Source organism: Sandaracinobacteroides hominis (assembly GCF_016464365.1).
Classification (GTDB): domain Bacteria; phylum Pseudomonadota; class Alphaproteobacteria; order Sphingomonadales; family Sphingomonadaceae; genus Sandaracinobacteroides; species Sandaracinobacteroides hominis.
This window is the reverse complement of sequence record NZ_JADCUC010000003.1, coordinates 279,416-390,850: the sequence shown is the minus strand read 5'-3', so window position 1 is coordinate 390,850 and position 111,435 is coordinate 279,416. Positions and strand designations below refer to the sequence as shown.

The window sequence follows — 111,435 nt, the reverse complement described above, 5'->3', positions numbered from 1 at the left end:
CCAGCAGCAATCGCATGCGCGGCAACCCGCCTCGCCGCCGCGCCCGTTTGTTCAGGCGTCCGCCCACAGCTTTACCCAGTCGCAGCAGGTCGATCGATATGCCTGACCCAACCCGCCGGAAGGAAACCCAGCGCCATGGCTGAAGCCGCCGCCGCAGAATCTCCGAAGAAAAAGGGGTTGCTCGCCCGCCTGATGCTGCCGCTTGCGCTGCTGCTGCTGGGCAGCATCGGCGGCGTCGCCGGAGCCATGTTCCTGCCGACGCTGATGCCTGTCTCCCATGCCGAGAAGACGCCGCCGAAGCCGCAGGTCGCGCCGCTGGAGTATGTCGAGATCGACAACAACTTCACCGCCAACCTGCGCGACACCGGCCGCTTCGTGCAGGTCCGTATCGCCATCTCCACCCAGGGGGGTGCTCCGGTGGTGGAGGCAGTGCAACGACACAAGCCGGCGATCGTCGCCGCTGTCCTTTCCATTCTGGCGGACAGCAGCGAAGAGGATGTGCAAAGCACCTCCGGCCGGGAAGCGCTCGCCCGTCGCATGCGGATGGCGATCAACGACGTGCTCCAGCGCAAGAGCGGAATTGCCGGGATCGACGATGTCTTCCTGGTCAACTTCGTGCTGCAATAGGTCGGGATCGGTGGCGCGCTCCATCATCTGGCCGACGGCCCCTGCGGCCGAAGCGCCACCGCCGGCGGATGCCGGGCCGTTCGCCGGCATCGATCTCGACGGCGTCGCGGCGGCACTTGGCCCTGAACTTTCCCGCCTTGCCGGCTTCCGCATCGGCGCCCGCACGGGCGGCAAGCCCGCCACGCAGGCCATGCTCCGCATCTGCCGCATACGCCTGAAGGCCGGCGATGCCGTCCGCGCCATCGATGTCGATCTCCCCGCCCAGGCCACCGCCTGCCTGATGGAGCGGATGTTCGGCGCCTCCCCGTCGCAGTCCGCGGCCGCCCCCGTCGACGCCCTCGTCAGCCTGCCGCCCGGCTCCGCCTGCTGGGCGACGCTGTGCCGCCATATATCCCGGGCGCTTGGCCGCGCCTTTGAGGCGAACGGCGTGCAGCTCGGCGGCGGCCCGCTGCTGCCGCCGCGCGCGGTCCTTGCAGAAGCCCAGCGCTCCGAACCCGCCGACACCATCCTCGCCCTCGATCTCGATGGCACGCCCGCGGCGCTCGCCCTTACCGCCGAACCGATGCCGGTCGCCGTCGCCCCGGCGCCAGCCACGCCCGATGCGCAGCAATGGCGCGCCCGCGCACAGGCCCGCGCCCTCGATCTGGAACTGCCGGTCACGCTGCGCCTCGCCGAAACCCGCGTCGCGCTCGCCACCGTCGCACCGCTGCGCGCCGGAGACATACTGCCGCTCGAACGCCCGCACGCGCTCGACCTGCTGGTGGAGGGTCGGCGCATCGGCCGGCTTCCCGCCGCCAGCTTCCTGCCCACCGAACCCGATCGGACGGACCCATGAACGCCATTTCGCCCGGCGGACTTACCCCGGACCCCGAAACCCTGTCACCCAAGGCCCGCGCCGGCGACGACCATGTCCGGCTGACGATGGACTTCGACGACGACCCAGCGACCTTCACCGAACCGGCAGCGGCGCTGGGCCCGTCTGCCGCAGCCGACGCGCAAACGGGCCGGGCAAAGCGCAACCAGCCTAAGCCCGAAGCCGGAACGGCGATGCCCCCGCAACTGGCCGGTATCGAAGTTCGCCTCTCGGTCGAGGTTGGTGGCCTGCGCCTGCCCTTGCGCGAGCTGATGCAGGTAGAACCCGGCCAGCTCTTCCCGCTCGACCGCATGACCGCCGAACCCGTCTCGGTGCTGGTGAACGGCAAGCCCTTCGCCCGCGGCGAGATCGTTGCCGTCGGTGAGCGCTTCGGCGTCCGCCTCACCGAAATCTGCGGAGAGGCCTGATGCTGGGCGAGTTCCTTGCGCGCCTCGCCATCGCCCTGCCGCTGGTATGCGCGGCGGCCTTCGTCAGCCTGCTCGCGGTGAAGCGCGGCTGGATCCGCCTGCCCAGCTTCACCCGGCGCCCATCGCTTCCCGCAACCGCCCAGCCGCTCGACCTTGTCTGCGTCAAATCCCTCACCCCCACCGCCCGCCTGGCCGTGGTTCGCTTCGACGGCCGCGACCATCTCGTCGGTGTCAGCGGCCAGCACATCGTCCTTCTCACCACTGCACAGCCACAATCCGGGGAGGCCCCGATATGCACCGCCTGAGCTACCGACAGACCCGCCGCCCGCTGCACATCCTGCTGTTTACCATCGGCCTTGCGGCGCTGTTGCTCGGCGCCGTGCCCGCAGCCGCACAGGAGGCCCCCTCGGCGCTGGGCGGCCTCATAGCACTCGCCGGCGGCGAAAAGGGGACGCCCTTCTCGCTATCGCTGCAGGTGCTGCTGCTGATGTCGCTGCTGACGCTGCTGCCGTCGGTGCTGCTGATGATGACGGCGTTCGTGCGCATCATGATCGTGCTTTCGATCCTGCGCCAGGCCATCGGCCTGCAGCAGGCGCCGCCGAACCAGCTGCTGGTCGGCCTGTCGCTGTTCCTCACTTTCTTCGTGATGCAGCCGCAACTGGCGGAGATAAATGCGCGTGCCCTGCAGCCCTTCGTCGCCGACCAGATGCCGGCCGAGCAGGCCATCGCCGCTTCGGGGAACGTGCTGCACGGCTTCATGCTTGCGAACACGCGCAAGGCCGATCTCAAGCTATTTTCCGACATCGCCGGCGAAAGACCCTATGCCGGCAAGGCCGACGTGCCGATGCGTGTGCTGATGCCGGCTTTCGCCACCTCCGAGCTGAAGACCGCCTTCATGATCGGCGTCTTGCTGTTCCTGCCCTTCCTCATCATCGATCTGGTCGTCGCCAGCGTGTTGATGGCGCTGGGGATGATGATGGTGTCGCCGGTCATGATCGCGCTGCCGTTCAAGCTGATGCTGTTCGTGGCAGTCGACGGATGGGCGCTGGTGATGGCCTCGCTGGCGCAGAGTTTCGCCACATGAGCGCCGAAGACCTCCTCTATGACAGCGCGGCCAGCGCCGTCTGGGTGCTGGTGCTTGCCACGCTTCCGGCGCTGCTTCCGGCGCTTGCCATCGGCCTCGTCATCGGCCTCATCCAGGCGGCGACATCTGTGCAGGAACAGACGCTCACCTTCGTTCCGAATCTTGTCGGGGTGTTCCTGGCGCTGATGCTGTTCGGCGGTATCACCGGTGGCCTGCTCGTGGATTTCACCCGCGAGATTGCCGCCGCGATCCCGCAAATGGCAAGGTGATGGAGCAAGCCTGGGCGCTCAGCCCTGAGCGTTTCGCACTGGAGCTGCTCTTTGCTTCACTACGCATGGGCGCGCTGCTGGCGATGCTGCCGGCGATCGGCGGCCAGCTGATCCCCGTCCGCGTCCGTATCGGGATCGCCGGGGCCATCGGTTTTCTGGTGATGAGCGCGCCGGTGCACCCGGTTCCACCCGCCGACTTCCTCGGCCTTCCCGGTCTTGCCGCCATCGCCGGCGAGCTGATGATCGGTGCCGTCGCTGCCCTTGCGCTGCACGCCGGCTTTGCCGCTGCGATGATCGCCGGGGACTGGCTGGCGCAATCGATGGGCCTTGGCTTTGCCACCATGGTCGATCCCGGCGCCGCGCCTTTCCCGGTGCTGTCCGGTCTGCTCGCGCTGCTGATGTGGGTGCTGTTCCTGGGCTCCGGCGGGCATTTGCTGCTGATCCAGACGCTGGTCGAGAGCTATGCCGCCATGCCGTCGGCCGGCGCGCTGTTCGAACCCCGGCGCCTCTCCGCCATCGCCGGCTGGGGCAGCTTCGCCATGCTCTCGGGTCTGCTCGCCGCCCTGCCGCTGGGCGCGGCCATGCTGCTGGTGAACCTCTCGATAGCGGTCGCTGCCCGCTCCGCGCCGCAGCTCAACCTCTTCTCGGTGGGATTCCCTCTGATGCTGCTCGTCGGCCTCGCCGGGCTGCCGCTCGCGCTCCCCGGCCTCGCCGACAGCCTGCAGGGTGCGCTGACCAGCATGCAGGGCAATCTTGCAGAGGTGCTGCTTGGCTGAGAACGCAGGCGAAAAGACCGAAGCGCCAACCCAGCGCCGCCGCGAGCAGGCGCGCGAAAAGGGCGACCGGCTTGCCTCGCGCGAACTGGCGACCGCCATGGCCGGCATCGCCGGGGCCCTCTGGCTATCCCGCTATGGCGCCGATCTTGCCGAGGGGCTGAAGGCCATGCTCGCCGGATCGCTGCAATTCGATCACGCCGACCTCGTCAGCTTCGATCCCGTCCGTGCCATCTGGAAGCTGTTCCTTCCCCTCGGCACCGCACTCGGGGCGCTCGCCGCCATGGCCGCCGCCGCCGCCATTCTGGGTCAGGCCGTCACCGGCGGCCTCTCGTTCAACCTTTCGCTTCTGGCCCCAAAGCCGGAAAAGCTCAGCCCTGCAAAGGGGTTGGCGCGCATGTTCGGGCCGCAGGGTTTTGTCGAACTGCTGAAGTCGCTCGCCAAGGCTGCTGTCATCCTTGGCCTGGCCGGCTGGCTGCTGGTTTCCGCCATACCCCTCCTTGCCGGACTCTCCGCCATGCCGCTGCAGGCGGCGATGCGCTTGGTCGGCGCGGAATCGGTCAGCCTCATCCTCTGGCTCACCGGCGGCCTCGCCCTCATCGCCGCCATCGATCTCCCCATCCAGCTGCGCCGCTTCCTGCAGCGTCTGCGCATGACCAAGCAGGAAGTGAAGGACGAGTTCAAGCAGCAGGAGGGCTCGGCCGAAGTGAAACACGCCATCCGCCGCATGGCGCGCGACAGCCTGAAGCGCGCCAGCCGCACCGCCATGGCCGATGCAACGGTGGTGCTGACCAACCCCACCCACTTCGCCGTGGCGCTGCGCTATCGCCCGGAACTCGATGCCGCACCCGTCATTGTCGCGCGCGGACGCGGGATTGTTGCCGAAGTCATCCGCGAGCTTGCCGCCGAACGGCAGGTGCCGGTGCTGAGCTACCCGTCGGTCGCCCGTGCGGTCTATTTCACCGGCCGGGTCGGCGGCGTGATCCGCGCCGATCTCTATGCCGCCGTCGCCACCATCCTTGCCTTCGTGCTGCGGGTGGGCGGCCCGCAAGGGGAGCAGCCCGAAGCCGAAGCCCCGGCAGGCGCCCAGTTCGACGAAAACGGCAAGCAGGTAACCTAGACTCCCGGCCGCAGGCCGCAAGCGCGACTGCGCGCCCGCGCCAATGCGCGGAACCGGCGCGAAGCGCCGCAGGCAAGACCCCTTCCCATTGTCCGCCGCCCTTGGCTAAAGGCTCCCATGCCCTTCCGCCGGCTCCTGCTTGTCCTGTTGCTTGTCCTTTCCCAGCCGGCCTTCGCGACGGCCGTCGTCGGCGCCATGCGGGTGATCTCCACGGCAGAGGGTGTGACCGTCCGCGTCGCCCTGTCAGAGCCGCTTCCTGTCGTTCCGAAGGCCTTTGCCCTCAACGATCCGATGCGCTGGGCCATCGACATGCGCGGTGCTTCCAGCATGCGCTGGGAAGCGCCCGGTGGAGGCGAGGCGAAAAACGCCCGAATCTCCCAGTTCGATCCGGAGACCGTTCGCCTCGTCGTCGAGTTCAACCAGCCGATGCAGCTTGCCGAGGTCTTTCAGGATCGCGGCCAGGCGCTGGAACTGCGCTTTCGCCCCACGGATGCCGCGGGCTTCCGCCAGCAGGTCTCGCGCGGACGCAGCGACATCGCCGGCTTCCGCCAGGAGGTGCCGCGCGCCGTCCCCCCCGGTCCAAAGCCGCCGGTAGATCTTGCCGCCGACAGCGCCGCCCGGCTGGATGCGGTGGAATCGGCGCTGGCCGAAGCCCAGCGCGAATTGCAGCCGCCCGCGCCTGCCGCAAAGCCGCAACTTCCGGCCGCGCAGGAGCCGGTCGTCCAGCCACAGCAACCCATCGACACGCGGGTAAAGCCAAAGCCGCCGGCCGTACCTGCGGTGGCAACGCCGGCGCCGCCGCCGCTCCCGCAGCCCGTTGCCACGGCCCGCAAGCCGCGGCGCGGCAAATTCATCGTCGCCATCGATCCCGGCCACGGCGGCAAGGATCCGGGAGCGCCTTCCGCACTGGGCGGTCCCACCGAAAAGGATGCCGTTCTCGCCATCGCGAAACGCGCGAAATCCGCCATCGAAAAGGAGGCCCGCCGCAAGGGCATCCCAATCGAGGTCCGCCTCACGCGCGACAATGACATCTTCATCCCGCTGGGCGGTCGTGTTCGTCTGGCCCGCCAGTGGAGCGCCGACCTGTTCATCTCGATCCACGCCGACAGCGCCCCCAATGTGCTGGCGCGCGGCGCCTCGGTCTATACCCTCTCCGAAGTCGCCTCCGACCGCGAAGCGGCCCGCGTCGCCACCAAGGAAAACCGCGCCGACCTCATCGCCGGCATCGACCTTTCCGGCGAGGATCGCGAAGTTGCCTCGATCCTCGTCGACATCGGCAATCGCGATGCGATGAATGCCAGCGTCGATTTTGCGCAGGAGCTGCAAAAGGGCATGGAACCGGAGGGCGTCACCTTCCGCACCCAGTTCCACCGCTTCGCCAATTTCCAGGTTCTGCGGAACCTCGGCGTGCCCGCCGTCCTCCTCGAAACCGGCTTCCTCTCCAACGAGGAGGACGCCCGCTACCTGTTCTCCAGCAAGGGCCAGCAGGCGATCGCGGACGGCATAGGCGAGGCTGTCGTGCAATATGCAGGCGGCCGCTGAGGTCAATTCCGCTTCCCACGCCGGGCCCGACCGGTTAGGGGTAACCGGGTCAGTTCTTGGGGGAAAACAGCATGGCTTCCAGTTGGATCGGCGTAATCCTGATCGGCTTCTTCGCCGGCCTTGTCGCGCGGATGTTCTCCGGCAACCCGCGCGATCCGCAGGGCTGCCTGCTTACCACTGTTCTGGGCGTTCTGGGCGCCGGTGTCTTCACTTGGCTGGGGCAGATGGCGGGAATGTACGGGCCGGGTGAAAATGCCGGCTTCATCGGCGCCGTCATCGGCGCGATGATCGTGCTGGGCATCTGGCGGATGATCGACGGCGGGGCGAAGTAACAGCTCAGCCCTCTACGCCATAGCTGTGCAGCGCCGGGCCGTTGGCTTTCAGCCAGCCCCGCGCGTCGCGATGCGAATGCCCCAGCAGCTCGGTCGCCAGCCGCCAGAAGCCGGGGCCGTGGTTCTGCTCCAGCAAGTGCGCGACTTCATGCGCCACCACGCTGTGCCGCACATGCGCGGGCGCCAGCAGCAGCCGCCAGCTATAGGCAATCCGCCCGTCCGGCGCACAGCTGCCCCAGCGGCTGCGGAAGTCGCCCACCCGCACCTCGCGTACCGGCTTGCCGGTGCGCACGGCCAGCGCCCGCGTCTCCGTTTCCAGTACGCGCTTCGCCTCGGCCGCCAGCCAGCGCTGCACCCGGCCGGCAAAAAGCGTTCCCTCGCCCGGCACCCGCAGGATGTCGCCCTCGCGCCGGGCGATCCGCCCGCTCCCCCGCTCCAGGCGCAATTCGCCGTCGCCCAGCGGCAGCACCGCGCCCGGCCGAAAGGGAACGGCATCGGGCACCCGCCGCGCCGCCTGCGCCGCGATCCAGCCGCGATGCTGCTCCACAAAGTCCAGCGCCCGCGCCCGCGAAACGCCCTTCGGCACGGTCAGCTTCAGGGTGCGCGTGCCGGCGCAGACGCGCAGCGACACCCGCCGCGCCCGTGCGCTCGTCACGATCTTCAGCGGCAGCCCCTCGATCGTCGCCGGGGCTTCAGGCTCAGGCTTTCGCCCGAACAGTCTCAAACGGGGTCGTTGGCCGCGTCCCCACCGCCTGTGAAGCGGTCGAGATAACGCCGCGTGATGCCTTCAACGGGCATCAGCACGAAGACATCGACAGTATTGAACTGCCGGTCCACGAATGCGCCGTCGCCAACCATCGCGCCAACCCTCAGATAGCCTTTCACCAGCGGCGGCAGCGCCCGCTGCGCCGCCCGGACGTCATAGCTTCCGGCGACAAGCAAATCCATCGGCACATGATCCAGAGCCCTGGCCCGCAGCGGCGGCGGCGCCAGATGATGGTGGTAGAGATAGCTCAGCTCGGCGGCGTGATGCGCCGGATCGGTCCCATGCAGCGAGGCACAGCCGAACATGTGGCTGATGCAGTGCGTGGCGAGGTAGCTGGCAATGCCGCGCCACAGCAGGCTGATGGTGGTGGTGTTGCGATGCTCGGGCGCGACGCAGCTGCGCCCCAGCTCCAGCAACTGCCCCTGCGAGGTGCCCAGCAGCGGCGACAGATCATATTCGCCCGACGAGTAGAAGCCGCGATGCTGCTCGGCCACAACCTGCCGCAGCAGCCGATAGGTGCCCACCACATGTGGCAGGCCATCCGCGCCGTATCCGTTTGGTCGCCCTCCGGCTCCGTGATCAATCACCAGCAGATGATCGCAGATCATGTCATAATCATCGATGTCGCGGCGTGTCGCCTGCATCAGCGGCGTCGGCTGCGCGCCCATCTCGTCATAGAAGATGCGATAGCGCAGCGCCTGTGCGGCAGCGATTTCTTCCTCCGATGTCGCGATGCGCACATCCAGCTGGCCTTGCCGGTGGATATGCGGTGCAGCGGCCAGAAGGTGCGGAGCGACGGACGTGCTGGCAAGAGCTTGAAGCATCAAGTTCCCTGTCTCGCTATGGCGGGCTTCCGCCCCCCCGTTGGCGCGGCTCTAGACGCGTTATATGACAGTATGTCGCAGTTTTTAAGACGGCGCAGTTGCAGTCGCAGGGGCAGGCGCTTCCCGCTTCATCAGCAGCCAGAACAGCAGGATTCCGGGCAGCGCCAGCACCGTCGTCAGCAGATAGAATTGCACGAAACCCAACGACTCTATCAGCGCGCCGGCGGTCGTTCCCTGCACGAACCGCCCCAGGATCGACGACATCGCAGACAGCAGCGCGAACTGGGTCGCGGTAAAGCGCAGGTCGCACAGCCAGCTGAGATAGGCGACTACCGCCACCCCACCCATGCCGCTGGCGAAATTCTCGAAGCCCATCGTCGCCGCCAGCGCCCAATTCACCGGGCCCATCGTGGCCAGCCAGGCGAACATCAGGTTGGAAACACCCATCAGGATCAGGCAGACCATCACCGCCCGCATCATTCCCAGCTTCGCATAGACAATGCCGCCGACGAAAATGCCGATCAGGAAGGCAATCAGCCCCAGCCCGACGTCGTAGGTGGCAATCGCATCCTTGTCGAAGCCCAGGTCCGCCAGCAGGATCCGCAAAGAGAGGTTGGCGAGCGTGTCGCCGATCTTGTGCATCACGACGAACAGAAGCACCAGCCAGGCGTTGGGCCGGGTCAGGAAATCCGCCAGTGGTGCAACGAAGGTTGACTGCACCTTCTTGAGGAACGGCTCGGCCTTTTCCTTCGCCAGCACGGCAGTCCGCCGCACCGGCTCGCCCAGCAGGAAGCCCGCAGCCACCGCGGGGAGCGCAAACAGTGCCGCCGCCGCATAGGCTACGTCCCAGCCGCCACGGTTGGCAAGAAACAACGCCAGCGCTCCCGCCCCCGCGGAACCCAGCCGCCAGCCATACTGGCTCATGCCCGATCCGGCCCCGAGCTGCTCGGGCTTCAGGCTGTCGATCCGAAAGGCATCGATGATGATGTCAAAGGTAGCGCCAAAGAAGGCTACGGTGAGTGCCGCTGCTACCATCATGCCAATATCGGCAACTGGATCCACGCGCCCCATCCAGATGATCGCCGCCATCGTGCAGGCAGCGATCAGCACCAGCCAGGCGCGGCGCTGGCCCAGCGCGTTCGCCAGCAGTGGCAGCCGCACCCGATCCACCAGAGGCGCCCAGAGAAACTTGAAATTATAGAGCAGGAAGGTGAGGGCAAAGGCCGTCACAGTCTTCTTGTCGATGCCCGATTCCGCCAGCCGCGTCGTCAGCGTCGAGGCGATCATCGCAAACGGCGCCCCTGACGACAGCCCCAGCAGAAGGGCCCCGATCGTTTCGCGCTGCAGATAGGGTGTGACGGCTGCCGCCCACCCGCGACCTTCGGTTTCGCTGCTCTCCATCCCCACCTTCCTGCCCGCTTTTCCCTATGAATGGAACAAGCTTGCGCGGGTCACGTCAAAAGGCGCATCATTGCCGCATGAACGCGCCCTTCCAGCCAGCGCGGCGGACGCCCACCGACGCGCAAATCGCCCTTGCCGCACAGTGCCGCGACGGCACCGGCGCGCGCGATCTCAACCGCTCCACCGTCCCGGCCTCCGTCTATCTGTCGCCCGAACGCTTCGAAGCCGAACAGGCGAAGATGTTCCGCACGCTCCCCGTCGTCATCGGCCCCGGCGCCATGTTGCCGGATCCCGGCACGGCGATGACGCATGACGGCTTCGGCGTGCCGCTGCTCTTGATGCGCGACGCGCGCGGCGCCCTGCGGGTGTTCCTGAACGCCTGCCGCCACCGCGGCACCCGGCTGATCGATGCGCCCGAACCGACGAAATCGCCGGTCCTCATCTGCCCCTATCACGCCTGGGCCTACAGCCTGGACGGCCGGCTGAAGGGCGTGCCCCGCGCCGAGACCTTCCCCGGCATGGACAAGGGTGAAATGGGGCTCGTGGAAGTGCCTTCGGTCGAGGCCGGTGGGCTGATCTGGGCTGCGCCATTCCGCCCTGCCGACCCTGACTTCAGTCTGCCGGAAGGCCCCCTCGCCGCCGATTTCGACGCCCTCGGCCTTGGCGAGATGCACCTCTATAACCGCCGCACGCACAAGGTCCGTTCCAACTGGAAGCTGATCATGGATGCCTTCCTGGAAAGCTACCATGTCCAGCGGCTGCACCAGAATTCGATCGCCCGCTTCTTCGAGGATGGCGTCACCTCTGGCGATACGGTCGGCCCGCACATGCGCTCGGCCGTCGCCCGCGTCGGCGGGCTGGAGGGGGTCGATCTTTCCGACTGGCCGGCGCTGCGCCGCATCGTCACCTATGCCTATCAGCTTTTCCCCGGCACGGTGCTGGTCGCCAGCCCGGACTATGTGAACCTGATGGTGCTGATGCCGCAGGGCGTCGATGAAACCATGGTCGAGGATTTCATGCTGATCCCGGAGCCGCCGCGCGATGAAAAAGCCGAGGCGCACTGGGCGAAAAGCTGGGCACTGCTGGATGGCATGGTGTTCGGGACAGAGGATTTCGGCGCCGCCGAAGCCGGGCAGAAGGGCCTCGCCTCAGGCGCAATCAGCGAAATTCATCTGGGCAGCCTGGAGCAGGGCATCCGCCGCTTCCACGAAACGGTCGAAGCAGCGCTGACCTGAGGCAGCAACCCACGCCGGGCGCAAAGCGCGGCAAGCGCGACTGCTCGCCCGCGCGCAACCGGCCAAAGCCCGGCTAGGCAATAATGTCGGGGATCAGCATATCCTGAATAACCGACATCTCATCCTTCAGCCGCAGCTTACGCTTCTTCAGCCGCGCAATCTGCAGCATGTCGGCAGTCGCGGAACGCGCCAGCGCATCGATCGCAGCGTCCAGGTCGCGGTGCTCCAGCGACAGCGCGTTCAGTCTCGCCTTCAGTTCCGATTCGTCCATCCCAGCCCCGTTTCTGAGCGCGCGACCTAGCCCACCGCATTTGCCACAGCCGTGCCCGGCGTCAACAGGCGCCGGGGAGCATCCGAGTCGTTTGCCTGCCGCCGACGCCCGCCCTGAACGAAAGCCGACATCTGGTGGTCCATCGCACCTCAGGCACTCCACATCCTGATAAGAGCAGCCATGCCCAAATCGACGCTGACAAGCGCATCAACGCGTGATTAACTCCCCTCCCAACGCTGTAACTGGAAAGGAATTGCCACCATGGCCAGCGCCCATCTCGAAGCCCTGAACGCTCGCAAAGCCCGTATCGAGGGCCAGATCGATGCCGAGATGATGCGTCCACTTCCGGATACGACGAAGATTGCCCAGCTGAAGAAGCAGAAGCTGAAGGTGAAGGAAGAGGCCGCAACCTTCGCGGCTCTCTAGTCCCCGGACATAGTTGAGGCGCCTTTCGGCGCCTCAATCATCCCGCGAAACCCGCTCCTCGCGCTCGTGACGCTCTTGCGCCTCGAGAGTCATAGTGGCGATAGGCCGCGCTTCCAGCCGTTGCAGCGAAATCGGTTCGCCGGTGATCTCGCAATAGCCGTAGTCGCCGGTTTCGATCCGCCGCAGGGCCGCGTCGATCTTGGAGATCAGCTTGCGCTGCCGGTCCCGCGTGCGCAGTTCCAGCGCCCAATCGGTTTCGGACGACGCCCGGTCTGTCTGGTCAGGCTCCTGAATAGGGCCTTCCTTCAGCGTTTCCAGCGTGGATTTCGCTTCCGCCGCGATATCGGCCCGCCAATGCAGCAGCCGCGCCCTGAAATAGGCGAGCTGCCGATCATTCATGAACGGTTCGTCGTCGGACGGACGATAATCCTTGGGAAGTTCCAGCCGCTGAAGCTCTGCAACCAGGCTTGAGTGGTCGATAATATTGGCTTCACTGCGCTTCGTCTGAGCATCCGACACGCAAACATCCTCCTGCCGAGCCGGGATGCGCCGCTTCCCATGCTACGCCTGCGGCGGCCCATAGCTCAGCCCCCCATGGGGCACAAGCCAAGCAACCGCGAATATCTTCAGATTCCTGAACCTGTTGCAGTTCGGCAATTAATCGCAAGAACGGCTCAGAAACGGCCGATTTTCGGCTCCGCCGGCCCGTTTCCTGCCGCCGCGCGTGCGATCACGTCTGCCAACGGCTCCACAAGGCAGGCCATCCAGTGCGCGGTGGCGTGCAGAAACATTCCGTCGCCGAGCACAATGCCGATATGTCCCGGCCACCAGGCGATGTCGCCGCGCCTTGCATCGTCGGCTGCCACTTCGGTTGCGTCGGCGAACTGCATGTCGCTGTCTCGTCGGCACGGGTGGCCGCCCAGTTGCCGCGCCACCTGCACCAGCCCCGAGCAATCGATCCCGGCCCGGCTGCGCCCGCCCCAGCGATAGGGGGCGCCGACGAACTGCAGCGCCAGCGTCACCCAGTCGGCGGTCGGATCGCCCTCCATCGGCAGCAGATGACGCCGGTGCAGATATCCCCCGGCGAGCTTTACGAACCGCTCGTCCTGTGCTTCCCAGCTGACGCGGCTGCCCGCGGCAAGCGTTCCCACAACCGGCGCCTTTATCAGCGGCTCGGCAAACAGCAGCGCGTCGCCCGGCCCGATCAGGCCCGCCTCGCCCGACATCGCGACCGGCCCCAGCGCATCCAGCGCCACATGCCCCACATAGCCGTCGTGCAAACCAAAGCCCCAGGCATAGCCATGGCCGCTGTCCAGCACGGCAAAGCGCTCGCCCGGCAACAGCTCGCTCACAGCCACCGCCATCGGGCTGTCGGCATGCATCAGCGGCACCTGCCGCAGCACCTGCATTTCGGCGGGCTTCACATAGTGCGGCACTGCAACCCGGCCGGCCAGCGCGATGTCGGCCAGATCGTCGCGCCAGGCATTGTCGCGCGGGTCCAGCGGCCCGAGCGGCCGGGCGCAACGCGGGCCATCGATGCGGACGCTGCGAACCGGAACGCTCATGCGAAGCGGCCTTCCAGCATGGCGAGACAGGCGAAGATCGTCATCGCCGCACCGCCCTTGGGGCGGCCGGGCCGGGGCGTCGGGTTCCAAGCATAAAGGTCCATATGCGCCCAGGGGATATCCTTCGGCACGAAGCGGTCGAGGAACAGGCCGCCGACGATGGCGCCCGCAAAACCGCTGTCGCTGTTGTTGTTCAGGTCGGCGATGTCCGATCGGAACAGCCGGTTGTAGGGCTTCCACAGGGGCAGCTCCCACAGCGGATCGTCATTTTCCTCGCCCGCCGCCAGCAGCTGGTCGGCCAGCACCCGGTCGTTCGCCATCAGCGCCGGCAGATCCGGACCCAGCGCCACCCGTGCCGCACCCGTCAGCGTGGCGAAATCGAGGATCAGCGCCGGCTTCGCCTCCACCGCCAGCGCCAGCGCGTCCGACAAAATCAGTCGCCCCTCGGCATCGGTATTGCCGATTTCCACGCTCAGCCCCTTGCGCGTGGAAATCACGTCGCCGGGGCGGATGGCGTCGCCGGCAACGGCATTGTCGACCGTCGCCACCACCAGCTTCAGTCGCACTTTCAACCCGCGCGCGACGATCAGCCGGGCAAGCGCGATGGCATGCGCTGCGCCCCCCATGTCCTTCTTCATCAGCCCCATCGAATTGCCGGGCTTCAGGTTCAGCCCGCCGGTATCGAAGCACACGCCCTTGCCCACCAGCGCGACCAGCGGATGCGAAGGCTCGCCCCACTCCATCGTCACGATTCGCGGCCGGCGCGGAGAGGCGCGGCCAACCGCATGGATGGCCGGGAAATTCTGCTCGATCAGCGCTTCGCCAACGACGGCGCTCACCTTGGCACCCGCACTGTCGCCCAACGCGCGGATCGCCGCCTCGATTTCTCCGGGGCCCATGTCCTCGGCGGGCGTATCCACCAGATCGCGCACCTCGGCCGCCGCTACCGCTTCTGCCAGCGCGCGGCGCATCGCCGCCACATCGGACAGCAGCAACTGGCGGGGCCCGCGCGGATGTTCCTCCACGCGATATTTGCCAAAGCGATGCTGCGCCATCAGCCAGCCATGCAGAGCCAACGCCGGCACCGGGCCGGACAGCCGATACCGGCCCTCCGGCAGCTGGGCTGCAGCCGAAGCCAGCGTCCAGCGCCCGGCCTCCTCGCTGTCGCCCAACCCCACCGCCAGCGACCATTCCGTGCCGCCGCCCGGCAGGAACACGGCACTATCGGCGCGTCCGCGGAAGCCGGCGGCCGCCACCGCCGCCCGCGCCACTTCCGGCAGCTTGCCCAGAAACGCCTCGAACCCGGCTGACGAAACCAGATGAATCTGTGTCGCGGCCTCGCCCTGATCGGGCGCCAGCAGCCGGGCGAAATCGGTCATCCGTTCAGCAACCTCGCGGCCAGCGGCGCATGGTAGGTGAGCACGCCCGACGCCCCCGCCCGGCGAAAGGCGGTCAGCAACTCCAGCACCACCTTCTCGCGGTCCAGCATGCCGGCAGCGGCGGCCGCTTCCACCATCGCATATTCGCCCGATACGCAATAGGCGAACACCGGCACATCAAAGCGCTCCGCCACGCGTGCGACGATATCCAGATAGGGGAGGCCCGGCTTCACCATCACGCTGTCGGCGCCCTCGGCGATGTCCAGCGCCACTTCGCGCAGCGCCTCGCGGCCGTTCGCCGGGTCCATCTGATAGGTCTTCTTGTCGCCCTTCAGGTAACCGCCCGCGCCCACCGCATCGCGGAAAGGCCCATAGAAGCCGCTCGCATATTTGGCGGAGTAGGCCATGATCTGGGTGTCGTGGAAACCGTCCGCCTCCAGCGCGCTGCGGATCGCCGCCACGCGCCCGTCCATCATGTCCGAAGGAGCGACGATATCGGCTCCGGCCCGCGCCTGGTTCAGCGCCTGCCCCACCAGCACATCCACTGTCACATCGTTCAGCACATAGCCTTCGCCGTCCACCAGCCCGTCATGGCCGTGGCTGGTATAGGGGTCCAGCGCCACATCGGTCAGCAGGCCGACATTGGCACCGGTGTCGCGCATCGCCCGCAGCGCCCGGCAAACCAGATTGTCGGGGTTGTGCGCTTCCTCTCCGCCTTCGGTTCGGCGTTCGGGCTGGGTGTAGGGAAACAGCGCAATCGCCGGAATCCCCAGCGCTTGCGCCTCCCGCATCAGCGCCGGCAGCCGGTCCACCGAATGTCGGAAGACCCCGGGCATGGTGGCGATCGGCTCGGCAATATCCGTCCCGTCGCGCACGAAGATCGGCCAGATCAGGTCCGCAGGCGAAATCCGCGTTTCGGCCACCATCGCCCGCGACCAGGGGCTGCGGCGAAGGCGTCTCAGGCGGGTGGCGGGAAAGTCCCCATTTGTCATCAACCGGCGTGTAGCGCGCCACTTGCCTTCGCGCTACCCTTGGGTAGCGCGCCACTTGGCGCTAGCCTTACCGCCATGCCACTCTTCCCCACAGACGAACTGGAAGCCTTGCTGATCCTGAAAGCCAAGAGCGAAGAATCGATCAGCTATGGCGACGTCTTCCGCTGGTTCGGCCACCCGTTCGTCCGCTTTAAGGTGGGCCAGCTCAGCGCTGCACTGGAAGAGGTGGACAGCCTGCAGCGCGCGCAGGACCGCCCGTCGCTCGCCTCCCTTGTCGTCCGCCAGTCAGACGGCATACCGGGGCAGGGCTGGTGGCTATCCAAGGGACATGACGAATGGAGCGGGCTGTTCGTCGGCCCGGAAGCCGCGGCCTTCGTCCGCAAGCACCAGCAGCGCGCCTTCGATTATTGGGCCGACTAAAGGGCAGACTCGCGGCTCCCATGCGCCTCGCCCATCCGCCGGATTGCGGCGATCTTCGCTTCCAGCGGCGCCCAGTCGTCGCGCTCGGCAATCGCCGACCACAGCGTCTCCACTTCCTCGACCAGCATCGTGCAGGGAAAGGGATCGGCCCAATAGCCATGCGCCAGCGCGCCTTCCACGGCCTCGAAACCCGCCAGCTGCTCCTGAAACAACGCAAAGGCCGGCGGTGCATCCTTCCACGCCCGCCCACCGCGAAACCCGAACCAGGCCGCATCCGGCTGCACGCCGCTTTCGCCCAGGCCGACCTCAAAGGCGCGGATCAGCGCTTCCTCGTCGGCGGCATCGCGCCGCTTCAGGCCCAGCCGCCACAGCGCCTGCGCGCGCACAGCCTCGCCCACCAGATCCGGCCATAGCTTCAGCGACGGAATCAGGCTTTCCGCCGGCGTCACCTTGCGCAGCGCCTGCGCCAGCTGGAACAGGTTCCAGTGCAGCGCCTCCGCCTGCCGCCCAAAGGCATAGAGGCCGAACTGGTCGAAATAGGCCGCGGTGAAAGCCGAATCCCAAACCGGAAGGAACCGCCACGGCCCATAGTCGAAGCTCTCGCCCGTGATGTTCATATTGTCGGTGTTCAGCACCCCGTGCACGAATCCCGCCACATGCCATTCCGCCAGCAGCCGTGCCGCCCCCTCCACGGCATAGCCCATCAGCACGGCATAGGGATCCTCGCCCCCGTCGCGTCTGGCCAGATGCCGCAGCACATAGCCGGTCAGCTTCGCGATATTCTCCGGCTGCTCCAGCGCCGCCAGCCGCTGGAAACTGCCATAGCGCACATGGCTGTGCGACAACCGCACCAGCACCGCCGATCGTGTAGGCGAAGGCTCGTCGTTGCGCTCCAGCTCCTCGCCGGTCTCGATCAGCGAGAAGCTGCGGGAGGTCGTCACCCCCAACGCCTGCAGCATTTCCGTCGCCAGCACCTCGCGCATGCCGCCCTTCAGCGTCAGTCGCCCATCGCCAGCCCGCGACCAGGGCGTCTGCCCGGAGCCCTTGGTGCCCAGGTCCATCAGCCGCCCGGACGAATCCAGCATCTGCGAAAACAGAAACCCCCGTCCGTCGCCCAGTTCAGGGTTGTAGGTGCGGAACTGGTGCCCGTGATAGCGCAGCGCCAGCGGCTGGTTCAGGCTGCCCGGCAGCGGCTCGAAACGACCGAAATGCTGCACCCAATCTGCATCGGAAAGCGGTTCCAGCCCGATTTCGGCGGCAGCCCGCCCGTTACGGAATCGCAGAACATGCGCCGGAAAATCCGCCGCCCGCACCGCATCGTAGAAATCGCCGCCAAGCTCGAGCACGGCTTGCGAGGGACGGAAATCGGGAAGCTCTGCCATGCCCCGGAATGGCGGGGGCGCGCCTGCGAATCAAGCGTCAGCTATTGCTAGGATAGCCGATTGCCGCCGTGCAGAAGCGGATGCACTCCGCCCGGATTCGCGCCTGCATCTCCGGCGTGGTTTCCGGCGCAAAATAGCTTTGCAGCGCTTCACCGGCCAGTGCGAAGATCATGTTTGCGGCGATTTCGGTATCCATGACCTTCAGATTGTGGCGCGCGGTGATCGCATCGAGATGCGCCTTGGTCCAGGCAACCACGGTTTCCTTCGCGGCATGGAAAAAGGGCTCGGCCTCGGGCGTCTTCTTGGAAATCTTCTGGTTCAGCGGCGGACAATCGCCGTCGTGCGCCACCTCTTCCCACATGTTGTTCACTTCGCAGAAGTCGAAGCAGCGGTTCATCGAAACTTCGAACGAGAGCGTATCCAGCGGCTCGCCGGCTTCCATCGCCGCCACCATCTTCTGGCCGTGCATCCGGCCCAGCTCCACCAGCAGCGCCCGCTTGGAGCCGAAATGATAGAAGATCGAGCCTTCGGAAACGTCTGCCATAGCCGCAATGTCGGCCGTGCCGGTGCAGGAATAACCGCGCGTGCCAAACAGCACATAGGCAGCCTCCAGAACGCGGGTGCGGGTTTCGGCCGGATCATAGCGGCGAGACTTGTTGTCGGGTTCCAGCTTTGCCGTCCGCGCGGCGGTCTTGCCGCCCTTCACAACCTGCACTGCACTCGCCTTGGTAGCCACGGACCTCAGACCTCTCTTTCGCACCCAGATCCCCGCGCCAACCGGCCCGGATGAGCATCCCCGCCACCTCATATGCGCGAAAACTGAGTGGCAGTCAAAAGTTCGCGGAAATTGCGCTCTGCCCCGGCATTGCCTAGGAAGCCCTCGTGCAGCAAAACTGGGCCGACCGATACCTGTGGACAAGCGACAATGTGCGTCTGCACTATCGCGACTATGGCACGGCGAAAAAGGGCCAGCCGGCGCTGCTCTGCCTGCCCGGGCTCACCCGCAACGCCCGCGATTTCGAAGCCTTCGCCCAGCATTTCGCGCCTCGTTTCCGCGTCGTCACCCCCAGCTTCCGCGGCCGCGGAGACAGCGGCTATGCCCGCGATCCGCTCACCTATGTGCCGCTCACCTATCTGCAGGATGTCGGCCGGCTTATGGACGACGCCCGCATTTCCAGCACCGTCATCGTCGGCACCTCGCTCGGCGGTCTGATCGGTCTCCTGCTCGACGTCACCCAGCGCAGCCGCATCGCCGGCCTCGTCCTGAACGACCTGGGCCCCGACATGGAGGAGGGCGGGCTTGCTCGAGTCCGCCAGCAGGTGGGCCGCGGCGGCAACTGGCAGACCTGGCTGATCGCCGCCCGCGACATCGCCCGCCGCCAGGCCGACATCTACCCCGGCTGGCCGCTGGAAAAATGGCTCGCCTATGCCAAGCGCCTGTGCCGGGTCTCGCGCGAGGGCCGAATCGTCTGGGACTATGATCCCGAAATCGCCGCGCCCTTCAGCCTGCCGCACGGCGATGGCACCAGCGCCGGCGCGCTGGACCTCTGGCTGGCGCTCGACAGCTACAAGGACCGCCCGGTGCTGAGCATCCGCGGCGAACGCTCCGATATTCTCTCGGCCGCAACGCAGGCGAAGATGGTGGAGCGGCTGCCCGGCCTCTCCGCAGTAACGGTGCCAAGGGTCGGCCATGCGCCCACGCTGGAAGAGCCGGCCGCGATCGAGGCGCTGGAAGGGTTCCTGAAGCCCTTTGCCTGAATTGGCAGGCTGACAGCTGCCCCGCCAACCGCCACCCTGCGGCAAAATCGGTGGGAGGAAGATGATGGCAACGCGGCACGTCTGGCGGCTGGCAAAACGCCCCGTGGGAGACATTGCGGATTCGGACCTGACCTATGTCGAGGAAGCCATCCCCGAGCTGCAGGACGGGCAGTTTCTGGTGCAGGTTGGCTATCTCTCGCTCGACCCCACCAACCGCATCTGGATGTCCGACATGGAGCAGTACATGCCCCCGGTCGAACTGGGCGATCCGATGCGCGGCGGCGTCGTCGGCCGCGTGCTCGCCAGCCGCAAGCCGGGTGTCGAGGCTGGCCAGCTGATGGCGGGCCTGGGCGAATGGGCGAGCCACATCGTTTCCACCGGCGAAGGCATGGGGCCGTTTCCCGAACTTCCCGGCATCTCCATTCCGCAGGCCTTCGGTACCTTCGGCGTTGTCGGCCCGACGGCTTATTTCGGCATGAAGGACATCGGCCAGCCCAAGGCCGGCGAGACGCTGGTCGTCAGCGCGGCGGCCGGCGGGGTGGGGCAGGTGGTCGGCCAGATCGGCAAGATCCACGGCTGCAAGGTGATCGGCATCGCCGGCGGACCCGAGAAGTGCCGTTATATCGTCGAAGAACTCGGCTTCGACCACGCCATCGACTACAAGTCGGAGGATGTCGGCGCGGCGCTGGATCGCCTCGCGCCCGAAGGCATCGACATCAATTTCGAGCATGTCGGCGGCCAGATCATGTCGGACGTGATCAGTCGCATGAAGATCTTCGGTCGCATCGCGCTGTGCGGCATGATCTCCGGCTACAACGCCACCGACGCGCACGAGGAACCGGGCCGCTGGACGCTGATCCTGATGCGCCGCCTCACCATCCGCGGCTTCATCCTCACCGACTTCGCCCCCCGATTCCCGGAGGCTTTCCAGCAGCTCGCGCAATGGATGATGGAAGGGAAGCTGAAGACAAGGCAGGATATCCGCCCCGGCCTCGACAAGGCGGTGGAGCATGTGAAGCTGCTCTATTCAGGCGGAAATTTCGGCAAGCTGCTGGTGGAGGTGTCGAAGCTCTAGGCTTTGTCTTGCGCAAGCGTTTGGGCAACGACAGCGTTTGCATGCCCATGGCCCATCCCATGCTCGCCCTTCAGCATGGCAACCAGCTCCATATGCTTCGCGGGATAGCTGGCGCGAACGAGCGCCTGCCATTCGGAAATGGGCCGGCCGTATGTGTTCTCGATGGAGGGGAAGTAGGAGGCTGGCCCTTTTATCGGTTCACCCGACATGTGCGATCAGTCCTTCAGCAGTTCGCCTTCCAGCACGTCCGGCGGCGTCGGCCCGCCCAGCACGGCCTCCGGAGAGTTCGGCACAGGCGCGGCCTTGGCCGGCGCCGGCAGCAGCTTCTGTTCGGCTGCGATGCGGGCATTGCGTCGTTCCAGCCAGCGGGTGAACATCACCCCGCCGACGGCCGCCGCGATCATCCCCAGCGGCCCCAGCGTGCGCGCCACGCGCGGCAGGATCACCGGCACGGCAAGGCCGATCACTGCGCCCGCAGGCCCGGCGGCGACACCGCCAACCGTCCGCGCAATCGAGCGCCCCGCAACTGCCGAAATCAACTTGCCGATCATGCCATAGTCTCCTGTTCGTCCTTCAACTTGGCATGACCGCAGATTGTTTCAAGCCTGAGGCCAATTCCAGTATCAGTTGGTTGGTGACGGGCCGCCCCGCATCTGTCGCCCGCAGCACCGGGCCGGGCGTCAGCAAACCCAACGCTTCCAGCCGCATCCGCGCCTCTGGGCTGGCCACATCGTCCAGCGCAATTCCGGTGCGCGCCGCGAATGCATCGGGGTCGATCCCACGCGCCAGCCGTAGCCCCATCAGCAACCCTTCCTCCGCCGCGTCCGCCGGCTCGATCGGCTCCTCCGCCTCAATCCCGTCGCCGCGAGAGCGCACCGCCTCCAGCCAGCTTTCCGGCCGCCGGATTCGAGTCGTCGCCAGGCCGCCGCGCCGCCCATGCGCCCCCGGCCCTACGCCGGCATAGTCGCCATAGGTCCAGTATTGCAGGTTATGCCGGCTTTCGTGGCCCGGCCTCGCGTGGTTCGAAATCTCGTACAGCGGCAGTCCGGCAGCCGCGCAAAGTTCGCCGGTCAGCTCGAACATGGTCGCCGCATCCTCTTCATGCGGCAGCTCCAGCAACCCCTTCGCCGCCAGCGTATGAAAACGCGTCCCCGGCTCTATGGTCAGCTGATAGGCCGACAGATGCGTGGTGCCGAACGACAACGCCCGCGCCAGCTCCGCCTCCCACGCCGCCACCGTCTGCCCCGGTCGCGTATGAATCAGGTCGAAACTCACCCGCGAAAAGTTCGCCTGCGCCACGTCCAGCGCCGCCAACCCCTGCGCCAGATCATGCGGCCGCCCCAGCAGCTTCAGCGCCGCATCGTCCAGCGCCTGCAACCCCAGCGACACCCGGTTCACGCCGGCCGCTGCAAAATCCGCAAACCGCGCAGCTTCAACCGAGGAAGGATTGGCTTCCAAGGTGATTTCAATCTCGCCTGCATGCGGCCACAACCGATGCGCCTCGGCAATCACCGCCGCCGTAGTCGCCGGCTCCATCAGGCTGGGCGTGCCACCGCCAAAGAAGATGGAAACCAGCCGCTGCCCCTCGGTCAGGCGCGCTTCATGCCGCAAATCTGCCAGCAGCGCCTCGCGCCAGGCGGCTTGATCCACCCCCTCGCGGACATGGCTGTTGAAGTCGCAATAGGGGCATTTCGTTACGCAGAACGGCCAGTGGACGTAGAGCGCGATATCTCCGCTCACGGTGTCAGCGCCGCCTTCAGCTTGGCAAAGGCCCGCGCCCGGTGGCTGATCGCCTGCTTCTCCGCCGGGTCCATCTCGGCAAAGGTCTGTGTGTAGCCCTCCGGCACGAACACCGGATCATAGCCGAAACCCAAAGCCCCGCGCGGCGGCCAGGTCAGCGAACCGGGCATCACGCCTTCGTACAGCTCTTCTCTTCCATCTGGCCAAACCAGCGCCAAGGTGCAGACAAACGACGCCGCCCGCGACACATTCGGCCCCAGCGCCTTCAGCCGGTCCTCGACCTTCGTCATCGCCAGCAACCAGTCGCGCCCGTTCGGAGTCTCCGCCCAATCGGCTGTGTAAACGCCGGGCTCTCCACCCAGCGCCTCCACGCAAAGCCCGCTATCGTCGGAAAGCGCCGGCAGCCCCGACCCTTCCGCCGCAAACCGCGCCTTGATCAGTGCATTGCCGGCGAAGGAATCCTCCGTCTCCGCCGGCTCCGCCAGCCCGAAATCAGACGCCGGCACCGCCTCGATCCCCAAAGGTTCCAGCAGCGCGGAAATCTCCCGCAGCTTGCCCTTGTTGTGGCTGGCGATCACCAGCTTCTTCACCGCCCACTCCTCACCGCCCGGTCGCCACCCGCTGCGCTGCGAAGATCTCGTCGCAGCCCATCCGTGCCAGCCGCAGCAAGCGCAGCAACGTCTCTTCTTCGAACACATCGCCCTCGGCGGTTGCCTGCACTTCCACCAGCGCGCCCTTCGAAGTGAGCACGAAATTGCCGTCGGTGTGGGCAACGCTGTCCTCCGGGTAATCCAGATCCAGCACCGGAGTCCCTTCATAGACGCCGCAGGAAACCGCGGCGACCTGCACCGCCAGCGGGTCCACCGCGAAGGGCGTCCCAGCGTGGATCTTGTCCAGCGCCAGCCGCAGCGCCACCCAGGCGCCGGAAATCGCCGCCGTCCGCGTGCCGCCATCGGCCTGCAGCACGTCGCAATCCAGCGTGATCTGCCGCTCGCCCAGCGCCTTCAGGTCAGTCACCGCGCGCAGCGAGCGCCCGATCAGCCGCTGGATTTCCTGCGTCCGTCCGCTCTGCTTGCCCTTCGCGGCTTCCCGGCTGCCGCGGGTGTGGGTGGCGCGGGGCAGCATGCCATATTCCGCCGTCACCCAGCCTTCGCCCTTGCCACGCATCCACGGCGGCAGCTTTTCCTCGACGCTGGCGGTCACCAGCACATGCGTCTGCCCGAACTTCACCAGGCACGATCCTTCCGCATGGGCGCTGAAGCCGGGGATCATCTCGATTTCGCGCATCTTGTCCGGCGAACGGCCCGAGGGGCGCATCGGCAATTCCTTAATCTCTGTTGGAAACGGCCCCCGCTTACGTCGCACTGCCGCAGTTGCCAAGCACAGTTGAGTGCGAAGGCGGCACATCCTAGATTGGCAACATGCACGAAGGTATCAGCGTCCTGCAGCTCAACGAACGCGCGCGCACCATCTTCCGCGACATCGTCGACAGCTATCTGACGACCGGCGTTCCCGTCGGCTCGCGTACGCTCAGCCGCACCGGCGGGTTGCAGCTTTCTGCCGCCTCCATCCGCAACGTCATGCAGGATCTCGAAGAACTCGGCCTGCTCGAAGCCCCCCACACCTCGGCCGGACGCGTCCCCACCGAACAGGGGCTTCGCCTGTTCGTCGACGGCATGATGCAGGCCGCCGAACCCTCCGCCGCCGACATTGCCGCGATCGAGGCAGAGGCCGCGCGTTCCGGCGGCAGCCTGGAGGACGTGCTTGGCCGCACCACCTCCGTCCTTTCCGGTCTCGCCCAGTGCGCAGCCGTGGTCGCCAGCCCGAAGACGGAGACAGTCCTGCGCCAGCTCAATCTGGTGCCGCTCGGCACCGGGCGGGCGCTCGCCGTACTGGTCGGCGCCGACGGCAGCATCGAGAACCGGGTGATGGCGGTGCCCGAAGGGCTGCCGTCGCAGGCGCTGGAGCAGGCGCAGAATTATGTGAACGGCCGATTGTCCGGGCTGACGCTGGCCGACGCTGTTGCTCGGCTCCGGCACGAAATCGCCGGCGATCGCGCCGAACTCGATCGCCTCACCGCCAATCTCGTCGAACAGGGCCTCGCCAGCTGGTCCAGCGACTCCAGCGGCCCGGTGCTCATCGTGCGCGGACAGGCGCATGTGCTGAACGATGTCGATCTCGATCGCGCCCGCGCCCTGCTGGAGGAACTGGAGCAAAAGGGCGAACTCGCCCGCCTGCTGGATGAAGCCCGGACCGCCGACGCGCTGCGCATCTTCATCGGCGCAGAGACCCGATTGTTCGCGCTTTCCGGCTCCAGCGTCATCGCTGCCCCCTATCGCGGCGCCGACGGAAAGGTTATCGGCGTGGTCGGTGTTATAGGGCCCACGCGGTTGAACTATGCCCGTGTCGTCCCCATGGTGGATTTCACTGCAAACAGATTGTCGAGGTTGATGGCATGACTGCCGAAACGCCGGAAAACGGCGCCGAACTTTCACTGGAAGAGCAACTGGCCGCCGCGCGCGAGGAAATCGTCGCGCTCAGCATCGAACGCGACGCCGAGCGAGACCGTGCCCTGCGCATGGCGGCTGAGGCCGAGAACACCCGCCGCCGGCTGGAGCGCGACAAGTCCGACGCCGTGCAATATGCCGCCGCCAGCTTCGCGCGCGACATGCTGTCGGTCGCCGACAACCTCGCCCGCGCGCTGGAATCGCTGCCTGCCGAAGCAGCCGACGCGCTGCGCACCGGCATAGAGGCAACCAACCGAGAGCTCCACGCCATCTTCGAACGCCACGGCGTGAAGCGGGTGCCGGCCACCGGCCTCGCACTCGATCCCAACGTCCACCAGGCGATGGTCGAAGTGGAAGCCGACGCCGAACCGGGCACCATCGTCTCGGAACTGCAGGCGGGCTTCACCCTGAAGGACCGGCTGCTGCGCCCGGCGCTGGTCACCGTCGCCAAGGCACGCGCGCCGGAGAACGCCCCTGAGAATGCCCCGGAGAATGCGCAATGATCATCGTCATCGGCCGCGCCGAGCTGGACCCCGCCCGCCTGGCGGATGTCCGCCCGGCGCTGACCGAGATGATGCGCCACACCTTTGAGGAATCCGGCTGCCTGTCCTACTCGCTTGCCATCGAACATGATGGCGCAGACGGCCGCCCGGCGGTGCTCAGCCTCGCCGAGCGCTGGGTGGACGAGGCAGCGATCCGCGAACACGCCGCCTCGCCGCACATGGCCGCCTTCAACAAGGCGGTCGCCGGCGCCTTCTACAGCTTCGATGCCCGCATGTTCGATGCCTCCAACGAACGGCCGCTGAAGCTGAAGTAGCGCTGCGTTCTCGCTCGCCGATCCTCAGGCGGCGAAGGGCAGCAGCGCCCTGTAGGTCTCCAGCGAAGGTCGCCCCGGCAGCTTCAACCCCTCGGCCAGCAGATAGGCGTCCTTCACAATCTCGGCCTGCTGCTCCAGCCCATAGCTGGTGAAGGCCTTACCCGGCAGCAGCGGCAGATAGGCGTAGCGGGCAAAAGGCAGGCGCTTCAGCAACAGGTTCACGCCGCACTGGTGCTGCCACACATGCACCATCTCGTGCACGAAATGCCCACGCAGCCAGGGTCGCTCCCGGCTGAAATCCGGGCTCCAGGCATCGCCATTCGGGTGGAACCACAAATGCCCGTCGGGCGCCATCGTCACCCACGCCGGCTGCCACATCCACCATTTCAGCCGGTGGATCCGCACCGGCGCGCAGTCGATTGCCGTGCCGAACACACGGCCGATAATCGCCGCCTCGCCCTCGGTCAGCGGCCGACTTTCGCTGCGCCCGGAATCGGGGCCTTTCGTCATCTGCGGGTCCGCAGCCAACGGGAACGCCTCAGTGGTTATGCGCTGGCTCCGTTGCCGCGGCATTCGCGGCCTTGGCCTCCGCATTCACCGTCACCTTCGCGCCGGACTGGAAGCTGAAGGTCAACGGCAGTTTGGTGCCGGCCTTCACATCCGGCGACAGACCGAAGATCATCAGGTGATTGCCGCCCGACTGAAAGGTGAGCGCGCCATTTGCCGGCACCGCAAAGCTTTTCTCGGCGCGCATCTTCATCACGCCGTTCTCGTTCACCATGCTGTGCAACTCGATCCGTTCGGCCTTGGGCGAGGTCACGCCCACCAGCGCATCGGCCTTCGCTGTTCCGTGCACCATGAAATAGCCGGCGGCGGGCCGGCCCGCGACCGCCGGCAGGCGTACCGAGACGCCCATCACATGCGGCTGCTCGACGGCTGCCCGCGCGGCGCCACTCACCAGCGCCGTCAGCAGCAGCAGAATCGCCATGGCACAGGCCCACAGCCCATAGTTGCGTGCGGTCATGTTCGCTTCGTCCTCTACCCAAACAAGATTCTTCGAGGGGTTCATTTGCTGCCCCCATTGCCTTCGACATATGCCTGCCGCCCTGCCTGCGCAACATACGGATTGCCGCAGCGGCATGGCGCCACGCCGCCACTTCCCGGCGCCACGATCGAGAATCCCGACAACGGCCATTGATGCGGCAATTCGGCCCACTATATCCGCTTACGAACCGGGTGGCCCTCAGGGGTGCGCCCACAGCACCATGACACAGACTTGAGAGAACAGAGGAAAACATATGGCGAAGGTGATCGGTATCGACCTTGGCACCACCAACAGCTGCGTGGCTGTGATGGAAGGCTCCACCCCGAAGGTTATCGAAAATGCGGAAGGCGCGCGCACGACGCCCTCGCAGGTCGCCTTTGCGAAGGATGGGGAGCGGCTGGTGGGCCAGCCCGCCAAGCGCCAGGCCGTTACCAACCCGGAAAACACCGTGTTTGCCGTGAAGCGCCTGATCGGCCGTCGCTTCGACGATCCGATGACGCAGAAGGACATCGGGCTGGTCCCCTACAAGATCGTCAAGGGTCCGACCGGCGACGCCTGGGTAAACGCCGGCGGCAAGGACTACAGCCCTTCGCAGATTTCTGCCTTCATCCTGCAGAAGATGAAGGAAACCGCGGAAGCCTATCTGGGCGAGACGGTCACGCAGGCAGTCATCACCGTGCCTGCCTATTTCAACGACGCCCAGCGTCAGGCGACGAAAGACGCCGGCCAGATCGCCGGCCTCGACGTGCTGCGCATCATCAACGAGCCGACCGCGGCCGCGCTCGCCTATGGCCTCGACAAGAATGTCGGCGCCAAGACCATCGCCGTCTATGACCTGGGCGGCGGCACCTTCGACGTCTCCGTGCTGGAGCTGGGCGACGGTGTGTTCGAAGTGAAGTCGACCTCGGGCGACACCTTCCTTGGCGGCGAAGACTTCGACGCCAAGCTGGTCGAGTTCCTGGCCGAAGGCTTCAAGAAGGATGAGGGCATCGACCTCACCAAGGACAAGCTCGCCCTGCAGCGGCTGAAGGAAGGCGCGGAAAAGGCCAAGATCGAGCTCAGCTCGTCGGCCACCACCGAAGTGAACCTGCCCTTCATCACCGCCGACGCTACCGGCCCGAAGCACCTTGTGCGTTCGATCAGCCGCGCCGATCTCGAAAAGCTGGTGATCGATCTCATCGAGCGCACCCGCAAGCCGTGCGTCGATGCAATGAACGAAGCCGGCGTGAAGGCCAGCGAGATCGACGAAGTCATCCTGGTGGGCGGCATGACCCGCATGCCGCGCGTCCGCCAGTTCGTGAAGGACCTGTTCGGCAAGGAGCCCAACACCTCGGTCAACCCGGATGAAGTGGTCGCCATGGGCGCCGCCATCCAGGCCGGTGTGCTGCAGGGCGACGTGAAGGACGTGCTGCTGCTGGACGTCACCCCGCTGAGCCTTGGTATCGAGACGCTGGGCGGTGTCTTCACCCGCATGATCGATCGCAACACGACCATCCCCACCAAGAAGTCGCAGACCTTCTCCACCGCCGACGACAACCAGTCGGCCGTGACGATCCGCGTCTTCCAGGGTGAGCGGGAAATGGCCGCCGACAACAAGCTGCTGGGCAATTTCGACCTCGTCGGAATCCCCGCCGCACCGCGCGGCGTGCCGCAGATCGAAGTGACCTTCGACATCGACGCCAACGGCCTCGTCGCCGTGACGGCGAAGGACAAGGGCACCGGCAAGGAACAGCAGATCAAGATCCAGCCCTCGGGCGGCCTGAACAAGGACGACATCGAGAAGATGGTGAAGGAGGCCGAGCAGTTCTCTGCCGACGACAAGAAGCGCCGTGAAGCCGCCGAAGCGCGTAACCAGGCCGATGGTCTGGTGCACGCAACGGAACGCCAGCTCGCCGAACATGGCGACAAGGTCGACGCCGAAACCAAGGCCGGCATCGAAACCGCCATCGCCGACGTGAAGGCGGTGCTGGATTCGGGCGATGTCGAGCAGATCAACGCGAAGTCGCAGGCGCTGGCACAGGTGGCGATGAAGCTGGGCGAAGCGGTCTATGCCGCCGAGCAGTCAGCCGCCGCCGAACCCGCTGCGGAAGCGAAGCCGGCCGACGATGTCGTCGATGCCGACTTCACCGAAGTGGACGACAGCAAGAAGTAAACAGGTATGGCCGGGGGCTTGACCCCCGGCCAGCTTGTGAGAGGGCCTGTCGTTCATGCACGCGGAAATCGACTATTACGAACTGCTGGAAGTGGAAAAGGGCTGCAGCGATGCCGTCCTGAAATCCGCCTATCGCAAGCTCGCCATGCGTTGGCACCCCGACAAGAACCCGGGCGACGCCACGGCAGAGGCACGCTTCAAATCCATCAGCGAAGCCTATGGCGTGCTTTCCGATCCGCAGAAGCGGGCGGCCTATGATCGCCTCGGCCATGCCGCCTTCCGGCAGGGCGGGGGAGGGGGCGGCAGCCCGTTCGGCGACGCTTCGCCTTTCTCCGACATCTTCTCCGACATCTTCGACCAGTTCATGGGCGGGCAGGGGGGACGCGGCGGTCGTCGCAGCGGCCCGCAGCGCGGCGCAGATGTTCGCTATGACCTGCAGGTCAGCTTCGAGGACGCCTTCCACGGCGCCGAAGCCGACATCTCTCTCGACGTCGCCGTCACGTGCGACCATTGCGTCGGCACCGGCGGCAAGCCCGGCTCGCGCAACACCGTTTGCGGCACCTGCAATGGCCGCGGCCAGGTGCGCATGCAGAACGGCATGTTCATCGTCGAGCGCACCTGCCCGCAGTGCCACGGTTCCGGGCAGGTTATTTCCGACCCCTGCGAGCATTGCCATGGCGAAGGCCGGGTGGAACGCCGCAAGAGCCTGAAGGTGAAGGTGCCCAAGGGGGTCGACGACGGCACCCGCATCCGCCTCGCCGACGAAGGCGAGGCCGGGCCGCGCGGCGGCCAGAACGGCGACCTCTACATCTTCATCCACATGAAGCCGCACCCGATCTGGAAACGCGACGGCACCACGCTGTTCGCACAGGTGCCGATGAGCTTCGTCGACGCCGCACTTGGTGGCGAGATCGAAATCCCCGGCCTCGACAAGCAGCCGATCGAAGTGAAGATCCCCGCCGGCACCCAGTCCGGCCGGCAGTTCCGCGTCCGCGGCCGCGGCATGCCGGCGCTGAACGGCCACGGCACGGGCGATCTGGTGATCCAGGTCGAACTGGAAACGCCCACGAAGCTGACCGGCCGCCAGAAGGAGCTGCTGGAAGAGTTTCGCGGGAATGAAAGCGCCCATGAGGCCTGCCCTAAGTCGAAGGGGTTCTTCGATCGGCTTAAGGGTGCCTGGGACGAATTGACCGAGTAGGCGCGGCCGGCGGCGAAGCCGCCGAGTCCGCTTTGGGTTTCTGGAGAAAGAAGTGAAAGAGCGCAGCCAAGCTGCGCCGTCGGACGGGTTCGGCGAACTGTGGTTCGCCGCCCCGCCGCCCGTGACTGCGGCGAGTCCGCGAATTACGGCTGCGCCGTAATCGCGGCCGCCTTCGTCAGAATCCCCACGGAATCCCCAGCAGATACCAACCCACCAAAATCGCCGTCCAGATCGGCACCAGCCACATCGTATAGGGCAGCATGATCGCGATCACCGTGCCCACGCCGGCGTCCTTCACATATTGCTGGCAATAGATCACCACGAGCGGGAAATAGCCCATCAGTGGCGTCACCACGTTCATCGGGGAATCCGCCACCCGATAGGCCGCCAGCACCGTCGCCGGATCGCTGCCCAGCTGGATGAACAGCGGGATGAAGATCGGCGCGAAGATCGCCCATTTCGGAATGGCACCGGGCATGATCACGTCCAGCAGCAGAATCGCAATCACAAAGCCGATGATCAGCGTCACCGAACCCAGGTTCGCCGCCACCAGCATGTCGGCCATGTTCACCGCCAGCACCGTGGCGATGTTGGTGAAGCCGAAGAACGCAAGAAACTGCGCGATCACCAGAAACAGGAACACCAGCGGCCCCATGTTGCGGAAGGTCTGGTCGATCATGCCAATGGCCTGCGAAGCCGAGTTCAGCGTTTTCGCCCCGATCCCATAGGCGACACCCACACCCAGGAAAAGGATCGCCACCAGCACGATCAGACCGTGCATCAGCGGCGAGTTGGAAATCAGCGAGCCGGTTTCGGGGTTGCGGAACACAGCCCCCTCGCCCCAGCTCAGCGCCACGATGGCGGCAAGGATCGCGAGCAGCGTCCACCCGGCATAGCGCAGCCCGCGCGCTTCGGCTTCCTCCCCCGGGCCGGCATCCTTGGCATCGGCCGCGCTGGTTCCCTCGGCCGCAACCGGCCCGGCCTCAGCCGGGTCATATTTGCCCAGATGCGGCTCCACATATTTCTCGGTGATCCACGCGCACAGCGCCGCCATCGCGACGAGACTGACGATGGAGAACCACATGGTCGCCGTCAGGTCCAGCGTCAGCCCCGGCTGTACCAGCGCGATGGCATCGTTGGTGATTTCCGTCAGCGCCCCGTCCAGCGGCGTGATGAGGATATTGACGCCAAAGATCGCCGAGACCCCGGCAAAGGCCGCTGCAATCCCCGCCAGCGGGTGCCGCCCCAGGCTCATGAAGGCCATCGCCCCCAGCGGGATCAGCACCACATAGCCGGCATCCGCCGCAATCGAGGAAAGCCCGCCCAGCAGCACGATCACAAAGGTGATGAAGCGGGCGGGCGTCACCTTCACGATCTTGCGGATCAGCGCCGCCACCAGCCCTGTCTGCTCGGAAACGCCGACGCCGATCATCGCGACCAGGATCATCCCCGTCGCGGTAAAGCCCATGAAATTGTCGACCCAGCTGGTCAGCATGAAGCGCAGGCCCTCGGTCGAAAGCAGGCTCTGCACCGCTACCACGCGGCTGGTCAGATTGCCGTCTGCATCCGTCGTCTCCAGCGTCACCGAGGATCCCAGCGCCGACAGGATGACAGAGGCGACAATCACCACGCCGATCATCACCAGGAAAATCACCGCAGGGTGCGGAACCTTGTTCCCCACCTTCTCGATGCCATCCAGCATCCGGTCCATGAACCCACGCTTGGCGCCAACTTCCGCCATATACTTTCCCCCCGCTGCACCCCGGCCATATATCCGAGGCAAGGCACTGAAGCGATTTCGACTCCTTTCGCCTCCCCCTGTCAACCCGCCGCTCGCCGGTTGCTTTCAAAGCCGCTATGCCCCAGCCTAGAAGAAAGCGGGGGTAGCTGGCTTGAGCGACATCACAATCGTCTTCCTGATCATCGTCGGCGCGGTGATCCTGTTCGTGCAGAACAGGATACCCGTGGTGATCGTCGCGCTCGCGGTTCCCTTCTCCCTCTACATGACCAACGTGCTGTCGCTGCAGGAGGTGTTCTCCGGCTTCGGCGACCCCACCATCATCTTCATCGCCAGCCTGTTCGTGGTCTCGGCGGGGCTGGAGGCTGCGGGCGTCACCGCATGGGTCGGCCAGCAGCTGATCAAATATGCCGGCACCGACAGCCGCGCGCGACTGCTCACCTTCATGATCCTGATCGTCGCCGTCCTCACCGCCATGATCAGCGTCAACGGCGCGGTCGCAGCGCTGCTGCCGGTGGTCGTGGTGATGGCGATCCGCACCAACATCAAGCCGTCGCAACTGCTGATGCCGCTGGCATTCGGCGCGCATTGCGGCTCCATGCTGGCGCTTTCGGGCACGCCCATCTCGGTCATCACCAACGATGCGCTGATGGACGCGACCGGTGACAGTTTCGCCTTTTTCGAGTTCGCCTGGGTGGGCGTGCCGCTTGTGATCGGCGGCATCCTCATCATGTATTTCTTTGGCGAAAAGCTGCTGCCACACACGCAGGGGCCGTCGCTTCCCGGCGACTTCTCGCGCCACGCGCGAACGCTTTCCGAACAATATCGGCTGGACGGGCAGTATTTCCACCTGAAGATCCGGGACGATTCCCCGCTGATCGGCGGCAAGGCCCGCACCATGGATCTCGCCGGCTTCCCCGGCCTGACTATCCTGCGCGTGAAGGGGGCGGGAGGACTCCCGCTCACCGATGAAAGCGTGCTGGCCGCCGGTCAGTCACTGGTGGTGCAGGGTCCACCAGATGTCGTCGCCGCGCTGGCCGATTCCAAGCACCTCTCCGTCCTCCACGCCGGCGAAGAAAAGGGCGTCGAGGACATTCTCTTCAACCGCGCTTCCGGTCTTGCAGAAGTCGTCATCCCGCCCCGCTCGGCGATGATCGGCGACATGGCCTTCCCCGGCATGACCACCCAATCCGGCGACCTTGTGGTGCTGGGCGTGCACCGCGCCGGCGAAGACGCCGGGCCGGGCGCGGTGAAACTGGCCGCTGGCGATACGCTTCTGGTGCAAGGCAGCTGGGAAGCGCTGGACCGCAATCTGGCCGATCCGGCCGTGCTGGTTGTCGACAGCCCTGCGGTGGTCAGGAAACAGGCCGTCCCGCTGGGCTTGAAGGCCAAGACGGCCATCATCATCCTGATCGCGATGGTGGCGATGCTCGCCTTCAATATCGTGCAGCCGGCCATCGCCGGCCTCATTGCGGCGGCGGCGGTGATCCTGTCGGGCATCCTGCGCGTCGAGGAGGCCTATACCAAGATCAACTGGACAACGATCATCCTGGTGGGCGCGATGATGCCGCTCTCCACCGCGATGTTCCAGACCGGCGCGGCGCAGCTGCTGGCCGACAATCTGATCCTGGTGCTGGGCGACGCCGGCCCGACGGCGCTGCTGATGGGCCTGTTCGTGATCTCGGCGATCCTGGGGCAGGTCATATCCAACACGGCGACCGCCCTCATCGTGATTCCCATCGCGACGCTCGCCGCGCACGGCCTGGGCGTGAACGTAACCCCGGTGCTGATGAGCGTGAACGTAGCCTGCGCAGCCGCCTTCCTCACCCCCATCGCCACCCCGGTAAACCTGATGGTGATGGGGCCTGCCGGCTACAAGTTCACCGACTACTGGAAACTCGGGGGGCTCATGATGCTGCTGTTCTTCGTGGTCAGCGTCTTCTGGGTTCCGGTGGTGTGGCCGTTCTAGGCCAAGCGGGGCGCGCGATTAGCGCGAAGCGCTAACTCGCCGACTCCCGCGCAGCGCCCGGCCGGCGGAATCGGCGATCTCTCTCGCCGATCCGTCCGACGAGTCCGGCTCTGCCGGATCCCTTTTTTTCTTGTTCTGCACCCCCAGCCGGACTCGCGCGGCTTTGCCGCGCGGCCGGCCCGCCTACCTCAACTTCGCGATCTTCAGCCCATCCTCCCGCGCCCGGTCCTGCACCGATTCCTCACTCCGCGTCAGCGCTTTGGCAATCGCCTTCAGCCCCATGCCCTTCGCTGCCAGCGTCCGCAGCTTCGCCAGCTCCTCCGGCTTCCACGGTTGCCGGTGCCGCACAAAATCCTGACCCATCGTTGATGATCCTAGCTGTTCAGTTCGCGCATATCAGAAACAGCCGGCCGGCAGCAAAGCTGCCGAGTCCGGCTGAAGTCTGAAGTGCAAGGGAGGGGCACGGCAAAGCCGTGCCGTCGGACTGGCGGGCAATAGAGATTGCCCGCTCAGCCGGCCGTCCTTTCGGCGAGTCTGCGAGTTATGGCCGCGCCATAATCGCAGCCGCCTACAGAATGAACTTGCTCAGATCATTATCCCGCGCAATCGCCGCCAACTGCTTGTCCACATAGGCAGCATCCACGTTGAGCGAAGTCCCTTGCGGAGCGCCAGCCGCCTCGAAGCTCAGCTCTTCCAGCAGCTTTTCCATAACCGTCTGCAAACGCCGGGCGCCGATATTCTCGACCCGATCATTCACCTGCGCGGCGATGTCGGCAATCGCCTCGATGCCGTCGGCGGTGAAGCTCAGCTCCACCCCTTCCGTGCCCATCAGGGCAATATACTGCCGCGTCAAAGACGCCTCCGTGTCGGACAGGATCCGCACGAAATCGCCCTTGCTCAGCCCCTTCAGTTCCACGCGGATCGGCAGGCGGCCCTGCAGTTCCGGCAGCAGGTCGGCAGGCTTCGCCACATGGAAGGCCCCCGAGGCGATGAACAGGATATGGTCGGTCTTCACCGGCCCATATTTGGTCGCAACCGTTGTCCCTTCGATCAGTGGCAGCAGATCGCGCTGCACGCCCTCGCGGGAGACGCTTCCGCCACGCACATCGGAAACGGCGATCTTGTCGATCTCGTCCAGAAACACGATGCCGTTCGCCTCGGCGTTCTTCACCGCCTCGCGCGTCAGGTCGTCGGTATCCAGCCGCTTGTCGGATTCCTCGTTCACCAGCAGCTCCCAGGCGTCCTCCACCGGCATCTTCCGCCGCTTCGTCCGCTTCGGCCCCATGTTCTTCAACATGTCGCCCAGGTTGATCATGCCAACCTGTCCGGGCTGCATGCCGGGAATCTCGAACGGCATGCCGCCGCCCGTGTCCTCGACTTCGATGTCGACTTCCTTGCCCTTCAGTTGCCCGGCAAAGATCCGGTCGCGAAAGGCGAGGCGAGTCGCCTCGCTGGCATCCTTGCCCACAAGGGCATCCAGCAGCCGATCCAGCGCCGCCTTCTCGGCCGCTTCGCGCACGCCTGCCCGCTTCAGCTCGCGCGTCAGGCGGATGGATTCCTCCACCAGGTCGCGGATGATCGAATCCACGTCGCGGCCGACATAGCCGACCTCGGTGAACTTGGTCGCCTCGATCTTCAGGAACGGCGCATCGGCCAGCTTCGCCAGCCGGCGCGAGATTTCGGTTTTTCCGCAGCCCGTCGGCCCAATCATCAGGATATTCTTCGGCGTCACTTCCTCGCGCAGGTCGGCGCTCAGCTGCTGCCGCCGCCAGCGGTTGCGCAGCGCCACCGCCACCGCCTTCTTCGCCTCGGTCTGGCCGACAATGTGCCGATCCAGCGCGGCGACGATGGCCTTGGGGGTCAGGGTGTCAAACCCGGCGAAGGTTTCAGGGTTCACAAGCGTATCCATCACAGGGTTTCCACGGTCAGGTTTTCGTTGGTGTAGACACAGATGTCGGCGGCGATCTTCATCGCCTTTCGCGCGATCGCTTCGGAATCCAGCGGCTGATCCATCAGCGCGCGGGCGGCCGCCAGCGCATAGTTGCCGCCCGATCCGATGGCGGCCACGCCGTCGTTCGGCTCCAGCACGTCGCCTGTGCCGGTCAGGATCAGCATCGTCTCGGCATCGGCGACGATCATCATCGCTTCCAGCCGCCGCAGGTAACGGTCCTGCCGCCAGTCCTTCGCCAGTTCCACACAGGCCCGCGTCAGCTGGCCGGGATAACGCTCCAGCTTCGCTTCCAGCCGCTCGAACAGGGTGAAGGCGTCTGCGGTGGAGCCGGCAAAGCCGCCCACCACCTTGCCGTCAGCACCCAGCCGCCGGACCTTCTTCGCATTGGGTTTCATTACCGTCTGGCCCATCGAGACCTGCCCGTCGCCGGCGATCACGACTTTGCCGTCCTTCTGCACGCCCAGAATCGTGGTGGCGTGCCAGGTCGGAATTTCACGCATCAGGATAGTGCCTTTCATGGGTGCCGGCGAGGAAGCCGGCCCGTTCCCGACCGATGTAGGAAGCCGGAAACGTGGATTGAAGGGTTGCCCATTTCATCGCCTTGCCGCACGTAGGGGGCATGTCGCTGGAAAGCCGTCTCGATACCTGGGTGAAGGCCGGCCTGATCGACCAGCCCGCTGCTGACCGCATCCGCGCCTATGAAGCCGGCACCAGCAAACCGACGGTGCTTTGGGCCATAGCCGGCCTCGGCCTGCTGGCGCTGCTCCTGGGCATCATCCTCGTCATCTCCGCCAACTGGGACATGATCCCCGCCGCGGTGAAGCTTGGCGCCCACATGGCGCTTATGGCAGGCGCCGCGGCCGCCTTCTGGTGGGCGCGCGAACAGGGCAGGCTCTGGATCTCCGAGGCCGCGCTGTTCCTGTTCGCCGGCCTCGTCCTCGCCGGCATTGCGCTGCAGGCACAGGTCTATCAGCTCACAGGCCCCGCCTGGGAGGCGTTCCTGATGTGGCTGGCGCTCGCGGGCCCAGCCCTGCTGATCGCAGGCCGCACCCGGCTTACCGGGCTGGCCTTCGTGGCAGCCGCGCTGATCGGCCCGACGGTCATGGCGGTGGAGGATGTCGACGAGGGCGGCCTGTGGTTGCTGGCGCAGGGCGCAGCGATGGCCGTTCCCGCCACCCTCGTGCTCCTCTCGTTCCTGCTTGACGGCCACCGCAGCGGCTTCCGCCTCACCCTGCGCGAAACCGGCCTTGTCACGCTGATCGGCGGTGCCAGCATCGCGCATTTCGCATGGGCCTCGAATATCACGGGGGCGCAGGCGATGGACAACGCTGTCCGCCTGATCCTGCCCGCAATCGCCAGCGCCGCAGCCATCCTCGTTGGCCGCCGGCAAGGCTTCCCTCGCCCACTTCTGCTGCCGATGCTCGCCGGCCCGGTCCTCGCCTTCGCGCTGGCGCTCGCCATTCCGCACGCCGACCACACGGCCAGCCGGCTTATCGGCGTCGCCATCTTCATCGCGATGTGGGTGGCAGTCGCGCAGGGTGCAGCACAGGCCGGCTGGAACGGCGTCTTCGCCGTCGCCATCGCCGCCATCGGCATCCGCATCTTCATCATCTATATTGAGCTGTTCGGCTCGCTCGCGGCAACTGGCGGCGGGCTCATCCTGGGCGGTCTACTGCTCGTCGGCCTCAGCTATATCTGGCACCGCCTGGTGCAGCGGCGCACGCACGCAAAATCCGGCGAGGCGGCATGAATCGCATCGCCCTCATCGCCGCGCTGCTGCTGCCCTTCCTCGTGCTCGGCGCCGGCATCGCCCGCAACCAGTCGGCCCTGTCGGATGCGCAGGAATGGCGCATCCCCATCGCTGGCTATGATCCGCGCGACCCCTTGCGCGGCCAGTATGTCGCCTTCACCTATGATTGGCGGGTGGCAGGCGATCCGGCGATCTGCGACAAGATGCAGGGCTGCGACCTCTGCCTGGACCGCGACGGCGAACAGGTAACGGCCACCGTCGTTTCAGCCGGCAGCCAGTGCGCCGCCCGCGTCGATCCCCGGCTCAGCCGCATGGACGTCCGCCCGTCCTTCGGCGTCGGCAACTCCCAGTTCGCCAGCCGCATCTTCGTCTCCGAAAGCAGCGCCCCGGCGCTGGAGGAGCAGCTCCGCACCGGGCCGATGGTGGTCGTCGCCGCGCTTACGCCGGATGGCCGGCTCGTCAATCGCGCGATCGAACCCGCCCACCGCTAAACAGCGCCCGGTCGTCAGGCCCGAAACCCCAGCGCCAGATCACGCCCGCAAAGATCAGCAACACGCCCGGTATTGCCACCAGCATTTCGGGCAGCTCCGGCAAGGCCCGCGCTGCATAGCCAAAGGCAAAGGCCAGCCCCCCCGCCGCCAGCAGGCTCCACCGCCAGAAGGCGACCGGCGCCCTCAGCGCCCAGCTCAACACCAGCTGCCGCGCAATCGCCGCCACCGTCAGCGAAATAAGCAAGGCACCCGAGGCGCCCTCGCCACCGAACTGCGGCACCAGAAGCAGGCTGAGCCCGGCCTGCAGCGCCAGGCAGCTCACGGCGATGATCAGATTATAGCGCGGATGCGTATAGATCAGCCCCATCTCCGACACGCTGCTGCTGGCGGCCGCCAGCTCCGCCACCAGCAGGAAGGCCAGCACCAGCCCGCCGGCGGCGAACTCCGGCCCGAACAGCCCCAATATCCCTTCCGCCGGCAGCCCCAGCGCCAGCACCACCGGCAACTGCAAGGCCAGCACCCAGAAACCGACCTGCCTCAGATGCGCCGCCGCCTCATCGGGCTTCCCCGCCTTCAGCGAGGCCGACAACAGCGGCGCCAGAATCGGATCGAAGCTGGAGCGGATCTTCCCCGCCAGCGAGGCCACCTGCTGCGCCACGAAATACAGCCCCACCACGGCAGACGATGCAAACAACCCCAGGATGAACACATCCAGCCGCCGGGTACTCCACTCCACCAGATCGGCCCCCGCAAGCGGCAGGTTGCGTCGGGCAATCCCCAGCATCCGCCCGGTCGAAGGCATCCATCCTTCCGGCCAGCCAAACTGTCGGAACGCCGGCCACAGCGAGGCGGTCACCGCCGCCAGCAGCGACACCGCATAGGCGATCAACAGTCCACCGGGCTTCAGCACGGTAAAGGCAAGCCCGGTCGCGACAAGTGTAAGCACCCAGGGTTCGATCAGCGAACGCGCCCGCACCGCCGGCCCGATCCGATGCCGGAACGCAAGCCCCGCCAGCGACACATCGGCCAGCACGATCGCCGGTATGATCAGCGCAAACCAGCGCCCGGCACCAGTCTCCGCTTCGTCAGGGAACATCAGCCCCGGAAAGAGCAGCAGCACGCCCGTCGCGAGACAGGCCGCCAGCAACCCCAGCAGCAGCGCATCGGCCAGCACCTGCACCTCCGGCCGCCCGTCGCGCGCCATCTCGCCCGCCAGACCCCGCTTCAGCCCCATGGTCGCCAGCGCCGCGGCAAACTCCACCACCATGATCGCATAGGCGAACAGGCCAAGGCTTTCTGCCCCGTAAAGCCGGGCCGCAATCACCAGAAACGGAAAGCGCGCCAGCAATCGCAGCACGAAGCCGGTGAAATTCGTCCGCCCGCCCCTGGCGAGCGCTGCAACATGATTGCCGGCTGTTGGCTCTGCGACCATAGTTGCCAGTAGCGCCCGCAACGGCGGCGCGGCAAGAATTCCCGAAACGGGTCGAAGGGGAGTTGATGCGGGTAGGTTTGCGGCAACTCCTGGCCTGGTGCAGCGCCGGCCTGCCTATCGCCGCCCTCGGGCTTCCCCTCGTCGTCTATCTGCCGCCCTATTATGCCGGAACGCTGGGCCTGCCGCTGGCGACGGTCGGCTTCATCTTTGCGTTCGTCCGCATCGTCGACATCCCCTTCGATCCGCTGATCGGGGCGCTGATGGACAACAGCCGAAGCCGCTGGGGCCAGTTCCGGCCCTGGATGGTGGCGGGGGCGGGGGTGCTGATGCTCGGCGCCTGGCTGATCTTCACGGCCTCTCCGGGCGTCTCGGCAACGGCCACCTTCCTGTCGCTGCTGCTGCTCTACCTCGGCTATTCGTTCGTCAGCCTGTCGCAGGTGTCCTGGGGCTCCCGCCTCTCTCCCGACTATGGCGAACGCGCCCGGATCTTCGGCTACTGGACGGCCTTCAACGTCTTTGGAACGCTGGTGGTGCTGTTCATCCCTCCCATCGCCGGCACACTGATGCCCGAGGCTGGGCCAAATGCCGGCGTGCATGCGATGGGCTGGTTCATCATTGCCCTCATCCCGCTCACCGTGCTCGCCTGCGCCACACTGGTTCCCGAAGGCGAGGCCCCCGGCGAACCTCACGGCTTCAACTTCCGGCAGGTCAGCTCTGCGATCACCGACAGGCGCATGCTGATCCTGCTCGGCACAGACCTGTTCCTGTCGATCGCGCCGGGCATCACCGGCGCGCTGTTCCTGTTTTTCTTCTCGGCGGCGCGCGGCATACCGCAGCACATCGCCTCGATCCTGCTGCTCTGCTATTTCATCGCCGGCCTTGTCGCCGCGCCCTTCTGGATCCGGCTGGCCCGCAGCTGGGGCAAGCACCGCGCCGTCTCGCTCGCCGCCTTCTGGGCGGGCGCAGCCATCTTCCTCGTTCTGCTGGTGCCGCGCGACAACATCCTTTTGTTCGGCATCGCCATGGCCTTCTCAGGCATCCCCTACGCCGCCCCCAACTTCCTGCTCCGGGCGATGATGGCAGACCTGAACGACGCGCAGCGCCTCGACCGGATGGAGGCGGGCCTGCCACCCACCGATCACACCGGGCTGAACTTCGCCGTGCTGACCGCCACGCAGAAACTCGGTTTCGCGATTCCGGTGGGCCTCACCTATCCGCTTCTGGCGCTGATCGGCTTCAACGCGACGCCCGGCGCCGCCAACAGCCAGGCTGCCATCACCGGGCTGGAAATCCTGTTCGTGGCGCCGTCGATGCTGCTCACCAGCATTGCCGCCTGGCTGGCGTGGAAATGGCCGATCACGGCTGAAGTCTACACCGCCATCCGCGCCCGGCTGGTCGCAGCCGAGCAGCGATGAAGCCTATTCGACGACGCGCAGCTCGATATCGGGAATTCGCGTCCAGCCGTTCTTGTCGGTATCCTGCCGCGGCTCGGCGAACTGCGGAATAGCCGCCCACATCTGCCGCGCAAACTCGCTGTCCATCGCTTCGCAGCCGCTGGGGTTCAGGATCTTCAGATCCACCACTTCCCACCGCTCTTCCTCGAAGCCGCGCGACTTCATCTTCGCATCGACGCTGTACTTGTACAGCAGGCCGTCATCGCGGGCCGGCAGGTTGGGGCAGAGATTTTCACGGACTACCCGGCCCGACAGCGGCGCCAGCGGACGCAGAGCCTGCTCGAACATCACCGGATAGGCCCAGACTTCGCCGACCGCTGCCTTGCCGGTGCGGGCGGACGGGGCCGCGGTCGCTGCGGTCGCCATCAGCGCCACTGCCAAAAGAACAAGCCTCATGCCTGCCTCCGCACAAGTGTACCGGCTCCCCGCCGGGTGAATATTTCCAGCAACATGGCATGCGGGACGCGCCCGTCAAGGATGACGGCAGCATCTACACCGCCCTCCACCGCCTGCACGCAGGTCTCCAGCTTGGGGATCATCCCACCCGAAATCGTCCCGTCCGCGACCAGATCGGCCACCTGCGCCGGCGTCAGGTCGGTCAGCAACGAGCCATCCTTCGCCAGCACGCCGGGCACATCGGTCAGCAGGAACAGACGCGCCGCATCCAGCGCGGCCGCCACCGCACCCGCGCAGGTATCGGCATTGATATTATAGGTATGCCCGTCAGCGCCCACGCCGATCGGCGCCACCACCGGCACGAAATCCGCCCCCGTCAGCACGTCCAGCACCTGCCGGTCCACCTTCGCCGGCTCGCCCACAAAGCCCAGGTCCACCACCTGCTCGATGGCGCTGCCCGGATCGCGCGTGCTGCGCTGCACCTTTTCGGCGGTGATGAGGCCAGCATCCTTGCCCGACAGCCCCACCGCCCGGCCGCCGGCCTCGCCGATCCAGCGCACCAGCTCCTTGTTGATGGCGCCCAGCACCATCTCGGCAACCTCGGCGGTTGCGGCATCCGTCACCCGCAGCCCATCGACAAAGCGGCTTTCATGCCCCAGCCGTTTCAGCATCGCGCCGATCTGCGGCCCGCCGCCGTGCACCACCACGGGGCGGATGCCCACCGCCTTCAGCAGCACGATATCCTCGGCAAAATCCCGCGCCAGCTCCGGGTCACCCATGGCGTGGCCGCCATATTTCACCACGAAGGTCTTGCCGGCATAGCGCTGCAGATAGGGCAGGGCTTCCACCAGCACTTCGGTCTTGGCCAGCATCTGGGGGTCGGGCGCGTGGCGCACGCCGGCATGGAGCTTCTCGGTCATGCGCCCGCCCTTTGCACCGGCGGGCCTGCGATGCAATCACAACCGCGTGCGGAGCAAGGTTGGCTTCGTGTGCACGAGCCGCTAGCAATGCCGCCATGCTGGCAGGGAAACGCATCCTTCTGATCATCGGCGGCGGCATCGCTGCCTACAAGTCACTGGAACTGATCCGCGAATTGCGGCGCGGCGGCGCCTCCGTCACGCCCGTCCTCACCAAAGGCGGCACCGAGTTCATCACGCCGCTCTCCGCCTCGGCCCTCTCCGAAAGCAAGGCTTACACCCATCTCTTCGATCTGACCGACGAAGCTGAAATGGGCCACATCCAGCTCTCTCGCTCGGCCGACCTGCTCGTCGTTTGCCCGGCCACTGCCGACCTTCTGGCAAAGATGGCCGCCGGCATGGCCGACGATCTCGCCACCACGCTGCTGCTGGCAACCGACACGCCCGTACTCGCGGCGCCGGCGATGAACGTCCGCATGTGGCAGCACCCGGCCACGCAAGCCAATGTCGCCCTGCTGCGCCAGCGTGGCGTCACCGTGCTGGAGCCCGACGTCGGCCCGATGGCCTGCGGCGAGTTTGGCCCCGGCCGGCTGCCGGAAGTGACCGCAATCGCCGCCGCCATCGGCGCGCAGTTTGCCGACGGCCCCCTGAAAGGCCGGCACATCCTCGTCACCGCCGGCCCCACCCACGAACCGATCGACCCGGTGCGCTACATCGCCAACCGCTCCTCCGGGAAACAGGGCTTCGCGCTTGCAGCAGCCCTCGCGGCACTCGGCGCCAGGGTCACGCTTGTTGCCGGTCCGGTAAACCTGCCCACCCCGCCCGGCGTCACCCGCATAGACATCGAGACCGCGCGCGAAATGGCCGCCGCCGTAGAGGCCGCCCTTCCGGCCGATGCCGCCATCCTGGTCGCCGCAGTCGCCGATTGGGCGGTCGCGCCCCGCACATCCAAGATCAAGAAGGGTGCCTCGGGCCCGCCAAAGCTCGAACTCAGCGAAAACCCGGACATCCTCGCCGGTCTCGCCAGGCATCCCCGCCGGCCGAAGCTGGTCGTCGGCTTCGCGGCCGAAACCGACGACGTCATCCCCAACGCCCAGGCCAAGCTCGCGAAGAAGGGCGTGGACCTCATCGTCGCCAACGACGTCTCGGGCGAGGTGATGGGCGGCGACCGAAACCTCGTCCACCTCGTCACCGCCAGCGGCGTTCAGTCGCTCCCCGAAACCACCAAGGCCAATGTCGCCCGTCAGCTCGCCGCCCGCATCGCTGAGCTTCTCGCTTAATCCAGCCTGACGTCCCGGATGACGGCATTCCGATCGCCGCCATGCACCGCCATTGCCGTGTCCGGCCGCGCCGCCACCAGCGCTTCAGCCGCTGGCCCCGCGCCATAGCTGCTGCGGGTCCAGCGCATCTCCGGCAACAGCGCTCCGGCCTTCAGCTCCAGTGTCACATCCAGCGTGCGACAGGCCCGACCGGTGCAGGAAAGCAGCGTCAGCGGCGCGCGCATCTCGCTCCGCGAACCGTTCACCGTCAGCGCCCGCACGCCGTCCCCCTTGTTGATCTCGAACAGCTGCCGGTCAGCCACAGGCGCCTCGGCCACAAACCGAACCGTCCGCACCCCGCCTGAAACCGTATCAGAAACCTGGGTCAGCTTGCCGACGTCGGCAAGCCTCGGGGCCGGCGCCACCCATTTGCCTTCCTCCGGATCGTCGCGGAACCTCGCGGCCGCCAGCATCGCCGGCGGCAGCGGTCCATTGTCGGAAATCCGGAACGCGCCTGCCCCGTCCACATCCTCGTGCACGATGCTCAGGTGACGCGGCGCATCGCGGCTATAGGCCGACACCAGAAGCGCGGCGACGGTAGCTGCCACCAGCGCCACGCCGAACACCGGCAAGGTCCAGCGGCCACCCCGAACATCCTGCGTTTTGTGCGCGCCGCGGACGGGCATCCAGAACAACAGCATGAAGATCAGGAATAGCGTCGTCGGCGCCGCATATTCCACGAACAGCGCATCCTCCAGCCCGCCGCCCAGCGGCAGCGCCAGCACGAGGAACAGCAGCGCCGCCAGCGCCATCAGCCACGGCACCGCCCGGCGAAGCAGCGGCACAAAGGAGGCCAGCGCCGCCAGAACCAGCGGCACGACCGGCCAGGCGTAAAAGGTCGACAGCCCCGGCATGAAGGCAAAACCGCCCGCCACCAGCAAGCCCAGCAGCACCCAAGTCGCCGCCGCCAGCCGCACCCCATTTTCCACGTTCAGCAGCCGAACAATTCCCAGCGCCCCCAGCAAGGCGCCGGCCGCATAGGCAGTGCGCAGCGCGATCGGCCAGGCCGTGCCATAGTCGCTCTCCGGCCGGATCGCCGCCACCACCATCCCGGCGGCAACAGCAATCAACACCCCAGCCACCAGCGCCAGCAGGGGCGCAAGTCCCGTCCGAACCGCATGCCCGTCCTTCGTCCGCCAGAACAGCATGGCCGAAGCCACCAGCCCGAGCCCAACCAGAACCCCCGCCAGCCACTGCGGCAGCACCAGAAAACGCATCAGCGCAAAATCGGCAAACACCCGGCTCCGCTCCGGCACCTGCGGCGCAGCCGCCGCAAAGCCGAGCGTCGCCGACAGCGCGCTCGCTCCCATGTGCCGCACCGAGTTGCGGTCCAGATGCGCCAGATCGTCGATCGGCGTGTGATAGCGCTTGCCGCCGCCGATGATCGCATAGTTGGCCGCGTCCACCCCCAGCGGCAGCAGCACCGTCAGGTCGGTATCGTTGGGCAGCTGCTTGAACAGGTCGGTAGACAGCATGTTGGCTGCGGGCACGAACCCACCGCGCTGCAGCGCCGCCACATCATTGCCGTTGGGCGTGCTCGTCTGGAACATGCTGGCGATGCCGGTTGTCCCCCGCGCTTCCAGGTTCACCACTGCGCCGATCTGCTTCGCCAGCGGATGGTGCGCCGCAAACGCCGCTGCCCCCACCAGCCCGGCTTCCTCGGCATCGGTGATCAGCACCAGCACCGGCCGCTCCAGCTTCCGCCCCTTCAGCAGATGCGCCACCTCCAGCGCCACCGCCACGCCCATGCCATCGTCGGCAGCACCCGGCCCGGCAGGCACCGAATCATGGTGCGCCGTCACCATCACGGCATCCGGCCCCGGCGCCGTCACCCAGAACATCAGGTTGCGGGGCGAAGCGCACACCGCGGCGCCCGCGCGCCAGTCGTTGCAATGGAACCGCTCGCTGACCTCTGGCGTAAAGCCTAGCCCGCGCACCTGCTGCTCCAGCCGCGCCAGCACCGCGTCATTGGCGTCGGTGCCGGTCGGATGCGGCTTCTGGTCGCCAAGGATAAACTCCAGCCTCGCTATCGCCCGCGCCGTATCGAATTCGGTGTCCACCGCGCGCGGCGCCTCCACGCCGATCGGCCGCACCACCCACAGCAACAACAGGGCTATCCCGATCAGCAGACCCCGATATGCGCGCACACTCGCCCCCTTGCAGACACCTTCGATGTTCCTATCCGGCCTCAGGCAACCGCATGCAACTCAATAGGCGTCGCGCACCGTCTCCATTGCCACATAGGTAGAGGTGCTGGACACATGCGGCAGGCTGGAGATCTTCTCCCCCAGCACGATCCGATAACGGCGGATATCGGCCGTCCGCACCTTCAGCAGATAATCGAAATGGCTGGCGATCATGTGGCATTCCTCCACCTCGGGAATGCGCCGAACCGCGGCATTGAAGGCGCCCAGTGCCTCCTCCCGCGTGTCCGAAAGCTTCACCTCGGCAAAGGCCACATGCTCCATCCCCAGCCGCCGCGGATCGACCACCGCCCGGAATCCGGTAATCACGCCACTGTCCTGCAGCCGCTTCAGCCGCACCTGGCAGGGCGTCTTCGTCAGGCCTACATGGTTGGCAAGGTCGGTGATCGTCATCCGCCCATCCCGCATCAGGGCGTCGAGGATTTTCCGATCGATGCGATCAAGATCGCCTTCCACGCGGTCCATTTTCATCCGTTTGTCCTGTGAACTCGCGAAAACTCAGCCAATCTACCTATAGTTGCGGTATAATACAGCCAGAACGAAATCGCCATCTGCGATAGGATCGGCGCATGCCCGCCTCCCGCTCCATCTTCGCCGCCTTTGCTCCCCCCGTGCGCGAGGCCACTCCGCTCCGAAGCGCCATCACCGCCGCCTATCGCCGACCGGAGCCGGAATGCATCGCCGACCTGCTGCCTGCGGCCACCCTCCCGGAATCGGTGAGCCGCGCTGCCACCGAAACCGCGCGCGCCCTCATCTCCCGCCTTCGCGCCAAGACAAGGGGAAGCGGCGTCGAGGCACTGGTGCAGGAATATGCGCTTTCCAGCCAGGAAGGCGTGGCGCTGATGTGCCTCGCCGAAGCGTTGCTGCGCATCCCAGACACGGCTACCCGCGACGCCCTGATCCGCGACAAGATCGCGCCCGGAGACTGGTCCTCCCACCTCGGCTCCGAACGCTCGCTGTTCGTGAACGCCGCCACCTGGGGCCTCGTCGTCACCGGCAAGCTGGTCGATCCGGTCAACGACGGCGGCCTCGCCTCGGCGCTTGGCCGGCTGGTCGCCCGCGCCGGCGAACCCGTCGTCCGCCGCGGTGTGGATATCGCCATGCGGCTGATGGGCGAACAGTTCGTCACCGGCGAAACCATCGCCGAGGCGTTGAAGCGCGCGCGCGACCAGGAGGCGATCGGCTTCACCTACAGCTTCGACATGCTGGGCGAAGCAGCCGCCACCGCCCGCGATGCAGAGGGTTATTTCACCGCCTACGCCACCGCCATCCACGCCATCGGCAAGTCAGCCGAGGGGCGCGGCCCGATCGCCGGCAACGGCATTTCCATCAAGCTCTCGGCGCTCCACCCCCGCTATTCCCGCGCCCAGTCGGACCGGGTGATGGGCGAACTCCTCCCCCGCGTGAAGTCGCTCGCCCTCCTCGCCCGCTCCTACGACATCGGCTTTAACGTCGACGCCGAGGAAGCCGACCGCCTCGAAATCTCGCTGGACATCCTCGAAAGCCTCGCCCTCGATCCGTCGCTCGCCGGCTGGCAGGGCCTCGGCTTCGTCGTCCAGGCCTATGGCAAGCGCTGCCCCTTCGTCATCGACTGGATCGTCGATCTCGCCCGCCGGGCCAGCCGTCGCATCATGGTGCGGCTGGTGAAGGGCGCCTATTGGGACGCCGAGATCAAGCGCGCGCAAGTCGACGGCCTCGCCGATTTCCCGGTCTACACCCGCAAGATCCACACCGACGTCGCCTATATCGCCTGCGCTGCAAAACTGCTCGCCGCGAAGGACGCGGTTTTCCCGCAATTCGCCACCCACAACGCCCAGACGCTCGCCACCATCTACCAGATGGCCGGCACGGAATTCACGCTTGGCGACTATGAGTTCCAGTGCCTGCACGGCATGGGCGAACCGCTTTACGAAGAGGTCGTCGGCCGCGGCAAACTCAACCGCCCCTGCCGCATCTACGCCCCCGTCGGCACGCACGAAACGCTGCTCGCCTATCTCGTCCGCCGCCTGCTCGAAAACGGCGCCAACTCCAGCTTCGTCAACCGCATCGCCGATCCGGACGTCTCCATCGACGAGCTGGTCGCCGATCCGGTGGCGCTGGTCGCCGCCATGCCAAGCCCGGGCGCCCCGCACGACCTCATCGCCAGCCCGGCCAACCTCTATCCCGGACGCCGCAATTCCGCCGGCCTCGACCTCAGCGACGAAAGCGCGCTCGCAGCGCTCACGCAACAGCTGAACGCCAGCGTCGCAACCGAATGGCTGGCCGCCCCCGAAGACGGCAAGGGTTCCGAACGCCGCATCCACAACCCGGCCGATCACCGCGACATCGTCGGCACCGTCCGCGACATGGCACCCGTGGATGCCGCCGCCGCAGTCGCCCGCGCCGCCGCCTCCCGATGGGGCGACACCCCGGTGGATGCCCGCGCCGCCATGCTCGAACGCGCGGCTGACACACTGCAGGACCGTATGCCGATCCTGATGGGCCTCCTCATGCGCGAGGCCGGAAAGTCCGCCGCCAACTCCATCTCCGAAGTGCGCGAAGCGATCGACTTCCTCCGCTACTATGCTGCAGAAGCCCGCCGCACGCTGGAGGGCGCAACCCCCGTCGGCCCAACCGTCTGCATCTCGCCGTGGAACTTCCCGCTCGCCATCTTCACCGGGCAGCTGGCCGCAGCCCTCGTCGCCGGCAACCCCGTCCTCGCAAAGCCAGCCGAGGAAACTCCGCTGATCGCCGCCGAAGCCGTCCGCCTGCTGCACGCAGCCGGCGTCCCGAACGACGCCCTGCAACTCATCCCCGGCGATGGCCCCGTAGGCGCCGCTCTCGTCGCAGCGCCTGAAACAGCCGCCGTGCTCTTCACCGGTTCCACCGAGGTCGCCCGGCTGATTCAGGCCCAGCTCGCCGCCCGCCTCTCCGCCAGCGGTCAGCCCATCCCCTTCATCGCCGAAACCGGCGGCCAGAATGCGATGATCGTCGACAGCTCCTCTCTCCCCGAACAGGTTGTCGCCGATGTCCTCGCCTCCGCCTTCGACAGCGCCGGCCAGCGCTGCTCGGCGCTCCGAATCCTCTGCCTGCAGGAGGAAGTCGCCGGCCCGATCCTTACCATGCTGAAGGGCGCGCTCGCCGAACTCCGAATCGGCAACACCACACGCCTTTCAGTCGATGTCGGCCCCGTCATCACCCCCGAGGCGAAGGCCGGAATCACGGCCCATATCGAGCTGATGCGCCGCAAGGGTCATCCGATCCAGCAGCTGCCGCTCCCCGCCGAAACCGCATCGGGCAGCTTCGTGCCGCCGACCCTCATCGAAATGGACGATCTCGCCGATCTCCAACGCGAAGTCTTCGGCCCCGTCCTCCACGTCATCCGCTATCGTCGGCAACGGCTGGACAAGCTGATCGATGCCATCAACGCCACCGGCTACGGCCTCACCTTCGGCCTCCACACGCGGCTGGAGGAAACCATCGCGCATGTCACTGGCCGCATCCAGGCCGGCAACCGCTATGTGAACCGCAACATCATCGGCGCCGTGGTCGGCGTGCAGCCCTTCGGCGGGCGTGGCCTTTCCGGCACAGGCCCCAAGGCCGGCGGACCGCTCTATCTCGGCCGGCTGGCGAACCCCACATCGCCGCTGCTCCCCATCGTCCCCGAAGTCGATCCGGCACTTGCGGCACTCGCCGACTGGCTGGAGGACCGGGCGGAATCCGATGCCGCCGCCACCGTCAAGCGCCATGCCGACCAATCGCGCCGGGGCCTCTCGCTCGACCTTCCGGGGCCGGTCGGCGAAAGCAACCGCTACCAGCTGCACGCCCGCGGCACGATCCTGCTGAAGCCCGCAACCGACGCCGGCCTGTGGCAGCAGCTCGCCGCCGCACTCGCCACCGGCAATCGCTTCCTGCTCGAAGGCATGGACCTCCCCGCGGGGCTGCCCGCCGCCGTCCGCAAGCGCCTCGCCACTTCCGATGACATGCTGTCGGGCGCCCTGCTCGAAGGCGACGCGGACCAGATCCTTGCCGGCCTGGCCGAGATCGCCGCCCGACCCGGCGCGGTGCTGCTGGTGCAATCCGCGTCCCCCGCCGAATGCGCATCGGCCAGACCCGCCTACCGGCTGGACTGGCTGGTCGAGGAAATCTCCACCTCCATCAACACCACGGCCGCCGGCGGCAACGCCAGCCTGATGACGCTCGCCTGATCCTGCTCTAAGGCCAGCGGATGACACCCGAAACACCCGAGATCGAACTCCGTGTCGTCGACCAGCGGCTGCACCAATGGGGCCTTCCCCGCTATGAAACCGAACTGGCCGCCGGCGTTGACGTCCGCGCCTGCCTCGACGGACCGCTGATCCTGCAGCCGCAGGCCCCTGCCGTCCTCATCCCCACCGGCTTCGCGGTGCTGATGAACAGCCCCGGCATGGTCGCTTTCCTCCTCGCCCGATCCGGCCTCGGCCACAAGAAGGGGCTGGTGCTGGGGCAGGCGGTCGGCACCATCGATGCCGACTATGCCGACCAGATCTTCGTCAGCGCCTGGTTGCGCACGCCGCCCGGCAGCGAGCCCGTGACGGTGCAGCCCGGAGACCGAATCGCCCAGCTCGTCTTCCTTCCCATCGTCCGCCCCAGTTTCAAGCTGGTAGAGGAATTCACCACCACCACCGCCCGCGGCCTCGGCGGCTTCGGCTCCACCGGAACCTGAAGCGGCGATGCTGTCCGACCAGGAACTGGATCGCTACCAACGGCATATCGTGCTGAAGGAAATCGGCGGCCAGGGGCAGGCACGGCTGCAATCCGCGTCCGTCGCGGTGATCGGCGCAGGCGGCCTCGGCAACCCCTGCCTGCAATATCTCGCCGCCGCCGGCATCGGCCGCGCGACGCTCATCGACGACGACACGGTCGGCCTCTCCAACCTGCAACGCCAGACCCTGTTCACAACCGCCGACATCGGCCGCTCCAAGGTTCAGGTCGCAGCCGAACGCCTCGCAGCCCTCAACCCCCACGTCGTGCTGAACCCCGTCGCCCGGCGCCTCACGCCCGACAACGCCGCAACCCTGCTGGCCGGCCACGACATCATCGCCGATGGCTGCGATACTTTCGCCACCCGCGCCCTCGTCAACCGCAGCGCCGTCGCGCTCGGCATCCCGCTCGTCTCTGCCGCCATCGGCCCGTTCGAGGGCCAGCTCGGCGTCTTCGCCGGCCACCTCGCCGATCAACCCTGCTGGGCCTGCTTTGCCGGGGCCCCCGCCGACATCCCCGGCAACAGCTGCGCCGACATCGGCGTACTCGGCGCCGTCGCCGGCCTCATCGGCTCGGCGCAAGCGCTCGAAGTGCTCCGCCTCGTCACCGGCTTCGGCGAACCGCAACTGGGCCGCCTCTGGCTCTACGAAGGCCTCAGCCTTGCCACCCGCAGCATCCGCGTGCCCAAGGACCCCGCGTGCCCGGTCTGCTCCTGATCGTCACCGACACCGGCGGCGAACGCTTCAACGCGGCGATGGAGCTGGCCGCCGCCACGGCAGCGCTGGGCCGCCCGGTCGCGCTGCTGTTGCGCGGCCCGGCCATCCTGGATCTTGCGCGGAAACCCGTGGCCGACGCGCTCTCCACCCTGCACGAACTCGGCGCCCACATCGCCGCCTGCCAGACGGCGATGGCAACCCACCACCTCGCCGCCGATCAGCTGCCCGACGGCGTCGAACCGTTGGGCATGATCGCTTTCCTGTCCGGCCGCAGCGACTGGCAGACGCTCCTTATCTGATCGCTCCCGCCCCGATGCCCGCCCCAATGCCCGCCCAGGCGCCGCCGATCTCCTCGACAGCCACCCGCGCTTCCGCCAGCCCGGCCTCGGAGCCCGCCAGCAGCCGCGCCCGCAACAGCTCGTAAACCTGCCGCAGCGCCGTTGCGACACTGCCGCCCCGCTCCTCGTCCAGCGTTCCATCGAGCCCGTCGACAATCGCCAGTGCCTTTTCGGTGGCTCGCAGCCGCCGCCCCACATCCCCAAGTCGCAACGCCGCCTCCGCCTCGCGCAGCAGCTGCGCCAGCCGCTGATACAGCATCGCCACCAGCTGGTGCGGCGAAGCCCCGGCCACCCGCGCCTCCAGCGAAACCCGGCCATAGCCGGCAAGCGCGGCAGCAGCAGCAACAGGGCGGGCGTCGGGGCGTTCGGCGGCAAGGGTGGCAGGCATCGGCAATCCTTTCAGGCGTCGGAACTACGGGTCCACATATCGATCTGCTGCTTCAGGAAATCCTGCATCGTCCGCGACTCCCCCACCGCACGGTCGAGCGCGGCGAACTGGCGGGTATATGTGTCGGTCATCCGCTGCATCCGCTGGTCCAGCAGCGTGCGATCCCTGGTGATGGCGGCGGCCTCCCGCGCCAGTGCCGTCGGCTGCCCGGCGCTGCCCTCGGCGGCCAGCTTCATCGCGGCGGCCAGCTGTGGCAGCGGTCCGCCGGCAGAGGTGAAGCTCACCGGCGCATTCAGCGCCGTGATCAGCGCTTCCACGGCGGCGGGATGATTGGCCACCGCCTTGGCCAGCCGCGTTTCGTCCACGGTGAAATTGCCGTTGCGGTCGGTGCCCAGCCCGATCTCGATCAGCCGCGTCGGGGCATTGCCGTTGGGCTCGATCAGCTGTTTCGTCGCCACCGACCCCAGCTGCTGCAGCGCCCGCCGCGTGGAGCCGTCGGCCACCAGCGCCCCGGTGCTGCCGCTCGTCGGGTTGCCGTTGGAAAGCTCCCGCCCCAGCCCCGCCAGCTCGTTCAGGGCCGCACCCACATCCCGCACGCTTTGCGACAGCTGCGTCGTATTCCGCGCCGCCTCGATGGTGACGATCTGCCCCGGCGCCGCCTTCGCCAGAGACAGCCTCGCCCCCGGCACCAGATCCGAAATCGAATTGGAAGGCCGCCGCAGCTCCACCCCGTCGATGGCAACGACGGCGTCCGTCGCCGTCTGCGTCCGCGACAGTCCGCCCGCGACGCCCTCGCCAAAGGCAAAGTCGCCTAGCCCCGCTTCGCCAGCCGCCTCGACGGTGAAGCCCGATGCCTCTCCCATCGCCCCGCGAAGCAGCAGCCGCGCGCCGTTCGTATCGGACACGATCTGCGCCTGTAACGGCGCCCCGGCCACGGCGGCGGCATCGTTGATGGCGTTGCGCAGCCCCTCCAGGCTGTTGTCGCCCTCGGCAACCGTTACCACCAGATCGTCCTGCACGCCCGCAACGAACCCGGTTGCAGCGTCGCTACCGGCGACCGCCCCAAAGCGAAAGGTCAGTGTCCCCAGCCCCACCGGCGCCGCCGCATCGCGCGGTGCCGACGCCAGCGTCTGCCCACGGGCCAGCGATCGCACCTCCAGCTGCTGCCGCTGCACCACGGCGCCCGGATCGACCGTCATCGACAGCACCGATGTATCCGAAACGGCCGGGATTCCCGACAGCGCGCCCGAACCGATCCGCGTGCCCAGCGCCCCCACCAGCGCATCCAGCGCCGAACGAAACTGCCCCAGCGCCGAAATCCGGGCGTCCACCCGGGCCTGCCGGGCATCCAGCAATTCCGAACGCGGCGCCTTCTCGGCGGCGACCAGCTGCTCGGTCAGCGCCTTCACGTCGATGCCGGAACCGGCGCTCAAGGATGTCAGGATGTTAGCCATCTCGAAAGCAGCTAACGGCCGCTTCCGTGAAAAGCTTAACGCCGGGTCGCACTTGTGCCCGGCTGGGTCCGCTGCTACCTGATGGGCCAAGGCATGTTGGCCGAAGGACGCACAGGCAGGACCGCGTGGGATCGCAGACTGCCGATGAGCTCCCGGTTTGATGCCCGCCGGCCCTGAAAACTCGCACAACGCGTTAAGTCAGGCTCCCGGCCAGAATGTCGGGGAAGAAGTGCGCGAATCTGCTGCTGAAAACAGGATGCTGATCGGAAAGGCCCTCCCGGCCTTCCTGTCGCTTCGCCTGTCCCCCCGCACCCTTTCATCTTCGCGGCGGCCATCCCGGGCCGCCGTCCTCTATCCAATTTGCGCCATCGGCGCTGCACAGCAAAACTGCGCCTTGCGCGCAGGGAGAAACTTCAATGACAACAAGAATGTTGATCGACGCCCGCCACCAGGAAGAAACACGGGTCGCAGTCGTCAAGGGTAACCGGATCGAGGAGTTCGATTTCGAGGCCGCCGCCCGCAAGCAGATCAAGGGCAACATCTATCTCGCCAAGGTGACGCGCGTGGAGCCGTCGCTGCAGGCGGCCTTCATCGACTATGGCGGCAACCGCCACGGCTTCCTCGCCTTTTCGGAAATTCACCCGGATTACTACCAGATCCCCAAGGAAGACCGCGATGCCCTGCTCCGCGAAGAGCAGCGCCTTGTCGAGGAACATGCCGCCGGCGACGACCATGACGACGACCATGCACACGACGATCACGCGCCCGACGATCACGCGCACGAGCAGGAAGAGCCAGGCGACGCTGGCGAACCTGCCGAGGGCGAACCGCGTCACCGCCCCGAAGAGCATGGCAACAGCGAAGAGGCCGGCGCCGAAGCCCTGCGCCGCCGCCGCATGGCGCTGCGCCGCCGCTACAAGATTCAGGACGTCATCCGCCGCCGGCAGGTGATGCTGGTGCAGGTCGTCAAGGAAGAGCGTGGCAACAAGGGCGCGGCGCTCACCACCTATATCTCGCTCGCCGGCCGCTATTCGGTACTGATGCCGAACACGGCCCAGGGGGGAGGTATCAGCCGCAAGATCGCCAACGCCGCCGACCGCAAGCGGCTGAAGTCGATCATGACCGACCTGAACCTGCCCAGCACCATGGGCGCGATTGTCCGCACGGCCGGGCTCGAACGCACCAAGACCGAGATCAAGCGCGACTTCGACTATCTGACCCGGCTCTGGGACGAGATTCGCGAAAAGACCCTCACCTCGTCCGCCCCCGCCCTCATCCACGAGGACAGCGACTTGGTGAAGCGCGCCATCCGCGACATCTACAGCCGCGAGATCGACGAAATCCTCGTCGACGGGCCAGAGGGCTATGCCCACGCCAAGACCTTCATGAAGCTGTTGATGCCCAGCCACGCGAAGAAGGTGCTGCCCTATAACGATCCCGTTCCGCTGTTCCACCGCGCCGGCGTGGAAAGCCAGCTGGCGGCACTGCTGAACCCGGTCGTGAACCTGCGCTCGGGCGGCTATATCGTCATCAACCCGACAGAGGCGCTGGTCGCCATCGACGTCAACTCGGGCCGCTCCACGCGCGAATATAATATCGAGGAAACGGCGCTAAAGACCAACATCGAGGCGGCCGAGGAAGTCGCCCGCCAGCTCCGCCTGCGCGACCTTGCCGGGCTTGTCGTCGTCGATTTCATCGACATGGAATCCAACAGCAACAACCGCAAGGTCGAGCGCGCCCTGAAAGAGGCGCTGAAGCACGACCGCGCCCGCATCCAGGTTGGCCGCATTTCCACCTTCGGCCTGCTCGAAATGAGCCGCCAGCGCCTGCGCACCGGCGTTCTGGAGGCCTCCACCGAAGTCTGCCCGATGTGCGATGGCCTCGGCCTCGTCCGCACGCCCGGCTCCGCCGCGCTTGCGGCGCTGCGCCTGCTGGAGGAAGAGGCCGTGCGCGGCCGCGCCAGCATGTTCCGCCTGCGTGCCGACAGCGCCGTCGCCGTCTACATGCTCAACCGCAAGCGCGCCGAAATCACCGAGATCGAGGATCGCTATGGCGTGATCATCGAGGTGGTGCCCGACGACAGCCTGATCGGTGGTCGCGTCGCCATCGACAGCAGCGGCCCGCCACCGGCACAGGCCCCGCGCCTGCAGGCGCTGGCGGCCCCTCGCCACGTCCATGTCGACGACGCGCAAGACGACATCGAAGACGAAGTCGAGGAAGAGGACGAAGAGCAGGAAGACCGCGGCGACCGCGAGGAAGCGGAAGACCGCGAAGAGCGCGGGGGCCGCAACGGCGACCGCCGCCGCCGTCGTCGCCGTGGCGGCAGAGGTCGCGATGGGGGCAGGGAAAGCGGCCATGAAAATGGCCGCGACCGTCCGCAGGCGGAACCGCGCGAAGCCGTCGAACAGGATGGTGAACTGCCGGAAGGCGCCGAAGCCGTCGAAGCCGGCGAGGAAGCCGATGGGGACGGCCGCGAGCCGCGCCGCCGCCGCCGCCGTCGTCGTCGGGGTGGTCGTCGCGAGACTGGCGAGGCGCTGAACGCCGCCGCCGAAGCCGCCGAAGACGAAGCCGGGGATGCCCCTGCCGAAGTCGTACCCGAGCCCGCAATGGAGGCAGTTGCCGACGAAGCGCCTGCCGCCGAAGCCGCAAAGCCGAAGCGCACCCGCAAGGCCGCTCCGAAAAAGGCCGCAGCCGAAGCAATCGTCGAAGCCATTGCGGAGGTCCCTGCTGAAGCAGCGGCCGAACCGGCAACCGGGGAAGCGCCCGCAGCCGAAAAGCCAAAACGCGCCAGCAAGGCCGCGCCGAAGAAGGCCGCCCCTAAACGGGCAGCCAAGGCACAATCGGAAGCGGCCACCGAAACCGCTTCAGAGGCTGTCCCGGAACCTGTCGCCGCGCCAGCACCTGAACCCGCTGCCGAGGAAATGCCGAAGCGCCCCCGCAAGGCCGCGCCGAAAAAGGCTGCAGCGCAGGATGTCGCAGCCGAGCCGATGGTAACCGCCGAAGCGGACGCCGACGCCACTGGCGACGAAGGTGAAGGCGGCGCGCCGCGTCGTGGCTGGTGGCAGCGCACCTTCGGCAACTGAAACCTGCCCGGCGCCGGCCGGGAACCCGCTCCAGCCTCCCCGCCGGTCGAAACCGGCGGGGAGCCTGCAACCAGGCCTTCAAACTGTCGCAATCCACCCTTTATAGGGGAGGATCATGCGCGACGGTGTGACCGACATTTTGGAAGAGGACGCGCCGCGCGCCGACCCCGGCCCGCCGGGGCGCATCGTCTATGCCGCAGAGCTGCGCGCCATCGGCGAGCTGAAGGCCTTCCGCAAGCAGCGCATCCAGCTGATCCGCGAACTCCCGCACTGGCCCAGCCGCCACGTCCTTGTTCTGCCGGGCTTCCTTTCCGGAGACTGGGCGACCAGCCCGCTGCGCGGCGTCCTCTCCGCCGTCGGCCACAAGGTCGAAGGCTGGCAGATGGGCCGCAACCTCGGCCTCCGCCCCGGCCGCTTCGAGGAACTGGAAAGCCGCTTCTTCCGCTTTGTGGGCAACGCCGGCGAGCCGATCGCAATCATCGGCTGGAGCCTCGGCGGCCTTTATGCCGTGGAGCTCGCCCGCCGCCACCCGCAGGCGGTGCGGCAGGTCATCACCATGGGCTCCCCCGTATCGGGCCTGCTCACCGCCAACAACGCCTGGAAACTCTACGAGCGCGTCGCCGGCCACCCGATCGACGCCGCCCCGGTGGACTGGCAGCCCGGCGCCTTGCCCGGCGTGCCGATGACGGCAATCGCCGCCCGTGGTGACGGCATAGTCCACCCGGAGGCCGCACACGCACGCCCCGGCCCGGAGGTGGAAAATCTGCAGGTCCCCGGCACCCACTGCGGCCTCGGCTGGAACCCCCACGCCATCCGCATCGTCGCGGACCGCCTCGCGCGCTCCTAGGCTGAGACCTCAGCCGGCGTGGCTCCGATGGTCATAGGTCACGAACTCCGCATGGCCATAGTCCGCCAGCAGCTTGCGGATATTGCCGATCAGCCGCCGGTCCGCCGCATCGGCCAGCCCCGGTATCTTCGAGGCCAGCCGATAGCTGCCCATCTTCACGGTGATATGCGCCAGCGCCACCGCAAACAGCAGCCGGTCAACGCCCGTGATCTTCACTCCCACCCGCTCGGCAGCGGCAAGATCGTTGTTCATGAAGTTGCGCAGGAAGAACATCTTCGAAAAGCTCGCCTCCACCCGGCGGAAGATGCGCCGACCAAGACCCTCGCCCTGCCACAGATCGGCCGCCAGCGTCGCCCGCACCAGCGCCCCGCAGGTGCGGTCGTCGAAACCGGCGCGCAAGGTTGCCCCACGCACGTTCATCACATCGACAATGCCCTGCGGCGTATCCGGCAGCAGCTCCTCGGGCAGCCCCAGCAGCCGGCAGCGATAGCGGGCAAACTCTACCGTCGCCCGCTCCTCGTCGTTGAACGCCGTCCGCCCCTCCTCGATCAGCTTGTAGCTCATCAGGAAAATGCCGATCAGGCCAGCCGGCATCTGGTCCACCTGCGGGATGGGGAAGCCATATTTCGCCGCGTCCCACATCTGCGGCCGGCGGGCGATATTATAGCGCACCATCGAGTGCATCAGCCGCACCATCGCCGCCGCCTTGAAGCCGGGGCCGAAACGGTCCAGTGCGCCAGGCAGCGTCGTCACGGCAAAGAAATTGGCGGTTTCCTTCACCCGCCGGGCAGCGGCATTGTTGGACAGCGTTCCCGTCAGCGCCATCGGCAGCGCCGCATATTCGTTCATGAAGGTGGCGATGAAGGCACCGCGCACGGCATAGGGCGCGAAATTGGCGGCGTTGTTGCGCTCGGCCCGCGCGCCCTCTTCCACCAGCTCCATGTCCAGCCAGTCGGGCTTCACTTCCATGTCGGCGATGAAGGCCGCGAGCTCCGGCGGCGCATCGGGCACTGCCTCGATCCCCTTGTCGCAGGCCAGCTCCAGCATATCGATCAGTTCGCGAAACTTCCGCCCCGCCATCAGCGCCGCATAGCGGTCTGCCGTCACATCACCCATCCGGCTATAGGCGCGCAGCCGGTCGACCAGCTCGGTGTTGGCCAGGATCTCCGCCCGCTTCGCCGCATAACGCGGCGACAGGCTGGACTTTGCCGCCGGATCGGTGGTGAACCGCTCCGGATCCGCCTCGAAATCGAAATTCGCCCACAGTTCCGGCACCAACTGCTTCTGCGCCCGCACAGCGGCCCAGATGCCCTTCTCGCCCTCGATCGGTTCGTCCAGTATCGCAGCGGTCGCCATACAATCGGCCCTTTCCTGTCCTTCAAAAAATATCGAACGATATAAATTCAAAGTCAAGCATCTTGCCAACCGCCGCCACCTGCCGCTTAAACAGGGGGATGGAAACCGCCCCGCGCACGCCCGCCACCCCCCGCTATCGGCGCGGGCAGGAAAGCCGCGAGCGAATCCTCGCCGCCGCGCTAGACGCCTTCGGCCATAAGGGGCTGGAGGCCGCCTCCACCCGCGACATCGCCGGCGCTGCACAGGTGAACCTGCCGGCTATCCAATATTATTTCGGCAACAAGGAAGGCCTCTACCTCGCCTGTGCCGAGCATATCGTCTCCACCTACGCCGGCGCCACGCTGGCCGCCGGCGAAGCCGCGAAACGCACGCTGACCGAGGATCCTTCACCGGAAACCTGCCGCGCCGAGCTGGCCAAACTGCTCACAACGCTCGCCCGCTTCCTCGTCTCCGCCGACGATACCCGCAGCTGGTCCCTCTTCGTCCAGCGCGAGCTCGCCAAGCCCGGCCCCGCCTTCGACATCCTGTTCGAACGGCTCTGGAGCCCCGGCGTGGAGCTGGTCGCCTACCTCCTCGCGGGCGTCCGCGGCAAATCCCGCCCCGGCGCCGAAACAAGGCTGGAGGCAATCCAGATGATCTCCGGCATAACGACCTTCGCCAGCGGCCGCGCCGCCATAGAACGCTTCCTCCCGCCTGGCACTGCAATCGCCGATCAGCTTTGCCAGCTGGTGGAGCGGCAAATTGCCGATATCAAAGGTTAAAATCCGGAACAGGGGGAATATCAGATGACGTCGATGGCCGATCCACTCAGCCTGCCGTGCGGCGCCGTCATTCCCAACCGGCTGGCCAAGGGCGCCATGACCGAGGGCCTCGCTTCGCCCCAGGGCATTCCCACGCTGGAGCTGAACCGCCTCTACAAGGTCTGGTCGGAAGGCGGTGCCGGCATGCTGCTCACCGGCAATGTGATGATCGACCGCGAGCATCTGGAACGACCCGGCAATGTCATCCTGGACCGCGAACCCGACGCCCGGATGATGGCGGCTCTCAGCGACTGGGCAGAGGCCGGCACCGTTGCCGGCAACCATCTGTGGATGCAGATCAGCCACGCCGGCCGGCAGACGCAGACCAATGTGAACCCCGCGCCAAAGGCGCCCTCCGCCGTGGCGCTGGCGCTGCCGGGCGGCCGCTTCGGCACCCCGACGCCGCTCACGGAGCCGGAAATCCTCGACCTGATCGGCCGCTTCGCGACTGCAGCCATGGCCGCCAAAACTGCAGGCTTCACCGGCGTGCAGGTGCATGGCGCGCACGGCTATCTGATCTCGCAATTCCTCAGCCCGCGCAGCAACCTGCGCGAAGATCGTTGGGGTGGAACCCTCGAAAACCGCGCCCGCCTGCTTCTGGATGCCGTAAGGGCCGTTCGCGCCGCCGTCGGCCCGGAATTCCCCGTGTCGGTGAAGCTCAACTCCGCCGATTTCCAGCGCGGCGGTTTCGACTTCGGCGAAAGCCTGCAAGTCGCCCGCTGGCTGGAGGAGGCTGGCGTCGACCTGCTCGAAATCTCCGGCGGCTCCTACGAACAGCCCGCCATGATGGACCTCCAAGGCCTGGAAGCCAGAACCGACCAGCCACAAGTCGCTGCCTCGACCGCCGCCCGAGAGGCCTATTTCGTCGATTTTGCCAAGGCCATGCAGGCCGAGCTGAAAGCGATGAAGCTGATGGTCACCGGGGGTTTCCGCAGTCGCGCCGCCATCCAGCATGCCCTCGAAACCGGCGCTGCAGATCTGGTCGGCCTCGCCCGCCCGCTGTGCGGCGAACCGGACGGCTGCAATCGGCTGCTCGCCGGCGCCACGCAACTTCCCCGCTACGAGGCGCAGCATGCCCTTCTCCCGCGCTGGCTCAGCTGGCTGCAGTCGTTCGAGATAGTCCGCGCCGCATCCGGCTTTGCCGTGCAGTTCTGGTATTATGCGCAGCTCGATCATATCGGCCGCACCGGCAAGCCGCAGCTGCAGCAGTCGGTCTTTTCAGCCGTTCGCCAGGTGGACAGCCAGCAGAAACACTGGCTCGCCGCGCGTTCCGGCTAGGCCTTCGAAAACACCCGCTGCGCTGCCACCAGTATCGCGATCATCACGCCCTCGGTGATCATCGGCGGGAAGGCGGTCGGTGCCACCCCGTCGAACACCAGGCTGACGGTCCGCCCGAACAGCGCGATTGCCAGCAACAGGATCGGCACCTTCAGCGGCTCGGCGCTCATCTTCCAGGCCCCCAGAATGGCGAACAGCCCACCCACCAGGAAAAAGGCCGTGAAATCGGCGCGGATGGTGGCCAGCCCCTGCGAGCCAATCGGCTGCAGCGAAAATTTGGCGGCCATCTCCGCCGGATGCACCAGAAACACCAGCCCAAGGCCGATATTGAACAGCCCCACCAGCGCCACCACAAGGCGCATCAGCATCTTCGGCATTCCAAGTCTCCCCCTTATATTTCTCTATTCCTGTAGCGCCGCGGCAAAGCCGCGCCGTCGATCCTGTCAATGTCCGGATTCCGGCCATTGCAGGTCGGCTGCGCGCTCCGGCGAGCCTGAGGGCGTTCGGACGATTGCTTCGCAATCCTCCTCCACGCCTCAGCCGCCTACGCAGCGTAACCCAGATATCCCAATTGCGCCGCCTTGAAGATGGTCTGGCTGCGGTTCACGGCGTCCAGCTTTTCGCCGGCATTCTGGATATGGAAGCGCACCGTGGCGTGGCTGCGCCCCAGGATCATCGAGATTTCCTTGTCGGTCTTCCCGATCGAGGCCCAGCGCAGGCACTCCACCTCGCGCTTGGTCAGCTGGCTGTCCGCCGGCAGCCACTGCCGCTTGCGCAGCGCCTTCACGCAGCCCGCCACAAAGCGGTGCGTCAGGATATAGAGCTCGTCGGCATGCTCGTCATACTCGGCGGAAAGGTCGGTCCGGTCCTGATCCACCACGCTATAGGTGGCGATGCCGATCTGCCCGAAGGGCAGGTGCACCGGGATAACGATGCTCGCCTTGCCCAGTGCCCGCTTCTCGAAGTTGGAAAGGTCGATCGCCTCCAGATAGCGGTTCGGCTGGCGGGTGCGGAAACCGTCGGCATTCACCCAGAACGGCTCCGATTCATAGCGGCAGGCCCGCGGCAGCGGCGAGGAAAGCGCCAGCCGCGTATCCGCCCACCAGCGCTCGTTCGGGCCGTTCCAGCCAAAGACCGTGGAAGCAAGCACATCGCCATCCTCGTCCATCAACGGATGCTTCGAAGCGATATTGTCGGCGACCGCAACGCGCAGCTTGGCCCGCTCCCACGCAATGTCGCGCAGCGCCTCGGCAGCCGGTCGGATGTCCTTCACGGCCATCACTTCCACCCGGCTTATGTCTTCCTTCAGCGTTGCCGTCCGCTCGCTCATCAATCTCTCCCGCCGGAGTCCCGGTCAGCAGGCAGGGCTTCTTGCACGAACCCTTGTGTCCTTCGGCCAGGATTTACGCCGCCTGACTTACGCCCCATCGCCGATATTGCAAGGGGCCGACCCGGCACCCTCAGTAATGACAGGTTAACAGCTCCGCTGCTAGTTTTGCCCTCCACCCTCAGTCGGCCGACTCGCTGGCGCACGCCCGCGCGACAGGATGCGAATCCGCATCGACAAGCTGTTGGCCAACTGATTGACGTTAACGTAAGAGGCAAACATACGGAAACCATGAACAGCGCAACCGAAACCATCTGTGCCTTCATCGACCACCTCAACCGGATGCAGCTCGATCGCGCCTTCGATCTGCTGGCCGAGGATGTCGTCTATCACAATGTCGCCGCCACGCCGGTTGTCGGCCACGCCGCGCTGAAGTCGCTGTTCGATCGCGTCCCCTTCGACGCGCTGGACCTCTACATCCACGCCAGCGCCGAATCCGACGGCCAGGTCCTGAACGAGCGCACCGACCGCTTCCGCCTCCCCGGCGGCCAGTGGGTAGAGGCCCGGGTGATGGGCAGCTTCGAAGTGATCGACGGCAAGATCACCGCCTGGCGCGACTATTTCCAGTCCGGCGGCTGGGCCGAGCAGCTTTCCGCTGGCGAACTGCTGCACTGAACGCCTAAACGGAGCCCATGGCCCGGCTCCCCCTCCTCCAATTCGGAAATATCCGTCTGGAGCCGCTGGCGGAATCGCACCGCGAGGCCCTGCGCGAAGCCTGCGCCGAAGACCCCGCCATCTGGGAGATCTACAGCTTCTCGATGCTGGGCGAAGCCTTTGACCGCTGGTGGGAGGCGGGTTCGGCCGCCGGTTCCGAACGGCTGATGTGGGCGATCCTCGTCGACGACCGCCTCGTCGGGATGACAGGCATCTTCCCCGAGGATCGCACCCCCGGCGTGGTGGAGATCGGCGCAACCTATATCGTCCCCGGCGTCCGCGGCACCCGGCTCAACCGCATGGTCAAATGGCTGGTGCTGTCCCATGTCTTCAGGGGCGGCTTCCACCGTGTGGAGTTCCGGGTCGATGCCCGCAACCTGCGCAGCCAGGCCGCCGTCCTGAAACTCGGCGCCACCCGCGACGGCATCCTGCGCCACCACAAGATCACCCACACCGGCCACATCCGCGACACCCATGTGTTCGCAATCACCGACGCCGATTGGCGCCGCATCGAACCGGAACTGAGGCCCGAGCAAGGATGACGACCACGGATGCCGAGCTGATGGGACAGAGCCTCGTGGCCGCCCGATGTGGCAGCATGCCGTCCATGAAGCGCCTCCTACCCCTGCTGTTCCTGTTGACGGTCGCGGCAGCCCCCGCAAACCCCGCCGGCGAATATCGGCTGACAGGCGTGATGGAGGCCGCCGGCGCCATAGAGCTCAGCCCGGACGGCCGCTTCCGCTATGCCCTCGCCTATGGCGCGCTCGATGAGACCGCCGAAGGGAGGTGGCGGCTGGACGGCAACAAAGTGCTTCTCACCACGGATCCAAAGCCGAAGCCGCCCAGTTTCACCGTCGCCGAATCCTCCCCCGGCAAGCCCGGCGTCTTCCAGCTCCGCCTAGACAATCCCAAGGGCCAGCCGATACCCAACATCGCCGTGCTCGTCACCTTCGCCAACGGCCAGATCGACACTGCCTACACCCGCATGGACCCGGAAAACGACAATTGGATGGAGGCGGATATCGATGCCGACCACATCCCGGTCTCGATGCAGTTCCGCATCCCGGTGTTCGATTTCCACTCAGATCCGATCCGCATCGACGTGAAACGCGCGCGCCGGTTCCGCGTCGTGCTCGATCCGCAGGATCTCGGGGTGCGCGATTTCAACGACTGGCCGCTGGACGTGCAGGGCGAAATGCTGCTGCCCGAGGGCTCGCGCGGCGAAGGCTTCAAACGGGTCCGGGATTGACCCAGCAGCTTTCCGCCCCGCTGGCGAACTGGTTCAGGGGGCGCGGCTGGCAACCCCGCGCGCACCAGCTGCAGATGCTGCGTGCCGCCCGCGCCGGGCGCCACGCTCTGCTGGTGGCGGCAACCGGCGCCGGGAAAACGCTCGCCGGCTTTCTTCCTGTCCTCACCCGCGAAACCGCCTCGCCCGGCCTCAAGGCGATCTACGTTTCGCCGCTGAAGGCGCTCGCCGCCGATGTCGAGCGCAACCTGCTCCTCCCCATCCGCGAGGCGAACCTCCCCCTCACCGTCGAAACCCGCACCGGCGACACAAGCTCCGACGCCAAGCGCCGCCAGCGCGAAAACCCGCCCGACATCCTCCTCACCACACCCGAAAGCCTCAGCCTCCTTCTCACCTGGCCCGGCTCCGAAGCACTGCTGGAAACGGTCGAAACCCTGATCGTCGATGAAATCCACGCCTTTGCCACCACCAAGCGCGGCGATCTGCTGGCGCTCGCCGCCGCGCGCATCCGCCGCCTGAACCCACGCCTGCGCATGGTCGGCCTTTCCGCCACCATCGCCGATCCGCAGGCGATGGCGCACTGGCTCGCTCCCGGCGCCGATGTCGAGATCGTGCAGGGCGAAAAAGCCGTCCCGCCCGACATCTCCATCCTAGTTCCCGAAGGTCGCATCCCCTGGAGCGGCCATAACGGCCGCTACGCCGCCCGGCAGGTGATGCGGCTCCTGGAAACCGCCCGCCAATCCATCGTCTTCGTCAACACCCGCGCCTTCGCCGAACTCGCCTTCCGCGACCTCTGGGCGGAAAACGACCAGACCCTGCCCATCGGTATCCACCACGGCTCGCTGGCGATAGAGGCCCGGCAAAAGGCCGAGGCAGCCCTCGCCTCCGGCCGCCTGCGCGCGGTCGTCGCCACCTCCAGCCTCGATCTCGGCATCGACTGGGGCGACGTCGACCTTGTCGTGCAGATCGGAGCCCCCAAGGGTGCCGCCCGCCTGCTGCAGCGCGTAGGCCGCGCCAACCACCGCATGGACGAGGCGAGCCGCGCCGTCATAGTGCCCGGGAACCGCTTCGAGTATCTGGAGGCGCTTGCCTGCCTCGACGCTGTCCACGCCAACGAACTCGATCAGGAACCGCACCGCCCCGGCGGCATCGACGTCCTCGCCCAGCACATCATGGGCATAGCCGTAGCAGGCCCGTTCGAGGCGGACGCCCTTTATGAAGAAGTCCGCACTGCCGCCCCCTATGAAAGCCTCAGCCGCGAAGATTTCCAGCGCACGCTGCAGTTCATCGCCACCGGCGGCTATGCGCTGAAGGTCTACGATCGCTACGCCCGCCTGGTCGAGGACAGCCCCGGCCACTGGCGGCTGCGCCACCCGAAACTGGCGCTCCAGCACCGCCTCAACGCCGGCGTCATCGTCGAAGCGCCGACGCTGGTCGTCCGGCTGGGGCGGGGCAGGGCGCTCGGCCAGATCGAGGAATGGTTCGGCAGCCAGCTCCGCATCGGCGACCGCTTCATGTTCGCCGGCCAGACGCTGGAGCTGATCGGCACCTCGGAAGGCGACCTCTACACCCGCCTCGCCCGTGGCGACCCTTCCGTCCCCTCCTATGTCGGCGGCCGCATGCCGCTCTCGACAAATCTCGCCGGCCGCATCCGCCACATGATCGCCGACCCCGCCCAATGGGAGCGCATGCCCGCCGACGTCCGCGAATGGCTGGCGCTGCAGCAGCGCTACAGCATCCTCCCCCCACCCGATCGCCTGCTCGCCGAAACCTTCGAGCGCGACGGCCGCCACCACCTGGTCCTCTACGGCTTCGAAGGCCGCAACGCCCACCAGTCGCTCGGCATGCTGCTCACCCAGCGCATGGAGCGGCGTGGTATGAATCCGTTGGGCTTCGTCGCGACCGACTATGTGCTCGGCGTCTGGGGCCTTAATCCCATCACCGATCCCGCCGACCTTCTCAGCGGCGACATCGTCGCCGAGGAACTGGAAGAATGGATCCGCGCCACGCCCTTCCTTCGCCGCGCCTTCCGCGATGTCGCCATCGTCTCCGGCCTCGTCGAGCGCCAGCAGCCCGGTCGCAAGAAGAGCGGCCGGGCGTTGGCCGTCTCCACCGATCTCATCTACGACGTGCTGTCTCGCCACGAACCCGGCCATCTGCTGCTGCAGGCGGCATGGGCCGAAGCATCCTCGAAACTGACCGACATGGAGCGGCTGAAGGCGCTGCTCGCCCGCGCCGAATCGGAGCTGCTGGTGCGGCATCTGGAGCAGGCCAGTCCGCTTGCCATTCCCGTTCTTCTCGAAATTGGCAGGGAGGGCGTCAATGGACAGGCGGAAGAGCAGCTGCTTTCGGAATTGCTGGAGGCTTTCCCCGCTCTTTGACACGTCCTTGCAACAAATCGGCAATCCAGACGCAACACCATCGCAATCGGAATGACATCCCCCCGGTCTAGGGAGGCGCCGCCGACGCACTGCAGCAAGCGGTGCGCGGCCCGGATTCGCACCTACCTTCCGAAAAGGGGAAATCATGTCACACTTTCGCGCGCTGCTCCTGCTCGGGTCGGCCGTGGCGCTCACTGCCTGCACCGGTGCGACGGACGTCGCATCGCCGGGCGATGGCGTGATCGTCGTTCCGCCGACGCCAACCCCCACCCCGACGCCGACCCCGACGCCCACCCCGACCCCGACACCAACCCCGACACCCCCGGCGACGGCCTGCGTCACCGGAACCACGAATGTCGGCACCCTGTCGGTCGGCGGCACCGACATGCGCGTCTGCCAGCTTTCGGGCGTCTACACCGACAATGTGACGCTGCCCTTCGTGCAGAACCTCGTCTACTCGCTGTCGGGCGGCGTCCGCATCGGCCGGGATGTCGGCGGTGACGGCAACAAGGCCGGCGGAGACGCAGCCGTCCTCACCATCGAGCCGGGCGTTGTGCTCTTCGGCTCCTCGGGCGCCGACTTCCTGCTGATCGAGCGCGGTTCGCAGATCTTCGCAGAAGGCACCGCCACACGCCCCATCGTCATGACCAGCCGCGTCAACATGGAAGGTCGCTCCAACGACAACAGCATCGGTGACTGGGGTGGTCTTGTCATCCTCGGCCGCGGCCCGATCCACACCTGCCTTGGCGCGGGTGTCGTCGGTGGCACCGTCGGCTGCGAAAACCGCGTCGAAGGCACCGAAGGCTTCTATGGCGGCGCCACCGCCAACGACAATTCGGGCCGCCTGCGCTACCTGCAGATCCGCTATCCGGGCTTCATGGTGACCGACGGCAACGAGCTGAACGGCATCACCTTCGCCGGTGTCGGCTCCGGCACCTTCGCCCAGAACATCCAGGTCCACAACAGCTCCGACGACGGCATCGAGTGGTTCGGTGGCCGCGTGAACCACAAATATATGGTCATCACCGGCGCCGACGACGACAGCCTCGACACTGACTTCGGCTGGCGCGGCAACCTGCAGTTCGGCCTCGTCTACCAGCGCTCGACTGGCGGCGACCGCATGATCGAGGCGGAAACCACCGGTTTCGACCTGCGCTCGCCCCGCTCGCGGCCAAGCTTCTCCAACATCACCTTCATCGGCCGGCGCGCCGCCAACGGCCTGCTGTTCCGTGGCGGCACCGACTTCAACGTCTGGAACTCGGTGATCCAGAAGGACGCCAACGCCTGCGTGCAGTTTGCCGACGCCTTCACCATCACCACCGACTCCGCCAACGACAAGGCCGGTCCGCCGAACTTCCGCTCGGTGTTCATGTCCTGTGCGGGTGGCGCGGCCAATGGTTCGGGCGGCGTCACCACGCAGCAGGTGACGGACATCCTGAACGAAACCGGCCGAAACAATGTCCTGAACGGAACCAGCTCGCTCACCAACCTCTGGTTCCCCGGCGCCAACGAGCTGGCGACTCCGGTCTATAACGCCACAGCGCAGAACAGCTTCTTCACTGCCACCACCTATGTCGGCGCCTTCAGCGGCCCAACCGACACCTGGTACAACGGCTGGACCTGCGGCCTCGGCGGCTCGACGCCGGCCTGCACCGTCGCCCCGCAACCTGTCCAGTAACCAGAAACGGAAGGCCGGGCCGGCTTAGCTGGCCCGGCTTCAATCCGGGGGATTTCCAATGACGACCTCTGCCCTCGCCCGCCTGCTTCTCGCTTCCACGGCGCTGGGCTGCGCGTTCGCTGCTCCGCTCTCAGCCCAGACGGCGCCCGCCGAACCGCCAGTCACCGATACGGCCGATCAAGACGTCGACGTCTCCGCCCCCGGCGCCGGCGGCCTCGACGGCGAGGACATCGTCGTCATCGGCCGCAACATCCCTAACGTCATCCGCGCCACCCCCTCGGTGGTCTCGGTTCTTTCCGCCACCGACATGGCCCGCACCGGTGAAGGCGACATCGCCGGCGCGCTGGCCCGCGTCACCGGCCTGTCGGTCGTCGGCGGCAAATATGTCTATGTCCGCGGCCTCGGCGAGCGCTACTCGCTGGCGCTGCTGAACGGCCTGCCGATCCCGTCGCCGGAACCGCTGAAGCGCGTCGTTCCGCTCGACATCTTCCCGACCGACCTGCTCGCCTCCACGCTCGTGCAGAAAAGCTATTCGGCGAACTATCCCGGCGAATTCGGCGGTGGCGTCATCAATCTCACCACCAAGGCCATCCCCGAGGAATCCTTCTTCAACGTCTCCGGATCTGTCTCTGGCGACACCATCACCACCGGCCAGCTCGGCTATACCTATCGCGGCTCCCGCTCCGACTGGACCAGCTTCGACGGCGGCACCCGCAGCCAGCCGGCCGAATTCCGCGCACTCGTCAATTCCGGCAAGGCCCTCAGCCTGTCCAACTTCTCGCTCGCCGAGCTGAAGACGGCGACGATGAGCCTCAATAACGCCGAAACCAACCTCATCCAGCGCAACGACACCATCCCCGCCAACATGTCGGTCGGCTTCACCGGCGGCACCGCCTGGGACGTGGGCGACAACCGTATGGGCGTCATCTTCGCCGGCAACTGGTCCAACAGCTGGCAGACCAAGGGCGGCATTCAGCAGACCACCTTCGGCATTTCGGTCGACGCGGATGGCAACCAGGTCATCAATCCCGACCAGGACTACCGCTTCCTCTCCACCGACAACCGCATCCTGCTGAACGGCATGCTCGGCCTCGGCTTCGAATTCGGCGAGCACAAGATCCGCTTCACCAACGTCTATATCCGCGATGTGTTGAAGCAGGCCCGTATCGTTTCCGGCCAGGATGTGAACGTCGGCGACGAGCCGGTGAACCGCAACTACACCAGCTGGTTCCAGCGCCAGCTCTTCTCCACCTCGCTCGTCGGGGAGTTCAAATTCAACGAGCTCAGCGTCAACGCCCGCGGCACCTATGCCCAGTCGCGCCGGGATTCCCCGTATGAACGCGTGAACAGCTATCGCTACGATCCGCAGATCGACAGCTATTTCAACGATCTGCGCACCGGCGGCACCGGCTCCACCATCGCCTTCTCCAACCTGAAGGACGAAATCTGGGCCGGCGCGCTCGATCTCGGCTATGCGCTTAACACCGAACGCCCCGTCACCTTCTCGGCCGGTTACGCCTATTCCGACAACAGCCGCAACTCGACCCGCCGCGACTTCCGCTACCAGGTGGCGAACAGCCTGCCCGCCGGCGTCAGCCAGCAGCGGCCCGACTACCTGCTTTCGCCCTTCAACATCCAGATGTTCGACATCTACCTGACGGAAGTCAGCGCAGCGGCAGGCGTCGCCAGCTATGACGCCGGCCTTACCATCCACGCCGGTTATGGCCAGGTCGAAGCCGAGCTGTTCGACGGCTTCCGCCTCACCGCGGGTGTGCGCTATGAAACGGCAAAGCAGTTCGTCAACGCCATCGACCTGTTCGGCACCGGCGGCGCCACCGGCGAAAACACCCGCCTGAACAATGATTACTGGCTGCCCGCCGGCACCATCACCTGGAACTTTGCCGAGGACATGCAGCTGCGGTTCGCAGCCTCCAAGACCATCGCCCGTCCGCAGTTCCGCGAACTGGCGGCGCAGTCCTACACCGACACCGACAATGATCGCGTCAGCTTCGGCAACCCCTATCTGATCGATTCGCAGCTGATCAACGTCGAGGGCCGCTACGAGTGGTACATCGGCCAGGACGAGCGCTTCACCGCAGGCGCCTTCTGGAAGCAGATCGACAACCCGATCGAGACCATCTCGTTCAATAATGCCGGCTCGCTCACCACCACCTTCGCCAACGCGCCGAAGGCCGAGCTCTATGGCGCGGAAGCCGAAGTGCAGAAGTTCTTCTCCATCGGCGACAGCGGCTTCTTCGGCGAACGCCGGGTAATGGTATCGGCGAACTATACCTTCACCAATTCCAAGCTGAAGGTCTCCGAAGGCGACACCACTCGCCCGCCGGGACAGGGCGGCGGCACCGCGCCGGCCACGGATTATTTCCGCAACGGCGCCCCGATGACCGGTCAGTCCGACCATGTCGCCAACCTGCAGCTCGGCCTGCAGCACGACGGCAAGCTCTCGCAGCAGACTTTCCTGCTCGCCTATGCCTCAGACCGCGTCACCCAGCGCGGCCTGTCCGACACGCCGGATCTGGTCGAACACCCCGGCGTTCAGCTGGATTTCGTCGCCCGCGAGGAAGTCGGCATCGGCGGCACGCCGCTGGAAGTGAAGCTGGAAATCCGCAACATCCTCGGCACCGGCTACCGCGAAAGCCAGACGATGGGCGACAGCACCGTCTACAACAACAAGTATCGGATCGGCACCACCTTCGCGCTGGGCATCACCGCGAAGTTCTGACCTTCAGTATCAGCCCGGAAGCCCTCGCCAGTCACGCAGATTGCTGCAGCGCCTCGCAAGAAGGGGGCGCTGCAATGCCCAGCCGCGCGCGGGCAGCGTCCAGCGGTTCGCCAAGCAGCCAGGCGGTGTCCCGTCCATGGCGATATCCCTCGCGGATCGCGCCCACCACGGCGCGTTCGCCCGTGCGGACGTGATCCCGCCGATGAACGAAGCAGACGCCTTCGTGCTGACCTATGCGTTCGTCGGCGTGCTCCGCGCCAGCATCCTCGCCGGCCCCTCCTCGCCGCCACCCGCCGCCATCGAGGAGTCGCTCAAAAGACTGGTCTCGCGTTTCCTGGGCCGGGAAAACATCGACGATCCCGCCTGACCGGCCAGCTGCGCCGCCTCGAACTGGCTGACCGCCGCTTCCCAGCTGAATCCGCCCGCCTGCGCAATGGCAGCCGCGCGCGGCACCCGCAGGGCGCGGACGATCGCCCGCCCCAGATCCTCGTCCAGCACCCCGGCGCCGCTATCACCCACCACATCCAGCGGCCCCGCCACCGGATAGGCGGCGACCGGCAACCCAGCCGCCATCGCCTCCACCAGCACCAGCCCAAAGGTATCGGTTCGGCTGGGAAACACGAACAGGTCCGCACCCGCATAGGCCCGCGCCAGCGCCTCGCCCGACAGCGCCCCAAGGAACAGCGTATCGGGGAACTTCGCCCGCAACGCAGCCAGCGCCGGCCCGTCGCCCACCACCACCTTCGAACCCGGCGCATCGGCCGCCAGAAACGCCTCGATATTCTTCTCCACGGCCACCCGGCCGACATTGAGAAGGATCGGCCGCGGCAACCCGCGATAGGCCTCCGGCGCCGGCAAACCGGGGCGGAATCGCGAAAGATCGACCCCACGCGACCAGAGCCGCGTCTGCGGAATGCCATGCTCCGCCAGCTCTGCCGCCAGCCGCGGCGTCGCCGTCAGCACCGTTCGCGCCGGCCCATGAAACCAGCGCAGGAACCGCCAGCTAAGCCGCACCGGCACCCGGAACCGCGCATGCAGATAGTCGGGAAAGCGGGTATGAAAGCTCGTGGTAAAGGGTCGGCCCACACGCAGGCAGTGGCGCCGCGCCGCCAGCCCCAGCGGCCCCTCGGTGGCGATATGCACGGCCCCTGCACCGCTCGCCTCGATCATCCGCCCCACGGCGCCGGGCAGCGCCATCGCCAAGCGGATTTCCGGATAGGTGGGGCAGGGCAGCGATCGGAAACGGTCGGGCGTGATGGTCGTCACCTCCCAACCCCGCTCCACCAGCATCCGCATCGTCGTCTGCAACGTGCGCACAACGCCGTTCACCTGCGGCGCCCAGGCATCCGAAACCAGCGCCAGCGACAGCGGCGGCATCATATTTTCCCGCCCCTCGAACGCCGGGCGCGGGCATCCGCCCGCTTGGCTTCGGCGCACGGGCGCCGGCGCGCAGTCGCGCTTGCGGCAGGCGTGCCGCCGATCATCCTACCGGCACCAGCGCCCGGCGCGTGCGGGCATTGGCCTCGGACCGAACCTTCTCGGCCCAGTCCAGAATCTCCATCCGCCCATCGCCGAATTCCACCAGCGCCGTGCAGCTCTCCACCCAGTCTCCGTCGTTGTAATAGGTGATGTCGCCGAACTGGCGGATTTCGGCGCAATGGATATGCCCGCAGACAACCCCGTCGGCCCCACGCTCACGCGCGGCATGCGCCACCGCCTCCTCATAGCGGCAGACATATTCCACCGCGTTCTTCACCTTCTTCTTCAGATGCGCGGAAAGCGACCAATAAGGCAGGCCGAACTGCCGCCGGCACCAGTTGAAGCCGACGTTCAGCTTCAACAGCGCGACATAGGCATGGTCCCCGGCAAAGGCGAGCCAGCGGTGATACAGCACCACCCCGTCGAACTCGTCGCCGTGCAGCACCAGCAGCTTGCGCCCGTCCGCCGTCTCATGGATCGCCTCGGGCATGATCTCGATATCGCCAAAGCCGAGGCCAATGAAATCGCGCAGCACTTCGTCATGATTTCCAGGCACATAGATCACCCGCGTGCCCTTCTTCGCCATCTTCAGCACCCGGCGCACCACATCATTGTGCCGCGTCGGCCAGAACCACCCCCGCTTCAGCCGCCAGCCGTCGATGATGTCGCCCACCAGATACAGCGTCTCGCACTCGATGGATTTCAGGAAATCGAACAGCAGCTCGGCGTTGCAGCCCGACGTCCCAAGATGCGTGTCGGAAATGAACACCGTGCGGAACCGCAGCCTGCGATGCGGCATCTCGTCGTCCGGTGCATCCAGCCATTCGGGCGTTGGGCCACCCCTGCGTGGTGGCGGCGCACCCGCATCGGCACTGCGAAGTTCAAACGGAATGACGCTGGCCATGCAATCGCCCCTTCAGCTGGTGGGTCAGCAATTGCCTGAGCGCTATATATGGAAGCCGTGACCCGCGAGTTACCGGGCCATTGCGGAAACGTTACAGCCCTTCGGCCCGTTGGCCCGAAGAGGAAGGGCCTTCGGCCTTCAGCGGGCGGCTCAACAGCCGCTTCACCACCTCGGTCACATTGGCTCGCCCCGCCAGCAGATCGGCGACAGCGGCCGAAATCGGCATGTCCACACCAGCTGCCTTCGCCGCCTCCAGCAGCACGGGCGCCGTCGCCGCCCCCTCCGCAACCGACAGCTTGCCGGAAAGCGCCTGCTCCGCCGTCTGCCCCTGCCCCAGCGCCATCCCCAAAGACATGTTGCGCGATTGCGTCGAGCCGCAGGTCAGCACCAGATCACCCAGCCCGGAAAGCCCGGCCAGTGTCTCCGCCCGCCCGCCCCGCGCCACACCAAAGCGCGTCATCTCGGCAAATCCGCGCGCAAGGATGGCGGCGCGCGCATTCTCGCCAAGGCCCGCCCCGATCACCACGCCACAGGCAATCGCCAGCACATTCTTCACCGCCCCGCCGATCTCGGCGCCGACGATATCGTCCGAGGCATAGGGCCGGAACGTAGGCCGGGCGATCCGCTCCGCCAGCGCCGCCGCTTGCCGCTCGGTCGCAGCCGCCAGCGTCACAGCCGTAGGCAAGCCCCGCGCCGTCTCCGCCGCAAAACTAGGCCCCGAAAGCACGGCAAGCGCTGCCCCCGGCGCCGCATCCGCCGCAACCTCTGCCATCAGCCGGTGCGAACCGGCCTCAATTCCCTTGGCGCACAGCAGCAGGGTAGGGCGCCCCTCCAGCGGAGCCTCCGCCAGAACCCGCCCCAGAAACTGCGCCGGTGGCACCACCAGCCACAAATCGCTGGCCGCCAGATCGCCCAATGCCGAAGTCGCCCGCACCCGGGGGCTCAGCGTCACACCCGGCAGAAACAATGTATTTTCATGGCCCGAGTTGATGGCCTCCACCACCTCCGGCTCGCGCGCCCAGATCAGTACATCCTCGTCCAGCGCCATCGCATTCGCCAGCGCCGTCCCCCACGCCCCTGCGCCGACAACTGCTATGCTCACGCCTTCACTCCCGCCCCACGCGCCGGTTCCGCATTCGGATCCAGCGGCCAGCGCGGCCGCGCCTGCGGATCGGGCTCCGGCGCAAACCCGGCCGCGATCCGCTCCTGCGCCGCCCAGCCGATCATCGCCGCATTATCGGTGCACAACCGCTGCGGCGGCGCAATGAACGGCAGCCCGTATTTGCCCGCCAACGCCTCCAGCGCCGCCCGCACGGCGCCATTCGCGGCAACACCGCCGGCCACCACCAGCGCCGTCGCCTCCGGCATTGCCTGCAGTGCCAGCCGCGTGCGGTCGGCCAGGCAGTCCGTCACCGCAGCCTGAAAGCTCGCCGCCACATCGGCCGTCTCATATTTGCCGCTCTGAACGGCCCGCAAAACCGCAGTCTTCAACCCGGCAAAGCTGAAATGCGGCTCGCCCGACCCCACCAAAGGCCTCGGCAGCGGCACCGCCCTCGGGTTTCCCGCGCGCGCCGCCCGCTCCACCGCCGGGCCGCCGGGAAAGCCCAGCCCCAGCATCTTCGCCACCTTGTCAAAGGCCTCGCCCGCGGCATCGTCGATCGTCGTCGCCAGCCGCCGATAGCGGTCCACGCCGTCCACAGCGATCAGCTGGCAATGCCCGCCCGACACCAGCAGCAGCAGATAGGGAAACTGCAAGTCCGGTGCGATCAAACGCGGAGACAGGGCATGCCCCTCCAGATGGTTCACGCCCCACAAGGGCTTCCCAGTCGCAAAGGCCAAAGCCTTGCCCGTCACCAGCCCCACCATCACCCCGCCGATGAGGCCGGGGCCGGATGTGGCGGCAATCGCATCGACATCGGCAAGGGTAACGCCGGCATCCGCCAGCACCGCTTCCACCATCGGCGCCAGCCGCTCGGCATGCGCCCGTGCCGCCAGCTCCGGAACCACCCCGCCAAAGGGCCGATGCTCTTCCTCCTGGCTGGCAATCCGCTCGGCCAGCACCCGTCGATCGGCCGTCACCAGCGCGACGGCCGTCTCGTCGCAGCTGGATTCAATGCCCAGCACGAGTGTCATTCGGGAGCGGCCTCACCCTCCGGCGCTTCGCTCACCTCTTCTTCGGCCTCCTCGTCGCTTTCGCGGATGCGTGCGGCCGAAACTACATGCTCGTCGTCGGCCACCTTGAACAGGGTAACCCCCTGCGTCGCCCGCCCGGCGATGCGGATGGTGTTCACCACCGTCCGGATCAGCTTGCCCTGATCCGTCACCAGCATCAGCTGCTCGGTCGGCTCCACCGGGAAGCTCGCCACCACCAGCCCGTTCCGCTCCGAGGTGTCGATGTTGGCGATGCCCTGGCCGCCCCGATTGGCACGGCGATATTCATAGGCGGAGCTGCGCTTGCCATAGCCATTCGCTGTGATCGTCAGGATGAACTGCTCGGCTTCCGCCATCTGCGCAAAGCGCTCTTCGGAAATGCCTTCCAGCGGCGCCGGCTCGCTCTTCCAGGCAGCCGACTTCAGGTAGAACTCGCGTTCTTCCGTCGTGGTGCCCACGCGCCGCAGAACCGACAGCGAAATCACTTCGTCGTCGGCCTTCAGATCGATGCCGCGCACCCCGGTAGAGGTGCGGCTCTGGAATTCGCGCACGTCCGTCACCTTGAACCGGATCGCCTTGCCCGACCGCGCCGCCAGCAGGATGTCCTGCGACTCATGGCACAGCGCCACGCCGATCAGCCGGTCGCTGCTTTCGTCTTCAAAGCGGATCGCCAGCTTGCCGTTGCTGGGCACGTTCGCAAAGGCATCCATGCTGTTCCGCCGCACATTTCCCTTCGCAGTCGCGAACATCACGTGCAGCTGGCTCCATTCCGCCTCATCCTCGGGCAGCGGCAGCACGGTCGAAATGCTTTCGCCAGGCTCCAGCGGCAACAGGTTCGCCATCGCCCGGCCCTTGGTCTGCGGCGTGCCCTCGGGCAGCTTGTACACCTTCATCCGGTATACCTTGCCAAAGGTCGAGAAGAACAGCACCGGCGCATGCGTCATCGCGACGAACAGCTCGGTGATGACATCGTCTTCCTTGGTCGCCATGCCGGTGCGGCCCTTGCCGCCACGCTTCTGCGCCCGATAGCTGTCCAGCGACACGCGCTTGATCCAGCCCGAATGGGTCACGGTCACCACCATGTCCTCGCGGGCGATCAGGTCCTCGTCGTCGACATCGTCGGCCTGCACGATCAGGCTGCGGCGCGGAGTCGCGAACTGGTCGCGCACCGCCTGCAGCTCCTCGCGCATCACCTGCTCCAGCCGCGCCCGGCTGCCCAGAATGTCCAGCAGGTCGGTGATGGTCGCAGCCAGCTCTTCCAGCTCGCTGCCGATCTCGTCGCGGCCCAGCGCCGTCAGCCGATGCAGGCGCAGGTCCAGGATGGCGCGAACCTGCAGCTCCGACAGGCGATAGGTGCCGCCGGTCAGGTCCTCGCCTTCCAGCTCCAGCTCGGCGTCGTCCACCAGCTTCAGATAGGGGGCGACCTGCTCGGCCGGCCAGTCGCGCGCCAGCAGCGCCTCGCGCGCGTCGGCAGGCGAAGCGGCGCCGCGGATCGTCGCCACCACTTCGTCCAGATTGGCAACCGCAATCACCAGCCCTAGCAACAGATGCGCCCGCTCACGCGCCTTGCGCAGCAGGAAGCGCGACCGCCGCCCGATCACTTCCTCGCGGAAAGTGATGAAGGCCTCGATGACATCGCGCAGGCTCAGCTGCTCCGGCCGCCCGCCGCGCAGCGCCAGCATGTTCACCGCAAAGCTCGATTGCGCCGGGGTGTGCCGCCACAGCTGGTTCAGCACCACGTCCTGCACGGCGTCGCGCTTCAGCTCCAGCACGATGCGCACGCCCTCGCGGTTGGATTCATCGCGCAGGTCGGAAACGCCCTCGATGCGCTTGTCCTTCACCGCGTCGGCGATCTTCTCCACCAGTCCAGCCTTGCCCACCTGATAGGGGATTGCCGTCAGCACGATCTGCTGGCCGGTGCCGCGACGTTCCTCGATCACATGGCTGCTGCGCATCAGGATCGAGCCACGGCCCGTCGTCATCGCGCTGGCGATGCCGCCGGTGCGCAGGATCAGCGCACCCGTAGGGAAATCGGGCGCCGGCACATGCTCCATCAGCGCCTCGGCGGAAATCGCCCGGTCGTCCAGATAGGCAAAGCAGGCATCGATCACTTCGCCCAGATTATGCGGGGCGATGTTGGTCGCCATGCCGACGGCAATGCCGCCGGCGCCGTTCACCAGCAGGTTCGGAAAGCGCGCCGGCAGCACCGACGGCTCGATTTCCTGCCCGTCATAGTTGGGAACGAAATCGACGGTTTCCTTGTCGAGATCGTCCAGCAGCGCTTCCGCCGCCTTGCTCAGCCGCGCTTCGGTATAGCGCATGGCGGCCGGCGGATCGGGGTCCATGCTGCCGAAATTGCCCTGGCCGTCGATCAGCGTCAGCCGCATCGACCAGTCCTGCGCCATCCGCGCCAGGGCGTCATAGATCGCGCTGTCGCCGTGCGGGTGATATTTACCCATCACGTCACCGACGATCCGCGCCGACTTGCGGAACGGCTTGCCGCTGGTGAACCCGTTCTCCTGGCTCGCAAACAGGATGCGCCGGTGAACCGGCTTCAGGCCATCACGCACATCGGGCAGCGCCCGCGAAACAATGACCGACATCGCATAGTCGAGATACGAGGAACGCATCTCGTCGACGAGGTTGATGGGCGCAATATCGGAGCCCGGAACCGGGGCGGCAGTGTCATTCGTGTCGGACATCGCAACCCTCTAGTCGGACATGCGACGGTTTGAAAGCTCACACCATTGGAAAGAGCGCAAAGGCGGGGCATGGTGCGCGCGAAACAGCCAGGGGATTGACCGAATGCGTGTTGCAGCTTCCATTTTCGCTCTTGCCGCGCTGGCCGCGCCCGCCGCCGCGCAAAACAGCCACTGCTCCACGCTGCCCGCCTCCGCCCGCGTCGAAGTGCGCGGGCCGGATAATGTCATCCCCGCCCAGCTCACCCCGCGCGGCTTCACCTGCCCGCGCGGCTTCACCAGCGAAACGGTCGGCCCGGTCACCCGCTGCCGCCAGCCCGGCCCGGCCCGTGTCGAGCAGCGCGAGCCGCGCCGCGATTGTTACGCCTCGCTTCAAATCGGCCCCGTCCGCGCCATCACCGGGCAAAAGCGCCCGACGATGCAGTGCCCGACCAACCCGTCGATCGACAATGTCATCGCCGTCCGCGGCCGCAACGCCGGCTGGCAGGATATCACCCTCACCGCGCCACCGTCGGCCGGCGTCACCATCACCCACCTGCGCACCTCTGGCGGCCGCATACCGGCGGCCGAGGATCCCACCGTGCAGGATTGCTTCCCGCACGATTGCCGCCTGATCCGCCTGACGACGCGCCCGGGCACGCCCAGCCGCCTCGACCTGACTCTGGCGACGCCGGACAATGCCGCAACCACGTCGGTGACGGTAAACACAGAGGCAGTCTGCCCCGGCAGGTAAAGCGCATGTTCCGATGCTGCCGGAACGGCAGACCCGGAAACCCATGCGGAAAAAAGAAACGGCTATTTCGGCAGGTACAGCAGCGGGTCCAGCGCCCGCCGCCCCTGCCGCACCTGGAACAGCAGCTGCGGCTCGTGGGCGCTGCCGCTGCTCCCCGCCCGCGCGATCGGCTGGCCGCGCTGCACCTTGGCGCCGCGGTCAGCCAGCGCATCCTCCAGATGTCCATAGGCGGTGATCGTGCCGCCCGGATGCCGCACCAGCATCATCAGCCCATAGCTGGCAATCGCATCGCCCACATACAGCACTTCGCCATCCGCTGCAGATCGCACCGGCGCCCCACGTAACGTCTTGATGCTGATGCCGTCGTTCACCCGCCCGTTCGACTTCGGCCCAAAGCGCGACAGGATCACCCGCCCATCGGTAGGCCAGGCCAGCGGCGGCACATTCGCCAGCTGAACCGGGGCAGGGGGCACCACGCCCGCAGGCGCCGCCGGCCGCTGCCGTGCCCCGCTCTCGGCGGGCGCCGATCCGGTGATCACATCGTCTATGTCCAGCGAAAAGGCGGCCGCCTGCTGTTCCGGCGTTCCAGGCTTCCCCGGCTTCGGCGCCGGGCGCGGGGACTGTCCGGTGCTTGCCTGCTGGGCGGGCGCCATCGGAATGAAGATCGCCTGCCCCACCTGCAGTACCGCCTCGCGGTCGAAGGAATTGGCAGCGGCGATCCGGCTCCAGTTCACGCCATAGGCACGCGCGATGGCAATGCCGGTCTCGCCAGACTTCACGATGTGCCGTCGGCCCCCAGGCACCGCCACGCCATCGGCCTTTGCCGGCACCGCCTGCCAGCGCGGCTTCTGCGGTTGCGGCGCGACCGGCTGGCGCATCGGCGGCCGCGCTGCCCCCGCCTTCGGCTTGGGGGGCGAAGGGGCGGCGCAGGCGGCCAGCAGCAGCGGCAGGAGCAGAAGCAGGAAACGCACGCCCCGCCATAGCGAACGCAACCGCCAGAGGGAATCCCGCGCATCGCCAGACCGAGACAGACAGGAGACGAGAATGGTGAATCCGCCAGCAAATCCAACGACTCGTCGGGATTCTTTACAAAGCCTAAATCCGCATTCCCAAGCCTGTTTCGTCAACAGATTGAAAAACAAGGGATATCAAAAATTTCCTGCACTTGGCACGACACATGCATTCCAATGGGGGTCGGCGGGGGCAAATCGCCGGCACGAGACTGGTTCGTCACCAAGAAGAATCGTCACGGCAGGGGTGGCAACGCGGGGGCGTTGCCACCCCTTTCGATATCAGCCTCCCCGGTTAGGATTATTCGCCCAGCTTCGCCTTCAGGGCTGCCATGGTCTGCCGATGCGTCATGTCCAGATGCAGCGGCGTTACAGACACATAGCCGTCGCGGATCGCCTCCAGGTCGGTGCAATGCCCCGGCGTTTCCACTTCGCGCCCATAGCCGAACCAGTAATAGGGAAATCCGCGCGGATCGGTGCGCGCATCGATGCGGATATGGCCGTAATCGCGGAAACCCTGCTCGGTCACTCGCACGCCCGCGGGCAGCGGCACCGGCGGGAAGTTCACGTTCACCAGGATTCCGTCGCCCCAATCGGCGGCGGCGATATTGCGGATGATGTCCGGCCCCATCGCCTCGGCCCCGGCAAAGCTCTCCCGGCCATGCGTATAATCCGCCATCGCCTGCGACAGCGCGATCGAGCGGATGCCGGCCAAAGTCCCTTCCATCGCCGCCGAAACGGTGCCGGAATAGGTCACGTCCTCCGCCAGGTTCGGCCCGCGGTTCACGCCCGACAGGATAAGGTCCGGCTTCAGCCCGCCCATCAGATGCCCCAGCGCCATCATCACGCTGTCCGTCGGCGTGCCGGCCACGGCGAACTTCCGCTCCCCCAGCTGCCGCACGCGGATGGGCCGCGTCAGCGTCAGCGAATGCCCGGCCCCCGATTGCTCCTCCGCCGGCGCCACCACCCACACATCGTCGGAAATCTGGGCGGCAATCCGCTCCAGGGCTGCAAAACCCGGCGCGTTTATGCCGTCGTCGTTGGTCAGGAGAATACGCATGAAATCTCGCTTCAGCTGGTGGGGATCAGGGCCTCGATACCGCCCATATAGGGCTTCAGCGCGTCAGGTATCCTGACGCTTCCGTCCGGCTGCTGGTAATTTTCCAGCACCGCCACCAGCGCCCGGCCCACCGCCAGCCCCGATCCGTTCAGCGTGTGCACGAATTGCGTGCCCTTCTCACCCTTCACCCGGAAGCGCGCATCCATCCGCCGCGCCTGAAAATCCCCGCACTGGGAGATCGAGGAAATCTCCCGATAGGCCCCCGCACCCGGCAGCCACACTTCCAGATCATAGGTCTTGCGCGCGGTGAACCCCATGTCGCCGGTGCACAGCAGCATCCGCCGATAGGGCAGCTCCAGCGCCTCCAATATGGCCTCCGCCGCCAGCAGCATCTTCTCATGCTCGGGGTCCGCTGCCTCCGGCGCGCAGATCGTCACCAGCTCCACCTTCTCGAACTGGTGCTGGCGGATCAGCCCGCGCGTGTCCTTCCCCGCAGCTCCCGCCTCACTCCGGAAGCAAGGCGTCAAAGCGGCCAGCCGCAACGGCAGCTCTTCGCCGTCCAAAATCTGCTCGCGCACAAGATTGGTCAGCGAAACCTCTGCAGTGGGGATCAGCCAGCGCCCGTCAATGGTGTTGAAGCTGTCCTCTGCAAACTTCGGCAATTGCCCGGTGCCGAACATCGCATCGCTCTTCACCAGCAACGGCACCACCGTCTCGCGCCAACCGGCCGCCACCTGCCGGTCCAGCATGAACTGCCCCAGCGCCCGATGCAGCCGCGCCAGCTGCCCCTCCAGCACCATGAAGCGGGCACCGGCCACCTTGGCCGCCGCATCCGGGTTGGAGCCAAGCCTCGCCGCCAGCGCATCATGCTCCGCGCCGCCATTGCGGGGCGTGCCCCAGCGCTTCTCCTCCACATTGCCATGCTCGTCGCTGCCGGCAGGCACTTCCGGCAACGGCTGGTTCGGCAGCGCGGAAACCAGCGCGTCGACCACTTCCGCCGCTTCGCGCTCCTCGGCCTCGCCATCAGCGATCACGATCTTCAGCTCGGCCACCTCTGCCATCAGCGCATCCGCCGTCGCATTGTCCTTCGCCGCCTTGGCCGCACCAATCGCGCGCGAGGCATCGTTGCGCCGCGCCAGCGCCGCCTGCAGCGCCGTCTGCGCCGCCCGCAGCCGGGCATCGGCAGCGAGCACCGCCGCCGAGGCATCGGCCACGCCCCGCCGGGCAAGCGCTGCGTCGAATGCGGCTGGATCCGCGCGAAGGGTCTTCAGGTCATGCATGGGGCAAGGCCTATGGCGTCGGGCGCGCTACCACGCAATATCCGGCATGTCGGTCGAGGCCTGCCCCGGAACCGTCCCCACCCCAATCGCCTCTTTTCATAGTGGGTCGCCCCGCCAGCACGGCCTAGCCTCCACCGCGAAGGAGAGAGACACATGGCATCGCAATCGGTTTCAGGCCTGAAGGCCGTGGTCACAGGCGCGGGCAGCGGCATGGGCGCAGCAACCGCCCGCCTGCTGGCCGAAGGCGGCGCAACCGTCGCCGTAACCGACGTAAACCTGGCCTCAGCCGAAGCCGTCGCCAGCGCCATAGGAGCGCGCGCCTTCCACCTCGACGTAGGCGACCCGGCCAGCGTAACCAACACCCTCGCCGAAATCGCCGAATGGGCCGGCGGCCTCGACATCCTCGTCAACAACGCCGGCATCTCCGGCTTCCTCCCCATCGATCACGACGATTACGAGGCGCTGTGGGAACGCATCGTCCGCATCAACGCCACCGGCGAAATGCGCGTGATCCGCGCCGCGCTCCCACACCTCCGCCGCTCCGCCAGCCCGCGCATCGTCAACATCGCCTCCACCGAAGCTCTCGGCGCCACCGCCCTCGACAGCGCCTACTGCGCCGCCAAAGCCGCCGTCACCGGCCTCACCCGAGGCCTCGCCGTCGAACTCGGCAAGGAAGGCATCACCGTCAACTGCATCTGCCCCGGCCCCATAGACACCGGCATGACCGCCGACGTCCCCGAAGCCGACAAGCAACTCTATGCAAAACGCCGCACGGCACTCCGCCGCTACGGCCGCCCCGAAGAAGTCGCCCACATGACAGTCGCTCTATGCCAACCCGGCGCCAGCTTCATCACCGGCGCGACGATCCCCGTCGATGGCGGGCTGATGGCTAGGAACGCGTGAGGGGAAGAACGAAGGGGCTCCGCCCCTTCACCCCGGCAGGGAAATGATTTCCCTGCACCCGCAATAGTTGAGTCCGCTTCAAAATTGCCGGTTGTGGTTCCGGAAACATAATTGCCTGCGGCGCTGGGCAGAGCCCTGCCCGCCGGAGGCAAACACTTCCCCCGCGCCGCTACCCGAACGTCCGCTTCAACGTCAGCGACACCGTCTGCCCCTCCTGTCGCATCCGGAACTCCCGCATCACCGGATCCGGGCTCGACCGATCCGGCGCGTAGAAGGTGCGGTCGCGATAGAAGTGCAGGTCCAGCAGGTTCACCACGCGTGCTGTCAGCGTCGTGCGTTTGTCGGGCCGGAATTCGGCGAACACGTCTATCCACGGGTCCTGCCGATAGTTGAAATCCTCTTCGTTCCGCCAGAACTGGGTGGAGCCGGTGTTGGCATAGGCGTCCACCCCCCAGGCAAACTTGCCCAGATCCTGTCGGAAGTTCACGTCCAGCAGCCACAGCGTATAGTTGGTGAAGTGGCGGTGCTTCTGTGTGTAGGGGTCCACCACGCTCGTATCCATCAACGAGAAGCGGACGTTCAGCCGCCCGCCGGTGATGCCCAGGTCGTTCAGCGGCGCGTCCATGTTCAGCCGGGCGATCTTCACCGTGCCCGAGCCCAGATTGCCCGGCGCGTCCAGACCGTCTTCCACCGGAATCCGGTCCTGCACATTCTGCACGAAGTTCATGCCCAGTTCGCCGCGGATAACGCCCGATCCGAGGAACGGCCGTTCCGCCGTCACCAGAAATTCCCAGGCCGTCTGCGGCACCAGGTCGGCGTTGCCGCCGGTCACCCGGTCGTTGGTCAGCTCGGCAAAGCTGATGAAGTCGCCGAAGTTCAGCTGGTTGACGGTGCGCTCCACTTTCCCCTGCAGCGCCCATTTCCCCGTCCGCCAGTCGACGCTGGCTTTCGGTTTCAGATAGGACAGCGTCCGTTCCGCCTCTGCATCGCCGCTCATCGTCAGCCGCGAGCGTTCGAAGGTCAGCCCCAGGTCGACCCGCAGGCCGGAACCCAGCTTGCGGCCCATGTTCACGAACGGCTCCACGCGGATTTCGCGCACAGTTGCGTTTGCCAGCGGCAGCTCGATCGGCACGCGCCCGCCGCCCGCCTCGATCGAATAGAGGTCGACAGCGCTGTCCAGCCGGTTCAGCACAGCCTCGCCGCCCAGCTCCAGCGACCAGCCGCCGTTCGCCGGCCGCGACCATACCAGCCGCGCCACGCTCTCCGCACTCTCGCTGTCCTGCAGCTGATAATATCCGCCCGTCACCCCCTGATCGACTCCGACCAGCTGGGTATCCTCGCGATATTGCGGCGTGCGCGTCGCCAGCAGGATCAGCTTCATCACCCCGCTGCCCAGCGGCCGGCTGATGTCGCCGCCCAGCTCGAACTGGCGATAGCGGTAATTCTGCTCCAGCTCGTCATCGCGCCCCGGCCCGTCAGCCGGCGTCACCCGATTGTCCTGCCACAGCTGGAAATGCTGTTTGGCAAGGCTGAGGTTCAGGTTGATGCGCTTGTCCGGACCGTCGTCATGGTGCCAGCCGGCGGCGATGCTGCCCTTGGGGTCGTTGGTGGTATTGAACTTCCGCCGCTGCTCCAGCAGTTCGCCCGAAGGCAGGCTGGTGAGGGTATCGGTGCCGAAATTGGTGATCTGGTCGTTGGTATAGTCGAAAGCCAGGTTGAAGCTGGATTTGCCCCGCTTGAGGATCGCCGAGCCATTGCCGTCCACGCGCAGGCCGCCCGATTGCGGCTGCCGCAAGCGCAGGGCGCCGGTGCCCGTCACCCCGGTATCGTCGTTCAGGATCAGGTTCAGCACCTGCGGCTTGCCGGCGAATTCCGCACCGAAGCCGTCACCCGGCCCCACTTCCACCCGCGCCACCCGCGCCGCCGGAATGCGCGCGAGCACAGAGGAAAGCTGCTCGCTCTTGGTGCTCGGCCGCTCGCCATTGATCACCACGTTTCCGGCGGCCTGCCCAAACCCGCGCACCTGCTCGTCGGTATCTTCCAGCCGGAAACCCGGAACCCGCTCCACCAGCTGCAGGGCGGTGGTCGGCGCAAACTGGGTGAAGAAGCCGGCCTGATACAGCGTGCGGTTGCCCACCCGCTCCTGCGCCTGCAGCGGGGCCAGGGGCAAAATCAGAAAGGCAAGCGGCAGAAGCCTGCCGCCGGCAGTGAAAACGGACATGAAATGGATTATCCCTGAACGCGTATCTCTTGTTACGACCCTCAAAGCCGCGATCGGCCTTGCGAACAACCGTCGTTCGATGAACGCCGTTCGTCGAACAGAGTGGGGTTTGTGGCTCCGGCCGAACGCTTCCCGTCAGTCGCCCTCGTCCAGCGGTAGCACCGTCTGCGCGGCCGGCACCCTGAGCCCCAGATGCGCCCAGGCCGGCGCGTTCAGCACCCGCCCGCGCGCCGTCCGCGCCACCAGCCCGGTCTGGATCAGATAGGGCTCCACGACATCCTCCAGCGTATCGCGCGCTTCGGAAAGCCCCGCCGCCAAGGTCTCGATCCCCACCGGCCCGCCCTTATACAGGTCGGCGATCATCCACAGGTAGCGCCGGTCCTGCGCATCCAGCCCCAGCCGGTCCACCTCCAGCCGCGACAGCGACTGGTCGGCAAAGCCTGCGTCCACCGGCTCGGCGCGCGTGGCCGCAAAATCCCGCACCCGCCGCAGCAACCGCCCGGCAATCCGCGGGGTCCCCCGCGCCCGCCGCGCAATCTCCCGTGCGCCATCCTCGGTCAGCTGCAGGTCCAGCAGCCGCGCCGCCCGCGTCACCACCGAATGCAGCTCTGCCTCGGTATAGAAAATCAGCCGGATCGGAATCCCGAAGCGGTCGCGCAACGGTTGCGTCACCAGCCCCGCCCGTGTCGTCGCCCCCACCAGCGTGAAGGGCGGCAGATCGATCCGCACCGAACGCGCCGAAGGCCCCTCGCCGATCATCAGGTCCAGCGCCCGGTCCTCCATCGCCGGATAGAGGATTTCCTCCACATGCGGCGCCAGCCGATGGATCTCGTCGATGAACAGCACATCGTTCGGCTCCAGGTTGGTCAGCAGCGCCGCCAGATCCCCGGCCTTGGCGATCACCGGCCCGGAAGTGGCGCGAAACCCCACCCCCAGCTCGCGCGCCACAATCTGCGCCAGCGTCGTCTTCCCCAGCCCCGGGGGGCCAGCCAGCAAGACATGGTCCAGCGCATCGCCCCGGTGCCGCGCGGCATCGATGAACACGCGCAGATTCTCCCGCGCGGCCTGCTGGCCGACAAATTCGGCCAGGCTCTTCGGGCGCAGCGCCGCATCCGCATCGTCGGCCCTTGCGGCCGGATTGATCAGCCTGTCGGCATCGTCCATGTGAGGTCTGTAGCAGGCAGAAAAGGGGCGACAAGTGCTGACACGGCGGACGATGATGGCGGCAGGCAGCGCCGCGATGCTGGCCCCCTCGATGCTGCGCGCGGCAACCCCCAAATGGTTCGCCAACGCCATCGTCATCGATGGCCTCTCCGGCCTCGGCGATCCCTACGCCCCGGAGGAACAGACCCGCCTGTCCGACCGCGCCATCAAGGAGCTCCGCCAGACAGGAGTCACCGCGCTGCGCACCACCCTCGTCCCCGTCGGCAACCAGCCCGATGTCTGGGAACGGGTGACCGATTTCATGGACAGCATGGATTCGGTCTTCAACGCCAACCCGGATTTCCTGATCAAGGTGAAAACCGCCGCCGACATCGAAACCGCCAGGAAAAGCGGCAAGCTCGGCATAATCTACGGCACCCAGGACACGTCGATGGTCGGCACCGATCTCGACCGGCTGAAGACCATGAAGGAACGCGGCGTCGGCGCCGTCCAGCTCACCTACAATCTCCGCAACCTCTCCGGAGACGGCTCGCTCGAGCCCGACAACGCCGGCCTCTCGCGGCTCGCCAAGGCCACCATCGAGCGCATCGAGGCCGAGAAGATGCTCTTCGACCTCAGCCACGGCGGCGCCCGCACCATCCGCGAAGGCATCGCCCAAGCCAAACGACCGCTCACCATCAGTCACACCGGCTGCCGCGACCTGCACGACAATCCCCGCAACGTCTTCGACGCAGACATGAAGGCCGTCGCCGACAAGGGCGGCGTGGTGGGCATCTATTTCATGCCCTTCCTCGTCGCCAGTTCGCAGCCCACCACCGCCGATGTCGTCACCCACATCGAACATGCGTGGAAGGTGTGCGGCGAGGATCATGTAGGCATCGGCACCGACAACGGCCCACTCCCCCGCGTAATCGACGACGAAGCCCGCAAGGCCGCCCGCGAGGACAATGCATATCGCACCAAAATGGGCTTCGCCGCCCCCGGCGAAGGCCCGGACGTCTTCCCGCTGGTGATGGACCTCAATCGCATCGACCGCTTCCAGCACCTGACCGAAGCCCTGGCCGCCCGCGGCCACGGACAGGCAAAACTGGAAAAGCTGCTCGGCGGCAACCTGCTGCGTCTCTATCGCGATGTCTGGGGAGGATAGGATGAAATACGCGCTTCCGGCCGTGCTGCTGCTCGCCGCCTGCTCCCCGAAGCCGGCGGAAAAACCGCCCGAAACGCCAGCGGTTGGCCTCGCCAACCCGGCATCGGTCTATTGCGTCGAAAAGGGCGGCAAGAGCGAAATCCGCACCGAAGCCAACGGCCAGCGCGGCTATTGCCACCTGCCCGACGGCCGGGTTGTGGACGAATGGGACCTCTTCCGAGCTGAGAAAAGCCCGCCTAGCGACTTGCCCGCTTCAGCGCCTCGCGGATAAGCGCCGGCGTCGCCAGTTCGCCCAGCTCGCGCTGCGCCTCGGCAACAGCGCGTGCAGCCTCCGGAGCGCGGAAACCCAGATTCTCCAGCGCCGAAACGGCGTCCGATGCGGCCGAAGCCACCGGCGCCGCCAAAACCGCCGCTGCAGCCGCCAGCTCCGTTCCGGCTCCGGGCAGATCCTTGCCCTTCAACTCTGTCACGATGCGCGCCGCCAGCCGCGGGCCGACCCCATTGGCGCGGGCGATCATCGCCTTGTCCTCCAGCGTCACCACGCGCGCCAGATCCTCCACCGGCACGGCGCCCAGGATCGCCAACCCCACCTTGCCGCCAACGCCCTGCACGCTGGTCAGCTTGCGAAACCACTCCCGCTCGGCTGCCGTCAGGAAGCCGAACAGGGTGATCGAATCTTCGCGCACCTGCGTCTCGATAAACAGGAACACCGGCTGCGGCCGCCCGGCGGCAATATCGCCGATGTTCACATCGCCGATCGGCTGCGCCCGCAAGCGGTCCGCTATCCGCGCCGACACCTGCACCAGATAGCCCACGCCGGCGACCTCGATCACCACATGATCGGCGCCAACATGCTGTGCAAAGCCCTTGAGCGACGCGATCATGCCGCTGCGATCCTTGCCGCCGTCCGCAAATGCGCATGCGCAATCGCCACCGCCAGCGCATCCGCCTCATCCTCGCCCAGCGGCCCGCACCCCGGCAACAGCCGCTGCACCATCGCCATCACCTGCGCCTTTTCCGCCGCCCCGGTGCCGACGATGGCCTTCTTCACCAGCCGCGTCGCATGCTCTGCCACCGGCAGATGCGCCACCGCCAGCAGCACCACGCCCCGCGCCTGCCCCAGCTTCAACGTGCTCTGCGGGTTCTTGTTGACGAACACTTCCTCGACGGCCGCCTCCTGCGGGCCATGCGCGGCCAGAACCGCGCACAGGGCCGCGTGCAGCACCCCCAGCCGGGCCGTCAGCGGTTCTCCGGCCTTTGTCGCAATCGCCCCGTGCGCCACATGCACCAGCCGGTTCCCCTCGGCCTCGATCAGGCCCCAGCCGGTTCGCGACAGGCTCGGGTCAAGGCCGATGATGCGGATCACAGGCCCATTTTTTCTCACAGGTTTGCCAGCACCTCGTCCGGCACGTCGTAATTGCCATAGACATTCTGAACATCGTCCAGGTCTTCCAGCGTGTCGATCATCTTCAGCAGCTGCTGCACGGTATCGGGGCCAACCTCGGTCCATTCCTTCGGCCGCCAGGCAAGCTTGGCACCAGACGATTCGCCCAAAGTCGCTTCCAGCGCCTTCGCCACTTCGTGCAGCGCGTCGGGCGCGGTCCAGATCTCGTGCTCGTCCTCGCCCGATTCCACATCGTCGGCACCGGCTTCCAGCGCCGCTTCAAACACCTTGTCGGCATCGCCGGCGCTCGCCGGATAGGTAATCAGCCCCAGCCGCTCGAACCCGTGCGAAACCGATCCGGAAGAGCCGACATTGCCGCCATTCTTCGAAAAGGCCGTGCGCACATCGGTAGCCGTGCGGTTGCGGTTGTCGGTCAGCGCCTCGACGATCACCGAAACCCCGCCCGGGCCAAAGCCCTCGTAACGGATTTCCTCGTAATTCTCCGCGTCGCCGCCTTCGGCCTTCTTCAGCGCCCGGTCGATATTGTCCTTCGGCATCGAAACGGCCTTCGCCGCCGCGATCACCGCCCGCAAACGGGGGTTGAACGCCGGATCGGCATTGCCGCCCTTCGCCGCCGTGGTGATTTCACGCGCCAGCTTGGAAAACACCTTCGAGCGCTTAGCATCCTGCGCACCCTTGCGGTGCATGATGTTCTTGAATTTGGAATGTCCTGCCATGCGCGCGCCTTAGCCAGCGAAGGCCCGATTGGCTAGACCTTCACCGCAGTCCCGGTGGCGGTAACCATCAGCATCGATCCGGTCTGCCCCACCGCCTCATAGCTCAGATGCACACCCACCACGGCATTGCCACCCAGATCGTGCGCCCGGTCGCTCATCTCTTCCAGCGCCTCGGCGCGCGCCCGGCCCAGCACTTCCTCATAGGCGCCAGCCCGGCCGCCGATCACGTCGGTGATGGAGGCAAAGAAATCCCTGACCACATTGGCGCCCACAATCGTCTCCCCGGCGACAATGCCCAGATATTCGCGCACCGGCCGCCCCTCCAGCGTGGGAGTTGTCGAAATGATCATGCCAGTTTCTCCACTGCCTGCCGCAGCATCACGCCCGCCAGATGCCCACGATATTCCGGCCCGGCATGGATGTCAGAGGAAAGCTCGTCCGACTCCAGCGCCATCCCGGCGAGGCTAGCCCCACCAGCAACAGCCGCCTCCGCCTGGGGCCAGCGCACCACGCCTGTCGTCGCGCCGGTCACCGCCACCCGGACCCCCTCGGCAAAGCGCGCCACATACACCCCCGCCAGCGCATAGCGGCTCGCCGGATGCCGGTGCTTGGCATAGGCACTCGCCTCGGGGATGCGGAACCCGACCCGCGTCACGATCTCGCCATCCGCCAGCGCCGTGGCAAACATCCCCTGAAAGAAATCGTCGGCCGCATGCGTCCCCTGGCTCGTCTCCACCACGGCATCCAGCGCCACCAGCGCCGCCGGATAGTCGGCCGCCGGATCGTTGTTCGCAACCGATCCGCCCAAAGTCCCCCGGTTCCGCACCTGCGGATCGCCGATCAGCTGCGCCAAAGCCGCCAACCCCGGAATCGCCTCCTTCACCACCGCTGAAGAAGCCACCGCCGCATGCCGCGCGGTCGCCCCCACCCACAGCCGATCACCCTCGACAGCAATCCCCGACAGGCCGGGGATGGCGGTCAGGTCCACCAGCCGCTCCACAGCCCGCAGCCGCGATTTCATCGCCGGGATCAGCGTATGCCCACCAGCCAGAAACGCCGCATCGCCCTGAAAGGCGTCAGTCGCGGCAGCAATACTTGCCGGCCGAACCAGCTCGAACGGATGCATCGGCGTTACTCCGTCTCACAGTTCAGCATATGGCTCACTCCGTCTCGCCTGCAGCAGCGTGCATCTCGCGCGCGCCGATGCGGATTGCCTCGACAATATTCTGATACCCGGTGCAGCGGCACAGATTGCCTTCCAGCTCGTGGCGGATGGTCTCCTCGGAAACATCGGCCCCATGCCGCTCCGCGATGGCAATGCCGGCAATCACCATCCCCGGCGTGCAGAACCCGCACTGCAGCGCATGTGCCTTGCGGAATGCCGCCTGCATCGGATGCAGATGTTCGGGCGTCCCCAGCCCCTCGATGCTTGTCACCCGCGCCCCATCCAGCGTCGCCACCAGCAGCGTGCAGGCCTTGGCGCTCTCGCCATCCACCAGCACGTTGCAGGCTCCACACTGGCTGGTGTCGCAGCCGATATGCGTGCCGGTCAGCCCCAGCCAGTCGCGCAGATACTCGCTCAGCAGCGTTTCCGCCGGAGCATCGGCGCTGTGCGCAGCGCCGTTCAGGGTGAATGTCGCCTTCATTCCACCACGATAGACCCGGAAAACGCCGTTCCGCCAGCCCCCTCAATTAGGGGTCAGGCCGCGGCGCGCCACACTTCCAGCGCCGCAGTCATCTTGTCGCCTCCCATCAAAGGGGTCGGCGATCAGAGTGTCAGCCCGAGCGCCGACATGTAGGTTTCCAGCAGGGCTTCCATTTCCGCCCGGGCATTGCTGTCCATCCGGCGCAGGCGAATGATGGCCCGCATGGTCTTCACATCATAGCCGTTCGACTTGGCCTCCGCATAGACCCCTTTGATGTCGTCGGCGATCCCACGCTTTTCTTCCTCCAGCGATTCGATGCGCTCAATAAAGAGTTTCAGCTGCTCGGCGTGGACGTTGGCGGTCGACATGGCGGTCCTTGTTCCTGAGGGGGATTGGGAGGGTTTTGGGGGAATCGGGGAAAAGAGCCGCCGTGCTAGAGGGCGCCCCCGCTTTTCGCAACCGGCGAAGCTCGCTATGGGCCCGCGATGGACGCAGCAGTGAAACCCCAAGAACATGCCCTCAGCGGAGCCCCCGAAGGGAGCTACGCCGAGCTGCTGCGCCTGGCCGGGCCGAACGTCCTCTCGCGCCTCGGCATCATGGCGATGGGCATCACCGATGCCATCGTCGTCGGCCAGTATAGCGCAACCGAGCTCGGGTATCACTCGCTCGGTTGGGCGCCCACCGTCACCGTGCTGGTCGCCGGCATCGGCCTGCTGCTTGGCGTGCAGGTGCTCACCGCCCGCCACATCGGCGCCGGCACGCCCGAGCAAACCGGCGCCGTCCTCCGCCGCGGCATTTCCTACGCGGTGAAGATCGGCCTTGCCTCCACTGTCGCCCTCATCCTGCTGGGGCCTTGGGCGCTGCAGCACATCGGCCTCACCCCATCGCTGGCGGCCGGGGCATCGGCTGCTCTCATCGTCTTCTCGCTCAGCCTCACGCCCTATCTCGTCGCCGATTCCATGTGGTTCTGGCTGGAGGCGCACGGCAAGCCCAAGGTGCCGATGGTCGTGATGTGGATCGCCAACGGCATCAACCTCGTGCTCGCGTTGTGGGTCATCCCCGGCACCTCGCCCTTCCCGGTCTCGGGCGCGGTCGCCGCCGGCTGGGTCACGCTGGTCGCCCGCATCTGCCTGATGGCGATGCTCGGCTGGTTCATCTGGCGCTGGCCGGTCGCGCACGAAGTCGGCGTCTTCCGCAAGAGCCCGCCCAACCCCGCCGAGTCACAGGAGCAGCGCCGCATCGGCTATGCCTCGGGCCTCTCCTACGCGATCGAGGCGGGCAGCTTCTCCGGCATGAACTTCATCGCCGCCCAGCTCGGCGTCCTCGTCGTCGCGGGATGGGCGGTGGTGACGAACGTCGCCGCCGCCGTCTTCATGGTGCCGATGGGCATTGCCGCGGCCACCGCAGTCCTTGTCTCCCGTTCGGTCGGCGCGAACAGCGTCACCTCGGTCAAGCGCGCCTTCGGCATGGGCATGCGCCTTGCGATGGTCGTGCTGCTGCTGCTCTCCGTCATCGTCTTCCTCGATGCCGGCCTCGTCGGGCGCGCCTACACCAGCGATCCGAAGCTGCTGGCCATGACCGGCAGCGCGCTCCTCCTCTCCTGTCTCTTCTTCATGGCCGACGGCGCACAGGTCGTCGCCTCCAATGCGCTGCGCGCACGCGGCGACATCTGGTGGCCCACGGGCATGCACTTCATTTCCTATGTCGTGGTGATGATCCCGCTGGCCTGGTGGCTGGCAATTCAACAGGGCCGGGGGCTGGACGGAATCATCTGGGCCGTCATCATCGCCAGCCTCGTCTCGGGCGGCGGGCTGACGGCACGTTTCTATATGTTAGGCGATCGCATGAAGCAGGTAGACGCATGAGCGAAGACGCACAACCGAAGCCCGCAGCCTCGCTGCAGCAATTTGCGGTGCTCTATGGCGGCCTGCTCGTCGTAGCCGGCGTGCTCGGCTTCAAGCTCATCAAGCTCGGCCCCATCTTCGATATCGGCCCGCTGGCCGTGCCAGGCGGAGTCTTCGGCTTCCTGCTGGCCATCGTCATCACCAACGCCACGGCCGAACTGCACGGCCGCGCCGTCGCCCAGCGCATGGTGTTCATGGGCTTCGTGCCGCTGCTCGTCTCCATCGGCCTGATGCAACTGGTGCTGGCGCTACCCCCGGCGCAGGGCTGGGGCGGGCAGGCCGTCGCCGAGGAGGTGTTCGGCTCGTCGATGCGCCTGATCCTCGCCGGCATCGTCGCCTATGGCATCTCGCAGACTCTGGATGTCACCATCTTCACCTGGATGCGCGGCCAGCCGGGCGGCCACATGCTGTGGCTTCGCGCAACCGTGGCGGCGCTCGTCGCGCAGACGGTGGATACGCTGATCTTCGTCACCATCGCCTTCCTCGGCAAATTTCCGCTGCTGCCGGTGATCGGCGGCCAGCTGACCGCCAAGGCGATAATCTGGGTGCTGGCAGTCCCGCTGCTCTATGTGGCGGTGGGGGCAGGGCGAAAACTCGACGGGCGCTAGTTCCGCTCCCGCGTGGCCGAAAACCGCACCGCCGGATGCCGGCCCTGAATATAATTCAGGTCCCACATGTCCTTCGCCATGAACACCGGGAAGCCATCGCGGTCGCTCGCGATCTGGCTGCGATGCTCCTCGGTCAGCTTGCGCACCGCCGCCGCATCATCCGAAGCCACCCAGCGCGCGGTATCATAGGGCGAAGCCTCCAACCCGGCCTCCACCTTATATTCCACTTCCAGCCGCGAAATCAGCACTTCCAGCTGCAGCTGCCCCACCACGCCGACCACAGTCTGCGCCCCGATCTGCGGCACGAACACCTGGATCACGCCCTCCTCGGCCATGTCGTCCAGCGCCTTCTTCAGCTGCTTGGTCTTGGTCGGGTCCTTCAGCGCCACGCGCCGCAGGATTTCCGGCGCAAAGTTCGGCAGCCCGGTGATCGTCACGTCCGGCCCGTCGGTCAGCGTATCGCCCACCCGCAGCGTCCCATGGTTCGGAATGCCGATGATGTCGCCGGGAAAGGCTTCGTCCGCCACCTCCCGGTCGCGCGCAAAGAACAGCACCGGCGAATGCACGGCGATCTGCTTGCCACGCCCCACCTGATTCAGCCGCATCCCGCGTTTGAACTTCCCCGAACACAGCCGCATGAAGGCCACCCGGTCCCGGTGCATCGGGTTCATGTTCGCCTGCACCTTGAAGATGAACCCCGTCACCGTCGGCGAACCCGGATCGATCGGCTGAGGCTCAGCCGGCTGCGGACGCGGCCCCGGCGCAAAGCGCGCCAAAGCCTCGATCAAAGGCTCCACGCCAATCTCGCGCAAAGCCGAGCCAAAATAGACCGGCGTCAGATCCCCATGCCGATAGGCGGCCGCATCAAACGCCGGATAGCCCATCTCCGCCAGCTCCAGCTCTTCCGATACCCGCTCGTAAATCGGCCCCGAAACCAGAGGTTCCAGCGGTCCGGCCACCAGCGACCCATCCGGCCGCTGCAAGCGCTGCCGCTCGATATCCCACAGCCCCTCGAACTCGCCCCCCAGTCCCACCGGCCAGCTCATCGGGCACACGTCGAGCGCGAGCTTGTCGGCAATCTCGTCCAGCAGCTCGAACGGCGATTTCCCCTCGCGGTCCACCTTGTTCACAAAGGTGATGATCGGCACGTTCCTCAGGCGACACACCTCGAACAGCTTCAAAGTCTGCGCCTCGATGCCCTTCGCCGCATCGATCACCATCACCGCCGAATCGACGGCGGTCAGCGTGCGATAGGTATCCTCGGAAAAATCCTCGTGCCCCGGCGTATCCAGCAGGTTGAACAGCAAGCCGTCCCGCTCGAACGTCATCACCGAGGAAGTGACGGAAATTCCACGCTGCTGCTCGATCTTCATCCAGTCCGACCGCGCCCGCCGCGCCGCCCCGCGCGCCTTCACTTCGCCCGCCGCATGGATGGCGCCGCCCGCCAGCAGCAACCGCTCGGTCAGCGTCGTCTTCCCGGCATCGGGGTGCGAAATGATGGCAAAGGTTCTTCGGTCGGGGATTCCCCCCGGCCGGGCGGCAGGCTGTGTGGACATCGCGGCCCCCTAGCGCGAATATGCGCCATTCTCAATCAGCGGAGCGAACCCATGGCCATCAAGGTAGACATCATCTCCGACGTCGTCTGCCCCTGGTGCCTGATCGGCTACCGCCAGCTCGAAAAGGCGCTCGAAATCGCCGGCCTTCAGGCCGACATCCGCTGGCATCCGTTCGAGCTGAACCCGCAAATGGCTCCCGAAGGCGAAGACGTCGCGGAACATATCGCCCGCAAATACGGCGCCACCCGCGAACAATCCGCCACCAGCCGCAGCCACATGGACTCCATCGCCCGCCCGCTCGGCATCGCGTTCGACCGCTCGCCAGACAAGCGCATCTACAACAGCTTCGACGCCCACCAGCTCCTGCACTGGGCGAAAGACACGGAGAAGCAGACAGCGCTCAAACTCGCCCTCTTCGACGCCTATTTCAGCCGCAGCGAAGACATCTCCGACCGCGAGATCCTGCTCGCCGCCGTCGAAAAAGCCGGCCTCAACCGCGCCGAAGCAGAGGAAATCCTGAACGACCAACGCTACGCTCCCGCAGTCCGGGCTCTCGAACAACGCTGGCAGGAAATGGGTATAACCGGCGTCCCCGCCATGATCCTCGCCGAAAAAGGCCTCATAATGGGCGCCCAGGAACCCGAACGCCTCGCAATCGCCCTGCAGAAAATGGCCGCCCAAGCAGCCTGAAAACTATATCAATTGGCTTGTCTGGTGCAAATAGTCGTATATCGTTCGTAAAAAGCGACGGCGTGTGTCGGATAAGCAAGGTCGAGTATGGCGTACCATATCAAGATAACGAGCGACTACCGCTGGCAATGCCCGGTAAAGTTTGTCCAGGATCAGCACTTCCATTCGGCCTTTTTTAATAGCGGGGAGCTGAAGCTCTACGACCCGGCCGACATGCCCTCGATGGCGGCGCCGGAGACAGGGCGCAAGCGGATGACCGACTTCATCGTAGTCCAGACTTGGATGGCGGTCAGTCAAAGGGTTCGCGACAAGATTGAAGAGCTTGAGCCCAATCGTCACCAGCTGTTCCCGTTTACAGTGCAGCGGAAACGTGGCCCTGCAGTACTGGGCCCAGACGGCAATGAATTACAAACGCCATACTATTTGTTGAATGTGGCAAACCGTGCAGATACAATAGACGTCGATCAAAGCATATTATCCGATCAATACAAATCCCGTCGGTACCCGGAAAATAGAAATCTGGACAATATAGTTCTATCAAAACAATTGATAGGAGACATGCAAATTTGGGAGGGCGTGCGAGATATGCCCGGATATAAAATGATTTCTGATCAATTGGGAGAATGGATAATATCAAGCAAGATGAAAGGTATAGATATTTCCTATATTAAGGAAATACAGTCCCAACGATCAATTTGGAAGTCGTGCCGTATATTCAAGCGGGCAAAATAACCTCTCCATCCAGCCCCAGCTCAAAGAACGGGTTATAGGCCACCTCCCACGGATGCCCGTCCGGGTCCAGAAAATAGCCCGAATAGCCGCCCCAGAAGGCCTTGTGCGCCGCCACCTGCAGCTTGCCCCCGGCGGCCACGGCCTCCGCCAGCACGGCATCCACCTCGGCCTCGCTCCGCGTATTATAGGCAATCGTCACGCCCCCGGCCGGAACCCCGCCCGGCAGCCCGCAATCCTCCGCCAGCTTCTCGAACGGATAGATCGCCAGCGCCACGCCGTTCAGCTGAAAAAAGGCGACGCCGCCATATTTCCCCTTCCGCTCCAGCCCCATCGCCTCCCAGAAGGCGGTCGCCCGCCCCAGATCGGAAGTTCCCAGGGTGACGATCGAGAGTCGCTGTTCCATACACAAGCTTCACGCAACAACCCCGGGGAGGGCAAGTGACAAATCCGAACAAGCGCTGGGCCGTACTTCTGGCCGCCTGTGCCGTCCTCGCCGCCGCGCCCGCCGCACAGGCCCGCCCGCCGGCTCCCACCGAACAGGTCCAGCTGAACAAGGCCCGCATAGACGCAGCCCTAGCCGATATGGTCAAAACTGGCCGGGCCACCGGTGCCGCAGCCCTCGTCTGGAAGGACGGCCGCGAAGTCTATTACGGGCAAACCGGCCTCGCAGACCGCGAAGCCAACCGCCCCTGGAGCCGCGACACGCTGGTCCAGATCTATTCCATGACGAAGCCGGTCACCGGCGTCGCCCTGATGCAGCTCTGGGAACAGGGCAAGTTCAAGCTCGACGACCCGCTCGCCACCTACCTCCCCGAATTCGCAAACATGCAGGTGCAGAACGGAACCGACGCGCAGGGCAACCCCGTCTGGCGCCCCGCCAAACGCCAGATCACCGTCCGCGACATCCTCCGCCACACGGCGGGCTTTGCCTATGGCCCCGGCCCCAGCGCCGCAGAGGCAGCCTTCGTAAAGGCCGACCCGCTGGCGCTCACCAACAGCCTGTCCGAATTCGGCACGAAACTCGCCACCGTCCCGCTGGTCGCCGATCCCGGCACCATCTGGCACTACAGCGCCGCGGTCGACGTGCAGGCGCTCCTCGTCGAAAAACTCAGCGGCATGCCGTTTGCCGACTATGTCGCGAAAAACATCACCAGCCCGCTGAAGATGACCGAAACGGCATGGCACCAGCCAATGGACCGCCTGCCGCGCCTCGCCATCGCCTACACCAAGGGCGCAGATGGCAAACTCACCCGCTGGCCAGACGCGCAACTCCGCGCGATGAACTTCCCCGGCGCGAAAATGACCATGGGCGGCGCAGGCCTGGTCGCCCCCATAGACGACTATATGCGCTTCGCGAGAATGCTCCTGAACGGCGGCGAACTGGAAGGCGCCCGCATCCTCAAACCCTCCACCGTCCACCAGATGTCCACCAACCAGCTCGACCCGGCGATCACCGACCGACAATGGATGCCAGGCAAGGCAGGAGGCGCCTTCGGCTTCGACTTCGCCGTAAGAGACCGCCAACCCAAACCCGGCGAAAACCGGGGCGCAACAGGCGAATATTTCTGGGACGGCATGGCCTCCACCCTATTCTGGGTAGACCCAGCCAACCACCTCGCCACAGTCTTCTTCGTCCAGGTAATCCCCTTCGACGGCACCCTCCACACCGACATCCGCAAGGCAGTATACGGTGCGGACTATGTAGGGCCGCCCGGAGACTGATCAGCACATTGAAAACTCCCTCTTCGTGAATTACAATGTAATGCAGAAAGGAATCCCATGGCTGCCAATGCCCTAGTCCAGACCCGAATCGATGGAACCGTGAAGGACGAAGCCGCGACCGTGCTCGCCGCCATGGGGCTGACCGTGTCGGATGCCGTGCGCCTGATGCTCATCCGCGTCGCCCGCGACAAGGCCTTGCCGTTCGAACCGCTGACGCCCAACGCCACCACGATTGCGGCAATGAAGGAAGCGCGGGAAGGCAAGGCCAAGCGCGTCGGCTCGATCGCCGACCTGATGTCCGATCTTAATGCGGACGATTGAACGCACCGGACAATTCAAGCGCGACTACAAGAGGGAGAAGAAAGGCCAGCATCGCGCAACGTTGGACGACGACCTGTTCCCGGTGATCGTTCTGCTGGCAGATGACGCACCACTCGAACCGCGTCACCGCGATCACGCCCTCACCGGAGACTGGCGCGACCACCGGGATTGCCACATCAAGCCGGATCTGGTGCTCATCTACCGCAAGCCCGACGACGAGACATTGCAACTGGTACGCTTGGGATCGCACGCGGAACTGGGCTGGTAGCAGGATGCGCAACAGCTTCGGCGCTTCTCGATCGCGGAGCAAAGGAATTTCGAGCGCCAAACCGACGTCTACCTCTCCGCCCTCTGCCGCTTCATCGAAGCCACCGGAGGCAAGCTGGAATTGCACGTCCAACCACCCGGCACCCGCCCAATCATCTTCATCGGCAAACGGGACGGCAGCAAGCATATAGCCTGATTGTGGCCTAGGGAAGCAAGTCAGTCGTGTGCGTCATGGACAAACTGCATCGCTCACTCACTCGCATGGTCACATGTATTCGCAACGCGTCGGCCGTCATTTGTATAAACTACCAAACTTGATTCATGTGGAAATGTTGTATCGTCGCCAGAATTCTCAGAATTTCGAAACTCTTGACTACTCTTCCAGAAAACTTTGAGCTCCAGCAATAATTCCGGTTGCGCACTCTTTTGTCCGAGAGCTCCCGCAAACGCCGACCCAAGAACTCGCAAAAAACTTCAATTCTCCATCCTTTGGAGACAAAATTAAAGTTGCACTGTATATCGTTTGCGTGGATCGATCATTGTCCGGATTCATTGTTACAAACACTATTTCGAACCGCGGATAGTCGTGCTCGCCGGCAGGGCGAAGTGTTTTTGAGGACGCGATTTGTTCGCGTAGCTGAAAGGCCAAAATTTGGCCGATATTATCGCTGCCCGAGTGAGAAATGCGAATTGGTCTTGCAGACTGACCATGCGCTGGAAACGTGATTATACTGAACAACATCAACGTCAAGAAGATACGCACTCTGCACTCTCCGCCAAAGCCACAAACAAGATGACACGGGTCAGCGCGTCACTCAAGCGATGCGGCGCAGTTTGAAAATCTGAGGACAGAACGCCAAATCACCCCCGACAACTCCTACCAAAGGGCAGCTCGCGGAAAAGGGGGGGCGCGAAACTTCGGAAGCGTTCCCCCGCGACAACAAAATCTCAATCCCCCTCCGCCCTTCACACCCCAAACCCCAATTGCCCCAACCCACCCGCGCTGCTAGGCGCTCCTCCCATGGCAGTAGACGACAAGATGGTAGCCCGCGTAGCGGGTCTCGCGCGCCTGAAACTGGCGCCGGAAGAGGGCGCGAAGATGACGCGCGAGCTCAACAATATCCTCGGCTGGATCGATCAGCTGCAGGCGGTCGAAACCGGCAACACCCAGCCGATGAACGCGGTGATGCCGATCACCCGCGAATGGCGCGCCGATGTCGTCACCGATGGCAACATCGCCGAAGATGTCCTCGCCAATGCCCCGGAGGCCGCGCACGGCTTCTTCGCCGTCCCGAAGGTGATCGAATAGTGTCCGCCCTCACCGATCTCTCGCTCGCCAAGATGCAGTCCGGCCTCGCCGCCGGCGAATTCTCCGCCCGCGAACTCGTCTCCGCGCACGTCAGCGCCGTCGAAGCCGCGCGCCCACTGAACGCCTTCCTGGTCGAAACCCCCGATCACGCCCTCGCCGCCGCAGACGCCGCAGACGCCGCCCTCAAGGCCGGCACCGCAGGCCCGCTCGCCGGCATCCCGCTCGGCATCAAGGATCTCTTCTGCACCAAGGGCGTCGAAACCACCGCCGCCAGCAAGATCCTGCAAGGCTTCAAGCCCCGCTACGACAGCACAGTCACCGAAAAGCTGTTCGCAGCCGGCGCCGCCATGCTCGGCAAGCTGAACCTAGACGAATTCGCCATGGGCAGCTCCAACGAAACCAGCGCCTACGGCCCGGTCATCTCGCCCTGGCGCGCGGATGGTTCCAGCGAAAACCTCGTCCCCGGCGGCTCCTCCGGCGGCTCGTCCGCCGCTGTCTCCGCCCGGCTCTGCGCGGCCGCCACCGGCACCGACACGGGAGGCTCCATCCGCCAGCCCGCCGCCTTCACCGGCATCGCCGGCATCAAGCCCACCTACGGCCGCTGCTCGCGCTGGGGCGTCATCGCCTTCGCCTCCTCGCTCGATCAGCCCGGCGCCATGGCCCGCGACGTCCGCGACTGCGCCATCATGCTGGAGGCGATGTCCGGCTACGACCCCAAGGATTCCACCTCCATCAACGCCCCGGTCCCGCAATGGGCGGCAGCGCTGAACGGCAGTCTCAAGGGCAAGCGCATCGGCATCCCGCGCGAATATCGCGTGGAGGGCATGGACCCGCAGCTCGAAGCGCTGTGGCAACAGGGCATAGACTGGGCAAAGGACGCCGGCGCCGAAATCGTCGAAGTCTCGCTCCCCCACACCAGGGAAGCACTCCCCACTTACTATATCGTCGCCCCGGCAGAGGCCTCCTCCAACCTCGCCCGCTATGACGGCGTTCGCTACGGCCAGCGCGTCACGCCCCCCGGCGGCAGCCTGAACGACATGTACGAGGCCACCCGCGGAGCCGGCTTCGGCGGCGAGGTAAAGCGCCGCATCATGATCGGCACCTACGTCCTCTCCGCCGGCTACTACGACGCCTATTATCTGAAGGCGCAAAAGGTCCGCGCCCTCATCGCGCAGGATTTCGAGCGCGCCTGGGAAAGCTGCGACCTGCTGCTCACCCCCACGGCCCCCACCGCCGCCTTCGGCCTCGGCGCCAAGTCCGCCGACCCGATCGCCATGTACCTGAACGACGTTTTCACCGTCCCCGCCTCGCTCGCAGGCCTCCCGGCGATGTCGATTCCGGCCGGCCTCGATTCACAAGGCTTGCCGCTCGGCCTGCAGATCATCGGCAAACCGCTGGACGAGCAGGGCGTGCTGGATGCCGGCCATGCGTTGGAATGCCGCGCCGGGTTCACTGCTGCACCGCAACATTGGTGGTAGCTTAGACCGGCCCAATGCGTTAACCTTGTTTCCGTCGAATATGCGGGGGCAAGCTAGACTCAATGGGCAAGGTCTATGGCCGGGCAACGGTATAATCGGTCTGAACGGCTGGCCACTGTGCCAGAGGGAAGCTTTTCGGTAGCCGACGGCTACGCGGAAATCCAAACTCGCGTCCCCGATTTCACCGCGCCGCCCCCGGCAGTCGCCATGGACCCGTCCGCCATGCGCGCGATTGTCGTCTCCCGCGCCGTGGCGATTTTCTTCATGATGTACGTTCACGCCTGGGCCGGCGCGGCTGAATCCCCAGACGACGCCTTCACCGGCTCCTTCGGTACAGTGGTCCACCTGCTGGTCGATGTTCTTGGCCGCTCCTCAGTTCCGCTGCTCACGATCATCTCGGGCTACCTGCTCGTCACCGCCGGCTATCGCCGCAGGAACTGGCGCGAAGTCGTCGCCGACAAGGCGCGCACGCTGCTGGTGCCGATGTGGCTATGGAACGGCGCGCTGCTGCTGATGATCTGGGGTGCGGTCACGCTGTTTGGCGGCCACCTGCCCGATTATGTGATCGAAGAACCCTGGTATAACAGCATCTTCGCCCTCACCGGCCGTCCAGCAACCCTCCCGCTCGCCTTCCTGCGGGACATGTTCGTCTGCGCCCTGCTGTCGCCAATCCTCATCCGGTTGATGCAACTCGCCCCCTGGCCGGTGCTGGCGCTGGCAGCCGCCTTCGCCATTTTTCACCCCGAACAGCCGATCATCCTCCGCCCGCAGCTGCTGCTCTTCTATCTTGTCGGCATCGGTTTCGCGCTCCACTGGCAGGTTCCGCGCAAGGTGCGGCTGGATTGGCCCACCTGGGTGGCGGCGGTGGTGCTGATCATCTGCACCCTGCGCGTTTGGCTTCCCCTTCCGCAGAAGGCGGGCAGCCACGATCTCTTCATCCAGCTCCTCTCCAACAGCGCCCGCTTCGCCGTCGCCTGGCTGGTCTGGATGGCCTGCCTCGCCCTGCAGCGTTCCGGCGCCTACAGCCGCATCGCCCGCGTCGAATCGGTGATCTTCCTCGCCTTCTGTTCACACTTCCTGCTATTCCGCGCGCTCGGGCACGTCCTCCCGGACGATACCCAGTGGCTGCCGCTCATCTTCCTGATCCAGCCGCCTCTGGCCATCGCCGCCGCCTTCGCCATGTCGTTCGCGCTCCGCGGCACCGCCCCGCGCCTGCTGTCGCTGCTGAACGCCGGCAAACTGCCCCGCCTGCGCACCTAAGGCACCTTGCCTCCGGCCCGCCCGCGCGCCATTACGCGCGCATGACCACCCCCTACACCGACGGCCCCGCCGGCACCTATACCATCGAAGGCCAGACCGGCCCCTGGGAACTCGTGATCGGGCTCGAAGTCCACGCCCAGGTCACGTCCAATTCCAAGCTCTTCTCCGGCGCCGCCACCGAATTCGGCGCAGAGCCAAACAGCCAGGTCAGCCTCGTCGATGCCGCCATGCCCGGCATGCTTCCCGTGCTGAACGGCGAATGCGTCGCCCAGGCCGTCCGCACCGGCCTCGCGCTCGGCGCCACGATCAACCGCTGGAGCCGCTTCGACCGTAAGAACTACTTCTACGCCGACCTGCCGCAGGGCTACCAGATCTCGCAATTCCAGCACCCCGTCGTGGGCGAGGGCGCAATCGAGGTTGAAACCGACGACGGCCAGAAAACCACCGTCGGCATCGAGCGCATCCACCTGGAGCAGGATGCCGGCAAGTCCATCCACGACCTGTCGCCGACAATGAGCTACGTCGATCTCAACCGCTCCGGCGTGGCGTTGATGGAAATCGTCTCCAAGCCCGATATCCGCTCGCCGCAAGAGGCCGGCGCCTATGTCGGCCAGCTCCGCTCCATCCTGCGCGCCATCGGCACCTGCGACGGCAACATGCAGGAAGGCTCGATGCGGGCCGACGTCAACGTCTCCGTCCGCAAGCCCGGCGCCCCCTTCGGCACGCGGTGCGAGATCAAGAACGTCAACTCGATCCGCTTCATCCAGCAGGCCATCGTCTCCGAGGCGAAGCGGCAAGTCGAAATCCTGGAATCCGGCGGCCAAATCCGTCAGGAAACCCGCCTGTTCGATCCCGAAACCCAGGAAACCCGCTCGCTCCGCTCCAAGGAAGACGCGCACGACTACCGCTATTTCCCGGAGCCGGACTTGCTGCCGCTGGAACTGACCGAGGAATTCATCGCCGAATGCAAGGCGAGCCTCCCCGAACTCCCGGCCGCCAAGCGCGCCCGCTATGAGAATGAACTGGCCCTCAGCCCCTATCTCGCCGGCGTCCTCACCGCAGACGCCGAACACGCCCGCTGGTTCGAAACGCTGCTGGCCGACAGCGCCAGACGGCAGGGCAAGCCGGAAATCGACGTAGCCGAACGCGCCGCCAACTGGATGACAGGCGACCTCTTCGGCGCCCTCAACAAGCTGGATCTCGACATCAGCGCCAGCCCTGTAACCCCCACCCAAGGCGGCGAACTCCTCGCCCTGATGGCAGACGGCACCCTCTCCGGCCCGCTGGCAAAGCAGGTGTTCGAGATCATGCTCGAAACCCGCGAAAACCCCGGCGACATCGCCGAAGCCCGCGGCCTGAAGCAGGTAAGCGACACCGGAGCACTGGAAACCGCCATCGCCGAAGTGCTGGCAGCCAACCCCGACAAGCTGGCCGAATACCGCTCAGGCAAGGACAAGCTCTTCGGCTTCTTCGTCGGGCAGGTGATGAAGGCGTCGGGCGGGAAGGCTAATCCGGCTGTGGTCAATGAACTACTGAAAAAGGCACTGGCCTAGCCAATAGTCTTCGCATAGGCCGAACTGGTTGTAGGTTGTACCTGTGTCCGGAGGATTGATGTTCCGTTTTGCGTTTGTGTTCGCTGCCATCACGATGGTCGCCGGCCTTTCCCCTGTTCGCGCGCAGTCCGGGTCTACACCGGGAGAAGTCGAGGCGATGGCCAAGATGTTCCGCGACGTCTGGGCCGATCCTAAGGCCTCGGAAGTGAAGTCTGTGAGCATCCCAACCACGCTCTTCGGGCGGCTCGTAAATCTTAAAATTCCCCGAGGCTTTGTTCCAGGATCGATCCAGCGATCGGCGGATATGTATCTGGCGGAGTATGTACCGGATGGGCAAACCGTCCATGATTGGAAGCAGATGATCACGGTGGTTGCGATGAATGACGTTGGCGCGCTTCCTGTCACCATGGAGCAGATCGGCTCCAAGTTTGATCCCTCTGCCCGCTGCTCGCCCTCGGTATTCAAGGATCTGGGAGACCGGCCTGACTTCGGCGACGCAAAGGTCAGGCTTGTCACCATGGGCTGTGGCCGTTCGCCGACGGCTGCCGGAGAAGTTGGCGAGCAGGCGTTTATCTATGTCCTGCGGGACGACAAAAATATCTACACCGTTCAGTATGCGTATCGCGGCAAACCCTACACCGACAAGGCGCCGATTCCGTTTGAAGAAGCCGAGGCAAGGCTGGCAGTGCTGGGTCCCATTCTTGTCTGTAACAACACGGAGAATACGGCCTGCAAGTAGGCAACACAGATCAGCCATGGGATCGGCGTAGATACAAGGCAAACGGTGGAATCTTGTAACTTTCTCCTACGCAGTCGGGTGCAAGCGTTTGATCCTGTACAAAATCAGCCCAATATTGTTGGATTTGTTCCACGTGGAACAATTACCATAATGGTATCAGTCGATGGGGCCTTGCGCTGCGCGCGCGGCGGTGCAATCCAGCCAATATGATCCAGAAACTCGTCGCACCCATCTTCGCCGCCGGCCTCGCCGCCACCTTTGCCACCGCACCGCTGCACGCACAGGGAAAACCCGATGCGAAAGCCGATGCCGCCAAGGAAGCGCCTGCCGAAATCCCGCCGCCCAATGTCTCGGTGACAAAGCACTCCGGGACCTTCAACGGCAAGTCGATCAGCTACACCGCCACCGCCAGCGAGACCTATCTGACCGACGCGAAGGGCAAGCCCACCGCTGCCATCTTCTCGACCGCCTATGTAAAGGACGGCAAGGACACGAACCGCCCCGTCACCTTCCTCTACAACGGCGGCCCCGGCTCCGGCTCGCTCTGGCTGCACATGGGCGCCTTCGGTCCCAAGCGCGTCGCCATCCCCAGCGACGCCCGCGATGACGGCGCGCCCCCCTATCCGCTCATCGCCAACCCGCACAGCCTGCTCGATGTCACCGATATCGTCTTCATCGATCCCGTCGGCACCGGCTTCTCCCGCGCGCTGGGCGATACCGATCCGAAGACCTTCTGGGGCGTCACGGCAGACGCCAAGTCCATCGATCAGTTCATCCGCAAATGGCTCAGCACCAACAACCGCTGGAACAGCCCGAAATATATCGGCGGCGAAAGCTATGGCACCACCCGCTCCGCTGCGCTCGTGAAGGAGCTGGAGGGCAGCTACAATGATGTCGGCCTGAACGGCATCATCCTCATCTCCACCGTGCTCGATTTCGCCCTCGGCTCAGAGGCGCCCGGCAACGAGCTGGTCTATGTGACGAACCTGCCCTCGATGGCCGCCACCGCCTGGTATCACAACAAGGTCGCCAACAAGCCGGCAGACGTCGCCGCCTTCGTCGAGGAAGCCCGGCAGTGGGCAATCGGCCCCTATCTGACCGCGCTCGCCAGGGGCCAGAAGCTCCCCGCCGCCGAACGCGCGCAGATCCGCACCCAGCTCGCCCGTTACACCGGCCTTTCCGAAGACTATCTGGAAAAAGCCGATCTCCGCGTCGTCCCCGACCGCTTCTACAAGGAGCTGCTGCGCGATCGCGGAGTCACCGTCGGCCGCCTCGATTCCCGCTATACCGGCAAGGACTACGACAACGCCGGCGAGGGGCCTGACAACGATCCCAGCTTCTACGGCATCGATGCCAGCTATACCGCGGCGATGAACGCCTATGCCCGCGAAGACCTGAAGTTCGATACGCCGAAGCAATATGTCACCATCGGCGGCGTCAGCGACTGGGACTGGCGCATCGGCGGCCGCGACGACAACGCCTATCTCAACCTCGCCCCCAATATCGGCAAGGCGCTGCGCGAGAATTCAGGGCTTCGCGTCTTCGTGGGGCAGGGCTGGTATGATTTCGCCACGCCCTTCTTCGCCGCCGAATATTCGCTGCAGCGCACCGGCATCCCGCAGGACCGCATCCAATATCATTATTATGATGCCGGCCACATGATGTACGTCCGTGAAGCCGATCTGGTGAAGCTGACGGACGACGTCCGCGGCTTCATCCGCCAGGGAACTACTGGTCGATAGTCCACTCCGAGCGGGGAATCCCCTGCGCCCATAGCAGGCTGGTCAGGTCGCCGACGCGCACGGCCGCGTCGGCCGCCGCTGCTGCCTTGGGCTTCGCATGATAGGCAATGCCCAGCCCGGCAGCTTCCAGCATGGGAATGTCGTTCGCCCCATCGCCCACTGCCAGCGTCGCCTCCTCCGCCAATCCCAAAGCCTCCCGCTCCGCAACCAGCGTCGTCCGCTTCACCGCAGAATCCACAATCGGCTTTCCGACAGTCCCGGTCAGCCTGCCAGCCTCAACATGGAGCAAGTTCGCAACCTGCCGGTCAAACCCGATCAACGAAGCCACCGTCTCCGTAAAAGCCGTGAACCCACCCGAAATCAGCACGGTCCGCGCCCCAAGCCCCTTCATGGTCTGGATCAAGGTACGGGCGCCCGGCGTCAGGAAAATCCGCTCTTCCAGGCATTGCCGAATGGCATCCGCCTCCAGCCCCGCCAAAGCCGCAACCCGCGCATCCAGCGCCTCGGCAAAGTCCAGTTCCCCTTGCATGGCGCGCTCGGTAATCGCGGCGATCTCCGCCTTCTTTCCGGCGAAATCCGCCAGTTCGTCGATGCATTCCTGCCCGATCATCGTGGAGTCCATGTCCGCCACCAGCAGCCCTTTCCGCCGCACGCCGCCGGCAGGCTGCACGACGACATCGATGCCCGGCAGAGCCTCCAGCAACGTCCGAGCCGCAGACTTGCTGAGCCCGCGCACGACCAGATCGGTCGCAAACGGCGGGTCCAGCGCCACTTCGGCGGAAAGGATTCCGCCCATCGAACCGAGGGCATTGCTTGCGGCATCGATATCGGCCTGCGACAAGCCGGTGGGTGAAATCAGGGTGCAGATCAGCATGTCAGGGTTAAGGCCTCCGCTGGCCGTCATTGCAGGCCCGACCGCCAGCGGCAAGTCGGCGCTGGCCCTGAAGCTGGCCGCTGAGCGGAGAGGCGTGGTCATCAACGCCGACGCCAGCCAGGTCTATGCCGACCTCTCCATCCTCTCGGCCCGGCCCTCCGCGGCGGAAATGCAGCAGGCCCCGCATCGCCTGTTCGGCGCCATCGATGGCGCGGAGGCCTGCACCGCCGCCCGCTGGGCCGAACTGGCGCGCGCGGAAATCGCCGCCGCCCATGCGGCCGGGCTGCTGCCGATCCTCGTCGGCGGCACCGGCCTCTATCTGCGCACGCTGCTGGAGGGCATCGCCGCCGTTCCGCCGATATCCCAGGAAGTCCGGGCAAATGTTCGCCAGCTTCTGGATGTGCGGTCGGCACTGGAGGCAGAGGATCCGGCCATGGCTTCGCGCCTTCACGCCAACGATACCCAGCGCAACGCCCGCGCGCTGGAGGTGATCCGCTCCACCGGCCGATCGCTGGCCGATTGGCAGCTGGCCTCTCCGCAGGGCGGCCTGCTGGACGAGGTGGAGCTGGAGCCGCTGGTGGTAGAGGTTCCCCGTGACGTGCTGGTGCAGCGCATCGATAGCCGCATCGAGGCGATGTGGAGGGCAGGCGCGCTGGCCGAAGTGGAGCGGCTGGCCGCGCGCAGGCTGCCGCCGGCGCTGCCGGTGATGCGCGCCATCGGCGTGCCGCCGCTGCTGGCGCTGCTGGCGGGTGAATTGTCCGAAGCGGAGGCCATCGAGCGGTGGAAGCTGGACACCCGCCAATATGCCAAGCGGCAGGCGACCTGGGCGCGTAACCAGACCGGGGATTGGCCGCGGCATTCCTGAATCAGGATTAACCATCTTGCGGAGTGCCAGGCAAAGTGAGAGCCTCCGATGAGGGTTTCGGGGGAGAATCGCGCATGAAGAGATTTGCCATGCTGGCATCGGCGCTGCTTGTCGTCGCCTTGCCGACCGCTGCCGAGGCCGCGTTCACGCCATCGCAGTTCGTGATCTTCGGGGACAGTTTCGTTGATGCGGGCGCTGTGAACCGGGCGACCGGCGGCGCGTTCGCGCCCGCCTCGCAGGGCTATTGGCAGGGCCGCTTCTCCGACGGGCCGACCTGGATCGATTATCTGGGCTATGCGAATTTCGGCAGGCCCACCAAAGCCTTCAATGTCGGCGCCGCGGTGGTGCCGCCGCCCTTCACGTTGGGCGCAACCAATTTCGCCGTCGGCGGCGCACGTGCTTCGGGCGACGATGTGCAGCCACTGGGCACCATCCCCGGCCTGCCGACACAGGTCGCCTTCTATCAGGGCTATCTGGCGACTTTCGGCCTGACCGTCGATGCCGGCGCGCTTTATGTGCTGAACTTCGGCAACAATGATGTGAACTACATTCAGGAGATCGGCGCTGATCCCGGTCTTTCGCCCGCCGACAAGGCGGCCGCCATTTCCGCGGTGCAGACCGCCTATGTGCAGAACATGACCGGCGTGGCGCTGGGGCTGGCCTCGGCTGGCGCCAAGCATATCCTGATCGCCGGCGTGCCGAACCCGACCGAAGTGGAAGGGCAGTTCCTGCAGGGTCTGCTCAACTCCAGCCTGGATGCCGCGCAGTCCGGTTTCGACCTGCTCGGCTCCAGCCTCTATCGCTTCGACTATTTCGATTTCTTCAACGATCTGTTGGCCGATCCCACCCAGTTCGGCCTGCCGGCAACACTGGATTTCGTGACGCCCTGCCTGGTTGGAGAGACGCCATCGCCAAATATCGACTGCACCGGATATCTGAGTTTCGACGGCATCCATGTAACCACCGACGTGCAGCGGGCAATTGCCGTGCGCGTCGCAGAACAGATTGGAATCGCTTCAGTTCCCGAACCAGCGACATGGGGTCTTATGCTTGCCGGCTTCGGGGCAGTAGGGGTTGCAGCACGGCGTCGCAACAGGGCGTTTTTACGCCTGTAGAGCGGCCGTAACATTGGTTAACGTTCGCAGGGTCTGGAAAATCGGGCCGTCAATATCCACATGATTGGTGGCGGCAAGAGGCCGTCTCCCGACATGAGGATGCAAATGAACTCCCGCCTTCTTGCTGGCGTGTTTGCCAGCGCGCTCGTTTCCACCGTTTCGATGCCTGCAATGGCAGCCGCTCCCGTGGGTGACCCGCTCGCCGGCCTGCAAGCCATGCGCGAAGTGAACCTGATCGTGCTGGGCGACATGAAGGGCGGCTCCAATGTCGAAGGCAAGACCTTCGTCGGCGGCAACCTGAGCAACGGTTCCACGTTCGGCACCGGTCGCGGATCGCAGGGCGCGACGGATTCGTCGCGCGCTACGCTGACCGTGGTGGGCAATGTGACCGGCAACGGCATCAACCTGAACAACGGGACCAACGCCGCTTCCAAGCCCGGCCTGATCGTGGGCGGCAGCCTGAACAGCGGCGTGAACCTGAACGCCCAGGGCGCGACGGTGAAGATCGGCGGCGTTGCGAAGAACATCAACGGCTCGAACGGTTCGACCATTCAGGCCGGCGGCAAGAAGGAAGGCAATTTCAACTCGAACGGCGCCTCCTCGCAATTCAACCTGGGCGACAGCTTCACCCAGCCGCTGGTTGCCGGCCTCACCGCCGAACAGTCGCAGCTGTCGGCCGACCTGAAGGCGCTTTCGGTGGAATTGGCCGGGCTGGAAGCCACCGCCGGCAACTCGACCAGCGTGTTCGGCAGCCGTCTGACCTTCAACGCCGTCGACAATGGCAAGGGCTATTCGGTCTTCAACATGTCCGACAGCCTTTTCAACTTCGGCGAGTTCGACATGAAGGTGTCGGACCCGGCGATGACGATCCTCATCAACATCACCGGTGACGGCAAGTATGACTGGAACGCCAACTCGATCGGCGGCCTGAATGCGGCGCTGAACGACAACATCATCTGGAACTTCTCGGACGCGACCGGGCTGAACGTCAACCGTATGACGCACGGCTCCATCCTGGCCCCCTATGCGGCGCTCGCAAACCGCGCCGATCTGGAAGGCTCGATCGTGGCCGGCAGCTTCAACCAGGGCGGTCAGGTGCATCTGGGCACCTACCAGGGCAATCTGGACCCGGCGATGTTCTCCGAAGCGGTGCCTGAGCCCGCGACCTGGGCGATGCTGATTGCGGGCTTCGGCCTTGTGGGCGTTGCCGCTCGTCGCCGCCGCGCCAATGCGGGCCTGAGGATAAGCATCGCCTGACGCTTTTTTGGTAAGCGTTGCGTAGCAAATCATCAGGGTTGGTGATTCTTGACCAGTGGCAAGCGGGCGGCTTTGAATCATGTTCAAAGTCGCCCGTTTGAGACATAAAAATACAACGAAGAGACCGTTTTCGCAACGCCATGTCATAATTGGCGTTGACAGCCGGCATTGGCCTACCTAAGCCGCCCGCTCTTGCCCGCACCCCGCGGGCGGAGCCTAGCTGCATATGCAGCAGCGGCAAAAGGAAAAGGAGCC

General features: G+C 66.0%; 110 protein-coding genes and 2 pseudogenes (1 of these 112 running past the window's edge). 61 read left to right on the top strand and 51 right to left on the bottom strand.

What is annotated here, in order from left to right:
• From IM784_RS09215 to IM784_RS09165, 11 genes are all read left to right on the top strand, one after another.
• On the top strand, nt 1-106 hold the 3' portion of the coding sequence (locus IM784_RS09215) for a hypothetical protein (RefSeq protein ID WP_199555009.1). 1,169 nt of this gene lie to the left of the window's left edge; 106 of the gene's 1,275 nt are visible here — the last part of the coding sequence; its start codon lies off the left edge, out of view; the stop codon is at nt 104-106.
• Nucleotides 107-135: 29 nt separating this feature from the next.
• Nucleotides 136-627 (top strand): flagellar basal body-associated FliL family protein, encoded by a 492-nt coding sequence (locus tag IM784_RS09210; RefSeq protein WP_199555008.1) that lies wholly within the window; start codon nt 136-138, stop codon nt 625-627.
• Nucleotides 628-637: 10 nt separating this feature from the next.
• Complete coding sequence (locus IM784_RS17620; protein ID WP_199555007.1) at nt 638-1,462, top strand: FliM/FliN family flagellar motor switch protein; 825 nt, start codon at nt 638-640, stop codon at nt 1,460-1,462.
• A complete protein-coding gene (locus IM784_RS09200) occupies nt 1,459-1,908 on the top strand; it encodes a FliM/FliN family flagellar motor switch protein (RefSeq protein WP_199555006.1) in 450 nt (149 codons plus the stop codon). Before IM784_RS17620 ends, IM784_RS09200 begins: the two co-directional genes overlap by 4 nt.
• Nucleotides 1,908-2,213 carry a flagellar biosynthetic protein FliO gene (locus IM784_RS09195; protein ID WP_199555005.1) on the top strand — a complete coding sequence of 102 codons (306 nt, stop codon included), beginning with the start codon at nt 1,908-1,910 and terminating at the stop codon, nt 2,211-2,213. Before IM784_RS09200 ends, IM784_RS09195 begins: the two co-directional genes overlap by 1 nt.
• The gene (gene fliP / locus IM784_RS09190; RefSeq protein ID WP_328799493.1) at nt 2,201-2,992 is read left to right on the top strand and encodes a flagellar type III secretion system pore protein FliP; all 792 of its coding nucleotides are present in this window, start codon (nt 2,201-2,203) and stop codon (nt 2,990-2,992) included. Before IM784_RS09195 ends, fliP begins: the two co-directional genes overlap by 13 nt.
• Nucleotides 2,989-3,261, top strand: coding sequence for a flagellar biosynthetic protein FliQ (locus IM784_RS09185; protein ID WP_199555004.1), 273 nt, complete (start codon nt 2,989-2,991; stop codon nt 3,259-3,261). Before fliP ends, IM784_RS09185 begins: the two co-directional genes overlap by 4 nt.
• Nucleotides 3,261-4,037, top strand: coding sequence for a flagellar biosynthetic protein FliR (locus IM784_RS09180; RefSeq protein WP_199555003.1), 777 nt, complete (start codon nt 3,261-3,263; stop codon nt 4,035-4,037). Before IM784_RS09185 ends, IM784_RS09180 begins: the two co-directional genes overlap by 1 nt.
• Nucleotides 4,030-5,154, top strand: a complete 1,125-nt coding sequence (locus IM784_RS09175) for an EscU/YscU/HrcU family type III secretion system export apparatus switch protein (RefSeq protein WP_199555002.1) — start codon at nt 4,030-4,032, stop codon at nt 5,152-5,154. Before IM784_RS09180 ends, IM784_RS09175 begins: the two co-directional genes overlap by 8 nt.
• Before the next feature lie 117 nt (nt 5,155-5,271).
• Complete coding sequence (locus tag IM784_RS09170) at nt 5,272-6,696, top strand: N-acetylmuramoyl-L-alanine amidase (protein ID WP_199555001.1); 1,425 nt, start codon at nt 5,272-5,274, stop codon at nt 6,694-6,696.
• 71 nt (nt 6,697-6,767) lie between these two features.
• Nucleotides 6,768-7,028, top strand: a complete 261-nt coding sequence (locus IM784_RS09165; RefSeq protein ID WP_199555000.1) for a GlsB/YeaQ/YmgE family stress response membrane protein — start codon at nt 6,768-6,770, stop codon at nt 7,026-7,028.
• A 4-nt stretch (nt 7,029-7,032) separates the two neighbouring features.
• On the opposite strand, the gene IM784_RS09160 is transcribed toward IM784_RS09165, so the two are convergent.
• The 3 genes from IM784_RS09160 to IM784_RS09150 form a co-directional block, all read right to left on the bottom strand.
• On the bottom strand, nt 7,033-7,752 hold the full coding sequence (locus IM784_RS09160; protein ID WP_199554999.1) for a M48 family metallopeptidase: 720 nt from the start codon (nt 7,750-7,752) through the stop codon (nt 7,033-7,035).
• Nucleotides 7,749-8,618 carry a GNAT family N-acetyltransferase gene (locus IM784_RS09155; protein ID WP_199554998.1) on the bottom strand — a complete coding sequence of 290 codons (870 nt, stop codon included), beginning with the start codon at nt 8,616-8,618 and terminating at the stop codon, nt 7,749-7,751. Before IM784_RS09155 ends, IM784_RS09160 begins: the two co-directional genes overlap by 4 nt.
• An 84-nt stretch (nt 8,619-8,702) precedes the next feature.
• Entirely contained in the window at nt 8,703-10,019 is a 1,317-nt protein-coding gene (locus IM784_RS09150) for an AmpG family muropeptide MFS transporter (protein WP_199554997.1), read from the bottom strand.
• A 77-nt stretch (nt 10,020-10,096) separates the two neighbouring features.
• Between IM784_RS09150 and IM784_RS09145 the strand changes: the two genes are divergently transcribed.
• The gene (locus tag IM784_RS09145; protein ID WP_199554996.1) at nt 10,097-11,254 is read left to right on the top strand and encodes an aromatic ring-hydroxylating oxygenase subunit alpha; all 1,158 of its coding nucleotides are present in this window, start codon (nt 10,097-10,099) and stop codon (nt 11,252-11,254) included.
• A 73-nt stretch (nt 11,255-11,327) separates the two neighbouring features.
• On the opposite strand, the gene IM784_RS09140 is transcribed toward IM784_RS09145, so the two are convergent.
• Nucleotides 11,328-11,525, bottom strand: coding sequence for a YdcH family protein (locus IM784_RS09140; protein ID WP_199554995.1), 198 nt, complete (start codon nt 11,523-11,525; stop codon nt 11,328-11,330).
• A 261-nt stretch (nt 11,526-11,786) separates the two neighbouring features.
• On the opposite strand from IM784_RS09140, the gene IM784_RS09135 reads away from it, so the two are divergent.
• The gene (locus IM784_RS09135; RefSeq protein WP_199554994.1) at nt 11,787-11,951 is read left to right on the top strand and encodes a DUF465 domain-containing protein; all 165 of its coding nucleotides are present in this window, start codon (nt 11,787-11,789) and stop codon (nt 11,949-11,951) included.
• A gap of 33 nt (nt 11,952-11,984) precedes the next feature.
• Here the strand turns inward: IM784_RS09135 and dksA are convergent, their stop codons facing one another.
• From dksA to hemB, 4 genes are all read right to left on the bottom strand, one after another.
• Nucleotides 11,985-12,434: an RNA polymerase-binding protein DksA gene (gene dksA, locus IM784_RS09130; protein WP_328799498.1), complete on the bottom strand. Its 450-nt coding sequence runs from the start codon at nt 12,432-12,434 to the stop codon at nt 11,985-11,987.
• Nucleotides 12,435-12,625: 191 nt separating this feature from the next.
• Nucleotides 12,626-13,516 (bottom strand): C40 family peptidase, encoded by an 891-nt coding sequence (locus IM784_RS09125; protein ID WP_199554993.1) that lies wholly within the window; start codon nt 13,514-13,516, stop codon nt 12,626-12,628.
• Nucleotides 13,513-14,895: a leucyl aminopeptidase family protein gene (locus IM784_RS09120; protein WP_199554992.1), complete on the bottom strand. Its 1,383-nt coding sequence runs from the start codon at nt 14,893-14,895 to the stop codon at nt 13,513-13,515. Before IM784_RS09120 ends, IM784_RS09125 begins: the two co-directional genes overlap by 4 nt.
• On the bottom strand, nt 14,892-15,887 hold the full coding sequence (gene hemB, locus IM784_RS09115; RefSeq protein WP_199554991.1) for a porphobilinogen synthase: 996 nt from the start codon (nt 15,885-15,887) through the stop codon (nt 14,892-14,894). Before hemB ends, IM784_RS09120 begins: the two co-directional genes overlap by 4 nt.
• 75 nt (nt 15,888-15,962) lie before the next feature.
• Between hemB and IM784_RS09110 the strand changes: the two genes are divergently transcribed.
• A complete protein-coding gene (locus IM784_RS09110; RefSeq protein ID WP_199554990.1) occupies nt 15,963-16,307 on the top strand; it encodes a ribose-phosphate pyrophosphokinase in 345 nt (114 codons plus the stop codon).
• Here the strand turns inward: IM784_RS09110 and IM784_RS09105 are convergent.
• Nucleotides 16,304-17,689 (bottom strand): protein adenylyltransferase SelO family protein, encoded by a 1,386-nt coding sequence (locus IM784_RS09105; RefSeq protein ID WP_199554989.1) that lies wholly within the window; start codon nt 17,687-17,689, stop codon nt 16,304-16,306. The two genes, IM784_RS09110 and IM784_RS09105, sit on opposite strands and share 4 nt — an antisense overlap.
• A 37-nt stretch (nt 17,690-17,726) precedes the next feature.
• A complete protein-coding gene (locus IM784_RS09100; RefSeq protein WP_199554988.1) occupies nt 17,727-18,404 on the bottom strand; it encodes a TetR/AcrR family transcriptional regulator in 678 nt (225 codons plus the stop codon).
• A 167-nt stretch (nt 18,405-18,571) separates the two neighbouring features.
• Here IM784_RS09100 and IM784_RS09095 point away from each other — a divergent pair, with 167 nt between their 5' ends.
• A complete protein-coding gene (locus IM784_RS09095) occupies nt 18,572-19,447 on the top strand; it encodes an alpha/beta fold hydrolase (protein ID WP_328799492.1) in 876 nt (291 codons plus the stop codon).
• 61 nt (nt 19,448-19,508) lie between these two features.
• The gene (locus tag IM784_RS09090; RefSeq protein ID WP_235976756.1) at nt 19,509-20,522 is read left to right on the top strand and encodes an NADP-dependent oxidoreductase; all 1,014 of its coding nucleotides are present in this window, start codon (nt 19,509-19,511) and stop codon (nt 20,520-20,522) included.
• Here the strand turns inward: IM784_RS09090 and IM784_RS09085 are convergent.
• The 5 genes from IM784_RS09085 to rph are packed head-to-tail and all read right to left on the bottom strand — an operon-like array spanning nt 20,519 to nt 23,579.
• Nucleotides 20,519-20,731 carry a DUF4287 domain-containing protein gene (locus IM784_RS09085; RefSeq protein ID WP_199554987.1) on the bottom strand — a complete coding sequence of 71 codons (213 nt, stop codon included), beginning with the start codon at nt 20,729-20,731 and terminating at the stop codon, nt 20,519-20,521. The genes IM784_RS09090 and IM784_RS09085 overlap by 4 nt on opposite strands.
• A 6-nt stretch (nt 20,732-20,737) precedes the next feature.
• Nucleotides 20,738-21,073, bottom strand: a complete 336-nt coding sequence (locus tag IM784_RS09080) for a hypothetical protein (protein WP_199554986.1) — start codon at nt 21,071-21,073, stop codon at nt 20,738-20,740.
• A gap of 22 nt (nt 21,074-21,095) precedes the next feature.
• Nucleotides 21,096-22,262, bottom strand: a complete 1,167-nt coding sequence (gene hemW / locus IM784_RS09075; protein WP_199554985.1) for a radical SAM family heme chaperone HemW — start codon at nt 22,260-22,262, stop codon at nt 21,096-21,098.
• Nucleotides 22,259-22,852, bottom strand: coding sequence for an RdgB/HAM1 family non-canonical purine NTP pyrophosphatase (gene rdgB, locus IM784_RS09070; protein ID WP_328799491.1), 594 nt, complete (start codon nt 22,850-22,852; stop codon nt 22,259-22,261). Before rdgB ends, hemW begins: the two co-directional genes overlap by 4 nt.
• Nucleotides 22,853-22,862: 10 nt before the next feature.
• Entirely contained in the window at nt 22,863-23,579 is a 717-nt protein-coding gene (gene rph, locus IM784_RS09065; RefSeq protein WP_199554983.1) for a ribonuclease PH, read from the bottom strand.
• 104 nt (nt 23,580-23,683) lie between these two features.
• Between rph and hrcA the strand changes: the two genes are divergently transcribed.
• From hrcA to IM784_RS09050, 3 genes are read left to right on the top strand one after another with little or no spacing between them, the layout of a single operon-like run.
• Entirely contained in the window at nt 23,684-24,721 is a 1,038-nt protein-coding gene (gene hrcA / locus IM784_RS09060; RefSeq protein ID WP_199554982.1) for a heat-inducible transcriptional repressor HrcA, read from the top strand.
• A complete protein-coding gene (gene grpE, locus IM784_RS09055; RefSeq protein WP_199554981.1) occupies nt 24,718-25,272 on the top strand; it encodes a nucleotide exchange factor GrpE in 555 nt (184 codons plus the stop codon). Before hrcA ends, grpE begins: the two co-directional genes overlap by 4 nt.
• Nucleotides 25,269-25,586, top strand: a complete 318-nt coding sequence (locus IM784_RS09050) for a putative quinol monooxygenase (protein WP_199554980.1) — start codon at nt 25,269-25,271, stop codon at nt 25,584-25,586. The genes grpE and IM784_RS09050 overlap by 4 nt, the downstream gene beginning before the upstream one ends.
• Before the next feature lie 24 nt (nt 25,587-25,610).
• Here IM784_RS09050 and IM784_RS09045 read toward each other — a convergent pair whose 3' ends face one another.
• Together IM784_RS09045 and IM784_RS09040 are read right to left on the bottom strand one after the other, a co-directional pair.
• Complete coding sequence (locus tag IM784_RS09045) at nt 25,611-26,096, bottom strand: vgr related protein (RefSeq protein ID WP_199554979.1); 486 nt, start codon at nt 26,094-26,096, stop codon at nt 25,611-25,613.
• A gap of 28 nt (nt 26,097-26,124) precedes the next feature.
• The gene (locus IM784_RS09040) at nt 26,125-26,655 is read right to left on the bottom strand and encodes a copper chaperone PCu(A)C (RefSeq protein ID WP_199554978.1); all 531 of its coding nucleotides are present in this window, start codon (nt 26,653-26,655) and stop codon (nt 26,125-26,127) included.
• 229 nt (nt 26,656-26,884) lie between these two features.
• Here IM784_RS09040 and dnaK point away from each other — a divergent pair, with 229 nt between their 5' ends.
• Together dnaK and dnaJ are read left to right on the top strand one after the other, a co-directional pair.
• Nucleotides 26,885-28,783 (top strand): molecular chaperone DnaK, encoded by a 1,899-nt coding sequence (gene dnaK / locus IM784_RS09035; RefSeq protein WP_199554977.1) that lies wholly within the window; start codon nt 26,885-26,887, stop codon nt 28,781-28,783.
• 55 nt (nt 28,784-28,838) lie between these two features.
• Nucleotides 28,839-29,981, top strand: coding sequence for a molecular chaperone DnaJ (gene dnaJ / locus IM784_RS09030; RefSeq protein WP_199554976.1), 1,143 nt, complete (start codon nt 28,839-28,841; stop codon nt 29,979-29,981).
• Between the two features lie 175 nt (nt 29,982-30,156).
• On the opposite strand, the gene IM784_RS09025 is transcribed toward dnaJ, so the two are convergent.
• Nucleotides 30,157-31,722: an AbgT family transporter gene (locus IM784_RS09025; protein ID WP_199554975.1), complete on the bottom strand. Its 1,566-nt coding sequence runs from the start codon at nt 31,720-31,722 to the stop codon at nt 30,157-30,159.
• A gap of 151 nt (nt 31,723-31,873) precedes the next feature.
• Here IM784_RS09025 and IM784_RS09020 point away from each other — a divergent pair, with 151 nt between their 5' ends.
• Nucleotides 31,874-33,688: an SLC13 family permease gene (locus IM784_RS09020; protein WP_199554974.1), complete on the top strand. Its 1,815-nt coding sequence runs from the start codon at nt 31,874-31,876 to the stop codon at nt 33,686-33,688.
• Nucleotides 33,689-33,871: 183 nt separating this feature from the next.
• On the opposite strand, the gene IM784_RS09015 is transcribed toward IM784_RS09020, so the two are convergent.
• From IM784_RS09015 to hslV, 3 genes are all read right to left on the bottom strand, one after another.
• Nucleotides 33,872-34,051 (bottom strand): hypothetical protein, encoded by a 180-nt coding sequence (locus tag IM784_RS09015; protein ID WP_199554973.1) that lies wholly within the window; start codon nt 34,049-34,051, stop codon nt 33,872-33,874.
• A gap of 205 nt (nt 34,052-34,256) precedes the next feature.
• On the bottom strand, nt 34,257-35,597 hold the full coding sequence (hslU, locus tag IM784_RS09010; protein WP_199554972.1) for an ATP-dependent protease ATPase subunit HslU: 1,341 nt from the start codon (nt 35,595-35,597) through the stop codon (nt 34,257-34,259).
• On the bottom strand, nt 35,597-36,139 hold the full coding sequence (gene hslV / locus IM784_RS09005) for an ATP-dependent protease subunit HslV (protein WP_207791711.1): 543 nt from the start codon (nt 36,137-36,139) through the stop codon (nt 35,597-35,599). Before hslV ends, hslU begins: the two co-directional genes overlap by 1 nt.
• Nucleotides 36,140-36,258: 119 nt before the next feature.
• On the opposite strand from hslV, the gene IM784_RS09000 reads away from it, so the two are divergent.
• A complete protein-coding gene (locus IM784_RS09000) occupies nt 36,259-37,389 on the top strand; it encodes a DUF2157 domain-containing protein (RefSeq protein ID WP_199554971.1) in 1,131 nt (376 codons plus the stop codon).
• Nucleotides 37,386-37,880, top strand: a complete 495-nt coding sequence (locus IM784_RS08995) for a GDYXXLXY domain-containing protein (RefSeq protein WP_199554970.1) — start codon at nt 37,386-37,388, stop codon at nt 37,878-37,880. Before IM784_RS09000 ends, IM784_RS08995 begins: the two co-directional genes overlap by 4 nt.
• On the opposite strand, the gene IM784_RS08990 is transcribed toward IM784_RS08995, so the two are convergent.
• On the bottom strand, nt 37,849-39,312 hold the full coding sequence (locus IM784_RS08990) for an oligosaccharide flippase family protein (RefSeq protein WP_199554969.1): 1,464 nt from the start codon (nt 39,310-39,312) through the stop codon (nt 37,849-37,851). The two genes, IM784_RS08995 and IM784_RS08990, sit on opposite strands and share 32 nt — an antisense overlap.
• Nucleotides 39,313-39,377: 65 nt before the next feature.
• Here IM784_RS08990 and IM784_RS08985 point away from each other — a divergent pair, with 65 nt between their 5' ends.
• Nucleotides 39,378-40,727 (top strand): MFS transporter, encoded by a 1,350-nt coding sequence (locus IM784_RS08985; protein ID WP_199554968.1) that lies wholly within the window; start codon nt 39,378-39,380, stop codon nt 40,725-40,727.
• A 3-nt stretch (nt 40,728-40,730) separates the two neighbouring features.
• Here IM784_RS08985 and IM784_RS08980 read toward each other — a convergent pair whose 3' ends face one another.
• Entirely contained in the window at nt 40,731-41,162 is a 432-nt protein-coding gene (locus IM784_RS08980) for a hypothetical protein (protein ID WP_199554967.1), read from the bottom strand.
• Nucleotides 41,159-42,082, bottom strand: coding sequence for an acetylglutamate kinase (gene argB, locus IM784_RS08975; RefSeq protein WP_199554966.1), 924 nt, complete (start codon nt 42,080-42,082; stop codon nt 41,159-41,161). The genes IM784_RS08980 and argB overlap by 4 nt, the downstream gene beginning before the upstream one ends.
• 98 nt (nt 42,083-42,180) lie before the next feature.
• On the opposite strand from argB, the gene coaBC reads away from it, so the two are divergent.
• Entirely contained in the window at nt 42,181-43,359 is a 1,179-nt protein-coding gene (gene coaBC, locus IM784_RS08970) for a bifunctional phosphopantothenoylcysteine decarboxylase/phosphopantothenate--cysteine ligase CoaBC (protein ID WP_199555083.1), read from the top strand.
• Here the strand turns inward: coaBC and IM784_RS08965 are convergent.
• The gene (locus tag IM784_RS08965) at nt 43,356-45,545 is read right to left on the bottom strand and encodes a M20/M25/M40 family metallo-hydrolase (protein WP_199554965.1); all 2,190 of its coding nucleotides are present in this window, start codon (nt 45,543-45,545) and stop codon (nt 43,356-43,358) included. The genes coaBC and IM784_RS08965 overlap by 4 nt on opposite strands.
• A gap of 60 nt (nt 45,546-45,605) precedes the next feature.
• Nucleotides 45,606-46,073 (bottom strand): Lrp/AsnC family transcriptional regulator, encoded by a 468-nt coding sequence (locus IM784_RS08960; RefSeq protein ID WP_408015287.1) that lies wholly within the window; start codon nt 46,071-46,073, stop codon nt 45,606-45,608.
• Nucleotides 46,074-46,171: 98 nt separating this feature from the next.
• On the opposite strand from IM784_RS08960, the gene putA reads away from it, so the two are divergent.
• Genes putA through IM784_RS08940 form a run of 4 tightly spaced genes read left to right on the top strand, consistent with a single transcriptional unit; the run spans nt 46,172 to nt 51,339 of the window.
• Nucleotides 46,172-49,789 carry a trifunctional transcriptional regulator/proline dehydrogenase/L-glutamate gamma-semialdehyde dehydrogenase gene (putA, locus tag IM784_RS08955; protein WP_199554964.1) on the top strand — a complete coding sequence of 1,206 codons (3,618 nt, stop codon included), beginning with the start codon at nt 46,172-46,174 and terminating at the stop codon, nt 49,787-49,789.
• Nucleotides 49,790-49,809: 20 nt separating this feature from the next.
• Complete coding sequence (gene dut, locus IM784_RS08950; protein ID WP_199554963.1) at nt 49,810-50,286, top strand: dUTP diphosphatase; 477 nt, start codon at nt 49,810-49,812, stop codon at nt 50,284-50,286.
• Between the two features lie 7 nt (nt 50,287-50,293).
• Nucleotides 50,294-51,040: a HesA/MoeB/ThiF family protein gene (locus IM784_RS08945; RefSeq protein WP_199554962.1), complete on the top strand. Its 747-nt coding sequence runs from the start codon at nt 50,294-50,296 to the stop codon at nt 51,038-51,040.
• Entirely contained in the window at nt 51,022-51,339 is a 318-nt protein-coding gene (locus tag IM784_RS08940; protein WP_199554961.1) for a DsrE family protein, read from the top strand. The genes IM784_RS08945 and IM784_RS08940 overlap by 19 nt, the downstream gene beginning before the upstream one ends.
• Here the strand turns inward: IM784_RS08940 and IM784_RS08935 are convergent.
• Nucleotides 51,332-51,766 carry a flagellar export chaperone FliS gene (locus IM784_RS08935; RefSeq protein WP_199554960.1) on the bottom strand — a complete coding sequence of 145 codons (435 nt, stop codon included), beginning with the start codon at nt 51,764-51,766 and terminating at the stop codon, nt 51,332-51,334. The genes IM784_RS08940 and IM784_RS08935 overlap by 8 nt on opposite strands.
• A gap of 11 nt (nt 51,767-51,777) precedes the next feature.
• A complete protein-coding gene (gene fliD / locus IM784_RS08930) occupies nt 51,778-53,199 on the bottom strand; it encodes a flagellar filament capping protein FliD (protein WP_199554959.1) in 1,422 nt (473 codons plus the stop codon).
• Between the two features lie 437 nt (nt 53,200-53,636).
• Between fliD and IM784_RS08925 the strand changes: the two genes are divergently transcribed.
• Nucleotides 53,637-56,303: an Rne/Rng family ribonuclease gene (locus tag IM784_RS08925; RefSeq protein WP_199554958.1), complete on the top strand. Its 2,667-nt coding sequence runs from the start codon at nt 53,637-53,639 to the stop codon at nt 56,301-56,303.
• Nucleotides 56,304-56,418: 115 nt separating this feature from the next.
• Entirely contained in the window at nt 56,419-57,150 is a 732-nt protein-coding gene (locus IM784_RS08920; RefSeq protein WP_199554957.1) for an alpha/beta fold hydrolase, read from the top strand.
• A gap of 9 nt (nt 57,151-57,159) precedes the next feature.
• On the opposite strand, the gene IM784_RS08915 is transcribed toward IM784_RS08920, so the two are convergent.
• Nucleotides 57,160-58,506: an oxygenase MpaB family protein gene (locus tag IM784_RS08915; protein WP_199554956.1), complete on the bottom strand. Its 1,347-nt coding sequence runs from the start codon at nt 58,504-58,506 to the stop codon at nt 57,160-57,162.
• A 98-nt stretch (nt 58,507-58,604) separates the two neighbouring features.
• Between IM784_RS08915 and IM784_RS08910 the strand changes: the two genes are divergently transcribed.
• Both IM784_RS08910 and IM784_RS08905 read left to right on the top strand, forming a co-directional pair.
• Nucleotides 58,605-59,267 (top strand): CerR family C-terminal domain-containing protein, encoded by a 663-nt coding sequence (locus IM784_RS08910; protein ID WP_199554955.1) that lies wholly within the window; start codon nt 58,605-58,607, stop codon nt 59,265-59,267.
• Nucleotides 59,268-59,291: 24 nt separating this feature from the next.
• Nucleotides 59,292-60,584 (top strand): NADH:flavin oxidoreductase/NADH oxidase family protein, encoded by a 1,293-nt coding sequence (locus IM784_RS08905; protein ID WP_235976754.1) that lies wholly within the window; start codon nt 59,292-59,294, stop codon nt 60,582-60,584.
• On the opposite strand, the gene IM784_RS08900 is transcribed toward IM784_RS08905, so the two are convergent.
• Together IM784_RS08900 and IM784_RS08895 are read right to left on the bottom strand one after the other, a co-directional pair.
• Nucleotides 60,581-60,961 carry a DUF4345 family protein gene (locus IM784_RS08900; RefSeq protein ID WP_199554954.1) on the bottom strand — a complete coding sequence of 127 codons (381 nt, stop codon included), beginning with the start codon at nt 60,959-60,961 and terminating at the stop codon, nt 60,581-60,583. The two genes, IM784_RS08905 and IM784_RS08900, sit on opposite strands and share 4 nt — an antisense overlap.
• Nucleotides 60,962-61,128: 167 nt before the next feature.
• Nucleotides 61,129-61,914: a helix-turn-helix transcriptional regulator gene (locus IM784_RS08895; RefSeq protein WP_199554953.1), complete on the bottom strand. Its 786-nt coding sequence runs from the start codon at nt 61,912-61,914 to the stop codon at nt 61,129-61,131.
• A gap of 288 nt (nt 61,915-62,202) precedes the next feature.
• On the opposite strand from IM784_RS08895, the gene IM784_RS08890 reads away from it, so the two are divergent.
• The 6 genes from IM784_RS08890 (at nt 62,203) to IM784_RS08865 (ending at nt 70,670) form a co-directional block, all read left to right on the top strand.
• Nucleotides 62,203-62,586: a limonene-1,2-epoxide hydrolase family protein gene (locus tag IM784_RS08890; protein WP_199554952.1), complete on the top strand. Its 384-nt coding sequence runs from the start codon at nt 62,203-62,205 to the stop codon at nt 62,584-62,586.
• Nucleotides 62,587-62,603: 17 nt separating this feature from the next.
• A complete protein-coding gene (locus IM784_RS08885) occupies nt 62,604-63,167 on the top strand; it encodes a GNAT family N-acetyltransferase (protein ID WP_199554951.1) in 564 nt (187 codons plus the stop codon).
• On the top strand, nt 63,164-63,874 hold the full coding sequence (locus IM784_RS08880; protein WP_199554950.1) for a hypothetical protein: 711 nt from the start codon (nt 63,164-63,166) through the stop codon (nt 63,872-63,874). Before IM784_RS08885 ends, IM784_RS08880 begins: the two co-directional genes overlap by 4 nt.
• Nucleotides 63,871-66,252 carry a ligase-associated DNA damage response DEXH box helicase gene (locus tag IM784_RS08875; RefSeq protein WP_199554949.1) on the top strand — a complete coding sequence of 794 codons (2,382 nt, stop codon included), beginning with the start codon at nt 63,871-63,873 and terminating at the stop codon, nt 66,250-66,252. Before IM784_RS08880 ends, IM784_RS08875 begins: the two co-directional genes overlap by 4 nt.
• A gap of 145 nt (nt 66,253-66,397) precedes the next feature.
• On the top strand, nt 66,398-67,930 hold the full coding sequence (locus IM784_RS08870) for a hypothetical protein (RefSeq protein ID WP_199554948.1): 1,533 nt from the start codon (nt 66,398-66,400) through the stop codon (nt 67,928-67,930).
• Nucleotides 67,931-67,988: 58 nt separating this feature from the next.
• Nucleotides 67,989-70,670, top strand: a complete 2,682-nt coding sequence (locus IM784_RS08865) for a TonB-dependent receptor domain-containing protein (RefSeq protein ID WP_199554947.1) — start codon at nt 67,989-67,991, stop codon at nt 70,668-70,670.
• Between the two features lie 231 nt (nt 70,671-70,901).
• On the opposite strand, the gene IM784_RS08860 is transcribed toward IM784_RS08865, so the two are convergent.
• The 5 genes from IM784_RS08860 to gyrA form a co-directional block, all read right to left on the bottom strand.
• On the bottom strand, nt 70,902-72,050 hold the full coding sequence (locus IM784_RS08860) for a glycosyltransferase family 4 protein (protein ID WP_235976752.1): 1,149 nt from the start codon (nt 72,048-72,050) through the stop codon (nt 70,902-70,904).
• 100 nt (nt 72,051-72,150) lie between these two features.
• Nucleotides 72,151-73,053, bottom strand: a complete 903-nt coding sequence (locus tag IM784_RS08855; protein WP_408015286.1) for a UDP-2,3-diacylglucosamine diphosphatase — start codon at nt 73,051-73,053, stop codon at nt 72,151-72,153.
• Between the two features lie 91 nt (nt 73,054-73,144).
• Nucleotides 73,145-74,155 carry an NAD(P)H-dependent glycerol-3-phosphate dehydrogenase gene (locus IM784_RS08850; RefSeq protein WP_199554946.1) on the bottom strand — a complete coding sequence of 337 codons (1,011 nt, stop codon included), beginning with the start codon at nt 74,153-74,155 and terminating at the stop codon, nt 73,145-73,147.
• Nucleotides 74,152-75,186 carry a tRNA (adenosine(37)-N6)-threonylcarbamoyltransferase complex transferase subunit TsaD gene (gene tsaD / locus IM784_RS08845; RefSeq protein ID WP_199554945.1) on the bottom strand — a complete coding sequence of 345 codons (1,035 nt, stop codon included), beginning with the start codon at nt 75,184-75,186 and terminating at the stop codon, nt 74,152-74,154. The genes IM784_RS08850 and tsaD overlap by 4 nt, the downstream gene beginning before the upstream one ends.
• Nucleotides 75,183-77,906 (bottom strand): DNA gyrase subunit A, encoded by a 2,724-nt coding sequence (gene gyrA, locus IM784_RS08840; protein WP_199554944.1) that lies wholly within the window; start codon nt 77,904-77,906, stop codon nt 75,183-75,185. Before gyrA ends, tsaD begins: the two co-directional genes overlap by 4 nt.
• 103 nt (nt 77,907-78,009) lie before the next feature.
• Here gyrA and IM784_RS08835 point away from each other — a divergent pair, with 103 nt between their 5' ends.
• Nucleotides 78,010-78,636 carry a hypothetical protein gene (locus IM784_RS08835; protein WP_199554943.1) on the top strand — a complete coding sequence of 209 codons (627 nt, stop codon included), beginning with the start codon at nt 78,010-78,012 and terminating at the stop codon, nt 78,634-78,636.
• A gap of 62 nt (nt 78,637-78,698) precedes the next feature.
• Here the strand turns inward: IM784_RS08835 and IM784_RS08830 are convergent, their stop codons facing one another.
• From IM784_RS08830 to serS, 3 genes are all read right to left on the bottom strand, one after another.
• The gene (locus tag IM784_RS08830) at nt 78,699-79,607 is read right to left on the bottom strand and encodes a peptidoglycan DD-metalloendopeptidase family protein (RefSeq protein WP_199554942.1); all 909 of its coding nucleotides are present in this window, start codon (nt 79,605-79,607) and stop codon (nt 78,699-78,701) included.
• 340 nt (nt 79,608-79,947) lie between these two features.
• Nucleotides 79,948-80,706, bottom strand: a complete 759-nt coding sequence (gene surE / locus IM784_RS08825) for a 5'/3'-nucleotidase SurE (RefSeq protein WP_199554941.1) — start codon at nt 80,704-80,706, stop codon at nt 79,948-79,950.
• Nucleotides 80,707-80,717: 11 nt separating this feature from the next.
• Entirely contained in the window at nt 80,718-81,986 is a 1,269-nt protein-coding gene (gene serS, locus IM784_RS08820) for a serine--tRNA ligase (RefSeq protein WP_199554940.1), read from the bottom strand.
• Between the two features lie 153 nt (nt 81,987-82,139).
• Between serS and IM784_RS08815 the strand changes: the two genes are divergently transcribed.
• Complete coding sequence (locus tag IM784_RS08815; protein ID WP_199554939.1) at nt 82,140-82,889, top strand: SDR family NAD(P)-dependent oxidoreductase; 750 nt, start codon at nt 82,140-82,142, stop codon at nt 82,887-82,889.
• A 169-nt stretch (nt 82,890-83,058) separates the two neighbouring features.
• Here IM784_RS08815 and IM784_RS08810 read toward each other — a convergent pair whose 3' ends face one another.
• Together IM784_RS08810 and ruvB are read right to left on the bottom strand one after the other, a co-directional pair.
• Nucleotides 83,059-85,110 (bottom strand): TonB-dependent receptor plug domain-containing protein, encoded by a 2,052-nt coding sequence (locus tag IM784_RS08810; RefSeq protein ID WP_199554938.1) that lies wholly within the window; start codon nt 85,108-85,110, stop codon nt 83,059-83,061.
• A 135-nt stretch (nt 85,111-85,245) separates the two neighbouring features.
• Nucleotides 85,246-86,274, bottom strand: a complete 1,029-nt coding sequence (ruvB, locus tag IM784_RS08805) for a Holliday junction branch migration DNA helicase RuvB (RefSeq protein ID WP_199554937.1) — start codon at nt 86,272-86,274, stop codon at nt 85,246-85,248.
• A 34-nt stretch (nt 86,275-86,308) separates the two neighbouring features.
• Here ruvB and IM784_RS08800 point away from each other — a divergent pair, with 34 nt between their 5' ends.
• Both IM784_RS08800 and IM784_RS08795 read left to right on the top strand, forming a co-directional pair.
• Nucleotides 86,309-87,421 carry a dipeptidase gene (locus IM784_RS08800; protein WP_199554936.1) on the top strand — a complete coding sequence of 371 codons (1,113 nt, stop codon included), beginning with the start codon at nt 86,309-86,311 and terminating at the stop codon, nt 87,419-87,421.
• 1 nt (nt 87,422) lies between these two features.
• Nucleotides 87,423-87,692, top strand: coding sequence for a putative hemolysin (locus IM784_RS08795; RefSeq protein WP_199554935.1), 270 nt, complete (start codon nt 87,423-87,425; stop codon nt 87,690-87,692).
• Here the strand turns inward: IM784_RS08795 and ruvA are convergent.
• From ruvA to IM784_RS08760, 7 genes are all read right to left on the bottom strand, one after another.
• Nucleotides 87,658-88,305 (bottom strand): Holliday junction branch migration protein RuvA, encoded by a 648-nt coding sequence (ruvA, locus tag IM784_RS08790; protein WP_199554934.1) that lies wholly within the window; start codon nt 88,303-88,305, stop codon nt 87,658-87,660. The genes IM784_RS08795 and ruvA overlap by 35 nt on opposite strands.
• Nucleotides 88,302-88,784 (bottom strand): crossover junction endodeoxyribonuclease RuvC, encoded by a 483-nt coding sequence (gene ruvC / locus IM784_RS08785; protein ID WP_199555078.1) that lies wholly within the window; start codon nt 88,782-88,784, stop codon nt 88,302-88,304. Before ruvC ends, ruvA begins: the two co-directional genes overlap by 4 nt.
• A 17-nt stretch (nt 88,785-88,801) precedes the next feature.
• Nucleotides 88,802-89,542 (bottom strand): YebC/PmpR family DNA-binding transcriptional regulator, encoded by a 741-nt coding sequence (locus tag IM784_RS08780; RefSeq protein WP_199554933.1) that lies wholly within the window; start codon nt 89,540-89,542, stop codon nt 88,802-88,804.
• A 32-nt stretch (nt 89,543-89,574) separates the two neighbouring features.
• Entirely contained in the window at nt 89,575-89,892 is a 318-nt protein-coding gene (locus tag IM784_RS08775) for a heavy metal-binding domain-containing protein (RefSeq protein WP_199554932.1), read from the bottom strand.
• A complete protein-coding gene (locus IM784_RS08770; protein WP_199554931.1) occupies nt 89,889-90,668 on the bottom strand; it encodes an FAD binding domain-containing protein in 780 nt (259 codons plus the stop codon). The genes IM784_RS08775 and IM784_RS08770 overlap by 4 nt, the downstream gene beginning before the upstream one ends.
• Nucleotides 90,669-90,702: 34 nt before the next feature.
• Complete coding sequence (locus IM784_RS08765; protein WP_199554930.1) at nt 90,703-91,188, bottom strand: (2Fe-2S)-binding protein; 486 nt, start codon at nt 91,186-91,188, stop codon at nt 90,703-90,705.
• Between the two features lie 122 nt (nt 91,189-91,310).
• A complete protein-coding gene (locus IM784_RS08760) occupies nt 91,311-91,556 on the bottom strand; it encodes a DUF2312 domain-containing protein (RefSeq protein WP_199554929.1) in 246 nt (81 codons plus the stop codon).
• 129 nt (nt 91,557-91,685) lie between these two features.
• Here IM784_RS08760 and IM784_RS08755 point away from each other — a divergent pair, with 129 nt between their 5' ends.
• On the top strand, nt 91,686-93,053 hold the full coding sequence (locus tag IM784_RS08755; protein WP_199554928.1) for an MATE family efflux transporter: 1,368 nt from the start codon (nt 91,686-91,688) through the stop codon (nt 93,051-93,053).
• Complete coding sequence (locus IM784_RS08750) at nt 93,050-93,700, top strand: queuosine precursor transporter (protein ID WP_199554927.1); 651 nt, start codon at nt 93,050-93,052, stop codon at nt 93,698-93,700. The genes IM784_RS08755 and IM784_RS08750 overlap by 4 nt, the downstream gene beginning before the upstream one ends.
• Here IM784_RS08750 and IM784_RS08745 read toward each other — a convergent pair.
• The gene (locus IM784_RS08745) at nt 93,697-95,256 is read right to left on the bottom strand and encodes a peptide chain release factor 3 (protein WP_199554926.1); all 1,560 of its coding nucleotides are present in this window, start codon (nt 95,254-95,256) and stop codon (nt 93,697-93,699) included. The two genes, IM784_RS08750 and IM784_RS08745, sit on opposite strands and share 4 nt — an antisense overlap.
• 51 nt (nt 95,257-95,307) lie before the next feature.
• Here IM784_RS08745 and IM784_RS08740 point away from each other — a divergent pair, with 51 nt between their 5' ends.
• Nucleotides 95,308-95,946 carry a DsbA family oxidoreductase gene (locus IM784_RS08740; protein WP_199554925.1) on the top strand — a complete coding sequence of 213 codons (639 nt, stop codon included), beginning with the start codon at nt 95,308-95,310 and terminating at the stop codon, nt 95,944-95,946.
• A gap of 87 nt (nt 95,947-96,033) precedes the next feature.
• Complete coding sequence (locus tag IM784_RS08735; protein ID WP_199554924.1) at nt 96,034-96,678, top strand: imm11 family protein; 645 nt, start codon at nt 96,034-96,036, stop codon at nt 96,676-96,678.
• On the opposite strand, the gene IM784_RS08730 is transcribed toward IM784_RS08735, so the two are convergent.
• Nucleotides 96,662-97,081, bottom strand: a complete 420-nt coding sequence (locus IM784_RS08730; protein WP_199554923.1) for a VOC family protein — start codon at nt 97,079-97,081, stop codon at nt 96,662-96,664. The two genes, IM784_RS08735 and IM784_RS08730, sit on opposite strands and share 17 nt — an antisense overlap.
• A 35-nt stretch (nt 97,082-97,116) precedes the next feature.
• Here IM784_RS08730 and IM784_RS08725 point away from each other — a divergent pair, with 35 nt between their 5' ends.
• The 9 genes from IM784_RS08725 to IM784_RS08685 all read left to right on the top strand — a co-directional run bounded on the left by IM784_RS08725 (nt 97,117) and on the right by IM784_RS08685 (nt 107,069).
• Nucleotides 97,117-98,400 (top strand): serine hydrolase domain-containing protein, encoded by a 1,284-nt coding sequence (locus IM784_RS08725; protein ID WP_328799490.1) that lies wholly within the window; start codon nt 97,117-97,119, stop codon nt 98,398-98,400.
• A gap of 57 nt (nt 98,401-98,457) precedes the next feature.
• The gene (locus IM784_RS08720; protein ID WP_199554922.1) at nt 98,458-98,721 is read left to right on the top strand and encodes a type II toxin-antitoxin system RelB/DinJ family antitoxin; all 264 of its coding nucleotides are present in this window, start codon (nt 98,458-98,460) and stop codon (nt 98,719-98,721) included.
• Nucleotides 98,708-98,989: a type II toxin-antitoxin system YafQ family toxin gene (locus IM784_RS08715; RefSeq protein ID WP_199554921.1), complete on the top strand. Its 282-nt coding sequence runs from the start codon at nt 98,708-98,710 to the stop codon at nt 98,987-98,989. The genes IM784_RS08720 and IM784_RS08715 overlap by 14 nt, the downstream gene beginning before the upstream one ends.
• Before the next feature lie 1,020 nt (nt 98,990-100,009).
• The gene (gene gatC / locus IM784_RS08710) at nt 100,010-100,297 is read left to right on the top strand and encodes an Asp-tRNA(Asn)/Glu-tRNA(Gln) amidotransferase subunit GatC (RefSeq protein WP_199554920.1); all 288 of its coding nucleotides are present in this window, start codon (nt 100,010-100,012) and stop codon (nt 100,295-100,297) included.
• Nucleotides 100,297-101,775: an Asp-tRNA(Asn)/Glu-tRNA(Gln) amidotransferase subunit GatA gene (gene gatA / locus IM784_RS08705; RefSeq protein ID WP_199554919.1), complete on the top strand. Its 1,479-nt coding sequence runs from the start codon at nt 100,297-100,299 to the stop codon at nt 101,773-101,775. The genes gatC and gatA overlap by 1 nt, the downstream gene beginning before the upstream one ends.
• A gap of 75 nt (nt 101,776-101,850) precedes the next feature.
• On the top strand, nt 101,851-103,035 hold the full coding sequence (locus tag IM784_RS08700; protein ID WP_199554918.1) for an acyltransferase family protein: 1,185 nt from the start codon (nt 101,851-101,853) through the stop codon (nt 103,033-103,035).
• 41 nt (nt 103,036-103,076) lie between these two features.
• Nucleotides 103,077-104,588 (top strand): Asp-tRNA(Asn)/Glu-tRNA(Gln) amidotransferase subunit GatB, encoded by a 1,512-nt coding sequence (gene gatB, locus IM784_RS08695; protein ID WP_199554917.1) that lies wholly within the window; start codon nt 103,077-103,079, stop codon nt 104,586-104,588.
• A 58-nt stretch (nt 104,589-104,646) separates the two neighbouring features.
• On the top strand, nt 104,647-105,327 hold the full coding sequence (locus IM784_RS08690) for a hypothetical protein (protein WP_199554916.1): 681 nt from the start codon (nt 104,647-104,649) through the stop codon (nt 105,325-105,327).
• Between the two features lie 206 nt (nt 105,328-105,533).
• Nucleotides 105,534-107,069, top strand: a complete 1,536-nt coding sequence (locus tag IM784_RS08685) for a S10 family peptidase (protein WP_199554915.1) — start codon at nt 105,534-105,536, stop codon at nt 107,067-107,069.
• Here IM784_RS08685 and serB read toward each other — a convergent pair.
• Complete coding sequence (serB, locus tag IM784_RS08680; protein ID WP_199554914.1) at nt 107,056-107,943, bottom strand: phosphoserine phosphatase SerB; 888 nt, start codon at nt 107,941-107,943, stop codon at nt 107,056-107,058. The two genes, IM784_RS08685 and serB, sit on opposite strands and share 14 nt — an antisense overlap.
• Here serB and miaA point away from each other — a divergent pair.
• The 4 genes and pseudogenes from miaA to IM784_RS08665 all read left to right on the top strand — a co-directional run bounded on the left by miaA (nt 107,942) and on the right by IM784_RS08665 (nt 111,180).
• Entirely contained in the window at nt 107,942-108,808 is an 867-nt protein-coding gene (gene miaA / locus IM784_RS08675; RefSeq protein WP_199555076.1) for a tRNA (adenosine(37)-N6)-dimethylallyltransferase MiaA, read from the top strand. The two genes, serB and miaA, sit on opposite strands and share 2 nt — an antisense overlap.
• A 74-nt stretch (nt 108,809-108,882) precedes the next feature.
• A pseudogene (locus IM784_RS17190) lies at nt 108,883-109,782 on the top strand (SGNH/GDSL hydrolase family protein); the annotation flags it as partial.
• Nucleotides 109,783-109,821: 39 nt separating this feature from the next.
• A pseudogene (locus IM784_RS17720) lies at nt 109,822-109,923 on the top strand (PEPxxWA-CTERM sorting domain-containing protein); the annotation flags it as partial.
• A 105-nt stretch (nt 109,924-110,028) separates the two neighbouring features.
• Nucleotides 110,029-111,180, top strand: coding sequence for a collagen-binding domain-containing protein (locus IM784_RS08665; RefSeq protein ID WP_199554913.1), 1,152 nt, complete (start codon nt 110,029-110,031; stop codon nt 111,178-111,180).
• The last annotated feature ends 255 nt before the right edge of the window (nt 111,181-111,435 follow it).

What these genes read in the sequence shown, in the direction of transcription:
- IM784_RS09210 (WP_199555008.1), top strand. Translation starts at nt 136, where the DNA reads ATGGCTGAAGCCGCCGCCGCAGAATCTCCGAAGAAAAAGGGGTTGCTC.
- IM784_RS09200 (WP_199555006.1), top strand. Translation starts at nt 1,459, where the DNA reads ATGAACGCCATTTCGCCCGGCGGACTTACCCCGGACCCCGAAACCCTG.
- IM784_RS09195 (WP_199555005.1), top strand. Translation starts at nt 1,908, where the DNA reads ATGCTGGGCGAGTTCCTTGCGCGCCTCGCCATCGCCCTGCCGCTGGTA.
- fliP (WP_328799493.1), top strand. Translation starts at nt 2,201, where the DNA reads ATGCACCGCCTGAGCTACCGACAGACCCGCCGCCCGCTGCACATCCTG.
- IM784_RS09185 (WP_199555004.1), top strand. Translation starts at nt 2,989, where the DNA reads ATGAGCGCCGAAGACCTCCTCTATGACAGCGCGGCCAGCGCCGTCTGG.
- IM784_RS09180 (WP_199555003.1), top strand. Translation starts at nt 3,261, where the DNA reads ATGGAGCAAGCCTGGGCGCTCAGCCCTGAGCGTTTCGCACTGGAGCTG.
- IM784_RS09170 (WP_199555001.1), top strand. Translation starts at nt 5,272, where the DNA reads ATGCCCTTCCGCCGGCTCCTGCTTGTCCTGTTGCTTGTCCTTTCCCAG.
- IM784_RS09165 (WP_199555000.1), top strand. Translation starts at nt 6,768, where the DNA reads ATGGCTTCCAGTTGGATCGGCGTAATCCTGATCGGCTTCTTCGCCGGC.
- IM784_RS09155 (WP_199554998.1), bottom strand. Translation starts at nt 8,618, where the DNA reads ATGCTTCAAGCTCTTGCCAGCACGTCCGTCGCTCCGCACCTTCTGGCC.
- IM784_RS09150 (WP_199554997.1), bottom strand. Translation starts at nt 10,019, where the DNA reads ATGGAGAGCAGCGAAACCGAAGGTCGCGGGTGGGCGGCAGCCGTCACA.
- IM784_RS09145 (WP_199554996.1), top strand. Translation starts at nt 10,097, where the DNA reads ATGAACGCGCCCTTCCAGCCAGCGCGGCGGACGCCCACCGACGCGCAA.
- IM784_RS09140 (WP_199554995.1), bottom strand. Translation starts at nt 11,525, where the DNA reads ATGGACGAATCGGAACTGAAGGCGAGACTGAACGCGCTGTCGCTGGAG.
- IM784_RS09135 (WP_199554994.1), top strand. Translation starts at nt 11,787, where the DNA reads ATGGCCAGCGCCCATCTCGAAGCCCTGAACGCTCGCAAAGCCCGTATC.
- IM784_RS09125 (WP_199554993.1), bottom strand. Translation starts at nt 13,516, where the DNA reads ATGAGCGTTCCGGTTCGCAGCGTCCGCATCGATGGCCCGCGTTGCGCC.
- IM784_RS09120 (WP_199554992.1), bottom strand. Translation starts at nt 14,895, where the DNA reads ATGACCGATTTCGCCCGGCTGCTGGCGCCCGATCAGGGCGAGGCCGCG.
- hemB (WP_199554991.1), bottom strand. Translation starts at nt 15,887, where the DNA reads ATGACAAATGGGGACTTTCCCGCCACCCGCCTGAGACGCCTTCGCCGC.
- IM784_RS09110 (WP_199554990.1), top strand. Translation starts at nt 15,963, where the DNA reads ATGCCACTCTTCCCCACAGACGAACTGGAAGCCTTGCTGATCCTGAAA.
- IM784_RS09105 (WP_199554989.1), bottom strand. Translation starts at nt 17,689, where the DNA reads ATGGCAGAGCTTCCCGATTTCCGTCCCTCGCAAGCCGTGCTCGAGCTT.
- IM784_RS09090 (WP_235976756.1), top strand. Translation starts at nt 19,509, where the DNA reads ATGATGGCAACGCGGCACGTCTGGCGGCTGGCAAAACGCCCCGTGGGA.
- IM784_RS09085 (WP_199554987.1), bottom strand. Translation starts at nt 20,731, where the DNA reads ATGTCGGGTGAACCGATAAAAGGGCCAGCCTCCTACTTCCCCTCCATC.
- IM784_RS09080 (WP_199554986.1), bottom strand. Translation starts at nt 21,073, where the DNA reads ATGATCGGCAAGTTGATTTCGGCAGTTGCGGGGCGCTCGATTGCGCGG.
- rph (WP_199554983.1), bottom strand. Translation starts at nt 23,579, where the DNA reads ATGCGCCCCTCGGGCCGTTCGCCGGACAAGATGCGCGAAATCGAGATG.
- hrcA (WP_199554982.1), top strand. Translation starts at nt 23,684, where the DNA reads ATGCACGAAGGTATCAGCGTCCTGCAGCTCAACGAACGCGCGCGCACC.
- grpE (WP_199554981.1), top strand. Translation starts at nt 24,718, where the DNA reads ATGACTGCCGAAACGCCGGAAAACGGCGCCGAACTTTCACTGGAAGAG.
- IM784_RS09050 (WP_199554980.1), top strand. Translation starts at nt 25,269, where the DNA reads ATGATCATCGTCATCGGCCGCGCCGAGCTGGACCCCGCCCGCCTGGCG.
- IM784_RS09045 (WP_199554979.1), bottom strand. Translation starts at nt 26,096, where the DNA reads ATGACGAAAGGCCCCGATTCCGGGCGCAGCGAAAGTCGGCCGCTGACC.
- IM784_RS09040 (WP_199554978.1), bottom strand. Translation starts at nt 26,655, where the DNA reads ATGAACCCCTCGAAGAATCTTGTTTGGGTAGAGGACGAAGCGAACATG.
- dnaK (WP_199554977.1), top strand. Translation starts at nt 26,885, where the DNA reads ATGGCGAAGGTGATCGGTATCGACCTTGGCACCACCAACAGCTGCGTG.
- dnaJ (WP_199554976.1), top strand. Translation starts at nt 28,839, where the DNA reads ATGCACGCGGAAATCGACTATTACGAACTGCTGGAAGTGGAAAAGGGC.
- IM784_RS09025 (WP_199554975.1), bottom strand. Translation starts at nt 31,722, where the DNA reads ATGGCGGAAGTTGGCGCCAAGCGTGGGTTCATGGACCGGATGCTGGAT.
- IM784_RS09015 (WP_199554973.1), bottom strand. Translation starts at nt 34,051, where the DNA reads ATGGGTCAGGATTTTGTGCGGCACCGGCAACCGTGGAAGCCGGAGGAG.
- hslU (WP_199554972.1), bottom strand. Translation starts at nt 35,597, where the DNA reads ATGGATACGCTTGTGAACCCTGAAACCTTCGCCGGGTTTGACACCCTG.
- hslV (WP_207791711.1), bottom strand. Translation starts at nt 36,139, where the DNA reads ATGCGTGAAATTCCGACCTGGCACGCCACCACGATTCTGGGCGTGCAG.
- IM784_RS09000 (WP_199554971.1), top strand. Translation starts at nt 36,259, where the DNA reads ATGTCGCTGGAAAGCCGTCTCGATACCTGGGTGAAGGCCGGCCTGATC.
- IM784_RS08995 (WP_199554970.1), top strand. Translation starts at nt 37,386, where the DNA reads ATGAATCGCATCGCCCTCATCGCCGCGCTGCTGCTGCCCTTCCTCGTG.
- IM784_RS08990 (WP_199554969.1), bottom strand. Translation starts at nt 39,312, where the DNA reads ATGGTCGCAGAGCCAACAGCCGGCAATCATGTTGCAGCGCTCGCCAGG.
- IM784_RS08985 (WP_199554968.1), top strand. Translation starts at nt 39,378, where the DNA reads ATGCGGGTAGGTTTGCGGCAACTCCTGGCCTGGTGCAGCGCCGGCCTG.
- IM784_RS08980 (WP_199554967.1), bottom strand. Translation starts at nt 41,162, where the DNA reads ATGAGGCTTGTTCTTTTGGCAGTGGCGCTGATGGCGACCGCAGCGACC.
- argB (WP_199554966.1), bottom strand. Translation starts at nt 42,082, where the DNA reads ATGACCGAGAAGCTCCATGCCGGCGTGCGCCACGCGCCCGACCCCCAG.
- IM784_RS08960 (WP_408015287.1), bottom strand. Translation starts at nt 46,073, where the DNA reads ATGAAAATGGACCGCGTGGAAGGCGATCTTGATCGCATCGATCGGAAA.
- putA (WP_199554964.1), top strand. Translation starts at nt 46,172, where the DNA reads ATGCCCGCCTCCCGCTCCATCTTCGCCGCCTTTGCTCCCCCCGTGCGC.
- dut (WP_199554963.1), top strand. Translation starts at nt 49,810, where the DNA reads ATGACACCCGAAACACCCGAGATCGAACTCCGTGTCGTCGACCAGCGG.
- IM784_RS08945 (WP_199554962.1), top strand. Translation starts at nt 50,294, where the DNA reads ATGCTGTCCGACCAGGAACTGGATCGCTACCAACGGCATATCGTGCTG.
- IM784_RS08935 (WP_199554960.1), bottom strand. Translation starts at nt 51,766, where the DNA reads ATGCCTGCCACCCTTGCCGCCGAACGCCCCGACGCCCGCCCTGTTGCT.
- IM784_RS08925 (WP_199554958.1), top strand. Translation starts at nt 53,637, where the DNA reads ATGACAACAAGAATGTTGATCGACGCCCGCCACCAGGAAGAAACACGG.
- IM784_RS08920 (WP_199554957.1), top strand. Translation starts at nt 56,419, where the DNA reads ATGCGCGACGGTGTGACCGACATTTTGGAAGAGGACGCGCCGCGCGCC.
- IM784_RS08915 (WP_199554956.1), bottom strand. Translation starts at nt 58,506, where the DNA reads ATGGCGACCGCTGCGATACTGGACGAACCGATCGAGGGCGAGAAGGGC.
- IM784_RS08910 (WP_199554955.1), top strand. Translation starts at nt 58,605, where the DNA reads ATGGAAACCGCCCCGCGCACGCCCGCCACCCCCCGCTATCGGCGCGGG.
- IM784_RS08905 (WP_235976754.1), top strand. Translation starts at nt 59,292, where the DNA reads ATGACGTCGATGGCCGATCCACTCAGCCTGCCGTGCGGCGCCGTCATT.
- IM784_RS08900 (WP_199554954.1), bottom strand. Translation starts at nt 60,961, where the DNA reads ATGCCGAAGATGCTGATGCGCCTTGTGGTGGCGCTGGTGGGGCTGTTC.
- IM784_RS08895 (WP_199554953.1), bottom strand. Translation starts at nt 61,914, where the DNA reads ATGAGCGAGCGGACGGCAACGCTGAAGGAAGACATAAGCCGGGTGGAA.
- IM784_RS08890 (WP_199554952.1), top strand. Translation starts at nt 62,203, where the DNA reads ATGAACAGCGCAACCGAAACCATCTGTGCCTTCATCGACCACCTCAAC.
- IM784_RS08885 (WP_199554951.1), top strand. Translation starts at nt 62,604, where the DNA reads ATGGCCCGGCTCCCCCTCCTCCAATTCGGAAATATCCGTCTGGAGCCG.
- IM784_RS08880 (WP_199554950.1), top strand. Translation starts at nt 63,164, where the DNA reads ATGACGACCACGGATGCCGAGCTGATGGGACAGAGCCTCGTGGCCGCC.
- IM784_RS08870 (WP_199554948.1), top strand. Translation starts at nt 66,398, where the DNA reads ATGTCACACTTTCGCGCGCTGCTCCTGCTCGGGTCGGCCGTGGCGCTC.
- IM784_RS08865 (WP_199554947.1), top strand. Translation starts at nt 67,989, where the DNA reads ATGACGACCTCTGCCCTCGCCCGCCTGCTTCTCGCTTCCACGGCGCTG.
- IM784_RS08860 (WP_235976752.1), bottom strand. Translation starts at nt 72,050, where the DNA reads ATGATGCCGCCGCTGTCGCTGGCGCTGGTTTCGGATGCCTGGGCGCCG.
- IM784_RS08855 (WP_408015286.1), bottom strand. Translation starts at nt 73,053, where the DNA reads ATGGCCAGCGTCATTCCGTTTGAACTTCGCAGTGCCGATGCGGGTGCG.
- tsaD (WP_199554945.1), bottom strand. Translation starts at nt 75,186, where the DNA reads ATGACACTCGTGCTGGGCATTGAATCCAGCTGCGACGAGACGGCCGTC.
- gyrA (WP_199554944.1), bottom strand. Translation starts at nt 77,906, where the DNA reads ATGTCCGACACGAATGACACTGCCGCCCCGGTTCCGGGCTCCGATATT.
- IM784_RS08835 (WP_199554943.1), top strand. Translation starts at nt 78,010, where the DNA reads ATGCGTGTTGCAGCTTCCATTTTCGCTCTTGCCGCGCTGGCCGCGCCC.
- surE (WP_199554941.1), bottom strand. Translation starts at nt 80,706, where the DNA reads ATGCGTATTCTCCTGACCAACGACGACGGCATAAACGCGCCGGGTTTT.
- serS (WP_199554940.1), bottom strand. Translation starts at nt 81,986, where the DNA reads ATGCATGACCTGAAGACCCTTCGCGCGGATCCAGCCGCATTCGACGCA.
- IM784_RS08815 (WP_199554939.1), top strand. Translation starts at nt 82,140, where the DNA reads ATGGCATCGCAATCGGTTTCAGGCCTGAAGGCCGTGGTCACAGGCGCG.
- IM784_RS08810 (WP_199554938.1), bottom strand. Translation starts at nt 85,110, where the DNA reads ATGTCCGTTTTCACTGCCGGCGGCAGGCTTCTGCCGCTTGCCTTTCTG.
- ruvB (WP_199554937.1), bottom strand. Translation starts at nt 86,274, where the DNA reads ATGGACGATGCCGACAGGCTGATCAATCCGGCCGCAAGGGCCGACGAT.
- IM784_RS08795 (WP_199554935.1), top strand. Translation starts at nt 87,423, where the DNA reads ATGAAATACGCGCTTCCGGCCGTGCTGCTGCTCGCCGCCTGCTCCCCG.
- ruvA (WP_199554934.1), bottom strand. Translation starts at nt 88,305, where the DNA reads ATGATCGCGTCGCTCAAGGGCTTTGCACAGCATGTTGGCGCCGATCAT.
- IM784_RS08780 (WP_199554933.1), bottom strand. Translation starts at nt 89,542, where the DNA reads ATGGCAGGACATTCCAAATTCAAGAACATCATGCACCGCAAGGGTGCG.
- IM784_RS08775 (WP_199554932.1), bottom strand. Translation starts at nt 89,892, where the DNA reads ATGATCATTTCGACAACTCCCACGCTGGAGGGGCGGCCGGTGCGCGAA.
- IM784_RS08770 (WP_199554931.1), bottom strand. Translation starts at nt 90,668, where the DNA reads ATGCATCCGTTCGAGCTGGTTCGGCCGGCAAGTATTGCTGCCGCGACT.
- IM784_RS08765 (WP_199554930.1), bottom strand. Translation starts at nt 91,188, where the DNA reads ATGAAGGCGACATTCACCCTGAACGGCGCTGCGCACAGCGCCGATGCT.
- IM784_RS08760 (WP_199554929.1), bottom strand. Translation starts at nt 91,556, where the DNA reads ATGTCGACCGCCAACGTCCACGCCGAGCAGCTGAAACTCTTTATTGAG.
- IM784_RS08750 (WP_199554927.1), top strand. Translation starts at nt 93,050, where the DNA reads ATGAGCGAAGACGCACAACCGAAGCCCGCAGCCTCGCTGCAGCAATTT.
- IM784_RS08745 (WP_199554926.1), bottom strand. Translation starts at nt 95,256, where the DNA reads ATGTCCACACAGCCTGCCGCCCGGCCGGGGGGAATCCCCGACCGAAGA.
- IM784_RS08740 (WP_199554925.1), top strand. Translation starts at nt 95,308, where the DNA reads ATGGCCATCAAGGTAGACATCATCTCCGACGTCGTCTGCCCCTGGTGC.
- IM784_RS08735 (WP_199554924.1), top strand. Translation starts at nt 96,034, where the DNA reads ATGGCGTACCATATCAAGATAACGAGCGACTACCGCTGGCAATGCCCG.
- IM784_RS08730 (WP_199554923.1), bottom strand. Translation starts at nt 97,081, where the DNA reads ATGGAACAGCGACTCTCGATCGTCACCCTGGGAACTTCCGATCTGGGG.
- IM784_RS08720 (WP_199554922.1), top strand. Translation starts at nt 98,458, where the DNA reads ATGGCTGCCAATGCCCTAGTCCAGACCCGAATCGATGGAACCGTGAAG.
- IM784_RS08715 (WP_199554921.1), top strand. Translation starts at nt 98,708, where the DNA reads ATGCGGACGATTGAACGCACCGGACAATTCAAGCGCGACTACAAGAGG.
- gatC (WP_199554920.1), top strand. Translation starts at nt 100,010, where the DNA reads ATGGCAGTAGACGACAAGATGGTAGCCCGCGTAGCGGGTCTCGCGCGC.
- IM784_RS08700 (WP_199554918.1), top strand. Translation starts at nt 101,851, where the DNA reads ATGGCCGGGCAACGGTATAATCGGTCTGAACGGCTGGCCACTGTGCCA.
- gatB (WP_199554917.1), top strand. Translation starts at nt 103,077, where the DNA reads ATGACCACCCCCTACACCGACGGCCCCGCCGGCACCTATACCATCGAA.
- IM784_RS08690 (WP_199554916.1), top strand. Translation starts at nt 104,647, where the DNA reads ATGTTCCGTTTTGCGTTTGTGTTCGCTGCCATCACGATGGTCGCCGGC.
- IM784_RS08685 (WP_199554915.1), top strand. Translation starts at nt 105,534, where the DNA reads ATGATCCAGAAACTCGTCGCACCCATCTTCGCCGCCGGCCTCGCCGCC.
- miaA (WP_199555076.1), top strand. Translation starts at nt 107,942, where the DNA reads ATGTCAGGGTTAAGGCCTCCGCTGGCCGTCATTGCAGGCCCGACCGCC.
- serB (WP_199554914.1), bottom strand. Translation starts at nt 107,943, where the DNA reads ATGCTGATCTGCACCCTGATTTCACCCACCGGCTTGTCGCAGGCCGAT.
- IM784_RS08665 (WP_199554913.1), top strand. Translation starts at nt 110,029, where the DNA reads ATGAACTCCCGCCTTCTTGCTGGCGTGTTTGCCAGCGCGCTCGTTTCC.